The sequence below is a fragment of the Streptomyces resistomycificus genome (assembly GCF_001514265.1).
GTDB classification, from domain to species: Bacteria; Actinomycetota; Actinomycetes; order Streptomycetales; family Streptomycetaceae; genus Streptomyces; species Streptomyces resistomycificus.
This window is the reverse complement of record NZ_KQ948988.1, coordinates 831452-945133: the sequence shown is the minus strand read 5'-3', so window position 1 is coordinate 945133 and position 113682 is coordinate 831452. Positions and strand designations below refer to the sequence as shown.

Annotated in this window: 98 protein-coding genes, 3 tRNA genes and 2 pseudogenes (1 of these 103 running past the window's edge); 50 read left to right on the top strand and 53 right to left on the bottom strand. The window is 71.9% G+C overall.

Features of this window, described 5'->3' with window-relative positions:
* Positions 1 to 297: 297 nt before the first annotated feature.
* Positions 298 to 2259: a Xaa-Pro dipeptidyl-peptidase gene (locus AQJ84_RS03965; RefSeq protein ID WP_030041995.1), complete on the bottom strand. Its 1962-nt coding sequence runs from the start codon at positions 2257 to 2259 to the stop codon at positions 298 to 300.
* 203 nt (positions 2260 to 2462) lie between these two features.
* Between AQJ84_RS03965 and AQJ84_RS03960 the strand changes: the two genes are divergently transcribed.
* Entirely contained in the window at positions 2463 to 3998 is a 1536-nt protein-coding gene (locus tag AQJ84_RS03960; RefSeq protein ID WP_037803451.1) for a M1 family metallopeptidase, read from the top strand.
* A gap of 36 nt (positions 3999 to 4034) precedes the next feature.
* Positions 4035 to 4967, top strand: a complete 933-nt coding sequence (locus AQJ84_RS03955) for an arginase family protein (protein ID WP_225877311.1) — start codon at positions 4035 to 4037, stop codon at positions 4965 to 4967.
* Positions 4968 to 4985: 18 nt separating this feature from the next.
* Here the strand turns inward: AQJ84_RS03955 and AQJ84_RS03950 are convergent, their stop codons facing one another.
* On the bottom strand, positions 4986 to 5465 hold the full coding sequence (locus AQJ84_RS03950; protein ID WP_030041998.1) for a macro domain-containing protein: 480 nt from the start codon (positions 5463 to 5465) through the stop codon (positions 4986 to 4988).
* 42 nt (positions 5466 to 5507) lie between these two features.
* Positions 5508 to 6971 carry an amino acid permease gene (locus AQJ84_RS03945; RefSeq protein WP_030041999.1) on the bottom strand — a complete coding sequence of 488 codons (1464 nt, stop codon included), beginning with the start codon at positions 6969 to 6971 and terminating at the stop codon, positions 5508 to 5510.
* 256 nt (positions 6972 to 7227) lie between these two features.
* Here AQJ84_RS03945 and AQJ84_RS03940 point away from each other — a divergent pair, with 256 nt between their 5' ends.
* Complete coding sequence (locus AQJ84_RS03940) at positions 7228 to 7929, top strand: MerR family transcriptional regulator (RefSeq protein WP_030042000.1); 702 nt, start codon at positions 7228 to 7230, stop codon at positions 7927 to 7929.
* A gap of 132 nt (positions 7930 to 8061) precedes the next feature.
* Here AQJ84_RS03940 and AQJ84_RS03935 read toward each other — a convergent pair whose 3' ends face one another.
* The 5 genes from AQJ84_RS03935 to AQJ84_RS03915 all read right to left on the bottom strand — a co-directional run bounded on the left by AQJ84_RS03935 (position 8062) and on the right by AQJ84_RS03915 (position 14344).
* Positions 8062 to 10236, bottom strand: coding sequence for a 3-hydroxyacyl-CoA dehydrogenase NAD-binding domain-containing protein (locus tag AQJ84_RS03935; RefSeq protein WP_030042001.1), 2175 nt, complete (start codon positions 10234 to 10236; stop codon positions 8062 to 8064).
* Positions 10237 to 10285: 49 nt separating this feature from the next.
* Positions 10286 to 11500, bottom strand: a complete 1215-nt coding sequence (locus AQJ84_RS03930; RefSeq protein WP_053193293.1) for an acetyl-CoA C-acetyltransferase — start codon at positions 11498 to 11500, stop codon at positions 10286 to 10288.
* Positions 11501 to 11555: 55 nt separating this feature from the next.
* Positions 11556 to 12698, bottom strand: coding sequence for an acyl-CoA dehydrogenase family protein (locus AQJ84_RS03925; RefSeq protein ID WP_053193286.1), 1143 nt, complete (start codon positions 12696 to 12698; stop codon positions 11556 to 11558).
* A complete protein-coding gene (locus AQJ84_RS03920) occupies positions 12695 to 13825 on the bottom strand; it encodes a CaiB/BaiF CoA transferase family protein (RefSeq protein WP_053193283.1) in 1131 nt (376 codons plus the stop codon). The genes AQJ84_RS03925 and AQJ84_RS03920 overlap by 4 nt, the downstream gene beginning before the upstream one ends.
* Before the next feature lie 138 nt (positions 13826 to 13963).
* A complete protein-coding gene (locus AQJ84_RS03915) occupies positions 13964 to 14344 on the bottom strand; it encodes an MmcQ/YjbR family DNA-binding protein (protein WP_030042005.1) in 381 nt (126 codons plus the stop codon).
* A gap of 92 nt (positions 14345 to 14436) precedes the next feature.
* Between AQJ84_RS03915 and AQJ84_RS03910 the strand changes: the two genes are divergently transcribed.
* Positions 14437 to 15615 carry a saccharopine dehydrogenase family protein gene (locus tag AQJ84_RS03910; RefSeq protein ID WP_053193278.1) on the top strand — a complete coding sequence of 393 codons (1179 nt, stop codon included), beginning with the start codon at positions 14437 to 14439 and terminating at the stop codon, positions 15613 to 15615.
* A 61-nt stretch (positions 15616 to 15676) separates the two neighbouring features.
* On the opposite strand, the gene mmpA is transcribed toward AQJ84_RS03910, so the two are convergent.
* Both mmpA and AQJ84_RS03905 read right to left on the bottom strand, forming a co-directional pair.
* Positions 15677 to 15823 (bottom strand): morphogenic membrane protein MmpA, encoded by a 147-nt coding sequence (gene mmpA, locus AQJ84_RS43385; RefSeq protein WP_164873110.1) that lies wholly within the window; start codon positions 15821 to 15823, stop codon positions 15677 to 15679.
* 101 nt (positions 15824 to 15924) lie between these two features.
* The gene (locus AQJ84_RS03905) at positions 15925 to 16614 is read right to left on the bottom strand and encodes an endonuclease V (protein ID WP_053193275.1); all 690 of its coding nucleotides are present in this window, start codon (positions 16612 to 16614) and stop codon (positions 15925 to 15927) included.
* A 50-nt stretch (positions 16615 to 16664) separates the two neighbouring features.
* Between AQJ84_RS03905 and AQJ84_RS03900 the strand changes: the two genes are divergently transcribed.
* Positions 16665 to 16961, top strand: coding sequence for a YciI family protein (locus AQJ84_RS03900; protein ID WP_030042008.1), 297 nt, complete (start codon positions 16665 to 16667; stop codon positions 16959 to 16961).
* A gap of 18 nt (positions 16962 to 16979) precedes the next feature.
* Here the strand turns inward: AQJ84_RS03900 and AQJ84_RS03895 are convergent, their stop codons facing one another.
* Positions 16980 to 17312 carry a hypothetical protein gene (locus AQJ84_RS03895; RefSeq protein ID WP_030042009.1) on the bottom strand — a complete coding sequence of 111 codons (333 nt, stop codon included), beginning with the start codon at positions 17310 to 17312 and terminating at the stop codon, positions 16980 to 16982.
* A gap of 70 nt (positions 17313 to 17382) precedes the next feature.
* Positions 17383 to 18495, bottom strand: coding sequence for a WD40/YVTN/BNR-like repeat-containing protein (locus AQJ84_RS03890; protein WP_225889060.1), 1113 nt, complete (start codon positions 18493 to 18495; stop codon positions 17383 to 17385).
* A 243-nt stretch (positions 18496 to 18738) separates the two neighbouring features.
* Here AQJ84_RS03890 and AQJ84_RS03885 point away from each other — a divergent pair, with 243 nt between their 5' ends.
* Positions 18739 to 19152 carry a spore wall synthesis regulator SsgD gene (locus AQJ84_RS03885; RefSeq protein WP_030042011.1) on the top strand — a complete coding sequence of 138 codons (414 nt, stop codon included), beginning with the start codon at positions 18739 to 18741 and terminating at the stop codon, positions 19150 to 19152.
* A gap of 12 nt (positions 19153 to 19164) precedes the next feature.
* Here the strand turns inward: AQJ84_RS03885 and AQJ84_RS03880 are convergent, their stop codons facing one another.
* Positions 19165 to 20001 (bottom strand): isocitrate lyase/PEP mutase family protein, encoded by an 837-nt coding sequence (locus AQJ84_RS03880; RefSeq protein WP_053193269.1) that lies wholly within the window; start codon positions 19999 to 20001, stop codon positions 19165 to 19167.
* A gap of 135 nt (positions 20002 to 20136) precedes the next feature.
* Positions 20137 to 20784, bottom strand: a complete 648-nt coding sequence (locus AQJ84_RS03875; protein ID WP_030042012.1) for a GOLPH3/VPS74 family protein — start codon at positions 20782 to 20784, stop codon at positions 20137 to 20139.
* Positions 20785 to 21080: 296 nt separating this feature from the next.
* Here AQJ84_RS03875 and AQJ84_RS03870 point away from each other — a divergent pair, with 296 nt between their 5' ends.
* From AQJ84_RS03870 to AQJ84_RS03855, 4 genes are all read left to right on the top strand, one after another.
* On the top strand, positions 21081 to 22703 hold the full coding sequence (locus AQJ84_RS03870; protein ID WP_030042013.1) for an ABC-F family ATP-binding cassette domain-containing protein: 1623 nt from the start codon (positions 21081 to 21083) through the stop codon (positions 22701 to 22703).
* Positions 22704 to 22713: 10 nt separating this feature from the next.
* Positions 22714 to 24969: an ATP-binding cassette domain-containing protein gene (locus AQJ84_RS03865; RefSeq protein WP_053193266.1), complete on the top strand. Its 2256-nt coding sequence runs from the start codon at positions 22714 to 22716 to the stop codon at positions 24967 to 24969.
* 96 nt (positions 24970 to 25065) lie between these two features.
* The gene (ddaH, locus tag AQJ84_RS03860; RefSeq protein WP_030042016.1) at positions 25066 to 25842 is read left to right on the top strand and encodes a dimethylargininase; all 777 of its coding nucleotides are present in this window, start codon (positions 25066 to 25068) and stop codon (positions 25840 to 25842) included.
* Between the two features lie 230 nt (positions 25843 to 26072).
* Positions 26073 to 27050, top strand: a complete 978-nt coding sequence (locus AQJ84_RS03855) for an acyl-ACP desaturase (RefSeq protein ID WP_053193262.1) — start codon at positions 26073 to 26075, stop codon at positions 27048 to 27050.
* Positions 27051 to 27070: 20 nt separating this feature from the next.
* Here the strand turns inward: AQJ84_RS03855 and AQJ84_RS03850 are convergent.
* The 6 genes from AQJ84_RS03850 to AQJ84_RS03825 all read right to left on the bottom strand — a co-directional run bounded on the left by AQJ84_RS03850 (position 27071) and on the right by AQJ84_RS03825 (position 30226).
* Positions 27071 to 27146 (bottom strand) — tRNA-Trp (locus tag AQJ84_RS03850).
* Positions 27147 to 27159: 13 nt separating this feature from the next.
* Positions 27160 to 28344, bottom strand: a complete 1185-nt coding sequence (locus AQJ84_RS03845) for a leucine-rich repeat domain-containing protein (RefSeq protein ID WP_053193402.1) — start codon at positions 28342 to 28344, stop codon at positions 27160 to 27162.
* Positions 28341 to 29669: an SDR family NAD(P)-dependent oxidoreductase gene (locus AQJ84_RS03840; protein ID WP_053193259.1), complete on the bottom strand. Its 1329-nt coding sequence runs from the start codon at positions 29667 to 29669 to the stop codon at positions 28341 to 28343. The genes AQJ84_RS03845 and AQJ84_RS03840 overlap by 4 nt, the downstream gene beginning before the upstream one ends.
* A gap of 30 nt (positions 29670 to 29699) precedes the next feature.
* A tRNA-Glu gene (locus tag AQJ84_RS03835) sits at positions 29700 to 29774 on the bottom strand.
* An 8-nt stretch (positions 29775 to 29782) separates the two neighbouring features.
* A tRNA-Cys gene (locus AQJ84_RS03830) sits at positions 29783 to 29854 on the bottom strand.
* 126 nt (positions 29855 to 29980) lie between these two features.
* Positions 29981 to 30226 (bottom strand): WhiB family transcriptional regulator, encoded by a 246-nt coding sequence (locus AQJ84_RS03825; protein ID WP_030042022.1) that lies wholly within the window; start codon positions 30224 to 30226, stop codon positions 29981 to 29983.
* 253 nt (positions 30227 to 30479) lie between these two features.
* On the opposite strand from AQJ84_RS03825, the gene AQJ84_RS03820 reads away from it, so the two are divergent.
* On the top strand, positions 30480 to 31268 hold the full coding sequence (locus AQJ84_RS03820; protein ID WP_030042023.1) for a VOC family protein: 789 nt from the start codon (positions 30480 to 30482) through the stop codon (positions 31266 to 31268).
* A gap of 31 nt (positions 31269 to 31299) precedes the next feature.
* Here the strand turns inward: AQJ84_RS03820 and AQJ84_RS03815 are convergent, their stop codons facing one another.
* Together AQJ84_RS03815 and AQJ84_RS03810 are read right to left on the bottom strand one after the other, a co-directional pair.
* Positions 31300 to 32349 carry a LacI family DNA-binding transcriptional regulator gene (locus AQJ84_RS03815; RefSeq protein ID WP_030042024.1) on the bottom strand — a complete coding sequence of 350 codons (1050 nt, stop codon included), beginning with the start codon at positions 32347 to 32349 and terminating at the stop codon, positions 31300 to 31302.
* Between the two features lie 240 nt (positions 32350 to 32589).
* Positions 32590 to 33594: a multicopper oxidase domain-containing protein gene (locus AQJ84_RS03810; protein ID WP_030042025.1), complete on the bottom strand. Its 1005-nt coding sequence runs from the start codon at positions 33592 to 33594 to the stop codon at positions 32590 to 32592.
* A 255-nt stretch (positions 33595 to 33849) separates the two neighbouring features.
* Between AQJ84_RS03810 and AQJ84_RS03805 the strand changes: the two genes are divergently transcribed.
* Entirely contained in the window at positions 33850 to 36282 is a 2433-nt protein-coding gene (locus AQJ84_RS03805; protein WP_030042026.1) for a ThuA domain-containing protein, read from the top strand.
* Positions 36279 to 38474: an OmpL47-type beta-barrel domain-containing protein gene (locus AQJ84_RS03800; protein ID WP_030042027.1), complete on the top strand. Its 2196-nt coding sequence runs from the start codon at positions 36279 to 36281 to the stop codon at positions 38472 to 38474. The genes AQJ84_RS03805 and AQJ84_RS03800 overlap by 4 nt, the downstream gene beginning before the upstream one ends.
* Here AQJ84_RS03800 and ligD read toward each other — a convergent pair.
* The gene (ligD, locus tag AQJ84_RS03795; protein WP_030042028.1) at positions 38461 to 39486 is read right to left on the bottom strand and encodes a non-homologous end-joining DNA ligase; all 1026 of its coding nucleotides are present in this window, start codon (positions 39484 to 39486) and stop codon (positions 38461 to 38463) included. The two genes, AQJ84_RS03800 and ligD, sit on opposite strands and share 14 nt — an antisense overlap.
* 74 nt (positions 39487 to 39560) lie before the next feature.
* Between ligD and AQJ84_RS03790 the strand changes: the two genes are divergently transcribed.
* Positions 39561 to 40625 carry an ATP-dependent DNA ligase gene (locus AQJ84_RS03790; protein ID WP_053193249.1) on the top strand — a complete coding sequence of 355 codons (1065 nt, stop codon included), beginning with the start codon at positions 39561 to 39563 and terminating at the stop codon, positions 40623 to 40625.
* A 34-nt stretch (positions 40626 to 40659) separates the two neighbouring features.
* Here the strand turns inward: AQJ84_RS03790 and AQJ84_RS03785 are convergent, their stop codons facing one another.
* Positions 40660 to 41850: a zinc-dependent alcohol dehydrogenase gene (locus tag AQJ84_RS03785; RefSeq protein ID WP_030042029.1), complete on the bottom strand. Its 1191-nt coding sequence runs from the start codon at positions 41848 to 41850 to the stop codon at positions 40660 to 40662.
* A 192-nt stretch (positions 41851 to 42042) separates the two neighbouring features.
* Between AQJ84_RS03785 and AQJ84_RS03780 the strand changes: the two genes are divergently transcribed.
* Positions 42043 to 43056 (top strand): DUF3048 domain-containing protein, encoded by a 1014-nt coding sequence (locus AQJ84_RS03780; protein ID WP_030042030.1) that lies wholly within the window; start codon positions 42043 to 42045, stop codon positions 43054 to 43056.
* Between the two features lie 13 nt (positions 43057 to 43069).
* Here the strand turns inward: AQJ84_RS03780 and AQJ84_RS03775 are convergent, their stop codons facing one another.
* Positions 43070 to 43537: a MarR family winged helix-turn-helix transcriptional regulator gene (locus AQJ84_RS03775; protein ID WP_030042031.1), complete on the bottom strand. Its 468-nt coding sequence runs from the start codon at positions 43535 to 43537 to the stop codon at positions 43070 to 43072.
* A gap of 330 nt (positions 43538 to 43867) precedes the next feature.
* On the opposite strand from AQJ84_RS03775, the gene AQJ84_RS03770 reads away from it, so the two are divergent.
* The 7 genes from AQJ84_RS03770 to pcaDC are packed head-to-tail and all read left to right on the top strand — an operon-like array spanning position 43868 to position 50364.
* Positions 43868 to 44650 carry a CoA transferase subunit A gene (locus AQJ84_RS03770; protein WP_030042032.1) on the top strand — a complete coding sequence of 261 codons (783 nt, stop codon included), beginning with the start codon at positions 43868 to 43870 and terminating at the stop codon, positions 44648 to 44650.
* Positions 44650 to 45318: a CoA transferase subunit B gene (locus tag AQJ84_RS03765; protein ID WP_030042033.1), complete on the top strand. Its 669-nt coding sequence runs from the start codon at positions 44650 to 44652 to the stop codon at positions 45316 to 45318. The genes AQJ84_RS03770 and AQJ84_RS03765 overlap by 1 nt, the downstream gene beginning before the upstream one ends.
* Positions 45315 to 46517 carry a thiolase family protein gene (locus AQJ84_RS03760; RefSeq protein ID WP_030042034.1) on the top strand — a complete coding sequence of 401 codons (1203 nt, stop codon included), beginning with the start codon at positions 45315 to 45317 and terminating at the stop codon, positions 46515 to 46517. The genes AQJ84_RS03765 and AQJ84_RS03760 overlap by 4 nt, the downstream gene beginning before the upstream one ends.
* A gap of 18 nt (positions 46518 to 46535) precedes the next feature.
* On the top strand, positions 46536 to 47309 hold the full coding sequence (gene pcaH, locus AQJ84_RS03755; RefSeq protein WP_030042035.1) for a protocatechuate 3,4-dioxygenase subunit beta: 774 nt from the start codon (positions 46536 to 46538) through the stop codon (positions 47307 to 47309).
* A gap of 6 nt (positions 47310 to 47315) precedes the next feature.
* Positions 47316 to 47921, top strand: a complete 606-nt coding sequence (pcaG, locus tag AQJ84_RS03750; RefSeq protein WP_030042036.1) for a protocatechuate 3,4-dioxygenase subunit alpha — start codon at positions 47316 to 47318, stop codon at positions 47919 to 47921.
* A complete protein-coding gene (pcaB, locus tag AQJ84_RS03745) occupies positions 47918 to 49249 on the top strand; it encodes a 3-carboxy-cis,cis-muconate cycloisomerase (protein WP_030042037.1) in 1332 nt (443 codons plus the stop codon). The genes pcaG and pcaB overlap by 4 nt, the downstream gene beginning before the upstream one ends.
* Positions 49246 to 50364 (top strand): bifunctional 3-oxoadipate enol-lactonase/4-carboxymuconolactone decarboxylase PcaDC, encoded by a 1119-nt coding sequence (pcaDC, locus tag AQJ84_RS03740; protein WP_030042038.1) that lies wholly within the window; start codon positions 49246 to 49248, stop codon positions 50362 to 50364. The genes pcaB and pcaDC overlap by 4 nt, the downstream gene beginning before the upstream one ends.
* A gap of 199 nt (positions 50365 to 50563) precedes the next feature.
* Here the strand turns inward: pcaDC and AQJ84_RS03735 are convergent, their stop codons facing one another.
* A complete protein-coding gene (locus tag AQJ84_RS03735) occupies positions 50564 to 53248 on the bottom strand; it encodes an ATP-binding protein (protein WP_053193246.1) in 2685 nt (894 codons plus the stop codon).
* A gap of 584 nt (positions 53249 to 53832) precedes the next feature.
* Between AQJ84_RS03735 and AQJ84_RS03730 the strand changes: the two genes are divergently transcribed.
* A complete protein-coding gene (locus AQJ84_RS03730) occupies positions 53833 to 54858 on the top strand; it encodes a DUF2510 domain-containing protein (RefSeq protein WP_030042040.1) in 1026 nt (341 codons plus the stop codon).
* A 158-nt stretch (positions 54859 to 55016) separates the two neighbouring features.
* Here AQJ84_RS03730 and AQJ84_RS03725 read toward each other — a convergent pair whose 3' ends face one another.
* Positions 55017 to 55631: a TetR/AcrR family transcriptional regulator gene (locus tag AQJ84_RS03725; protein ID WP_030042041.1), complete on the bottom strand. Its 615-nt coding sequence runs from the start codon at positions 55629 to 55631 to the stop codon at positions 55017 to 55019.
* Positions 55632 to 55842: 211 nt separating this feature from the next.
* Here AQJ84_RS03725 and AQJ84_RS03720 point away from each other — a divergent pair, with 211 nt between their 5' ends.
* Entirely contained in the window at positions 55843 to 56640 is a 798-nt protein-coding gene (locus tag AQJ84_RS03720; RefSeq protein ID WP_053193244.1) for a phosphatase PAP2 family protein, read from the top strand.
* Positions 56637 to 57659 (top strand): DMT family transporter, encoded by a 1023-nt coding sequence (locus tag AQJ84_RS03715; protein ID WP_030042043.1) that lies wholly within the window; start codon positions 56637 to 56639, stop codon positions 57657 to 57659. The genes AQJ84_RS03720 and AQJ84_RS03715 overlap by 4 nt, the downstream gene beginning before the upstream one ends.
* A gap of 6 nt (positions 57660 to 57665) precedes the next feature.
* On the opposite strand, the gene AQJ84_RS03710 is transcribed toward AQJ84_RS03715, so the two are convergent.
* Together AQJ84_RS03710 and AQJ84_RS03705 are read right to left on the bottom strand one after the other, a co-directional pair.
* Positions 57666 to 58487, bottom strand: coding sequence for a phospholipid scramblase-related protein (locus tag AQJ84_RS03710; protein ID WP_030042044.1), 822 nt, complete (start codon positions 58485 to 58487; stop codon positions 57666 to 57668).
* A gap of 64 nt (positions 58488 to 58551) precedes the next feature.
* Positions 58552 to 60603, bottom strand: coding sequence for a phosphocholine-specific phospholipase C (locus tag AQJ84_RS03705; RefSeq protein ID WP_030042045.1), 2052 nt, complete (start codon positions 60601 to 60603; stop codon positions 58552 to 58554).
* Between the two features lie 157 nt (positions 60604 to 60760).
* Between AQJ84_RS03705 and AQJ84_RS03700 the strand changes: the two genes are divergently transcribed.
* Complete coding sequence (locus AQJ84_RS03700; protein ID WP_030042046.1) at positions 60761 to 62059, top strand: MFS transporter; 1299 nt, start codon at positions 60761 to 60763, stop codon at positions 62057 to 62059.
* A gap of 127 nt (positions 62060 to 62186) precedes the next feature.
* On the opposite strand, the gene AQJ84_RS03695 is transcribed toward AQJ84_RS03700, so the two are convergent.
* Entirely contained in the window at positions 62187 to 62696 is a 510-nt protein-coding gene (locus tag AQJ84_RS03695; RefSeq protein WP_030042047.1) for a hypothetical protein, read from the bottom strand.
* Positions 62697 to 62985: 289 nt separating this feature from the next.
* On the opposite strand from AQJ84_RS03695, the gene AQJ84_RS03690 reads away from it, so the two are divergent.
* The 3 genes from AQJ84_RS03690 to AQJ84_RS03680 are packed head-to-tail and all read left to right on the top strand — an operon-like array spanning position 62986 to position 65167.
* Entirely contained in the window at positions 62986 to 64053 is a 1068-nt protein-coding gene (locus AQJ84_RS03690) for an aromatic ring-hydroxylating dioxygenase subunit alpha (protein ID WP_030042048.1), read from the top strand.
* Positions 64050 to 64235, top strand: a complete 186-nt coding sequence (locus AQJ84_RS03685) for a hypothetical protein (RefSeq protein WP_030042049.1) — start codon at positions 64050 to 64052, stop codon at positions 64233 to 64235. Before AQJ84_RS03690 ends, AQJ84_RS03685 begins: the two co-directional genes overlap by 4 nt.
* On the top strand, positions 64232 to 65167 hold the full coding sequence (locus AQJ84_RS03680; RefSeq protein ID WP_030042050.1) for a PDR/VanB family oxidoreductase: 936 nt from the start codon (positions 64232 to 64234) through the stop codon (positions 65165 to 65167). Before AQJ84_RS03685 ends, AQJ84_RS03680 begins: the two co-directional genes overlap by 4 nt.
* Here AQJ84_RS03680 and AQJ84_RS03675 read toward each other — a convergent pair.
* On the bottom strand, positions 65118 to 65936 hold the full coding sequence (locus tag AQJ84_RS03675) for an IclR family transcriptional regulator domain-containing protein (protein ID WP_030042051.1): 819 nt from the start codon (positions 65934 to 65936) through the stop codon (positions 65118 to 65120). The genes AQJ84_RS03680 and AQJ84_RS03675 overlap by 50 nt on opposite strands.
* 157 nt (positions 65937 to 66093) lie before the next feature.
* On the opposite strand from AQJ84_RS03675, the gene AQJ84_RS03670 reads away from it, so the two are divergent.
* Genes AQJ84_RS03670 through AQJ84_RS03655 form a run of 4 tightly spaced genes read left to right on the top strand, consistent with a single transcriptional unit; the run spans position 66094 to position 69435 of the window.
* Positions 66094 to 67062, top strand: coding sequence for an ABC transporter substrate-binding protein (locus AQJ84_RS03670; RefSeq protein ID WP_030042052.1), 969 nt, complete (start codon positions 66094 to 66096; stop codon positions 67060 to 67062).
* Positions 67059 to 67832, top strand: a complete 774-nt coding sequence (locus tag AQJ84_RS03665) for an ABC transporter permease (protein ID WP_030042053.1) — start codon at positions 67059 to 67061, stop codon at positions 67830 to 67832. The genes AQJ84_RS03670 and AQJ84_RS03665 overlap by 4 nt, the downstream gene beginning before the upstream one ends.
* On the top strand, positions 67829 to 68608 hold the full coding sequence (locus tag AQJ84_RS03660; protein WP_030042054.1) for an ABC transporter permease: 780 nt from the start codon (positions 67829 to 67831) through the stop codon (positions 68606 to 68608). Before AQJ84_RS03665 ends, AQJ84_RS03660 begins: the two co-directional genes overlap by 4 nt.
* Positions 68609 to 68628: 20 nt before the next feature.
* Positions 68629 to 69435: an ABC transporter ATP-binding protein gene (locus AQJ84_RS03655; RefSeq protein WP_030042055.1), complete on the top strand. Its 807-nt coding sequence runs from the start codon at positions 68629 to 68631 to the stop codon at positions 69433 to 69435.
* Between the two features lie 372 nt (positions 69436 to 69807).
* On the opposite strand, the gene AQJ84_RS03650 is transcribed toward AQJ84_RS03655, so the two are convergent.
* From AQJ84_RS03650 to AQJ84_RS03620, 7 genes are all read right to left on the bottom strand, one after another.
* The gene (locus AQJ84_RS03650; RefSeq protein WP_030042056.1) at positions 69808 to 70512 is read right to left on the bottom strand and encodes a GntR family transcriptional regulator; all 705 of its coding nucleotides are present in this window, start codon (positions 70510 to 70512) and stop codon (positions 69808 to 69810) included.
* Positions 70513 to 70567: 55 nt separating this feature from the next.
* Entirely contained in the window at positions 70568 to 71569 is a 1002-nt protein-coding gene (locus AQJ84_RS03645; protein ID WP_030042057.1) for a proline racemase family protein, read from the bottom strand.
* Between the two features lie 76 nt (positions 71570 to 71645).
* Positions 71646 to 72542 (bottom strand): dihydrodipicolinate synthase family protein, encoded by an 897-nt coding sequence (locus AQJ84_RS03640; RefSeq protein ID WP_030042058.1) that lies wholly within the window; start codon positions 72540 to 72542, stop codon positions 71646 to 71648.
* 92 nt (positions 72543 to 72634) lie between these two features.
* A complete protein-coding gene (locus AQJ84_RS03635; RefSeq protein WP_053193239.1) occupies positions 72635 to 74161 on the bottom strand; it encodes an NAD(P)/FAD-dependent oxidoreductase in 1527 nt (508 codons plus the stop codon).
* Positions 74154 to 74444 (bottom strand): (2Fe-2S)-binding protein, encoded by a 291-nt coding sequence (locus AQJ84_RS03630; RefSeq protein ID WP_030042061.1) that lies wholly within the window; start codon positions 74442 to 74444, stop codon positions 74154 to 74156. The genes AQJ84_RS03635 and AQJ84_RS03630 overlap by 8 nt, the downstream gene beginning before the upstream one ends.
* 8 nt (positions 74445 to 74452) lie before the next feature.
* A complete protein-coding gene (locus AQJ84_RS03625; protein ID WP_030042062.1) occupies positions 74453 to 75604 on the bottom strand; it encodes an NAD(P)/FAD-dependent oxidoreductase in 1152 nt (383 codons plus the stop codon).
* A 175-nt stretch (positions 75605 to 75779) separates the two neighbouring features.
* A complete protein-coding gene (locus tag AQJ84_RS03620; protein ID WP_053193237.1) occupies positions 75780 to 76451 on the bottom strand; it encodes an MmyB family transcriptional regulator in 672 nt (223 codons plus the stop codon).
* 223 nt (positions 76452 to 76674) lie between these two features.
* On the opposite strand from AQJ84_RS03620, the gene AQJ84_RS03615 reads away from it, so the two are divergent.
* From AQJ84_RS03615 to AQJ84_RS03605, 3 genes are all read left to right on the top strand, one after another.
* Positions 76675 to 77331, top strand: a complete 657-nt coding sequence (locus tag AQJ84_RS03615) for a helix-turn-helix domain-containing protein (protein ID WP_053193235.1) — start codon at positions 76675 to 76677, stop codon at positions 77329 to 77331.
* 32 nt (positions 77332 to 77363) lie between these two features.
* Complete coding sequence (locus AQJ84_RS03610; RefSeq protein WP_030042064.1) at positions 77364 to 77894, top strand: hypothetical protein; 531 nt, start codon at positions 77364 to 77366, stop codon at positions 77892 to 77894.
* Positions 77895 to 78103: 209 nt separating this feature from the next.
* On the top strand, positions 78104 to 78343 hold the full coding sequence (locus tag AQJ84_RS03605; protein ID WP_030042065.1) for a hypothetical protein: 240 nt from the start codon (positions 78104 to 78106) through the stop codon (positions 78341 to 78343).
* Positions 78344 to 78716: 373 nt separating this feature from the next.
* Here AQJ84_RS03605 and AQJ84_RS03600 read toward each other — a convergent pair whose 3' ends face one another.
* Positions 78717 to 79397, bottom strand: a complete 681-nt coding sequence (locus AQJ84_RS03600; RefSeq protein ID WP_030042066.1) for a 4'-phosphopantetheinyl transferase family protein — start codon at positions 79395 to 79397, stop codon at positions 78717 to 78719.
* On the bottom strand, positions 79394 to 80254 hold the full coding sequence (locus AQJ84_RS03595; protein ID WP_030042067.1) for a metallophosphoesterase family protein: 861 nt from the start codon (positions 80252 to 80254) through the stop codon (positions 79394 to 79396). The genes AQJ84_RS03600 and AQJ84_RS03595 overlap by 4 nt, the downstream gene beginning before the upstream one ends.
* Positions 80255 to 80590: 336 nt before the next feature.
* Between AQJ84_RS03595 and AQJ84_RS03590 the strand changes: the two genes are divergently transcribed.
* Positions 80591 to 81778: an ATP-grasp domain-containing protein gene (locus AQJ84_RS03590; RefSeq protein ID WP_030042068.1), complete on the top strand. Its 1188-nt coding sequence runs from the start codon at positions 80591 to 80593 to the stop codon at positions 81776 to 81778.
* Positions 81779 to 82019: 241 nt separating this feature from the next.
* Positions 82020 to 82403, top strand: coding sequence for a helix-turn-helix domain-containing protein (locus AQJ84_RS03585; RefSeq protein ID WP_225889059.1), 384 nt, complete (start codon positions 82020 to 82022; stop codon positions 82401 to 82403).
* 105 nt (positions 82404 to 82508) lie between these two features.
* On the opposite strand, the gene AQJ84_RS03580 is transcribed toward AQJ84_RS03585, so the two are convergent.
* The 5 genes from AQJ84_RS03580 to AQJ84_RS03560 form a co-directional block, all read right to left on the bottom strand.
* Positions 82509 to 83030 carry a cupin domain-containing protein gene (locus tag AQJ84_RS03580; protein ID WP_030042070.1) on the bottom strand — a complete coding sequence of 174 codons (522 nt, stop codon included), beginning with the start codon at positions 83028 to 83030 and terminating at the stop codon, positions 82509 to 82511.
* 134 nt (positions 83031 to 83164) lie between these two features.
* A complete protein-coding gene (locus AQJ84_RS03575) occupies positions 83165 to 84445 on the bottom strand; it encodes an alpha-L-fucosidase (RefSeq protein ID WP_030042071.1) in 1281 nt (426 codons plus the stop codon).
* Between the two features lie 124 nt (positions 84446 to 84569).
* Entirely contained in the window at positions 84570 to 87635 is a 3066-nt protein-coding gene (locus tag AQJ84_RS03570; protein ID WP_053193233.1) for an alpha-mannosidase, read from the bottom strand.
* Positions 87636 to 87668: 33 nt separating this feature from the next.
* Entirely contained in the window at positions 87669 to 89006 is a 1338-nt protein-coding gene (locus AQJ84_RS03565; protein WP_030042074.1) for a 6-phospho-beta-glucosidase, read from the bottom strand.
* Positions 89003 to 89770 (bottom strand): DeoR/GlpR family DNA-binding transcription regulator, encoded by a 768-nt coding sequence (locus AQJ84_RS03560; protein WP_030042075.1) that lies wholly within the window; start codon positions 89768 to 89770, stop codon positions 89003 to 89005. The genes AQJ84_RS03565 and AQJ84_RS03560 overlap by 4 nt, the downstream gene beginning before the upstream one ends.
* 127 nt (positions 89771 to 89897) lie before the next feature.
* On the opposite strand from AQJ84_RS03560, the gene AQJ84_RS03555 reads away from it, so the two are divergent.
* The 8 genes from AQJ84_RS03555 to AQJ84_RS03520 are packed head-to-tail and all read left to right on the top strand — an operon-like array spanning position 89898 to position 101465.
* A complete protein-coding gene (locus AQJ84_RS03555) occupies positions 89898 to 90968 on the top strand; it encodes a carbohydrate kinase family protein (protein WP_051870056.1) in 1071 nt (356 codons plus the stop codon).
* 59 nt (positions 90969 to 91027) lie between these two features.
* Positions 91028 to 92314 carry an extracellular solute-binding protein gene (locus tag AQJ84_RS03550; protein WP_030042077.1) on the top strand — a complete coding sequence of 429 codons (1287 nt, stop codon included), beginning with the start codon at positions 91028 to 91030 and terminating at the stop codon, positions 92312 to 92314.
* A complete protein-coding gene (locus AQJ84_RS03545) occupies positions 92314 to 93264 on the top strand; it encodes a carbohydrate ABC transporter permease (RefSeq protein ID WP_030042078.1) in 951 nt (316 codons plus the stop codon). The genes AQJ84_RS03550 and AQJ84_RS03545 overlap by 1 nt, the downstream gene beginning before the upstream one ends.
* Before the next feature lie 12 nt (positions 93265 to 93276).
* Entirely contained in the window at positions 93277 to 94116 is an 840-nt protein-coding gene (locus AQJ84_RS03540; RefSeq protein WP_030042079.1) for a carbohydrate ABC transporter permease, read from the top strand.
* Positions 94113 to 97046: a glycoside hydrolase family 2 TIM barrel-domain containing protein gene (locus AQJ84_RS03535; RefSeq protein ID WP_053193230.1), complete on the top strand. Its 2934-nt coding sequence runs from the start codon at positions 94113 to 94115 to the stop codon at positions 97044 to 97046. Before AQJ84_RS03540 ends, AQJ84_RS03535 begins: the two co-directional genes overlap by 4 nt.
* Before the next feature lie 53 nt (positions 97047 to 97099).
* Positions 97100 to 98932: a LamG-like jellyroll fold domain-containing protein gene (locus AQJ84_RS03530; RefSeq protein ID WP_053193227.1), complete on the top strand. Its 1833-nt coding sequence runs from the start codon at positions 97100 to 97102 to the stop codon at positions 98930 to 98932.
* Positions 98933 to 98952: 20 nt separating this feature from the next.
* Positions 98953 to 100623, top strand: a complete 1671-nt coding sequence (locus AQJ84_RS03525) for a PHP domain-containing protein (protein WP_053193224.1) — start codon at positions 98953 to 98955, stop codon at positions 100621 to 100623.
* Positions 100623 to 101465, top strand: coding sequence for a hypothetical protein (locus AQJ84_RS03520; protein WP_030042086.1), 843 nt, complete (start codon positions 100623 to 100625; stop codon positions 101463 to 101465). The genes AQJ84_RS03525 and AQJ84_RS03520 overlap by 1 nt, the downstream gene beginning before the upstream one ends.
* A gap of 45 nt (positions 101466 to 101510) precedes the next feature.
* Here the strand turns inward: AQJ84_RS03520 and AQJ84_RS03515 are convergent, their stop codons facing one another.
* The 4 genes from AQJ84_RS03515 to AQJ84_RS03500 are packed head-to-tail and all read right to left on the bottom strand — an operon-like array spanning position 101511 to position 105303.
* Positions 101511 to 101966, bottom strand: coding sequence for a MaoC family dehydratase (locus tag AQJ84_RS03515; RefSeq protein WP_030042087.1), 456 nt, complete (start codon positions 101964 to 101966; stop codon positions 101511 to 101513).
* 28 nt (positions 101967 to 101994) lie between these two features.
* Positions 101995 to 103500: an acyl-CoA synthetase gene (locus AQJ84_RS03510; RefSeq protein WP_030042088.1), complete on the bottom strand. Its 1506-nt coding sequence runs from the start codon at positions 103498 to 103500 to the stop codon at positions 101995 to 101997.
* A 10-nt stretch (positions 103501 to 103510) separates the two neighbouring features.
* The gene (locus AQJ84_RS03505) at positions 103511 to 104386 is read right to left on the bottom strand and encodes an amidohydrolase family protein (protein ID WP_030042089.1); all 876 of its coding nucleotides are present in this window, start codon (positions 104384 to 104386) and stop codon (positions 103511 to 103513) included.
* Positions 104386 to 105303, bottom strand: coding sequence for an SDR family NAD(P)-dependent oxidoreductase (locus AQJ84_RS03500; RefSeq protein WP_030042090.1), 918 nt, complete (start codon positions 105301 to 105303; stop codon positions 104386 to 104388). Before AQJ84_RS03500 ends, AQJ84_RS03505 begins: the two co-directional genes overlap by 1 nt.
* 229 nt (positions 105304 to 105532) lie before the next feature.
* Between AQJ84_RS03500 and AQJ84_RS03495 the strand changes: the two genes are divergently transcribed.
* The 3 genes and pseudogenes from AQJ84_RS03495 to AQJ84_RS40485 form a co-directional block, all read left to right on the top strand.
* The gene (locus AQJ84_RS03495) at positions 105533 to 105964 is read left to right on the top strand and encodes a MarR family winged helix-turn-helix transcriptional regulator (RefSeq protein WP_053193399.1); all 432 of its coding nucleotides are present in this window, start codon (positions 105533 to 105535) and stop codon (positions 105962 to 105964) included.
* Positions 105961 to 106719 carry an IclR family transcriptional regulator gene (locus AQJ84_RS03490; protein WP_030042092.1) on the top strand — a complete coding sequence of 253 codons (759 nt, stop codon included), beginning with the start codon at positions 105961 to 105963 and terminating at the stop codon, positions 106717 to 106719. Before AQJ84_RS03495 ends, AQJ84_RS03490 begins: the two co-directional genes overlap by 4 nt.
* Positions 106720 to 106874: 155 nt before the next feature.
* Positions 106875 to 107045, top strand: a pseudogene (locus AQJ84_RS40485) (transposase); the annotation flags it as partial.
* Between the two features lie 5 nt (positions 107046 to 107050).
* Here AQJ84_RS40485 and AQJ84_RS45040 read toward each other — a convergent pair.
* The 3 genes and pseudogenes from AQJ84_RS45040 to AQJ84_RS43865 all read right to left on the bottom strand — a co-directional run.
* A pseudogene (locus AQJ84_RS45040) lies at positions 107051 to 107199 on the bottom strand (acetyl-coenzyme A synthetase N-terminal domain-containing protein); the annotation flags it as partial.
* A 236-nt stretch (positions 107200 to 107435) separates the two neighbouring features.
* The gene (locus AQJ84_RS03480) at positions 107436 to 108083 is read right to left on the bottom strand and encodes a TetR/AcrR family transcriptional regulator (protein ID WP_030042094.1); all 648 of its coding nucleotides are present in this window, start codon (positions 108081 to 108083) and stop codon (positions 107436 to 107438) included.
* A 108-nt stretch (positions 108084 to 108191) separates the two neighbouring features.
* Positions 108192 to 110714 (bottom strand): ATP-binding SpoIIE family protein phosphatase, encoded by a 2523-nt coding sequence (locus AQJ84_RS43865; RefSeq protein WP_225889057.1) that lies wholly within the window; start codon positions 110712 to 110714, stop codon positions 108192 to 108194.
* A 678-nt stretch (positions 110715 to 111392) separates the two neighbouring features.
* Between AQJ84_RS43865 and AQJ84_RS03470 the strand changes: the two genes are divergently transcribed.
* Complete coding sequence (locus AQJ84_RS03470) at positions 111393 to 112790, top strand: glycoside hydrolase family 16 protein (RefSeq protein ID WP_030045841.1); 1398 nt, start codon at positions 111393 to 111395, stop codon at positions 112788 to 112790.
* A gap of 85 nt (positions 112791 to 112875) precedes the next feature.
* Here the strand turns inward: AQJ84_RS03470 and AQJ84_RS03465 are convergent, their stop codons facing one another.
* Positions 112876 to 113682, bottom strand: the 3' portion of a protein-coding gene (locus AQJ84_RS03465; protein ID WP_030045842.1) for a helix-turn-helix domain-containing protein. The gene runs 99 nt beyond the window's last position; the window shows 807 of its 906 coding nt (coding positions 100-906); its start codon lies off the right edge, out of view; the stop codon is at positions 112876 to 112878.

Genomic DNA, 113682 nt, shown 5'->3' with positions numbered 1-113682 from the left:
AACTCGCCCCGGTGGTGCGGTCGGTTGAACGGGTCGACCGGCGATTCGACCGACGCACCGAACCGCCGGAGGATCTCGCCCGCGTAGCGGCAGATTACGGTGATCGCTCCCAGAATCTGCCAGTTATCCCGAAGTTCCCACACCGACGAGTGACTGACGGGTACACAGCATCCACCTGCCGAGATGCAGTTACGCCATCCTGAGATCGCTCAGGGAACCCGTCGGACAACCACTTGGGTCGGGGGCGGCGTCGGCGGGGGCGCGGTCAGGGCCGCCGTCACGAGGGCAGGGTGCGGATCACCGGCTTTCCTCGCCTCCTTCCGGGACGCGGTGGGCGGTGCGCGGCGCCCGGACGCCGTCGAGGGGCGCGGCCTCGGGGGCCGCGGGCGAGGTGCCGGCGGTGGCGCGCGCGAAGGCCGCCGCGCCGCCGACCAGCGGGACGCGTGCGGTCGTCCGGGACAGGTCGAGGGTCAGGGCCGGCGTGGTGGACGGCGGGTCGATGAGGTCCTTGTCCGTGCCCGCGACGATGAGCGCGAGGCGGTGCCCGGCCGGGACGACGTGGTCGGTGGCCCCGAGGTCGAGGGTGATGGTGTACGCCTTGCCCGGGGTGAGCGGAACGCCCGTGGTGGAGGCGTGGTTGCCGAGGTCGGCCCAGCCGCGGCTGACGACCGTGTAGTCGACGTCGGTGGCCTTCGCCCGCGTCTCCTTGAAGCAGGCGCTGTCGCCCGTGGTGCTCTCGCCCCAGCAGGTGCGGTCGGCGAGCGTGCTGATGCCCTCGCCGGTGGCCGCGTAGTCGCGGATGGTGTCGGGGCCGAGATCGACCAGCACGGCCGACAGGTGGGCGGTCGAGGTGCTCGGGGTGGCGGTGACGGTGACCTTCGAGGAGCCGGACAGGCGCAGGTTCCTGGCGAGCGGCCGAGTGGTGAAGCCCGCCTTGTCGGGGGTGGCCGTGTCGATGCGCGCGGCCCAGTCGGTCTCGCTCAGCCGCGGGTCGTCGGTGAACGACTCGGTTCCGGTGCCCCTGCGCAGGCCGAGCGTGCCGACGCCTTCCCGGCTGCCCTCGGCGGGGCGCAGGGTGGTGGTGTCGGTGCCGCGCGGCGGCCAGGTCGAGGAGGTGACCCACTGGTCGGGCCGGCGTTCGATGTCGGCCATGGGCTCGCGGTCGATGCCGTTGTCGTATCCGAGGAGTTCGTGGTCGAACCAGCGGTGCAGGGTCTGCACCCAGGTGGCGCGGCGGAAGTCGAAGGGGTCGACGTGGCCGGTCTGGGAGAGCCAGATCTTGCGCTCCACCCCGTTCCTGGCAAGCGCGTCCCACCATGGGCCGACGTGCTGCATACGGACGTTGAGGTCCTGCATGCCGTGGATCAGGAAGACGCTCGCCTTCACCTTGCCCGCGGCCTTCACGTAGTCACGCTCGGACCACAGCGGCGTCCGGTCACCCGTGCGCGGGGCGCCGTCGACGAGTTTCTGCTGGACCGCGGCGCACCTGGCGCGGGCGTCGGGGCTGTCGACGTAGTCGGAGAGCCAGTCGGGGCCGGAGTCGTAGAGCGGTGCGCCCTTGGAGAAGTAGTAGTCGTACCAGGTGGAGATGGCGCTGATCGGGACGATGGTCTTCAGGCCCTTGACGCCGGTGGCGGCCACGCCGTTGGCGATGGTGCCGTCCCAGCTCTTGCCGATCATGCCCGTTCTGCCGTTGGACCAGGTCGCCTTGGCCGTCGCCGTGCCGGTGCGGCTGGTGTACGCCTTGGCGCGCCCGTTCAGCCAGTCGACGACGGCCTTCGCGGAGAGGATGTCGGAGCGGCCCCCGACGTCGACGCAGCCGTCGGAGCGGTTGGTGCCGGCGAGGTCGACGCCGACGACGGCGTAGCCGCGGGGCACGAAGTAGTTGTCGTAGAACAGCGGCATCCGGACGATGTCGCCGTTCGCGTCGTACGTCTTCTTCTGGCTCTCGTTGCCGCGCCCACAGCAGGAGTAGTAGGGGCTGGCGTCCATGATCACGGGAATTCTGCGGCCCTGTTGGGCCGGTTCGCGCGGCCGGACGATGTCGACGGCGACGCGGTCGGTCTTCCCGTCTCCGTCGCCGTCGAGCCCGGTGTCCACCCAGACGGCCTCCCGGACGGCGTTCTCGTACGAGTGGACGGGGCGGCTCTCGCGCGGGGCCGCCTGTGCGGCGGCGGGCGTGAGGAACGTGGCCAGCAGGGCGGCTGTGGCCGCTGTCGCGAGCGGTCTCCAGGTCGTGAAGCGCGTGCGTATCGACATGGGCGGACGGTACTGCGGTCAACTCCTGTGCAAAAGACTGCCGTTCGGGGCAGCGCGAGTGTGGCTTGAAAGGTGCGTGGGGTGGGGTTGCTCGTGACGGCGGAATGGCGATCGTGTGACAGTCGTGGCCGTGGACACGCCCGGGCTCACAGGGACTGAATAGGGTCCGAACAGACTTGGTGCCCCTACGACTTGGAGCTTTCGTGCACCGCAGAATCTTGGCGCCGGGCGCACTCGCCGCCGCGTCCGTCCTGCTGGCGATCCCGGCGTCGGCCGCGAGCCACTCCCCCGGCGCGCCGGGTATCGGCGACGCCTACTACCCGGCCTACGGCAACGGCGGATACGACGTCTCCCACTACGACCTGCGGCTGAAGTACCAGCCGGCCACGGACGAGTTAGAGGGTACGGCGACCCTCCTGGCCCGCACCACGCAGGATCTGTCCCGGTTCAATCTGGACTTCCTGCTCGAGGTGAGCGAGGTCCGGGTCAACGGCGTGAAGGCGTCGTTCGAGGCCTCCGGTGAGCACGAGCTGGAGATCACCCCGAAGACACCACTCGCCAAGGGCAGCGCCGTCACCGTCGTGGTGCGCTACCGCGGGGTCCCGTCGTCGAAGGAGGCGTACGGCTTCACCAGCTGGCACCGGACTCCGGACGGCGGGGTCGGGGCCAACGAGCCCGAGGCCGCCTGGTGGTGGTTCCCCGGCAACGACCACCCGCTCGACAAGGCGACCTTCGACGTGTCGGTGCTCGTCCCGGACGGCAGCCAGGCCATCTCCAACGGCACACTGCAGTCGACGAGTTCACGGGCGGGCTGGACGCGCTACAACTGGCGGTCCAACAAGCCGCAGGCCACGTACCTGGCGACACTGGCTGTCGGCCGGTTCGACGTCACGACCGGCACGACCGAGAGCGGCATCCCGGTCGTCAACGCCTACAGCAAGGACCTCGGCGACAACTACGGAGCGGCGCGGGCCAGCATCGAGCGGACCGGGGAGATCGCCGACTGGCTGAGCGGGTACTTCGGTCCGTACCCCTTCAACGCGCTCGGCGGGTACGTGCCGAACACCACCACCGGTTACGCGCTGGAGACCCAGACCCGGCCCTTCTACAGCCCCCGGCAGTTCGCGGGCGGGACGAACACCTCCCTCGTCGTGCACGAGCTGGCCCACCAGTGGTACGGCGACCTCGTGTCCGTCGCCGAGTGGAAGGACATCTGGATCAACGAGGGGTTCGCGCGGTACGCCCAGTGGCTGTGGTCCGAGCACGAGGGCGAGGGGACGGCCCAGGAGATCGCCGACTACGTGTACGCCTCGCACCCGGCCGACGACGCGTTCTGGACGGTGAAGCCCGGTGACCCGGGCCCGGAGAACCAGTTCCACCTCGCCGTGTACGACCGCGGCGCGCTGACGCTGCAGGCCCTGCGCAACGAGATCGGCGACGACGCGTTCTTCGCGATCCTCAAGGGCTGGCCGCGGAAGTACGCGCACGGCAACGCGACCGTCGCGGACTTCCGGACGTACGCCGAGCAGGTGTCCGGGAAGCCTCTCGCGGCCCTCTTCGACACCTGGCTGTTCCAGCCGGTGAAGCCGGCCGGGCCCGCCGCCCTGGACGCCTCCGCCGCCCGGCGCGCGGGGGCTCCCGAGCGGCCGGAGTCCTGGCGGAAGATCGCCGCGACGAACACCGTGCACGAGCACGGGCACGGGCACGGGCACGGGCTTGAGGGGGCGGACACCCACTGACGGGCCCAGGCCGGTCCGGCGGTCTACGGTGGGTCCATGCGTCGGATGCGTGGGCCGGCCGGCGTCGCCGGGCCGACCGGCACATCGCACGTGCGGGGCGTGGCGGTCGTCGAGGCCCCGTCCGTGCTGGGGCTGCGGCCGACCGGGGTCGAGGAGCTGCCGGAGGCGCTGCTCCGCGCGGGGCTGGCCGTGAGGCTCGGGGCGGTGCGGGCGGGCCGGGTGGAGCCGCCCCGGTACGACGCGCGGCGTGATCCGGACACCGGGATCCTCAACCCGGCCGGTATCGCGGCGTACTCGGCGGCGTTGGCGGACGCGGTGGGCGGTGTGATGGACGCCGGCCGGTTCCCGGTGGTGCTGGGCGGCGACTGCGGCATCCTGCTCGGCAATCTCCTTGCGCTGCGCCGGCGGGGACGGCACGGCGTGCTCTTCCTCGACGGCCACACCGACTTCTACCAGCCCTCCGCGGAGCCGGCCGGCGAGGTGGCGTCCATGGAACTCGCCCTGGCCACCGGCCGTGGGCCGGGCGTGCTGGCCGACCTGGAGGGCCGGGGGCCGCTGGTGCGGGACGAGGACGTGGTCGCCCTGGGCTTCCGGGACACCGAGGAGTCCACGGCGGCCGGGATGCAGCCGCTGCCGGCCGGGCTGCACGCGATGGACCTCGGCAGGGTGCGCGCGCTGGGCGCGGGCGAGGCGGCGCGCCGAGCCGTCGCCCTGCTCACCGGGGGCGGCGTCGCCGGCTACTGGGTACACCTGGACGTCGACGTCCTCGACGACGAGGTCATGCCCGCCGTCGACTACCGGCAGCCCGGTGGGCTGACCTGGCGGGAGCTGGAGACCGTACTGCGCACGGCGCTGGCCGCTCCGGGCGCCGTCGGCTTCGACGTCGCGATCTTCAATCCCCGGCTCGATCCGGACGGCGCCGTCGCGGCGCGCCTCACCGAGTGCCTGGTCCGGGCGCTTGGCGCCTGACGGGCCGCCGGGCCCGGGTCAGTCCCCGTGGTCGTACACCGTCACGGCGATCCCCCGGCTCACCAGCCGCTCGGTGATCAGCGGCTCGACGCGCGACCACTTGCCCCCGGCCAGGCCGCACCCTATGCGGGGCATGTGCACCGAGGCGTCGAGCTCCAACGCCTTGTCGGCCAGCCGCCCGAGCGCCGCGTCGATCGCCTCGTAGCGCACGGGGACGCCCTTGCTGCCCGTGCGAATGCCGCGCTGGCCGACCATGTTGGCCACCCACACGTACCGCTCGACCTGGACGAACTGGCACGCGCCCAGCCCGAAGTCGTTCGCCGCGCGGTCGCGGTGCCAGGCGCGGAACGCCGCCTCGGGCTCCGGCCAGCGCCGCGACAGGGCCAGCACGAAGCCCTTCCCCCAGCCCCCGATGTCGTTGCAGACGTGAGCGATCAGCTTCACGCCCCTGACCGACGGAACGGTGGCGTCACCCCGGACATAGTTGATCTCCGACATGACGCCACCGTAGAGGCCACCACTGACAGTGGCCCTCCGCGATCACCTGAGCTGCGACAGTTCCCGGTCGGCGGTCTGCGACACCCGGCGCCTGACCCCGAACCAGCCGCCCACCAGCATCACCGCGATCACCGGGATGAGCAGCAGGGTTTTGCGGCCGACCTCGGTGTCGTTCCACATCATGGCGAGGCAGGCCAGCAGGAAGGCGATGGTGGTGAGCTCGGTGACCGGGCTGCCGGGGAGGCGGAAGCCCGGCCGGGTGACGAGGCCCGCCCTGGCGCGGCGGACGAAGACCAGGTGGCAGACCATGATGATCACCCAGGTGCTGATGATGCCGAGGGAGGCGACGTTCAGCACGATCTCGAAGGCCTGGCTCGGCATGAGGTAGTTGAGGCCGACGCCGAGGACACAGACCGCGCAGGTGAGCAGGATGCCGCCGTAGGGGACCTGGCTGCGGTTCATGCGGGCCGTGAACCGGGGGGCCGAGCCCGCCATGGCCATGGAGCGCAGGATGCGGCCCGTGGAGTACAGGCCGGAGTTCAGCGACGACATCGCGGCCGTCAGCACCACCAGGTTCATCACGTCACCCGCCGCCGGGACGCCGATCCTCGACAGGACCGTGACGAAGGGGCTCTCGTCGGCCGAGTAGACCGAGCCGGGCAGCAGGAGGGCCAGCAGGACGACCGAGCCGACGTAGAAGAGGGCGACGCGCCACATGATCGAGTTCACCGCGCGCGGGACGACCTTCTCCGGCTCGGCGGTCTCGCCCGCGGCGACGCCGACCAGCTCCAGGGCCGCGTACGCGAAGATGACGCCCTGCATGACGAGGACGACGGGCATCAGGCCGTGCGGGAAGACGCCGCCGTTGTCGGTGATCACGCCGACGCCGGGGGTCTGTCCGCCCACCTCGTGCCGGGTGGCCAGCAGGAAGATGCCGATCAGCATGAAGCCGACCAGGGTGGCGACCTTGACGATCGAGAACCAGAACTCCATCTCGCCGAAGATCTTCACCGAGATCAGGTTCACGGCCAGCACCACCGCGAGGGCGATCAGGGCGAGCGTCCACTGCGGGATGTCGGTGAACAGGCTCCAGTAGTGCGTGTAGAGCGCGATCGCGGTGATGTCGGCGATTCCGGTCGTCGACCAGTTGAGGAAGTACATCCAGCCGGCAACGTACGCGCCCTTCTCGCCGAGGAACTCGCGCGCGTACGACACGAAGGAACCGGACGACGGGCGGTAGAGGACCAGTTCGCCGAGGGCCCGGACCACGAAGAAGGCGAAGACGCCGCAGACGAGGTAGGCGAGCGCGAGCGCCGGGCCCGCGTTGTGGAGGCGTCCTCCGGCGCCCAGGAAGAGGCCGGTGCCGATGGCGCCGCCGATGGCGATCATGTTGACGTGGCGGGCCTTGAGGTCCTTGCTGTAGCCGGCGTCGCCCGCGTCCACGGGCGTCGTGGCCGCCCCGGTGCGGGGGCCGGCCTGGGCCGATTCCACGGCGTCCTTGCTCACGGGTGGTTCCACTTTCTGGTGTGCCCCGGCGGGTTCCGCTCGGGTCTCCGGACGTGACGCGACCCGTGCCCTTCGGTGGAAGGCACAGGCCGAAGGGGCGCCTTCCCCGCAACACCCGCCTCACGCGGTGGCGGGCGTCACACGAGGGGACATCCCGCACGGTCGGGGAGAAGACGGCCCACGGTCCGGGGGCGCTTGATCGACGGGGGTGCCCGAGAGGTTTCACACCATTGGTGAGACAGCGATACTGCTGCACATGACGACCGACACCACCGACGCCGGGGAGCCGACCCTCACCATCGACGAGCTGGCCGCACGGGCCGGGGTCACGGTGCGCACGGTCCGTTTCTACGGCACCAAGGGTCTGCTGCCCCCGCCGGTGATCGGTCCGCGGCGCGTCGGGCACTACGGCCGGGACCACCTCGCGCGACTCGCGCTGATCGAGGAGCTCCAGCAGCAGGGCATGACCCTGGCCGCCATCGAACGCTATCTGCAGCAGCTGCCGCCGGACCTGAGCGCGCACGACCTCGCGATCCACCGGGCCGTGGTGGCCTCCTGGGCGCCGGAGGCGGTGGAGGCGGTGTCACGGGCGGAGCTGTCGCGGCGGGCAGGGCGGGAGCTGGGCGACGGCGACGTGGCGCGGCTCGCCGCGATGGGGGTGGTGAGGGCCGACGGCGGTTCGTACCACGTCGATCTCGGTCTGCTGCGGCTAGGCGTCCAGCTGCTCGACGTACCGCTGTCGCAGGAGGCGATCCTCGCGTCCCGCAACGTCCTCATCGAGCACTCCCGGGCGGCGGCCCACGCGCTGGCGGAGCTCTTTCGCGGGGAGGTCGCGGAGCGCGACGCGCGGGATGTGAAGTCGCTGTCCGCGCATATGCACCCGCTGGTGGTGCAGGCGCTGCTGACCACCTTCCAGCGGTCGTTGAAGGAAGAGCTGCGCGAGTGGCCCACGCGGTGACCGGCCGTCCGACGGCGGTTCTCGCCCCCGCCGCCCCTTGCCGTTCCCGTCCTTCTGAGGCTCCGCCCCAGACCCCGCTCCTCAAACGCCGGAGGGCTGACATCAGCCGGTCCGGCGTTTGAGGACCACGGATCACGCGTCCCGGAACCGCTCCCCCTTCTCCGCCTTCTCCACCAGCAGGGCGGGCGGCGTGAACCGCTGCCCGTACCGCTCGGCGAGTTCACGCGCGCGTGCCACGAAGCCCGCGAGGCCGCCCTCGTAGCCGTTGATGTACTGGAGGACGCCACCGGTCCAGCCGGGGAAGCCGATCCCGAAGACGGAACCGATGTTGGCGTCGGCGACGGACGTCAGCACGCCTTCCTCGATGAGCCTGACGGTGTCGAGCGCCTCGGAGAAGAGCATGCGTTCCTGCATGTCCCGGAAGGGGATCCGCGCGCCCTCACGGGTGAAGTGCTCCCGCAGCCCGGGCCACAGGCCGACCCGCTCGCCGTCGTCCCCGTACTCGTAGAAGCCCGCTCCCCCGCTGCGGCCGGTGCGGCCGAACTCGTCGACCATGCGGTCGATGACGGCCTCGGCGGGGTGTTCCGTCCAGGTGCCGCCCGCCTCCTCGACGGCCTGCCTGCTCTCCTTGCGGATCTTGCGCGGGAGCGTGAGGGTCAGCTCGTCCATCAGGGACAACACCTTGGCGGGGTAACCGGCCTGGGCCGCGGCCTGTTCGACCGACGCGGGCTCGATGCCCTCGCCGACCATGGCCACGCCCTCGTTGATGAAGTGCCCGATGACGCGTGAGGTGAAGAAGCCACGCGAGTCGTTGACGACGATCGGCGTCTTCTTGATCTGCCGGACCAGGTCGAAGGCGCGCGCGAGGGCCTCGTCACCGGTGCGCTCGCCCTTGATGATCTCGACGAGCGGCATCTTGTCGACCGGTGAGAAGAAGTGCAGCCCGATGAAGTCGCCCTGGCGCTCGACGCCCTCGGCGAGGGCCGTGATGGGCAGGGTGGAGGTGTTGGAGCACAGCAGCGCGTCCGGCTCGACGAGGTGCTGGATCTCCTGGAACACCTTGTGCTTGAGCGAGGTGTCCTCGAAGACGGCCTCGATGACGGCGTCACAGCCCGCGAGGTCGGCGGGGTCGGCGGTGGGCGTGATGCGGGCGAGCAGCTCGTCCGCCTTGTCCTGGGTGGTACGGCCCCGGGAGACGGCCTTGGCGCACAGCTTCTCCGAGTACGCCTTGCCCTTGAGGGCCGCCTCCAGGGAGACGTCCTTGAGGACGACGTCGATGCCCGCGCGGGCGCACGAGTAGGCGATGCCGGCGCCCATCATCCCGGCGCCGAGGACGGCGGCCTTGCGGACCTTGCGGGGTTCGACGCCCTGGGGCCGGTTGGCGCCGGAGTTGACGGCCTGGAGGTCGAAGAAGAACGCCTGGATCATGTTCTTCGAGGTCTGCCCGGCGGCGAGTTCCACGAAGTAGCGGCCCTCGATGACCTGTGCGGTCTCGAAGTCGACCTGGGAGCCCTCGACGGCGGCGGCCAGGATGTTGCGCGGTGCCGGGTAGGGGGCGCCGTTGGTCTGCTTGCGCAGGTTGGCGGGGAAGGCGGGCAGGTTCGCCGCGAACTTGGGGTTGGCGGGCGTGCCGCCGGGGATCCGGTAGCCGGGCTTGTCCCAGGGCTGCTGCGACTCGGGGTTGGCCTCGATGAAGGCGCGGGCCTTGGCGAGCAGTTCCTCCTGGGTGGCGGCCACGTCGTGGACCAGGCCGTTCTCCTGGGCGCGTCGCGGGCTGTACTGGGTGCCCTGGAGGAGCACCTTCAGGAGCGCGTCGGCGATGCCGAGGAGGCGCACGGTGCGGGCGACGCCACCGCCGCCGGGGAGCAGGCCGAGGGTGACTTCGGGGCAGCCGATCTTGGAGCCGGGCGCGTCCAGGGCGATGCGGTGGTGGCAGGCCAGGGCGATCTCGTAACCGCCGCCCAGGGCCGCGCCGTTCATCGCGGCGACGACCGGCTTGCCGAGGGTCTCGATGCGGCGCAGGTCGCGCTTGATCGCCATGCCGCCGTCGAAGAGCTCCTGCGCGGTCTCTGGCGTGACCCGGATGAGGTCGCGCAGGTCGCCGCCCGCGAAGAAGGTCTTCTTGGCCGAGGTGATGATGACGCCCCGGATGGTGTCCTTCTCGGCCTCCAGCCGGTCGGTGACCACCGCGAGGGAGTCGCGGAAGGCCTGGTTCATGGTGTTCGCGGACTGGTCGGGGTCGTCGAGGACGAGGGTGACGACGCCGGTGCGGTCCTGTTCCCAGCGGATGGTGGTGCTCTGTGTCATGACAGGGTCTCCGTAGAAGTCTCTTGGTGCCGCGGTGGCCGCTGGGGGGTCAGATGCGCTCGACGATCGTGGCGATGCCCATGCCGCCGCCGACGCACAGGGTGGCGAGGCCGTACCGCTTGTCCTGGCGCTCCAGTTCGTCGACGAGCGAGCCGAGGATCATGGCGCCGGTGGCGCCCAGCGGGTGGCCGAGGGCGATCGCGCCGCCGTTGACGTTGACCTTGTCCAGGGACAGGCCCATGTCCCGCACGAAGCGCAGGACGACCGCCGCGAAGGCCTCGTTGATCTCGACGAGGTCGATGTCGTCGATGGTCAGTCCGGCCTTGGCGAGTGCCTTGCGGGTGGCGGGCGCGGGGCCGGTGAGCATGATGGTGGGCTCGGAGCCGGACACGGCCGCGGAGACGATCCGCGCGCGCGGGGTGAGGCCGTAGCGCTCGCCGATCTCCCGGGAGCCGATGGCGACCAGCGAGGCGCCGTCGACGATGCCGGAGGAGTTGCCCGCGTGGTGGACGTGGTCGATCTTCTCGACCCAGTGGTACTTCTGCAGCGCCACGGCGTCGAACCCGCCGAGGTCGCCGATGTCCGCGAAGGACGGCTTCAGCTTGGCGAGGGAGTCGGCGGTGGTGCCGGGGCGCGGGAACTCGTCGTGGTCGAGGACGACGAGACCGCTGCGGTCCTTCACCGGCACGACGGACCGGTCGAAGCGGCCCTCCTTCCAGGCGGTCGCCGCCCGCTCCTGCGAGAGCGCCGCGTACTCGTCGACGTCCCGCCGGGAGAATCCCTCGATGGTGGCGATCAGGTCGGCGCCGATGCCCTGCGGCACGAAGTTGGTGGCCAGGTTCGTCATCGGGTCGTTGAACCAGGCACCGCCGTCCGAGGCCATCGGCACCCGGGACATCGACTCGACGCCGCCGGCGAGGACGAGGTCCTCCCAGCCGGAGCGCACCTTGGCGGCGGCCATGTTGACGGCTTCCAGACCCGAGGCACAGAAGCGGTTCTCCTGCACGCCCGCGACCGTGTCCGGCAGTCCTGCGGCGACGGCGGCGATCCGGGCGATGTCGGAGCCCTGATCGCCGACCGGGCCGACGACGCCGAGCACGATGTCGTCGACGGCCGCCGGGTCCAGGCCCGGGAAGCGGTCGCGGATCTCGTGGATGAGTCCGACGACCAGGTCGACGGGCTTGGTGCCGTGCAGGGCGCCGTTCGCCTTGCCGCGGCCGCGCGGGGTGCGGATCGCGTCGTACACGTACGCTTCGGTGCTCACTGGTAAGCCTTTCAGGAGGGTTGGCCTGGCAAGCGGGGCCGGCCGACGAGCGGGGTCAGCCGAGGAGGGAACGTCCGATGATCTCCTTCATGATCTCGGTGGTCCCCCCGTAGATGGTCTGGATGCGGCCGTCGGTGAAGGCCCGGGCGATCGGGTATTCACTCATGTAGCCGTAGCCGCCGTGCAGTTGCAGACAGCGGTCGGTGACCCGTTTCTGCAGTTCGGTCGCCCACCACTTGGCCATGGAGGCGTGCACGGCGTCGAGGCCGCCGCCGGAGTGCTCCTCCACGCAGCGGTCGAGGAACGCGCGCGTGACGGCGCACTCGGTGGCCATCTCGGCTATCTCGAAGCGGACGTGCTGCTTGGCCGCCAGCGGCCGGCCGAAGGCCTCGCGCTCCTTGACGTAGTCGGTGGTGATCTCCAGCAGGTGCTCCGCGGCGGCGATCGCGGCGACGGCGATGCTCAGACGCTCCTGGGCGAGGTTCGTCATCAGATGGCCGAAGGCGCCGTGCAGCTCGCCGAGGAGGTTCTCCTTGGGCACCCGCACGTCGTGGAAGAACAGCTCGGCGGTGTCCTGGGCCTTCTGGCCGATCTTGTCGAGGTTGCGGCCGCGCTCGAAGCCCGCCGTGCCGCGTTCGACGACGAGCAGCGACAGTCCGCGCGCGCCCCCTTCCGGGGTCGTCTTCGCCACGACGATCACCAGGTCGGCGAGGATCCCGTTGGAGATGAACGTCTTGGAGCCGTTGAGCAGCCAGTGGTCGCCCCGGTCCTCGGCGTGGGTGCGGATGCCCTGGAGGTCGGATCCCGCGCCGGGTTCGGTCATGGCGATGGCCGTGATCAGCGTGCCGTCGCAGAAGCCGGGCAGCCAGCGGCGGCGCTGCTCCTCGGTGGCGAGGCCGGTGAGATACGGGCCGATGATGTCGTTGTGCAGGCCGAGGGCCAGCCCCGGGGCGCCCGCACGGGTGAACTCCTCGGCGAGGACGGCGCTGTAGCGGAAGTCGGGGGTGCCGCCGCCTCCGTACTCCTCGTCCACGGCGAGTCCGAGCAGTCCCTGCTTGCCGGCGGCCCGCCAGGCGTCGCGGGAGACGATGCCGTCCTTCTCCCACTGCGCGTAGTACGGCAGCACCTCCCTGGCCAGGAAGGCGCGCACGGTCTCGCGGAACGCGTCGTGCTCGGGGGCGAAGAGCTGCCGCTTCATGCGAGGTCCTTCAGGAGGTCGGGTACGTTCCAGTCGCGCGCCACGTCCGCCGTGTCGGCGCCCGGCCGGGCGGGGCCGGTGCGCACCTCGGTCGGCGTGGCGGAGAACCGGGGGGCGGGGACGGGCTGGGTGATGCCGCCGTGGTCGGTGAAGGTGCCGCGGGCGGCGAGGTGGGGGTGGTGAGGGGCCTCGCGCAGGGACAGCACGGGTGCCACGCAGGCGTCGGAGCCGTCGAAGACGGCCGTCCACTCGTCCCTGCTGCGGCTCTTGAAGCGGGCGGCGACCGCCTCGCGCAGCTCGCCCCAGCGCGTCCAGTCCCTGCGGGCCTCGGCGTGCTCCGGCAGGCCGAGCAGGTCGAGGAACTCGTCGTAGAACTGCCGTTCCAGGGCGCCCACCGCCATGTACTTCCCGTCGGCCGTCTCGTAGGTGCCGTAGTAGGGGCAGCCGCCGTCGAGGAGGTTGGCGCCGCGCCGGTCCTGCCAGCCGCCGGCCGCCAGCATGCCGTGGATCATCGCGGCGAGGTGGGAGGTGCCGTCGACGATGGCCGCGTCGACGACCTGGCCGGTGCCGGTCGCGCGGGCATGGTGCAGGGCGGCGAGGACGCCGACGACGAGGTAGAGCGAGCCGCCCGCGTAGTCGCCGAGCAGGTTGGCGGGGGCGGCCGGGGGTTCGTCCGGGGCTCCGATCATGCCGAGGGCGCCGGTGAGCGCGATGTACGCGATGTCGTGGCCGGCCCGCGAGGCGAGCGGGCCCTGCTGGCCCCAGCCGGTCATCCGGCCGTAGACGAGCCCGGGGTTGCGGGCGTGGCAGGCCTCGGGGCCGACGCCGAGGCGCTCGGCGACTCCGGGACGGTACCCCTCCACCAGGACGTCGGCGCGGGCGGCGAGGTCGAGCACCCGTGCGGCGCCGTCGGGTGCCTTCAGGTCGACGATCACCGAACGCTTGTTGCGGTTGGTGAGGTCGAAGGCCGGGTCGATGCCGAGTGAGGCACCGCCGGGCCGGTCCACGCGGACCACGTCGGCGCCCAGGTCGGCGAGGAGCATGGCGGCGAACGGGCCGGGCCCGATCCCCGCCAGCTCGACCACACGCACGCCGGAGAGCGGGCCCTGCCCTGGCGTCGTTGCCATTCAGCCCCCAGAGGTCGGCACAGGTATGACACAACCGATGTAACACCAGCGATGCTAAGAAGGTGCCGCACCGGACACAAGACCTGAAGAGCAAGCGCTTAGTCGGATTGTGCCCCGACTTGCTCCCCGGCGCCCGGCTCAGTGTCCGTCCAGCTCCGCTATGAGTCGCTTCGGCGCGATGACGCGGTAGCTCTCCTCCACCCAGTCGCACAGCAGCCCGGCCGCCGGAGCGCCCTGCTCCTCCAGGGGGATGCGCACCCAGCCGGACCTGCCGAGGCCGTACCCCGCGGGTTCGGCGCCGGGGCAGGTCATGGCGTGGGCGTGCGCGGCCTCGTCCCTGAGCTTCACGGTGACGCCCAACGGGTAGCTGCCGTCGTCGACGCCGAGGAAGACGAACACCTTCTTGTTGACCTTGGCGACGCTCTCGCCCCAGGGGAACTCCTCGGCGGCGCCCGGCAGACCGAGGGCGAACTCGCGCACTTTCTCCCACTTGCGCAGGGCACTTCTGGCCACGGCCACCGTCCCACCTCCGGGCTCGTCGTCGGGCTCCGCACTCCTCACGCTAGCCTCGGCCACCGACAACGGCGCGTGCGGCAGGACCCAGGAGTGTCATGAGCAGGCTGAAAAGGGCGGATCGCCCCTACGACATCGTGCTCTTCGGAGCCACCGGCTTCGTGGGGACGCTGACCGCGGAGTACCTCGCCGCGCACGCCCCCGAGGGGCTGCGCTGGGCGATCGCCGGCCGCAGCGAGGAGAAGCTGCACCGGCTGCGGGAGTCACTGCCCGGCGGCGCGGAGGTCGGGGTGCTGACGGCCGACGTGTCGGATCCGGCCTCGGTGCGCGAACTCGCCGCCCACGCGCGCGTGGTGGCCACCACGGTCGGCCCCTATGTGACCTACGGCGAGGAGCTCGTCGCCGCCTGCGCGGACACCGGAGCGGACTATCTGGACCTCACCGGCGAGCCCGAGTTCGTCGACCTGACGTACGTCCGCCACGACGCACGCGCACGGGAGACGGGCGCCCGGCTGGTGCACGCGTGCGGTTTCGACTCGGTGCCGCACGACCTGGGCGCGTACTTCACGGTCCGGCAGCTGCCCGAGGGTGTCCCCCTGCGGATCGACGGCTTCGTGACCGCGGACGCCACCTTCTCGGGCGGCACGTTCGCCTCCGCGCTGAACCAGTTCGCGCGCGGGCGGCAGATGCTGGCCGCCGCCCGGGACCGGGGCCGGCACGAGCCGCGCCTGGTGGGCCGGCGCGCGTACGCCCCGACCGGCTCGCCGCGGTTCGCCCGGGAGGTCGGCGCCTGGGCGCTGCCCCTGCCGACCATCGACGCGCAGATCGTCCGCCGGTCCGCGAAGGCCCTGGAACGCTACGGCCCCGACTTCCGCTACCGCCACTACGCGGCCGTCCGGCAGCTGCCGGTCGCGGTGGGCGGAGTGGCCGCCGTGGGCGCGCTCCTCGCCGCCGCCCAACTGCCACCCGCGCGGCGCTGGTTGTCCGACCGGCTCAAGCCCGGGGAGGGGCCGGCCCCGGAGAAGCGCGCGAAGAGCTGGTTCCGTGTCCGCTTCGTCGGCGAGGGCGGCGGCCGGCGCGTGTTCACCGAGGTGTCGGGCGGCGACCCGGGATACGACGAGACGGCGAAGATGTTCGCCGAGTCGGCACTGTCCCTGGCCCTCGACGACCTGCCGCCGACCGCCGGTCAGGTCACCACGGCGGTCGCGATGGGCGACGCGCTGACCGAACGGCTGCGGCGGGCCGGGATCACCTTCCGGGTGGCCGCGAGCCGGTGAACCGAGCCCGGGCGTGACGCGTTCCCGTCCACCGGACGGACGAGGACGCGTCAGGCAGGCCCTACAGCTGCCACAGGGTGACCGTGTAGATCATTCCGACGATCCAGGCGAGCGCCGCGAGCACGGCGAGGACCAGGGCGGCCGTCACGGCACGCTCCACGGGCCGGTCGGGGTCGGCGAGGGGCTTCGGGTAGCGGTGCGAGGTCATGCGGCACAGCCTGCCGAGCGGGCGGCCGCCCCCACATCCGTACGGATACTCAGACGAGGTACTCAGACCAGGTACTCAGGCCGGGTACCGGGGCGGCTCGCTCAAGGCGTCGCCTCCCGCAGCGCCCTGCGGCACAGGGAGTCGGCCCTGCGGGTCGTCTCGGGCAGGCGGTAGTCGGGGGTCAGGGCGAGGGTGTGGGCGCAGGCGTTGTCGAGGCTCACCCGGTGGCCGACGGACACGAAGACCGGCTTGACCGCGTCCCGGGTGCGCAGCGCGCGGCCGACCTCCTCGGCGTCGGCGAGGAGGGGAGCCGCATTGCCGCGCGGGGTGGCGGGATCGTCGTAGGTGAAGGTGAAGGGGTTCTTGGCGACGCCGATCGTGGGCAGGCCGGTCAGGACGCCGAGGTGGCTGGCGAGGCCGAAGCGGCGCGGGTGCGCGAGACCGTAGCCGTCGCAGACCACCAGGCCGGGCGGGCAGGGCAGGGCTTCGAGGGCCGCGAGGACCGTCGGGATCTCACGGAAGGCGAGCAGTCCCGGCACGTAGGGGAAGGAGATCCGGCCGACCGCCGTCGTCTCGGCGACGACCTCGAGGCTCGCCGCGTCCAGCACCACGGCGGCCGCCACGACCAGGTCGTGGTCGTCGTCGTAGGCCACGTCGACACCGGTGACATGGCCGGTGCCGGGCGGCGGCCCCTGCTCGTCGAGCACCACGCGCTCGCGCAACTCGTCCTGGACTGCGCGGGCCTGCTCCTCGGTGGCGGGCCAGCCCGCGGGAATGCGTACGGTCGTCATGATGGGCCCGAGCCTACGGTCCGTCGCCCGGACGGCGTAGTCTCGCGATCATGTTCGTGATGGAGCTGACCTACACCGCCCCGCTCGATGCCGTCGACGCCGTGGTGGCAGACCATGTCACCTGGCTCGACGAGCAGTACGCGCAGGGGGTCTTCCTGGCGTCCGGACGCAAGAGCCCCCGCGACGGCGGGGTGATCATCGCCGTCGCGGAGGACCGCGCGGGGATCGAGGCGATCGCCGCGGGCGACCCGTTCGTCACCGCCGGGGTGTGCGAGTACCGCATCACCGAGTTCGAGGCGACCAAGACCGCCCCCGGGCTGGAGCGGTACCGGGAGACCGCCGGCTGAACGGCGCCCGGGCTCGGCTCAGCTCTTCTTGTTGTCCAGCGCCCGTCGCAGCTGGGACTTGTTCATGTCCGAACGGCCCTGGATGCCGCGCTGCTTGGCCTCCTGGTAGAGCTGGTCGTACGTCGGTCCCTGGGAGCCCTTGCCGGACCGCTGACCGCCCCGCTTGCCGGACGACATGTCCTGGGTCGAGGTGCGGCCGGCGGTCTTCGACTCGCCGGACCGGGCGCGTTCCTTGTTGACCGTCCGCGCGGCGATCTCCTTGGCGCGGCCGGTGCTCTCGCCCCGGTCCTCGGCGCTCTCCTTGATGTGCTCGTACTGGCGTTCCCGCTTGGGGCTGGAACCACGTGGCATGTCCGTTCACTCCTCTCACGGTCGGTGAACGGGTACCCGCATTCAGGTCCCATGTGGCACACCGAGCGGGTCAGCTCTCCAGGCGGGCCACGCGTCCCTGCTCGCCGGATGCCCAGCAGCCCAGGTCGGGCGTGCAGTCGACGGTGTCGTAGGAGCCGGTGTCCACGGTCCGCCAGGTGCGGCCGCCGTCCGTCGTCAGGTCCGTTCCGGTGGGGCCGACCGCGAGGGCGGCGGTTCGGCTGTGCGGGAGCCAGGCGACGCCGGAGCGGTAGGCGGGCGGCGGCCGGTCGGCAGGCCGCCAGGTGCGGCCGCCGTCGGTGCTGCGGGCCGCAGGCCGCGCGGAGGACTGGTCCGGGCGGTAGTCGCCGCCGACCGCCAGGCCGTGCGCGCGGTCGCGGAAGGCGAGCGCGAAGACACCGCGGGCCGGATCGCCCGCCGGGATCGGCGCGTCCGAGACCGTCCAGGTCAGCCCTCGGTCGGCGGAGTGCAGGACACGCGCGCGTGCGGCCCCGCCGGTGGCCAGCCAGACGTCCCGGGAGCCCGCGGAGACCAGGCACTGGCCGCTCGCCGCGAACCCTGCCTCGCCGTCCAGCGCGGGCGGCATGCCGGCGTCGGGCAGCACCTTCCAGGAGCGGCCGCCGTCGGCGGTCGACAGGATGCGGAACCTCCCGCCCACGGGGTCGCTCATGGCGAGGCCGTGGCGGCGGTCGAAGAAGGTGAGGCAGTCGTAGAAGGCCTTCGCGTCGGTGTTGCGGAAGGACTCCGTCCAGCTCGCCCCGCCGTCGTCGGTCCGGTAGACGCGGGACGCCTCGCCCTCGCCGATGGCCAGCACCACCGCGCGGCGCGCGTCGAACGCCTCGATGTCCCGGAACTGCAGCTCACCGGCGCCCGGGGGTGAGACGTTCCGCCAGCTCGCCCCGCCGTCGGTGGTGCGCAGCACGGTGCCCTGGGTGCCGGCCACCCAGGCGGTGTCCCGGCTGACGGCGGCGAGCCCGCGCAGCCGCACGCCGGAACTGCCGGTGTCCTTCGCCGCCCAGTGCGGCGCCCGGTGCCCCGGCTCGTGTGCCTGTGCCGGTACGGCGGTCAGGGCGGCCAGCGCCGCCGCGCACGCCACCCCCGCGCCCACCGCCTGCCCGGTCCGTCCCGGCCGTCTCGTGCGTCGCGTGTTCCCCAAGCGCCTCATGGCGGGCGAAGCTAGCCCACCGCCCAGGTGCCGTCCAGACCGCCGGGTCCGCCCGTCCCAGCCGTCCCGCGCGCCACAAGTGCCGTTCACGCCACGGGAGAAGACTCCGGCCTCTCCCGTGAATGAACACGGTGACAGAGGTCACTCGACAAAGGTGTGCACGGATTGGCTCGTTCCGACGTCTCTTCCAGTGCCCGGCCTCATCCCCGGAAGTCCGTCCCGCCGTCACAAGGGAGCAAGGCGTTGTCCATCGTCATCGAGCAGCCCGTCGAGGCCCGTCTCGTCGCCGCCGCGCCGCGGATGCCGAGCATTCCCGCCACGCTGCACTACGACCGGCGTGACCCGTTCGCCGTCCGCATGACCTTCCCGGCCCCGGCCACCCTGGAGGGCGTGGAGGTCTGCTGGACCTTCAGCCGTGAACTCCTCACCGCCGGCCTGACGGAGTCCGAGGGCCACGGCGACGTGCGGGTGCGTCCGTACGGGTACGACCGCACCGTCCTGGAGTTCCACGCCCCCGAGGGCACCGCCGTCGTGCACGTCCGCTCGGGCGAGCTGCGCCGGTTCCTGGAGGCGACCAGCGAGCTGGTGCCGGTCGGTCTGGAGCACCTCCAGCTCGACCTGGACCACGACCTGGCGGAACTGATGCGGGACGCCTGAGCCCCGCCGGTCTCACCGTCCCAGCAGCGCGTTGAGCTCGCCGTACTCGATCCCGTCCGCGAGCGTGTCGTACGTGCCCGCGCCCAGCAGCTCCCGTGCGGCGCGGCGGACCAGGGCGTGCGCGGCCTGCGCGATGCCCGAGCCGACGCTGACCCGGGCGACGCCCAGCTCGGCCAGGTCGGCGACCGGCGGTGCGCCGGGACCGGCCATCACGTTCAGCGGTCCGTCCACTCCGTCGGCGAGCAGCCGCACGGTCTCCGGATCGACGGCCCCGGGGACGAAGATGCCGTCGGCGCCCGCGGCGAGGAAGGCGGCGGCCCGCTCCAGGGTGAGGTCCACTCCCCCGGCGCCGCGAAGGAACGTGTCGATGCGGGCGTTGACGAACAGGGGTACGCCCCGCGCGTCGGCGGCCTCGCGAGCGGCGGCGATCCGGTCGGCCTGCTCGGCGGCCGGCCGCAGCGGGCCCGCCCCCGCCTCCTCGCCGTACAGCGCGTCCTCGATGTTCACGCCGACCACGCCCGCGGCCAGCACGGCGCGGATGGTGTCGGCCACCTCGGCCGGGTCCTTCGCGTAGCCGCTCTCGATGTCCGCGCTGACGGGCACGCCGACCGCGCCGGCGATGGCCGCCACCGCCGCGAGGGCCCGGTCGCGGTCCAGCGTGTCACCGTCGGCCGCGCCCAGGGCCCAGGCGAGACCCGCGCTGGTCGTCGCGATCGCGGCGGCGCCGGCGTCCTCGATGACGCGGGCGCCGGCCGCGTCCCAGGCGTTGGGCAGGACGAGCGGACGGCCCGGCACGTGCAGGGAGCGGAAGGCGAGGGCGCGGTGGCGGAGGGTGCTCAGGTGGGTCACGCGCCTCACTCAACCAGCCGCCCCGGGCGGGGTCCGGCAGGAATCCGACATGGTCGTGCGGCCTCGCTCGCCCCTCGGCGTCCGCGCCGAGGGGCGCTCGGCCGCCCGAGGCCGCGGTCTTCCCGGCGGTGCGCCTCAGTCGGCCAGGGCCGCGGCCGCCGTCGTAGCCGTACGCACCTCGCGTACGACCGTCCGCAGCACGGCGGCCGGCACGCCGCACCGTTCGATGAGCGCCTCGACCCGCTCCTGATCCGCACGGCGCCCGTCGCCGCCCGCCGGTCCCGCCGCGTCCACCAGTACGGCGAGGGCCGCGTCCCGCTCGGAGACCTCCGCGACCGGCACCGGCCCGAGCAGCACCGCCCGGGTCTCCGCACGCAGCGCGTCCACGGCGGCGAGCCGGTCCAGTGCGTACTCCACGGTCGGGAAGACCCCGAGCACCCGTCGTTTTTCGGCGCGCAGGCAGCCCTCGGCGGCCAGCTGCTCGCGTACGGCGTCCAGGGTGATCCGCGCCCGCAGGGTCACCCAGGTCCGCCAGCGGTGGGGCAGGGACTCCCGGACCAGTTCGAGCAGCCCGTCGAGGACGGGGTCCCCCGTCCCGGAGTCCAGGTCGGCCGGCGTGGCGATGCCGTCCTCGTCGACGAGCAGACCGCGCCGGGCGAGCTCGACGAGGGCGCCGGCCCTGACCAGCGGGGGCAGCCGGCCGGCGCCGGTGACCTCCGTCTCGGCGGTGTCCCAGGCCAGCAGGCACAGCCGGGCCGGGAGCGAGAGCGAGCCGATGGACACGGGGTCTCCTTCGCGAGATGGATCGGGGTCGGCGATAAATACGTTGACAGCGCCCGAGGGCCGTTCATACGGTGACAACGGTCCTGTTGCCGTCGATTGGAGAAGGACGTTGCTCGTCTGAGGTCCTGAGACACCACGTCACACACCCGAGGGGTGTGTGCGTCGCGTGCGACCTCGGCGTTCGAGCCGTCCTCCGGAACAGGGCTTCTCTCATGCTCCCGGGGCCTCTCCCTTCGGTCGCAGGTGTCTCGATACGCGTTTGCCCCTGACCGCATCAAGCAACCGCGGAGACCCGTATGTCTACCTCCATCACCTGCACCTCCCTGGCTTTCGCGTGGCCCGACGGGACCCCCGTCCTCGAAGACCTCGACGTGGCGTTCGGCCCCGGCCGGACCGGCCTCGTCGGCGTCAACGGGTCCGGGAAGTCGACCCTGTTGAAACTGATCGCCGGTGAGCTCGCCCCGGCCGACGGCACCGTCCGGGTGGCGGGCGAGGTGGGCTACCTCCCGCAGAACGTCACACTCGACACCGGACTGCGGGTCGACGAGGTGCTCGGCATCGCCGCCCGGCGGGCCGCGCTGCACGCCATCGAGGCGGGTGACGTGGCCGAGGAGCACTTCGAGACGGTCGGCGACGACTGGGACGTCGAGGAGCGCGCGCTCGCCACCCTCGGCGAACTCGGTCTCGGCCACGTCGAGCTGGACCGGACGACCGGCGAGGTGTCGGGCGGCGAGTCCGTGCTCCTGCGGCTGGCGGCGCTGCTGTTGCGCCGGCCGGACGTCCTGCTGCTCGACGAACCCACCAACAACCTCGACCTGTACGCGCGCAGGCGGCTGTACTCGGCCGTCGCGTCCTGGCCGGGGGTCATGGTCGTGGTCAGCCACGACCGCGAACTCCTCGACCTGGTCGACCAGATCGCCGATCTGCACGCCGGGGAGGTCACCTGGTACGGCGGCAACTTCTCCGCCTACGAGGAGGCCCTCGCCACCGAGCAGGAGGCCGCGGAGCGGATGGTGCGGGTCGCCGAGTCGGACCTCAAGAAGCAGAAGCGCGAACTGGCTGACGCGCAGGTCAAGTTGGCCCGCCGTAAGCGGTACGGGCAGAAGATGTGGGACCAGAAGCGCGAGCCGAAGATCGTCATGGGGGCACGCAAGCGCGCGGCGCAGGAGTCCGCGGGCAAACACCGCATCATGCACGAGGAGCGGCTCGCCGAGGCGAAGGAGCGGCTCGACGAGGCGGTGGACGCCGTACGGGACGACGACGAGATCCGGGTCGACCTGCCGTACACGGCCGTACCCCCGGGGCGGACCGTCCTGACCCTCCTGGACCTGGAACTGGCGTACGGCGCTCGTGTCCAGGGCGGCTTCGACCTGCGGGGTCCAGAGCGGATCGCGCTGATCGGACGCAACGGCGCGGGCAAGACCACGCTGCTGCGCACGATCGCCGGGGAGCTCGGGGCCGTCTCGGGCGAGGCGAGGACCCATGTCCCGATGCGTTTCCTGCCGCAGCGGCTCGACGTGCTGGACGACGAGCTGACGGTCGCCGAGAACGTGGCCCGGTTCGCGCCCGGCGCCACCAACAACCGGGTCAGGGCCCGGTTGGCCCGCTTCCTGTTCCGGGGCGCCCGCGCCGACCAGCGGGCGGGGACGCTGTCCGGTGGCGAACGCTTCCGGGCGGCACTGGCCGCGCTGATGCTGGCGGAGCCCGCACCGCAGCTGCTGATGCTCGACGAGCCGACCAACAACCTCGACATGGCGAGCGTGCGGCAGCTGACCACGGCCCTGGAGTCCTACGAAGGCGCGCTGATCGTGGCCAGCCACGACCTGCCCTTCCTGGAGTCGATCGGCATCACGCGCTGGCTGATGCTGGACGGAGAACTGAAGGAAATCACGCCAGAAGCTGTCGGGTATCCCGCCTAGCGTCGGGTGCATGCCCGAATTCATCACCCTCACCGGAGCCAGGGAGAACAACCTCAAGGACGTCACCCTCCGCATCCCGAAAGGCCGGCTGACCGTGTTCACCGGCGTTTCGGGATCGGGGAAGTCCTCGGTCGTCTTCGACACGATCGCGGTCGAGTCGCAGCGCCAGCTCAACGAGACGTTCACCTGGTTCGTCCGCAACCGGCTGCCCAAGTACGAGCGACCGCACGCCGACGCCATGGAGGACCTGACACCCGCGATCGTCGTCGACCAGCGGCCGGTAGGAGGCCACTCTCGGTCCACGGTCGGCACGATGACCGACATCCACTCGGTGATGCGGGTGCTGTTCTCCCGGCACGGCACCCCCAGCGCCGGGCCGGCCACCGCCTACTCCTTCAACGATCCGGCGGGAATGTGCCCTAAGTGCGACGGTCTCGGCCGGACGGTACGCCCCGACTGGGACGGCATCCTCGACCCCGGCCGCTCGCTCGCGGCCGGGGCGGTGCGCTTCCCGCCGTTCGCCGCGGGGACCTGGCAGGGGCAGGCGTACACCAACACCGACGAACTCGACCCCGACAAGCCGGTCGGCGAGTTCACCGCCGCCGAGCGGGAGTTCCTGATGCACGGCCGCCCCGGCAGCAAGGTCACCGTCAAGGCCGCGGGCGGCACCTGGACCACCGAGTACGAGGGCCTCGCCGACCGGTTCGAGCGGCTGTACCTCAAGCGCGACCTGTCGGCGATGAGCCAGAAGACCCGGGACCTGGTGCGGGAGTTCCTCGCGGAGGGCAGCTGCCCGGCCTGCGCCGGCGCCCGCCTCAACCAGGCCGCGCTGGCCTCCCGCATCAACGGCCGGACCATCGCGGACTGCGCGCACCTCCAGGTCAGCGATCTGATCGACGTACTCAAGGAGATCGACGACCCCGTCGCCCGGCCGATCGCCCGGGCCGCCGTCGCCGCCCTCGAACGCGTCGACGCGATCGGCCTCGGCTATCTCAGCCTCGACCGTGAGACCGCCACCCTCTCCGGCGGCGAGGGACAGCGGCTGAAGACCGTGCGGCACCTGGGCTCCAGCCTCACCGGGATGACGTACATCTTCGACGAGCCCAGCGTCGGCCTGCACCCGAGGGACGTCGGACGCCTCGGCGACCTGCTGCTGCGGCTGCGCGACAAGGGCAACACCGTGCTGGTCGTCGAGCACGACCCGGACGTCATCGCGCTGGCCGACCACGTCGTCGACATGGGACCGGGCGCCGGCACCGAGGGCGGCCGTGTGGTGTTCGAGGGGACGCCGGTGGAACTCGCCGGGTCCGCCACCCTGACCGGACGATGTCTGCGACGCCGTACGACACTCAAGGACGAGGTGCGGACCGCCACCGGCGGACTGTGGGTCAAGGGCGCCGGCCGGCACAACCTGCGGGACGTGACCGTCGAGTTCCCGACCGGGGTGCTGACGGTGGTGACCGGGGTCGCCGGATCCGGGAAGAGCACGCTGGTCGCGGAGTTCACCGCCGCACACCCGGGCGCCGTGGTCGTCGACCAGTCGGCCATCGGGATCTCGGCCCGGTCCACTCCGGCGACGTACGTCGGGATGATGGACACGGTACGGAGGATCTTCGCGCGCGAGACGGGCACCGAGCCGGGGCTCTTCAGCTTCAACTCGACCGGCGCCTGCGGCGGCTGCGAGGGCCGCGGGGTCATCCTCACCGACCTCGCGTTCATGGACCCGGTGACCACGACCTGCCACGACTGCGAGGGGCGGCGCTTCAGGGACGAGGTGCTGCGGCTGACCGTCGGCGGCCACTCGATCGCGGACGTCCTGGAGATGACCGCCGAGCAGGCACTGGGGTTCTTCGACGACCTCGGGGTGCGACGCCGGCTGCGCGCCCTGCGAGACGTCGGCCTGACCTACCTCACGCTCGGCCAGCCGCTGTCCACCCTGTCCGGCGGTGAGCGGCAGCGGATCAAGCTGGCGACGCGGCTGCACCGGACCGGGGCCGTGTACGTCCTCGACGAACCGACGACCGGGCTGCACATGTCGGACGTCGAGGGGCTGCTCGCGCTCCTGGACCGGCTGGTCGACGCGGGCAACACGGTCGTGGTCGTGGAACACAACCTGGACGTGGTGGCGCACGCCGACCGGATCGTCGACCTCGGCCCGGACGGGGGCCGGGACGGCGGACGGGTGATCTTCGAGGGGACCCCCCGGGGGCTCCTCGCCGCCCGCGGCTCCAGCACGGCGGAGCATCTCAGGAGGGCCACAGCCTGACACCGGGGGTTTTGCCCGCGCGCAGCGGCGCTGCATGATGGCTGACCGGGTACCCCACGAAGGTCCCGCACCCGTCCCACCGACCCGGAGATCCCCGTGCGCAGCAAGAAGGCCCTCGTCCGTCGCCCCAGCCCTCGCCTCGCCGAAGGCCTGGTGACGCACATCGAGCGCGAGAAGGTCGACGTCGACCTCGCACTCGAACAGTGGGAGGCCTATGTCGGGGCCCTGCGCACGCACGGCTGGGAGACGATCGAGGTGGATCCGGAGGACGACTGCCCCGACTCGGTGTTCGTCGAGGACACCGTCGTCATGTACAAGAACGTCGCGCTGATCACCCGGCCCGGCGCCGAGTCGCGGCGCGAGGAGGTCCTCGGGGTCGAGGAGGCCGTGGCCCGTCTGGGCTGCTCGGTCAACTGGATCTGGGAGCCGGGCACGCTGGAGGGCGGCGACGTACTGAAGATCGGCGACACGATCTACGTCGGCCGGGGCGGCCGCACCAACGCGGCCGGTCTGCAGCAGCTGCGGGCCGCCTTCGAGCCGCTCGGGGCCCGGGTGGTCGCGGTGCCGGTGAGCAAGGTGCTGCATCTGAAGACCGCGGTGACCGCGCTGCCCGACGGGACCGTCCTCGGACGCATCCCGCAGCTGGACGCGCCCTCGCTGTTCCCGCGCTTCCTGCCGGTGCCGGAGGAGTCGGGGGCGCACGTGGTCCTGCTCGGCGGCGCCAAGCTGCTGATGGCGGCGAGCGCTCCGAAGACCGCGGAGCTGCTCACCGACCTCGGCCACGAGCCGGTGCTGGTGGACATCAGCGAGTTCGAGAAACTCGAGGGCTGTGTGACATGCCTCTCGGTGCGGATGCGGGAGCTGTACGTCTGACCGGGTGAACTTTCCCTCTGTCGGCCCTGGACCTGCGGTTCCGGGACCGCTTGTCATGCCCGGGGAACACCGCTGATCAGGGATCTTTACGGCGCTCTTAACCTACGGTCTCGTAACCTACGGATACGTAGCCTACGATGTCGTAGGTTACCGGCGTCGCTCGCCGACCGTGCCGCTCCCCTGAAGCACATTCTGTTCCACGTACATGTTCCGCGTCCCCTGGAGTACCCGTGACGATCACTTCCCCTCACCTCGGCAGCCCGTCCTCCGCCTGGACCGACGCCCGCCTGCTGTACGCGCTGGAGGAAGTCGTCGAACAGGAACTGAACCGGCACCTCAAGGTCGCCAAGGACTGGATGCCGCACGAGTACGTGCCGTGGAGCGACGGCCGCAACTTCCCCGGCGTCTTCGAGGACGGCGAGGCCTGGGAGAAGGGCCAGTCCAAGGTCACCGAGCTCGGCCGGATCGCCCTGGTCGTGAACCTGCTCACCGAGGACAACCTCCCCAGCTACCACCACGAGATCGCCTCCCTCTTCGGCCGCGACGGCGCCTGGGGCACCTGGGTGCACCGCTGGACCGCGGAAGAGGGCCGGCACGGCATCGTGATGCGCGACTACCTGCTCGCCTCGCGCGCGGTCGACCCGGACAAGCTGGAGCAGTTCCGCATGGCCCACATGGCCGAGGGCTTCGAGTCGGACAACCGGCACTCGATGCTGCACTCGGTCGCCTACGTGGCCTTCCAGGAGCTGGCGACCCGCGTCTCGCACCGCAACACCGGCCACCAGTCCGGGGACCCGGTGTGCGACCGCATGCTGGCGCGGATCGCGACCGACGAGAACCTGCACATGGTCTTCTACCGGAACCTGCTCAAGGCCGCCTTCGACCTGGCGCCCGACCTGACGATGCAGGCGGTCCGCGACGTGATCGTGAACTTCCGGATGCCCGGCCACGGCATGCCCGGCTTCGAGCGGGCCGCCGCACAGATGGCGATCGGCGAGGTCTACAACATGCGCATCCACCACGACGACGTCATCCAGCCCGTCCTGCGCTTCCTGAAGGTCCTGGAGATCGACGGTCTCGGCCCCGAGGGCCTCAAGGCCCAGGAGGAACTCGGCCTGTACATGAGCGGCCTGGACGCGGAGGCCTCCAAGTTCGACGAGAAGCTCGCGACGCGCAAGGCGCGGATGGCGGCGCGCGCGGCCGGCTGACAGCCACCGCCTCCGAGGGGGGCGGGGCGGCTGGATTCGAACCAGCGTGTCCCGGTTTTGGAGACCGGCGCGCCTGCCTCTGCGCTACGACCCCGCCCTTGAGATCAGACTAGCTCCCCGGTGACAGCCGGGGAGCTGTTCTGTGCACGCTGCGCACGGCGGCCACGTCGGCCGGGACCGTCGGGTGCGGGACGTGGGCGCTGAGGGCCTCCAGGCGGCGTTTGACGCTCGCCGCGACGCCCTGGCCGAGGACGAAGCGGGTGGCCGTGCCGGCGCGCGTCGCGCTGTCGAGGAGGCGGTGGGCCTCGCGGCTGCGCATGCCGGTGTGGGTGAGGACCAGGTGGGTGAGGCGGTGGCCGGTGGCCGCGAGGGCCGCGCCGATCGCCTCGGCGGCGGGCGTGTCGATGTGGTTGTCGGCCGCGCCGAGCACCGCCGCCGCCCGGACCCGGCCCAGGTCCAGCAGGGTGACGCCGGCCGCCGTCGCCGCAGTGACCAGCCGGGCCGCCGCCCGCGGGCCGATGCCGTTGCTGGCGACGGACAGCCGGGTCAGCCGCCCATGCGGTGCCCGCTCCAGGACGTCGGCCAGACGGAGGGCACCGGCGTCCGCCAACCCGGCGGCGGAGACGTACAGTTCGTCGATCGCGCCGGCCGCGAGGACCTCGGCGAGGGACTGCGCTCCGCCCTCCCCCAGCGGGTTGCCGCCGACGAAGAGCCGTTCGATCCGGCGCCCGTTGCCGGCGGCCGCCAGCAGCGCGTCGGCGAGGACCAGGACGCCCGACGCGTCGAGGCCGGTCTGGACGAGGTCGAGGGTGCGCAACGACCGGGCGGACTCGACGAGTTCGGCCGCGGCCCGGCCGCCGGCACTGCCGAGCGGGTTGCGTTTGAGCCAGACCCCGGTGACCCGGGGGGAGGCGCGCAGCTGGTCGGCGATGCGGCAGGCGCCGCCCGCGGTGATGTTGTTGCAGCCCAGGTAGAGCGTCTCCACGCCGGTGCCGGCGCCGGCCGCGGCGGTGGCCCCCTCGTCACCGAGCGCGTCGGTGCCGAGGAGCAGGTGCCGTACCGGGGTGGGCCCTTGGGAGAGGGTCTCGGCGACCAGGGCGGCACCCTGGGGGCCCAGCCCCTGCTTGCACAGGTCCAGCCGGCCGTCGGGCAGTGCCGTACCGGCCGTGAAGTCCAGGCGTTCACCGGCGGGGCGGCCCGCTCGCAACCAGTCCAGCAGGGGACCGAGTTCGGCCTGCGGGCGCGGCACGACGCGGGGGACGCCCGCGAAGCCGGTACCGGGTCCTTCGTTCACCACTGCGCCTCCCGGTAGTCCTTGAGGAACACCCCGGACACGGGGTCCCCGGCCTCGCCCCGCACGATCGGGTCGTAGACCCGGGCGGCGCCGTCCACGACGTCCAGGGGCGTGCGGAAGCCCGCTTGGGCCATCCGGGCCTTCTTCGGTGCCGGGTTCTCGTCGGTGATCCAGCCGGTGTCGACCGCGCACATGTGCACGCCCTGCTCGGCGAGTTCGGCGGCACTGGTGCGGGTGAGCATGTTGAGGGCGGCCTTGGCCATGTTGGTGTGGGGATGACCGGCCGTCTTGTTCCGGACCGCGAACCGGCCCTCGACCGCGGTCACGTTGACCACGTAGCGACGCGGGTTGGGCGAGGCGAGCAGCAGGGGCAGCAGCCGGTCGCACAGCAGGGCCGGGGCGAGCGCGTTGACCAGCTGGGTCTCCAGGACCTCGGCCGGGTCGAGGGCGCCGAGCCGGGCCGACCACGAGTTCTCCGGGGACGGGTCGGGCAGCAGTCCGGCCTCGTCGGCCTCGCGCAGCGCGACCGGCAGGGACGCCCCCCGGCCGCCGAGCATCCGCATCGGCGTGAAGCCGGGTGCGCGCCGGGCGCCCTCGGGCAGCGCGTCCGACTCCCCGTCCGCCAGCAGCGCGTACGACTCGGGCGGGCGCCGCACGGTCTGCGCCGCGTTGTTCACGAGGATGTCCAGCGGCTCGCCCTCCTGTCGCAACTCCTCGCACAGGCCCAGCACCTGGCGGGGGTCGCGCAGGTCGACGGCGAGGACGCTCAGCCGGTCGAGCCACTTCTCGCTGCCGGGTTCGGCGCGGAAGCGGCGGACGGTGTCGTGCGGGAAGCGGGAGGTCACCAGCAGTTCGGCGCCGTCGCGCAGCATCATCAGCGCCAGCTGGAAGCCGATCTTCACCCGGCCGCCGGTGAGGAGGACCCGGCGACCGCCGAGGTCCGTGCTCAGGGCGCGGCGGGCGGTGTTGTCGGCGGCGCACCGCGGGCACAGGCGGTGGTAGAAGGAGTCGACCTGGCGGTAGGGCGACTTGCAGACGTAGCAGCCGCGGGGCTTGCGGAACACTCCGCCGGTACCGGCCGCTGCGAGCGGAGCGTCCTCGCGCCGGTCGAGTGCGCCGGTCGCGGTCGCAGCGCTCACCTCGGCATCGGCGGCGGACAGTTCGTCGCCGCGTGTCCTGCGCCGGCGCAGCCGTCCGTCCCTCGTGAAGGACGCGGCGACCTGCTCGGCGCGCAGCCGGACCGGGTCGTCGACGGGCAGTGCCCGCAGGCGGGCGACCGTACGGTGGAAGGCGGCCAGCTCCTCCTCGCCGATTGCGTCCCGCATGTGTCCCCGCCCGTCCCGATGCTGTGCCGGTGGTGGGCCGGGCCGGATTCGAACCGACGTATCCGCCCTGAGAAGGCGGTGCGCCTGCCTCTGCGCTACCGGCCCACCGCGCGTCCGGGCGACCGGATTCGAACCGGCGTATCCGTCTGTGCAGGACGGCGCGACTGCCTCTGCGCTACGCCCGGCCGCGCCCACGGATCCTAACCTCACCCCCGGGACCGGTCGTACCGGTTTTCGAACGTATGAGTGCGGAGGGAAGGGTGAGGACGAGCGGGTGACGGGGGCACGGGCGGGGCGGAGGGGGCGGCGGTTCAGTCGCCCGTGCGCCTGAGGTGCAGTCTCTCCTTCTCGGACAGGCCTCCCCAGACGCCGAAGCGCTCGTCGTTGGCCAGGGCGTAGTCCAGACAGGCGGGGCGCATCTCGCACATGCCGCAGATGCGCTTCGCCTCGCGTACGGAGCTGCCCGGCTCGGGGAAGAAGAAGTCCGCCCCGGTCTGGGCGCACAGTGCCTGGGTCTGCCAGGCGAGAGTGCCCGGTGTCATGGTGTCGATGTGCATGCCCGAGATCGTGCCGGGCGGTGAAAAACATTCCATCAACGCGCGCTCAACGACACCGTCCACGGCCCGCGGCCGACCGATGATGCCCCGGCCGGACAGCCCGGTGGAAGGCGGCGCGCGGGAGGTCGTACGACCTGATGAAACGCCTCGGTCACTCAGGGTGACCAGGATTGAGGGTCACGCCTGGGCGTTTGTCAGTGGGCGGTGCGAGACTCGCAGTACAGGCAACGGGACCTTTCGAAGGAGAGCGGAGATGCTCACGACCCGTTATGTCACGGGCGCCCCGAACTGGCTCGATCTCGGCACACCCGACATCGAGGGCGCCTCCTCCTTCTACCAAGCGCTCTTCGGCTGGCAGTTCCAGGCGGGCGGGCCCGAGGTCGGCGGCTACGGCTTCTTCCAGCTCGACGGGAGGACCGCCGCGGGCGGTATGCAGACCACGCCGGACCAGGGCCCGCCGTCCTGGACCGTGTACTTCATGACCTCGGACGCCGACGCCACCGCCAAGGCGGCCGAGCAGGCGCACGGCTCGGTGCTGGTGCAGCCCATGGACGTCCTGGACCAGGGCCGCATGGCGATCCTCGCCGACCGGGCGGGCGTGTCCTTCGGCATCTGGCAGCCCGCGGCCAACAACGGCCTGGACGTCGTCGAGGAAGTGGGCGCGCTGTACTGGCTGGAGCTGTACACGCCGGACCTGCCCGCCGCCGCGGGCTTCTACAACGCGGTGTTCGGCTGGGAGACCACCGCCCTCACCTTCGCCGGGGACACCTACACCACCGTCCACCCGTCGGGCACCGAGTCGGACGCCATGTTCGGCGCGATCGTGCCGCTGGAGGACGACCCGACCCAGGCGCCGGCCGGGGCGTGGCTGCCGTACTTCGAGGTCGAGGACACGGACACGGTCGTCGGCGCGGCACAGGAGCGGGGCGGCACGGTGCGGATGCCGGCGACGGACCTGGAGAACGTGGGGCGCATCGCCGAGCTCGCCGACCCGTACGGGGCGCGTTTCGCGGTGATCACGAGCACGCCACCGGAGGCGTGAGCCGGTTTCGGCAGGCGGGCGGGCGCGGGGTTCAGGCCGAGGCGCGGCGGACCAGGGTGGTCGGCAGCACCACCCCGGAGCGGGTGGCTCCCGGCACCTCGGCGGTCCTGCGGTCGAGGCCGCGCAGGAGCAGCCGTGCCATCAACCTGCCCATCTCCTCTATGTCCTGACGGACCGTCGTGAGCGGCGGGTCGGTCTGTTCGGTGACGGCCAGCATGTCGTCGAAGCCGATCACGGCGACGTCCTCGGGCACCCGGCGCCCGTGCTCGCGCAGCACGCGCAGGGCGCCCGCGGCGGTGAGGTCGTTGGCGGCGAACACCGCGTCCACGTCGGGGCAGTGGTCCAGCAGCCCGCGCATCGCCCGCTCGCCCCCGGCCGGGGTGAAGTCGCCCGGCACGACCAGTCGCGGGTCGGCGTCGGGCATCACGTCCCGGAAGCCGTCGAGCCGGTCCGCAGCCGAGGTCTGGTCGAGCGGGCCGGTGATGTGCGCGACGCGGGTGCGGCCCAGGCCGACGAGATGGCGTACGGCGTCACGGGCACCGCCGCGGTTGTCGCTGTCGACGTACACGACGTCACCGCCGTCGCTGTCGCCGTCGCCGTCGCTCCAGCCGGGGCGGCCGCCGAAGACGGTCGGGACACCGGCCCGGCGGATCAGGCCGGGCAGGGGGTCGTCGAGGTGCAGGGAGAACACCAGCGCGCCGTCGACATGGCCGCCGGCGAGGTAGCGGCCGACCCGGGCGTGGTCGTCGCGGCCCTCGGTGAGCAGCAGGACGAGCTGGTTGTCGTGGGCGGTCAACTCCTTGCTGATGCCTCGCAGTTGCAGGGCGAAGAAGGGGTCCGCGAAGACCCGGGTCTCCGGTTCGGCGACCACGACCGCCACGGCGTCGTGCCGTTTCGTCACCAGACTGCGGGCGGCCTGGTTGGGCACGTACCCGAGCTCGTCCACCGCCCGACGGACCCGCTCCACGAGCGGGTCCCGCACCCCGTCCCCGCCGTTGACCACCCGGGAGACGGTGGCCCGTGAGACCCCGGCCCGCGCGGCCACGGCCTCCAGCGTGGGGCGCGGCGCTGTCTCGGTCACGTCGGGGCTCCTCATCGGCGGGGTGCGGATCAGGATAGCCCCGGCTCCGGGACCGGCGTGAGAGCGCTCTCGGAAGGCGAAGGTCCACTTCCGCGCGGGGTTCTCGGCACCGCCGACAACCGGTTGCGCACGCCTTCACGGCGGCCGGAGGATCCCGACATCGGCTGACGGTCCCGCCCGTGGCTGCGGCTGCTGCCGCCGGGCGGGGGCGCGTCCCGCGCACCTGAAGCAACCGGTCCGTCAGTGCGCGTGCCCTTGCTCCGCCGTCTGCCCGTGCCCTTGCTCCGCCGTCTGCCCGTGCCGGTGTTCGTGCGGCTCGTATCCCGGGATCGTCCCGTCCGGCTTGCGCACCAGGAACAGCCCCACCATGCCCATGTCGGAGTGGCTCTGCACATGGCAGTGGTACATCCACGCCCCGGCCCCCACCCCCTCCCCCGCGATCACCTGGAACCCGAAGGAGTCCGCCGGGCCGACGATCTTGTTGTCGATGACCTGGCTGGGGTCGTCGGGGCCGGTGAGCGTTCCCGTACGGTTGTCCGCCCAGCGGTGACCGTGCATGTGGAAGGTGTGGTAGAACTCGCCGTGCGTGATCATCACGAACTCGACCCGATCGCCCACGGTGGCCGTGAAGTCGGGTCCGGAGTGGGCCGGCTTGTTGTTGATCAGCATGTCGTTGAAGACGATCGTGTGGGTGCGGTCCGGCAGGACGTCTCCCTTGCGCCGCACGATCACCGGCCCGTACAGGCCCTTCCGGATGCCATGGGTGCCGTGCTCCGTCCCCACGACGTGGTCGTGGTAGTGCCAGTAGCCCGCGCTGCCCGCCCGCCAGGTGCCGTCCTTGCGCCGGCCGGGCGCGTGGGTGCGCCAGGTGTAGGTGCGGGTGCCGCCCGGCTCGACGTCGCTCTTGTTCAACCTGGTGCCGTCGCTGGTGATCTCGTAGTCCAGGCCGTGCACGTGCAGGCTCGCCCGCACGTCCATGGTGTTCTCGAACTCGATGTGCAGTGTGTCGCCCTCGTTGAGTTCGATCAGCGGTCCGGGGACGGTCGCCTTCCCCTTCTCCAGTCCGTAGCCCATCTGCCCGTCAGCGAGTTTCTCGGCGTACAGCTTGAGGTGTCTCACCTCGCCCCCGGCCGGGGCGGTCCTCGCCGGCGTGTCGGCGCTGCTGGCCTCGGGCGCCAGGGACAACGATGTCGCCACGGCCGCGCCGCCCAGCAGTACTCGTCGGTTGAACCCGCGTCTGTCCATGCGGAACTCCCCACCCTGGTATGGAACTTGCGGAGACGCACCTGTGATGAACCGGTGAGACGGTACCGGCCGTTCCGCTGTTTATCCACACTCAGGACAAAGTTCGGCCCATCTCGGTCATAGGTATTGGCGAGTTGCGCGAAGAGGTCTAGCTTCCATCGCGCCGTTGCTGTGACCGAGGAGGTGCCCATGCACTTACGAGGGTTGAGCGCTGGAAGCACGAGAAGCGCGAGAAGGCGGGCCTGGGCGGCCACCGTGACCGCCGGGGTCGTCGCCGCCGGGCTGCTGTCCGGGCCGGCCGCCAACGCGCGTCCGGCTCCGGAGCCGTCATCGACAACGATGTCCGTCAAGTCGCCTCCGGGCGGCGCGAACGTGAGAGTACTGATCTTCCACGGGTCCGCGGCGGCCGGCGAGGAGTCGCCGGTCGTCAACGCCGGAATAGAGGCGATCGAGAAGCTCGGGCTGTCCGGGCCGGCCGACCAGCGCTACCAGGTCACCGCGACCGGTGACGCCTCGGTCTTCACCGACGGGACCAGGCTGGGCCGCTTCAACGCGATCGTGTTCCTGACCGGCGGCGGGGACATCCTCGACCCGGAGCAGGAGGCCGGCCTGGAGGCCTACATGGAGGCCGGCGGCGGTTTCGTCGGCATTCATGACGCGGCCCGCGCGGAACCGTACTCGGACTGGTTCACCGGACTGGTCGGCGCGCGCCCGGCGGCCTCCAGCCCGACGACCGTACAGCGGGCGACCGTCGAGGTCGGCGACCGGCAGCACCCGGCCACCAAGGACCTGCCGGTCCAGTGGAAGCGCCCCGACCGCTGGCTCAACTGGGCGAAGAACCCCTCCGGCGAAGTGCACACCGTGGCCCGGGTGCGGGAGTCGACGTACCAGCCCGGCGCGAGCGCCAACGGCTGGGATCACCCGATCAGTTGGTGCCGTGACTACGACGGCGGGCGGTCCTTCTACACCGGCATGGGCGGCACGGTCTCCTCGTACGACGAGACCGACTTCCGCGCCCATCTGCGCGGCGCCCTGCTGTGGACCACCCGGCTGGTGCGGGCCGACTGCCGGGCCACGATCAACGCCAACTACAAGGCGGAGCGCCTCACTCAGCCCAACCAGCCCGGGCAGAACGACCAGATCGGCGAACCGCACGGCCTGGTCACCGCGCCCGACGGCCGCGTCCTCTACATCGGCCGGGGTGGCGCCGACTCCTCCCAGCCCGTGGTCACCGACTGGAACAGCCCCGACATCGGCAAGGGCAGGGGCGAGATCCACGTCTACGACCCGAAGACCAGGAAGGTCACCCTGGCGGGCGCGTTGACGGTCTTCGGCAACAAGGGCGGCGGCGACGAGCTGGTCAAGGTCGAGGAGGGTTTGCTCGGCATCGAGCTCGACCCGCGCTTCGCGCAGAACGGCTGGGTGTACCTGCACTACACGCCCCACTCGGGACTCGACCGCGACAAGCGGATGGCCCAGCGGCGCGTCTCCCGCTTCACGTTCGACCTCGCGGCGAACAGGCTGGACGTGGGCAGCGAGAAGGTGCTGCTCCAGTGGCCGGTTCAGGTGCACAGCTGCTGCCACTCCGGCGGCGGGATGGCCTGGGACTCCAGGGGCAACCTGTACATCGCCACCGGCGACAACAACTCCAGCGGCTTCAGCGGCGGTTACTCCGGCAACAACCCGCAGCCCCACTACAAGGGTGTCTCCTTCGCCGACGCCCGCCGCACCGCTGGCAACACCAACAACCTCAACGGCAAGATCCTGCGCATCCACCCGGAACCCGACGGGACCTACACCCTCCCGGACGGCAACCTCTTCACCGGCAGGGAGACCGAGGAGGGCGGCGGCAAGACCCGCGGCGAGATCTATGTGATGGGCGTCCGCAACCCGGCGCGCATCTTCGTCGACCGGCAGACCGACGCCCTGTACGCGGGCTGGGTCGGCCCGGACGCCAGCGCCCCGTCGACGACCTGGGGGCCCGCCAAGTACGACACGTTCGCCGTGATCACCAAGGCGTCCAACCGGGGCTGGCCGTACTGCATGGGCAACAAGCAGCCCTACCGGGACCGCAACCTGCCCGATCCCACCCAGCCGCTGGGCTGGTACGACTGCGACCATCCGAAGAACGAGTCGCCGAACAACGACGGGCTCGTCAACCTGCCGCCGGTCACCGGCAACAACATCTGGTACTCGCCCCAGGGCGGCGCCCCGGACTACCCGCGGGACGCCGACGGGGTGCCCTCCTACAAGCAGCAGGAGGCCACGTACCTGCTGCCCTGGCTGAAGGGTGGCGGGCAGGCCGCGATGAACGGGCCGGTCTACCGGTACGACACCGCCTCGGCGACCAGCGAGGTCAGGTGGCCGTCCTACTGGGACGGCAAGTGGTTCGTCGGCGACTTCTACGACGCCGACCAGCCGCGCAACGCGGTCATCACCGATCCGAAGAACCACGGGGACGGCGGGCTGCCGGTCCACTCGGAGTCGCTGAAGAAGATCGTGCCGATCGGCAACGACGGCATCAGGAACCTCATGGACTGGAAGTTCGGTCCGGACGGCGCCCTGTACGTCCTCGACTACGGCCGGGGCTTCTTCACCTCCGACGCCAAGTCGGCGCTGTGGCGGGTCACTTACACGGGCGGTGGGCCGACTCCGGCCGCCGGCCAGCTGGCGAGGGGGACGCGGTGACACGGCAACGAAGAATCTGGACGGCCCTGTTGGCCGCCCTGCTGGTGACGCTCGGCCTGCAGGCGGCGCCCGCCGCCTCACAGACCGAGCATGCGGCCGCCGCCCAGGAACTCACCTGGACCGCAGGCGACGACATCACCAGGTACAACGCGGCGCCGGCCACCGCCGTGGCGGGGACGGCGACGATCGTCTTCGAGAACAGCGTGGCGACCGGCAACACCACCGGCATGCCCCACACGTTGACGTTCGTGACGTCGGACCCCGAGTTCAACAACGACGTCGAGCTGAACATCCTCGCCAACCCGAACGACGACCAGGGCGGCCGCCACACCGCCGAGGTGACGCTCACCCCGGGCCGCTACTTCTACCACTGCACGATCCCCGGCCACGGCCAGATGCAGGGCATCCTCGTGGTGACCGAGGGCGGCGGCGAGGACACCACCGCTCCCGTGACGGCAGCGCGGGTGACCGGCACACAGAACGCGCTGGGTCAGTACGTGGGTTCGGCGAGCGTGTCGATCGGCGCGACCGACGAGGACGGCGGCTCCGGCGTCGACCGCGTCGAGTACGCGGTCGGTGACACGGGCGCCTGGCAGCCGTACACCACCCCGGTCGTCGTCGACCAGGTCGGCGCCCACAAGGTGCGCTACCGGGCCACCGACAAGGCCGGCAACACCTCCGCCGAGAAGAGCACCGAGTTCACGGTCGTGGCCCGGCCCTCGGACGACACTGCACCACCGGACACCTCGGCGACGGTGAGCGGCGAACAGAACGCGGACGGCACGTACGTCGACATGGCCACGGTGACCGTCAGCGCGTCCGACACGGGCTCCGGGGTCAACACCGTCGAGTACGCGGTGGGCGCCGGAGCCTGGCAGCCGTACACCGCCCCCGTGATGGTGCACCAGGTCGGCAGGCACACCGTGCGCTACCGGGCCACCGACAAGGCGGGCAACGCGGCCGCCGAGAAGAGCGTCGAGTTCACGGTCGTGGCGGCGGCGCCGCAGGACACCACACCGCCGGTGACGGGCGTGAGCGTCGAGGGCACGAAGAACTCCGACGGAGCCTATGTGGGCAACGCCCGGGTGACCGTGAGCGCGACGGACGCGGGCGGGTCCGGCGTCGACCGCATCGAGTACTCGCTCGACGGCGGCCCCTACCTCGCCTACACCGCCCCGGTGGTGGTGGACCGGACCGGCGCCCACGTCGTGGCGTACCGGGCGAGCGACAAGGCGGGCAACACCTCGGCGGCCCGCACGGTGAGTCTCACGGTGGTGGCCGGCCAGGTCCCGGCGCCCAACTGCCCGGAGTGGGACGAGCGGTTGACGGTGATCGTGGGCACGGTCGACTCGGGTGTGCGGAACCGGGTCACCGACAACCGGTGCCGGATCGGCGAGTTGATCGAGGACGAGAAGGAGTGGACCTCCCACGCCCTGTTCCTCAAGCACGTGACGACGGTCCTGGACAGGTTGCTGAGGGAAGGAGTCGTCGACCAGCGCGAGTACGACGCCGTCCGGAAGGCCGCCCGCCAGTCGGGTATCGGCCGGCCCGGCCAGACCGAGGGATACCGCACCATCCTCGACGGCAGTGCGGCGTCCTTCGCCAAGTGGCAGCAGGTGGGCGGTGGTTCGTTCGCGCCGAACGCCGACGGATCGATCACCTCCGGCACCACCCGGGCCGGACTGGGCATGCTCTGGTACCCGCAGCGCAAGTACGGCGACTTCTCGCTGAAGCTCCAGTGGCGAGACGACGCGCCGGGTACCGGCAACGCCAACTCCGGTGTGTTCGTCCGGTTCCCGTGGGTCCACGACCACCCCGACGAGTCGCGGCCCGAGTGGGTCGCCATCCAGTACGGCCACGAGGTGCAGGTGCTCGACCGGCCCGACGGCGACATGTACAAGACGGGCTCGGTCTACGGTTTCGACCGGGTGGGCCTCGCCGGCGCGGGCGTCACCCAGAAGGGCACCTGGAACGACTACGAGATCCGGGTGGTCGACCAGCACTACTCGGTCTACCGCAACGGCGTGCTGATCAACGAGTTCGACAACACCGGCGGCCAGGACTTCTCCCCGCCGCGCTCGGACGACCCGGGCACGGACGGGCGGCGGTTCGCCTCCGGCTACATCGGACTCCAGGTGCACGGCACGACGGACGTGGTGTCGTACCGGGACATCAGGATCAAGGAGCTGTAGGTCCCGGCTTCCTGGCCCGGCTCGGCTGTACCCGCTTGGGTTCTCCCGGCATCTTCGGATACTCGGGCGGGTACGGCAGGTCGCCGAGTCCGTGGTCGTGCTCGTCCCGGCGCGCCAGCTCCAGCAGCGCTTCGAGGGAGAAGGCGTGGTCGTCCATGTCGGCATGCACGTCGCCGAGTTCGGCGAAGCGGGCCGGCATGGTCGCGATGTCGAAGTCCCGGGGGTGCGCCTGGCCCACCTCCTCCCAGCGCAGCGGCGCGGAGACGGGGGCGTGCGGCCGCGGCCGTACCGAGTAGGCCGAGGCGATCGTGCGGTCGCGGGCCGTCTGGTTGTAGTCGACGAAGATGCGCTCGCCCCGCTCCTCCTTCCACCACTTGATGGTCACCTGGTCCGGCATCCGGCGTTCCATCTCCCGCCCGACGGCGATGGCGGCGCGCCGGACCTGGGTGAAGGTCCAGCGAGGTTCGATCGGCACGAAGACGTGCAGGCCCCGGCCGCCGGACGTCTTCGGCCAGCCGCGCAGTCCGCCGAACTCCTCGAGCACCGCCCGCAGTTCGTGCGCGGCGCGGACCGCGTCGTCGTAGTCGGTGCCGGGCTGCGGGTCGAGGTCGATGCGGAGTTCGTCGGGACTGTCCACGTCGGCGCGGCGCACCGGCCACGGATGGAAGGTGAGGGTGCCGAACTGGGCGGCCCACAGCACCGCGCCCTCCTCCGTCGGGCACATCTCGTCGGCGCTGCGCCCGCTGGGGAAGGTGATGTGGGCGGTCGGGATCCAGTCGGGCATGTTCTTCGGCGCCCGCTTCTGGAAGAAGGACTCACCGCCGACGCCGTCCGGGTAGCGCTCCAGGGTGGTGGGACGGTCGCGCAGGGCCCGCAGGATGCCGGGGCCGACGGCCTGGTAGTAACGGGCGAGGTCCAGCTTGGTGAAGCCACGCTCCGGGAAGAAGATCTTGTCCGGGCTGGACAGCCGTACGGTCCGGCCGCCCGCCTCCAGTTCCAGCGCTTCGCCCATGCGAGCCACGGTAGGCGTACCCCGCACACCTCGCATACCGGGCGATCCCGCACGTGGGGGCGCAGAATCGGAGCATGGATCTGCCGGTGATGCCGCCCGTGAAGCCCATGCTCGCCAAGTCGGTGGCGAGGATTCCGCCGGACATGCACTACGAGGCGAAGTGGGACGGGTTCCGGGCGATCGTGTTCCGTGACGGGGCCGAGGTCGAGTTGGGCAGCCGTACCGGGAAGCCGTTGACCAGGTATTTTCCCGAGCTGGTGGAGGCGCTGAGGGAGCGGCTGCCCGAGCGGTGTGTGCTGGACGGGGAGATCGTCGTCGCGCGGGAGGGGAGGCTGGACTTCGACGCGCTGACCGAGCGCATCCACCCGGCGGACTCCCGGGTGCGGATGCTGGCGGAGCGGACGCCGTCGTCGTTCGTGGCCTTCGACCTGCTGGCGCTGGCCGACGAGCGGCTGCTCGACCTGCCGCTGACCGACCGGCGGTCGCTGCTGACCACGGCCCTGGCGGAGGTGACGGCCCCGGTCCACGTGGCGCCGGCGACGACCGACCTCGACGTGGCGCGGCAGTGGTTCGACCAGTACGAGGGGGCGGGCCTGGACGGGGTCATCGCCAAGCCGCTGGCCGGGCGCTATCTCCAGGACCAACGCGCCATGTACAAGATCAAGCACGAGCGGACGGCGGACGTCGTCGTCGCGGGCTACCGCTTCCACAAGAGCGGTCCGGTGGTCGGCTCGCTCCTGCTCGGCCTGTACGACGAGCGGGGCGCCCTCCAGCACGTGGGCGTGTCCGCCGCCTTCGCCATGAAGCGGCGCGCCGAGCTCGTCGAGGAGCTGGAGCCGCTGCGTATGGACGACGCCGGCGGTCACCCGTGGGCCGCCTGGGCCGAGGAGGCGGCGCACGAGACGGCCCGGCTGCCCGGAGCGCCCAGCCGCTGGTCGGGCAAGAAGGACCTGTCCTGGGTGCCGCTCAGGCCGGAGTGGGTGGCCGAGGTGGCCTACGACCACATGGAGAACGGGGCGCGTTTTCGGCACACGGCCCGCTTCCGCCGCTGGCGGCCCGACCGCACTCCCGAGAGCTGCACGTACGCCCAGCTGGAGGAGCCGGTGCGCTACGACCTCGGTGAGATCCTCGGCCCCTGACGCGTGCGAGGGCCCCGGGCTCGGGGCCCGTCTCTCACGGCGTCATCAGCACCTTGACGGCGCCGTCCCGCTTCTTCTGGAACATGTCGTAGGCGTGCGGCGCCTCGCTCAGCGGCAGCCGGTGGGTGGCGAAGTCCTCGACGCCGAGCGGGTCCTCGTCCGTGAGGTACGGGACGATGTCGTCGCTCCAGCGGCGCACGTTGGCCTGGCCCATCCGGAGCTGGACCTGCTTGTCGAACATGGTGAGCATCGGCAGCGGGTCGGCCATGCCGCCGTACACGCCGGACAGCGAGATCGTGCCGCCGCGGCGCACCAGCTCGATCGCGGTGTGCAGGGCGGCGAGGCGGTCGATGCTGAAGCGCTCCGCGAACGGCCCGCTGATCTTCCGGGGCAGCATCGCCGAGGCCTGCTGGGCGAGTTTGGCCGCGGCACTGCCGTGGGCCTCGGTGCCGACGGCGTCGATCACCGCGTCCGGGCCGCGTCCGTCGGTCTCGTCGCGGATCGCCTGGACCAGTTCCTTCTCGTTGTCGAAGGCCCGGAGGTCGTAGGTCTCCACGCCACGCTCCCGGGCCCGGCGCAGCCGCTCGCTCACCCGGTCCACGCCGAAGACCCGTCCGGCGCCGCGCAGCTGGGCGATGCGGCAGGCCATGTCGCCGATCGGGCCGAGGCCGAGCACGGCGACGCTGCCGCCCTGCGGGACGTCCGCGTAGGCGACGGCCTGCCAGGCGGTGGGCAGCACGTCGGAGAGGTAGACGAAGCGGTCGTCCGGCGGCCCCTCGGGGACCTTGATCGGGCCGAACTGCGCCTGCGGGACCCGCAGGTACTCGGCCTGGCCACCCGGGACGGCGCCGTACAGGCGGGTGTAGCCGAACAGGGCGGCGCCCATGCCCTCGCTGGTGACCTGGGTGGTCTCGCACTGGGTGGGCAGTCCGGTCATGCACATCCAGCAGTTGCCGCAGGCGATCTGGAACGGCACCACGACCCGGTCACCCGCCTTGAGGTCGGGTACCCCGGCGCCGACCTCCTCGACGATGCCCATCGGCTCATGACCGAGGATGTCGCCCGGTGTCATGAACGGGGTGAGCACCTCGTAGAGGTGCAGGTCGGAGCCGCACAGCCCGGTGGAGGTGACGCGGATGACGGCGTCCGTCGGCTCCTGGATCCTCGGATCGGGCACCGTGTCGACCCGCACGTCCCGCTTTCCCTGCCAGGTCACTGCCTTCATCACGCACTCCCTAGATCGCGTCGGCGTGTCCGGTCTGCGGTGGCGACCGGGTACCCGAGCACCTCCCGCGCGAATCACCGCACCTGGGCCGATCGGCGTATTGAACGCGACCAATCAGAAGCGAGCGGGTATGGCCAGCAATGAACTTATAAGCGCACAATCGACACCAAGAGACGGGTGGCCACGGTGGGCATGGGACACAGGGCGCGCACACGACGCGCCGTTACGACGGTGGCGCTGCTGGCCGTCACCGCGACTGCCTCGCTGGCGGCCGGCTGCACCGGCGGGCGCGGGGCGGTCGAGGACGGGCGCGGACAGCTGCGGACGCCCGCCGAAAGCCCTGCCGAACGCCCCGCCGAGAGTCCCGGTACGGGCGAGAGAAGCGCGGCCGCCGGTTCCGTACTCGCCGTGAAGATCGACAACGTGCTCGCGGCCCGGCCGCAGACGGGCCTGGACTCCGCCGACATCGTCTACGCCGAGCAGGTGGAGGGCGGGCTGAGCCGGCTGATGGCGGTGTACGCGACCAGGCTGCCGAAGGCCGTCGGTCCGGTGCGCAGCGCCCGCGAGTCGGACCTGGAGCTGCTGCGCCAGTTCGACCGGCCGACGCTCGCGTTCTCGGGCGCCCAGGGCAAGCTGATGCCGCTGATCGACAAGGCGCCGCTGGACGGACGGACGCCCGAGGAGGTCACCGACGCCTACTACCGCGGCACCGACAAGCCGGCCCCGCACAACCTCTACCTGCGCCCTGACCGGCTCTCGGCCCCCGCGCCGGGCGCGGCCGCGCTGACCACCGGCTTCCGCTTCGGCGCGGCGCCCGAGGGCGGCGTGCGGCAGACCACGCACACCGTGCGCTACCCGGCCGCCCGCTTCACCTTCACGTGGTCCGCGGACCGGGACCGCTGGCTGGTCTCGATGGACGGGACGCCGACCGTGACGACCGACGGCAGGCGGGTGGCGCCGGCCACGGTGGTGGTGCAGTACGTGAAGGTCCGCAAGTCCGCGTTCCGCGATTTCCTCGGCAACAACACGCCGTACACCGAGACGGTCGGCTCGGGTAAGGCGACGGTGCTGCGCGACGGACGGGCCCACGAGGTGCGCTGGTCGCGCGCGAGGGCCACGGAGGGCACCGAGTTCACCACGGGCTCGGGGGCGCCGGTGAACTTCGCCGAGGGCCAGGTGTGGGTGGTGTTCCAGAAGGCGTCGTGAGCTCGTGGGCGGGTCAGGGCTGGGCGGCGAGGGGTTCCGCGGGATTGCGGAGCCCCTCCGCCGCGTCCGACACCCGCTGGATGAGGTCGAAGAACACGGTCTGCTCCTCGGCGGAGAGCGGGGCGAGGAAGACCTGGTTCATCCGGGCCGTGCGTACGGTCAGCTTGCGGTGGGTGCGCAGGCCCTCGTCGGTGAGGTGCAGCAGGAAGCGGCGGCCGTCCTGTGGGTCACGCACCTTGTCGAGGAGTCCGCGGCGGCCGAGGCGGCTGATCACCTCGGCGATGGTGGACCGGTCCAGCCCCACACGCTCCCCGACGGTCCGCTGGTCCAGCCGGTCCGGTTCTCCGACCAGCGCGTTGAGCACCGCGAACTGCGGCGAGGTGATCTCCTCGGAGACCATCGTGTTCCACAACAGGTAGTGCGCCTGCTGCAGCCGCCGGGCCAGGTGCCCGGGGTGGGTGGAGAGGTCCACCGCGGCCATGTGCGCTCCCGAGGTCGGATTCGTTGCTGCTCTTCGTCGTTGCTCTTCGTTGTTCTCTTCGTTGCTGCACATCGTCGACGCAGGCTCGTCGACGCAGAGACATGGGTGCAGGTTCGTAGGTGCAGGTTTATCGGTGCAGATCCGTAGGTGCACTGAACAATACCGGTCGAGTCGACGGCTGTCTCGGGCCCGTCGAGGTGATCTGACCTCGTACTTATCCGGGGTCTTGACGCCTGGCTGCGCCGGTGGCAGCGTGAAGGCACCTCGCTGAAATAATCAGTGCCCTGATTAATTGCTGGACGGGCGCGCGGACGGGATGGGGCTTCACGGATGGACAAGGTGGTCGCCACGGCCCTGGAGGCGGTGGCCGATGTGCCGGACGGTGCGTCGCTCGCGGTGGGCGGCTTCGGCCTGAGCGGTGTACCGAACGTGCTGATCCAGGCGCTGTACGAGCGGGGGGTCGCCGGCGTCAGCGTCGTCTCGAACAACTGCGGGGCGATGGAGTCCGGTCTCGCGGTGCTGCTGGCGGCGGGGCGGATCGCCCGCGTGACCGGCTCCTACATCGGCGCGAACAAGGAGTTCGCCCGCCAGTACCTGGCCGGTGAGCTCGAGGTCGAGATGATCCCGCAGGGCACGCTGGCCGAGCGCCTGCGGGCCGGCGGCGCGGGCATCCCCGCCTTCTTCACCCCGGCGGGCGTGGGCACACAGGTCGCCGACGGCGGGCTGCCGTGGCGCTACGACGGTCAGGGCGGCGTCGCGCTCGCCTCACCGCCCAAGGAGGTGCGGGAGTTCGACGGCGTGGAACACGTACTGGAGCGCGGTATCCGCACCGACTTCGCGCTGGTCCGGGCGGCGAAGGGCGACCGGCACGGGAACCTGGTCTTCAACAGGTCCACCCGCAACTTCAACCCCCTGGCCGCGATGGCCGGCCGGGTGACGATCGCCGAGGTGGAGGAACTGGTGGAGCCCGGCGAGATCGAGCCGGACGCCGTGCACCTGCCGGGGATCTTCGTACAGCGGGTGGTGGCGCTCACGCCGGAGCAGGCGGCCGACAAGCAGATCGAACGTCGCACGATTTCCGCGCCTCCGGCGCGAGGGACGGTGGGCAACTGATGGCCTGGACACGCGAGGAGATGGCCGCGCGCGCCGCCCGCGAGCTGACGGACGGCCAGTACGTCAACCTCGGCATCGGCCTGCCGACGCTCATCCCGAACTACCTCCCGGCGGGCGTCGAGGTGATCCTGGAGTCGGAGAACGGCATCCTGGGCACCGGCCCCTACCCCACCGAGGACCAGGTCGACCCCGATCTGATCAACGCGGGCAAGGAGACCGTGACGGTCCTGCCGGGCGCGTCCTTCTTCGACTCAGCGCTGTCGTTCTCCATGATCCGCGGCGGGCACATCGACGTCGCCGTGCTCGGCGCGATGCAGGTCTCCGAGAAGGGCGACCTGGCCAACTGGGCCGTCCCCGGCAAGATGATCACCGGGATCGGCGGTGCGATGGACCTGGTGCACGGCGCCCGCACCGTCATCGTCGTCATGACCCACACCGCCAAGGACGGCTCGCCGAAGATCCTCACGGAGTGCGCGCTGCCGCTCACCGGCAAGGCGTGTGTGAACCGGATCATCACCGACCTCGGCGTTGTGGACGTCACGGCGGACGGCCTGGTGCTCGTCGAGACCGCGCCCGGGGTGAGCGTCGACGAGATCACCGCCAGGACCGACGCCGAGCTGACCGTCAAGACCGACGCCGAGCCGACCGTCGCGGAGGACCTGAAGTGAGGAACGTCTACATCGTCGACGCGGTCCGTACCCCGGTCGGCCGCTACAACGGGGCGCTGGCCGGTATCCGCCCGGACGACCTGGGCGCCCACGCCATCCGCGAACTCCTCGCCCGTACGCCCGGGTTGGACCCGTCCCGGATCGAGGACGTGTACTTCGGCAACGCCAACGGCGCCGGCGAGGAGAACCGCAACGTCGGCCGTATGGCCGCGCTCCTGGCCGGGCTGCCCACCTCCGTGCCGGGGGTGACCGTCAACCGGCTGTGCGCGTCGGGGCTCGAGGCCGTGATCCAGGCCGCCCGTGCCATCGCGGTCGGCGACGCCTCCATCGCCGTGGCCGGCGGCGTCGAGTCGATGACCCGGGCGCCGTACGTGCTTCCCAAGTCGGACAAGCCGTTCCCGGCCGGGCACGCCGAGCTGTACTCCACCACGCTGGGCTGGCGCATGGTCAACCCGCGGATGGAACCGCAGTGGACCGTCCCGCTCGGCGAGAGCGCGGAGCTGATCGCCGAGAAGCACAAGATCAGCCGTGCACAACAGGACGAGTTCGCGCTCGCCAGCCACCAGAAGGCCGCTCGCGCGCAGGAGGCGGGACTGTTCGACGCCGAGCTGGCGCCGGTACCGGTGCCGCAGCGCAAGGGCGACCCGGTGGTCTTCGGCGCCGACGAATGCGTACGGCCGGATGCCTCCCTCGCCGCCATGGCCAGGCTGAAGCCGTCCTTCCGTGAGGACGACGGCACGGTCACCGCGGGCAACGCGTCGCCTCTGAACGACGGCGCCGCCGCACTGCTCCTCGTCGACGAGGAGGGCCTGAAGGCCACCGGCCGCGAGCCGCTCGCCCGCGTCTCGGCCACCGGTGTCCACGCCCTCGACCCGCATTACTTCGGTCTCGCCCCCGTCGAGGCCGTCAACCGGGCGCTCGCCAAGGCGGGCAAGGGGTTCGGCGACCTGTCGGTGCTGGAGCTGAACGAGGCGTTCGCCGCCCAGGTGCTGGGCTGTGTCGCCGAGTGGCCCGAGTTCGACCCGGCGATCCTCAACCCGCAGGGCGGTGCCATCGCCCTCGGCCACCCGCTGGGCGCCTCCGGTGCCCGTCTCGCCGGCACCGTCGCCCACCAGCTCGCCCGTGCGGGCAGCGGGGTCGGCGTCGCCACCCTCTGCATCGGCGTGGGCCAGGGCCTCGCCCTCGTCCTCGAACGCTAGCGAGCCTTAGGAACCCCCATGACTCTCACCCAAGCCGACATCGACCTGGAGATCGCGGCCGAGCACGCCGCGTACGTCAAGCGCCTCGCCGAGGGCGCCCCCGTCGAGCACCAGCCGCGCCGCGACTACGCGCCGTACCGTTCCTCGGTGCTGCGGCACCCGAAACAGCCGCCGGTCGCCATCGACGTGACGAAGGACCCCGAACTGGTGGAGCTGTCCTCCCCCGCCTTCGGGGAGCGGGACATCACCGAGATCGACAACGACCTGACCCGGCAGCACAACGGCGAGCCGATCGGCGAGCGCATCACCGTCTCCGGGCGGCTGCTGGACCGCGACGGGCGCCCGATCCGGGGCCAGCTGGTGGAGATCTGGCAGGCCAACTCGGCCGGCCGCTACGCGCACCAGCGCGAGCAGCACGACGCCCCGCTGGACCCGAACTTCACGGGCGTCGGCCGCACGCTGACCGACGACGACGGCACCTACCACTTCACCACCGTGCAGCCGGGCCCCTACCCCTGGCGCCAGCACGTCAACGCCTGGCGGCCGGCCCACATCCACTTCTCGCTGTTCGGTTCGGCGTTCACGCAGCGGCTCGTGACGCAGATGTACTTCCCGAGCGACCCGCTGTTCCCCTACGACCCCATCATCCAGTCGGTGACGGACGACGCCGCCCGGCGACGGCTGGTGGCGACGTACGACCACAGCCTGTCGGTGCCGGAGTTCTCCATGGGCTACCACTGGGACATCGTGCTCGACGGCCCGAACGCCACCTGGATCGAAGAAGGACGCTGACCTGCCATGACGAAGATCGACACAAGCCGCCCGGAGAGCGTGCTGCCCACCCCCTCGCACACGGTCGGCCCGTTCTACGGTCACGCGCTGCCCTTCCCCGGCGGCGGGGACATCGCCCCGGTGGGCCACCCGGACACCATCGCCGTGCAGGGATACGTGCTCGACGGCGAGGGCAACCCGCTGCCCGACGCGTTCGTGGAGCTGTGGGGCCCGGACCCGGACGGCAACCTGCCCACGGTCGACGGCTCGATGCGGCGCGACCCCGCCAGCGGCGGCTTCCTCGGCCGCAACGGCGTGGAGTTCACCGGCTGGGGGCGCATCCAGACGGACGCCAACGGACACTGGTCCGCACGCACGCTCAGGCCCGGCGCCCGCGGGCACAACGCCCCGTACCTCAGCGTCTGCGTGTTCGCGCGCGGTCTGCTGGTCCACCTGTACACCCGGATCTACCTGCCGGGTGACGAGGCGGCGCTCGCCGCGGACCCGCTGCTCGCACGGCTGGACGCGGAGCGACGCGACACGCTGGTCGCCGCCCGGCGGGGCGACGGCACGTACCGTTTCGACATCCGCCTTCAGGGCGAAGGCGAAACGGTCTTCCTGGAGTTCCAGTGACAGCTGCCGAACCGGACGCCGGGCTGCTCGCCCCCGGGTGGGCGGGCTCGCCCGTCGCGGACTCGACGAGCGACATCGCCTTTCTGCAGGCGCTGCTCGACGCCGAGGCCGCGCTGACCCGTGCGCAGGCCTCGCTGGGGCTCGCTCCCGAGGCGGCGGCGACGGCGGTGGCCGAGGCGGCCCGCGCGGACCGCTTCGACCCGCGTTCCCTCGCGGAGCGGGCCCGGGCCGGCGGCAACCCGGTGATCCCCCTGGTGGCCGACCTGACCAAGGCGGTCGGCCCCGAGTTCGGGCCGCATGTCCACCGGGGCGCGACCAGCCAGGACATCATGGACACCGCGATGATGCTGGTCGCCGTGCGCGCTCTGGGTCCGGTCCTCGACGACCTGGGTCGCACCGAACGGGCGCTGGCCCACCTGGCCGCCGAGCACCGCGACACGGCGATGCCGGGCCGGACGCTGACCCAGCACGCCGTGCCGACGACGTTCGGGCTGAAGACGGCGGGGTGGCGGTCACTGGTGCTGGACGCCCGGGACCGCGTGACGCCGGTCCGCGACGCGCTGCCCGTCCAACTCGGGGGTGCCGCCGGGACGTTGGCGGCGTTCACGGCGTACGGCGCCGCCGATCCGACCGCCCTGCCCGGAGCCTTCGCCCGGGCGGCCGGGCTCGGCGCGCCGACGCTGCCCTGGCACACGCTGCGTACTCCGATCGCCGACCTCGCCGGGTGCCTGGCGGTCACCGCGGGGGCGCTCGGCAAGATCGCCGTGGACGTGCTCACACTGGCCCGGACCGAGATCGCCGAGGTCGCGGAGGGCAGCGGCGGCGGTTCGTCGGCCATGCCGCACAAGGCGAACCCGGTGCGGGCCACGCTGATCGCAGCCGCCGCCCGGCGGGCCCCGCAGCTCGCCGCCACCCTGTACGGCTCGATGGCCGCCGAGGACGAGCGGCCGGCCGGCGCCTGGCACGCCGAGTGGGAGCCGTTGCGGGACCTCCTGCGGCTGGTCGGCGGCGCCGCCCGGGACGCCGCCGAACTGACGGAGAACCTGCGGGTCCACGCGGACGTGATGCGCCGGCACCTCGACCTGACCCACGGGCTGATCGTCTCCGAGCGCCTGTCCGCCGAACTGGCACCCGTCCTGGGCCGTGCCCGTGCCAGGCAACTACTCACCGACCTCGCCCGGCGGACCTACAGCGAGAGTCGCACCCTCGGTGAACTCCTGGCCGAGCAACCGGAGTTGAAGGACGTCGACCTCGACGAGCTGACCGATCCGGCCCACTACACCGGCTCCGCCCAAGCCCTCACCGACCGTGCCCTGGAGCGACGTTGACCGACACACTCCTCAACCACCGCGCCGAAGGCCCCGCTTCCGCTCCCCCGCTGCTGCTCGGGCCCTCGCTGGGCACCTCCTACGCGCTGTGGGACAAGGTCGCGCCCGAACTCTCCCTCACGCACCGGGTGATCCGCTGGGACCTGCCGGGACACGGCGGTTCGGCGGCCGGCCTGATCGGGCCCGGGGCGAGCGTGGGCGACCTCGCCGACCTGGTGCTCGCGCTCGCCGACTCCCTCGGCGTCGAGCGGTTCGCGTACGCCGGGGTGTCGCTGGGCGGGGCGGTGGGCCTGCATCTGGCCGTGCACCATCCGCAGCGGGTGTCCTCACTGGCGGTGATCTGTTCCTCCGCCCACTTCAACGGCTCGAAGCCCTGGCAGGAGCGGGCCGCGCTGGTGCGCGGCGAGGGACTGGCCTCGCTCGCCGAGAGCGCCGACGCCCGGTGGTTCACGCCTGGTTTCACCGTGCCGGAGCTCGTCCAGGACCACCGGGACGCCGACCCGGACGCGTACGCCGCCTGCTGTGACGCGCTGGCCGCCTTCGACCTGCGGGAGCGGCTGTCCGAGATCGCCGTGCCCGCGCTGCTGGTCGCCGGGCGCGAGGATCCGGCGACGCCGCCCGCGCATCTGCGGGAGATCGCGGACGCGGTGCCGGGCGCCGCGCTGGTGGAGATCCCGGGCGCCTCACATCTGGCACCCGCGCAGTGCCCTGAGGCCGTGCTGACCGCCCTGCGGGCCCATCTCGGCGGCGGGGCCAGGCGTGGCATGGAGGTGCGGCGCGAGGTCCTCGGGGATGCCCACGTGGACCGTGCGCAGGCGCGGCAGACGCCCTTCACCGCACGCTTCCAGGACTTCATCTCGCGCTACGCGTGGGGCGAGATCTGGACCGACCCGACGCTCAGCCGCCGCGAACGCAGCATGATCACGCTGACGGCACTGGTAGCGCACGGACACTACGACGAGCTGGCCATGCATGTGCGGGCGGCCCGGCGCAACGGCCTCACCCCCGAGGAGATCGGCGCGGTCCTGCTGCAGACGGCGGTGTACTGCGGCGTCCCGGCGGCGAACTCGGCGTTCGCCACGGCCCAGCGGGTGCTGGCGGAAGAAGAGGGGTGACCCTGCGGGTCGCCGCCCCGGCAGCACCTCCCGCACGGCTCCCCGCCGCATGCCCACCGCTCCCGCGACTCGGGGCAGGAGGTGCGCCGTCGACGGGCACGAACCACCACTGGCCGCACGCCACTTGGCGCCGGAGACGCGGGCCCGGCCGTGCCGCCCATACCGGGCCGACGGCGGCAACCGGCCGGCCGCCCCAGGGCTAGCGCAGCCCCCGTCCCGTCTCCAGCACCGTCCTGGCCTGGGCCACCAGGCCGTCCGCCCCGCAGGAACGTGCCAGGGCCAGGCCCCGGTTGAGCTCGGCGACCGAGCGGGCGAGGATGCCGTACTCGACGCGGGCCGCCGCGTGTTCGTACTGGCAGGGTGAGGCCTCCAGGTAGGCGACGGCCTGGGCGGCCAGCCGGACCGCGCGCTGCCCGGTCTCCAGCGCGGCGGCGCAGCGCAGGGCCTCGCCGATCGCGGTGTCGGTGCCGAGGCGTTCGGCGTGCCGTCGGACGTCGGTGACCAGCCGGGCGGCACGGCCCGGATCCTCGGTGGCGAGGGCGCGGGCGAGGTCGACGGCCCAGGGCACGAGCACCGGGTTGTGGTGGCCGCGGACGCCCGCCGCCTTCTCCGCGGCCTCCAGTTCGTTGATGCCGTCCTTGGTGCGGCCGACGGCGAGCAGGAGACGGCCGCGCACCGAGCGGGGGTCGGGCAGCACGATGGTGGACGGGTAGGGCGGGGCGAAGCCGTACTGTTCGGCGATCGCCCAGGCCTCCTGGACGTGGCCGCGGGCGAGCAGCGTGTCGACGAGGTTGCAGGTCGCCGACCAGTACAACGGCAGTCCGCGCCCGACGCGTTCGGCCAGGCGCAGGGACTCGCGCAGGGAGGTCTCGGCCTCCCGCAGCCGGCCGCGCCTGCGGTGGCCGAGCCCGACGTAGGCGTGGGCCAGGGCGAGGTGGCCGCCGCTCCAGCCGGCGGACTCGTAGGCGCGCAGGGCGTCGGTGTAGAGGGCGTCGGCCCGGTCGAGGCGGTCGGTGTAGGCGTACGCGTTGGCCAGCATCAGGAGCAGTTCGACACCCCACTCGGTGTCGGTCCAGCCGAGCCCGGGCGCGAGGCGGCCGTTGACCAGGGCGCGGTCGCACAGATCGACGACCTCCTCGGCGCTCTCGCCGTGGGTCATGGCGTCGAAGCCGCGCAGCATCAGCAGGGCGCGCTCGGCGTTGTCGCGGCCGGTGCAGGTCCTGGCGAGTTCGGCGAGGCGCTCGGAGCGGCCCGGCGAGGTGGCCTCGCCCGCGTGGATGCCCTCCCACATGTACTGCACGGCCTGCAGCCTGAGCCGGGCGGGGCCGGCCTCGTGCCGGGCGGCCTCCGCCTCGACGGTGCGGACGGCCTCCTCCAGCTGGTCGTTGTCCAGGAGCGCCTGGGAGAGGCGGACGACGGCGTCGACGCGTTCGTCGCCGTCGAGGCCCGGCATGGCGAGTGCGGTCTGCAGGTGGTCGACGGTCCTGGCGGGCGCGGTCAGGAGGGTGGCGCAGCCGAGTTCGAAGAGCACGCGCGCGTGCACCTCGGGCTGCGGGGGTTCCAGCAGGGCGCGTTCCAGGCAGCGGCGGGCGGCGTCGGGGGCACCGACGGCGAGGTGGTCGCGGGCGGCCTCGCGCAGCTGCTCGACGAGTTCCTCGTCGTCGTCCGGGTGAACCTGGAGGAGGTGGCGGGCGGCGGCCGCGGCGCCGAGTCCGGAGTCCGTGACGACCTGGGCCGCAATGCCGTGCATGGCCGTGCACAGGGCGGGCGGGATGGAGTTGTAGACGGCGGTGGCGATCAGCGGGTGGACGAACTCCAGATCACCCTCGTCCGCCGGCCCGTTCGCCGGGTCGGGTGCGGTGAGGATGCGGGCGCTGCACAGGAGTTCGGCGCAGCGCACGGCGTCGTCGTGGCGGAGGGTGGCGAGTTTGGCCACCAGTCGCACGGAGATGCCGGTGCCGAGGATGGCGGCCGCCCAGGCGAACCGGGTGGCGTCGATGCCCAGTTCCTCGAGGCGGGCGACGAGGCCGCCGCCGCGGGCCGAGCGGTTCAGGGCGCGCAGTTCACCGGCCGCGCCCTCGGACGGTTCGAGTTCGCTGTCCTGGACCTTGGCGAGGAGTTCGACGGCCTCGTACGGGTTGCCGGCGGTGACGGCCCAGACCTCCCGGCAGAACGCGGCGTCGGCGTGTTCGCCGAGGGTGGCGCGGGTGAGACCGGCGGTGGCGTCCGGCGTCAGGGCGCTCAGGGTGGTGGCGGGGCTGCCCGCGGTGGCGGCGACGTTGTCGAGGAGCCGGGCGCTCTCGCCGGTGACCTCGCCCGGCCGGCGGGCCACCACGACCAGGACGGACAGGTCGTCGAGGCGCTCGGCGAACGCGGCGAGCCAGCGCAGGGTCTCCTGGTCGGCCCAGTGGGCGTCGTCGACGAGCAGGACCAGCGGCCAGTCGCGCCGGGCCAGCCGGCGCACCGCGGCGACCAGTCCGTCGGTGACGCCCTGCGGGTCGGCCTGCCGCTCGCCGGGTTCGGTGAGGCCGAGAGCCGGGCCGGCGATGTCGTACCAGTCGCCGAGGTACTCGCGGGCCTCCTCCGGCATCAGCGACATGAGGACGGGTTGCAGCAGCTGCCGTACGACGTTGAAGGGGACGGACCTGAGGGTTTCGCCACCGCGGGCGGACCACACCGTGCAGCCGCGGGCCTCGGCGATGCGGCGCGTCTCGGCGAGCAGGGCGGTCTTGCCGAAGCCGGCCTCGGCGCGGATCATCAGCAGGCTGCCCGAGGAGCCCTTGTCCGCCGCCAGGGTCTCGATCGCCCGTACGACGGCGGCGACTTCCTCGTCGCGCTCCCACAGCGAGGCCGGGGCGGCCGCAGCGGGCCGTACCTCCGTCATCGCGCTACCTCCCCAAGTCGCCCGAACGACGTACAGACCTTGAGCGTAGCCGTCCGGGTGCCGAAGCGGAGGCGGGTCGGGGTACCAGTTGCCCAGGCGGGTGACCTGGGGTACGGGAGAACGACGCGTCCTGCCCGGGACCAGCCGCGACAAACTGCGCGCCGGTCCTGGGGTGCGGACTTCTGTGCCGTGCCGATGGCGGCCCTGCCGAGCGTTTCTGACTGACCATCACGTTTTGGCTCGTCTCCCGGAGACCGTCGAGCGGACCGGGAACATGGACGTCCCGCCGTCCCGACGTACCACGCGACGGCGGCCGGACTGTGCCTGGCCGGCGACGGCGTCACCGTGAAGCCGCCGGGGATGGTGAGCGAGGCGTAGGACGAGGAGGTGCGGGACGCGCTCGTGGCGTCGCTGCCGCCGAGGGCGGTGTCGATGGGGGGTGTCGTTGCGGGCGGTGTCTCTGGGTGAGGCTGTGGCTGGCGCCTGCCGTACGGGGGCTTCCGGTATGACTCGTCCTGGAATGAAGGGGATTGGTCCTCCCCCCTTCTCATGCCTCTTTCACCGAGGCCTCATACGGTGGGGACATGACGCAGGCGACTCCCCCCGGGTGGTACCCCGATCCCGGGCAGACAAGTGACGGTCCCGCCACCGAACGCTGGTGGGACGGCAAGGCATGGACGGACCAGACCCGCCCCGCGGGATCGGCCGCCGCGTGGGGTCCCCCGCAGGCTCCGGCGGGTGCCGGGGCGTTCCCGGTGCACCCCGGATATCCGGGCTACCCCGCGCAGCCGCCGGCCGGCTCACGGCGGGGGCTGCGCACGGGCATAGCCGTCGCGGCGGCCGTGGTGGTGCTGGCGTGCATAGGCGTGGGCGTGTACGCGCTCTCCGGCGACGACGGCGGCAGCGGCAACACCGCCAACTCGCAGGGACCGGGCGGTCGGGGCCCCGGGGGCGGGGACGGCTCGACCGGCGGCCAGGGCGGCCCGTTCGACGGCGACGGAGGTTCCGGGGGCGGCAGCGGGGGCGACGGCGGCTCCGGCGGCCAGTCGCCCTCGCCGGACCAGTCCGAGGCGCCGAAGATCGAGAGCGGTTCGGTGACCGACTCGCTCGACGGGATCAGCCTGCCCATCCCGGACGGCTGGTACGGCCAGCAGTTGCAGGCCGGGGCGTCGGTCACGTCGGACGACTCCTACAAGTGCCCCGGCGACACCTCGAAGTCCTGTACCAAGGGCGGCGCCTTCTCGGCGCCCGCCATCGCGTTCGGCACCAAGGGCACCACGGCCGAGCAGATCGCGAAGGCGGACATCTCCGCCAACGCCGAACAGTCCTACGGCGGCACGACCTACGGCAAGATCACCTCACACGACGTGCTGGCCTCCAAGGCCGTGACGGTGGCCGGGCAGAAGGGCTACCTGGTCCGCTGGAAGGCGGTCACCAGCAAGGGCTCCGACGGCTATGTCCAGTCGCTGGCCTTCCCCTCCCCCGCGAACCCCCAGCAGATGGTGATCGTCCGCTTCGGCATCGACGTCGAGGAGACACAGGCCGTGATCGACGAGATCACCCGGGGCATCAAGGTGTCGACGGGCGGCGGCAGCGGTCAGGACGTCTGACGCCCGGCCCGCGGGCCGGACACGACCCGTCGGCCGGGTGGGGCGCCTCTCCGCTCAAGAGGCACCCCACCCGGCCGGGGGGTGCGCGCCGCCCCCGTCCCCACGGTGCGGCGCGAGCAGGTCACCGTCCGGTCATCCCGCGGACGGCGGCCTGGGTCTCAGGTGAGGCCCAGCGCGGGCAGCACCGCGGCCTCCACGAAGCGGACCAGGTAGTCCTGGTCGGCGTACTGGCCGTCGACGACGGGCCGGGCGCGGACGACGCCGAACATCTGGGCCGGGACGTACTCCAGCGCCGGATGGTCCGCGGCGACCTCGCCGCGTTCGACCCCGCGCCGCAGGATGGCCCGCAGCGCGGCGATCTCCGGGTCCACCAGGGCCTCGCGCAGTGCCCCGGCGAGTTCCTCGTCCAGGGTGAGGGCGTGGCCGAGCGCCTGCAGCAGCTTGGTGTCCGTCGTCGCCCACCTGGCCGTCGCCCGCGCGGCCTCGCGCAGGTCACCGGCGAGCGATCCGGTGTCGATGCCTGCCAGGCGTGAGGTGCGGCGCGAGCGCAGGGCCGCCACCACGAGCTGGGGCTTGGTCTTCCACTGCCGGTAGAGCGTGGACTTGCTGCAGCGGGCGCTGGCAGCGACCCCCTCCATGGTGACGGCCTCGTAGCCGCACTCCTTGATCTGCTCGAGCACGGCGTCGAAGAACTCCTGCTCACGCTCGGGCGTGATCTTGGAGCGGCGCGAGGCGGCGGCCGTTTCCGGTCCGTCCGCGGCCTGCGACGTCATCTGCCCCTGCCTCCACTCGGTCCCGCGGGCCTGCGACCCGCTCGTCGGAATGTGTCGTAAGTCAATCGATACGCCAGTGTACCGGAACGGAACCGTATCGGTACACTGGCGTATCGGAACGCATTCGTATCGATGAGTTCCGTGCCCGCGACGGGTCAATTACCGCGTCCGGCACCAGCACAGGCACCACCGTCAGCGAAAGGGCCGGGGGATGAATGCCCGCACCGAGCCTTCCCAGGCGGCGCCCAGCGCGATAGCGCGGCCGCCGCTCGTTCGTGAGCTCCTGCTGGTCGCAGGGCTCTTCCTCGTCTACAAGCTCGGCCGGCAACTCGCGACAGGCCACACCGGCGAGGCCTTCCGCAACGCACACCGCGTGTGGGACTGGGAACGGATCCTCCATCTGCCCGGCGAAGGCTCGGTGCAGTCCCTGCTGCTGCACGGCGACACGCTCGCGCACCTCGCGAACACCTACTACGCGACCGTCCACTTCCCGGCCACCGTGGCCTTCCTGGTCTGGCTCTACCTGCGCCGCCCGGCGCACTACGTGTGGGCCCGCCGGGTGCTTGCCGTGGTCACCGGCGCCGCGCTGGTGCTGCACCTCGTGTTCCCGCTGGCGCCGCCGCGCATGCTGGCCGCCACCGGCCTGGTGGACACCGCCCAGGTCTACGGCCCCTCCGTGTACGGGCCGCCACGGACGGACACCCTGTCGAACCAGTTCGCGGCGATGCCCTCGCTGCACTTCGGCTGGGCGCTGATGCTGGCCGTCGGCCTGATCGTCGCCACCCGGTCGCGCCTGCGCTGGCTGTGGCTGCTGCATCCGGTGCTGACGTTGCTGGTCATCGTCGGGACGGCGAACCACTACTGGCTGGACGCGGTCGTGGCGGGCGCGATGCTCGGTGTCGCCCTCGCGGTGATCCATCCGCCGCACCGGACGGCGACGACCGCCGGACGCGGCCAGGAGACCCTCGCACCCGCCGACGAGCAGGTCCTCGTGGGAGCCGGCCGATGAACGCCACCCTGCTCGCCGTCGTCCTGTCCCTGTTCTCCTCCGTCGCCTACGCGGCCGCGGCCGTCGCCCAGGAGCGTCTGGCCTCTCGCGACCCCGGCTCGGGCACACTGCGGCTGCTGCGCTCGGGCGCCTGGTGGGGGTCGGTCGTGCTCAACGCGTCGGCCGCGCTGCTGCACGTCGTCGCCCTGAAGTACGGACCGCTGACCCTGGTCCAGCCGCTGGGCGCGCTCACCCTGGTCGCGGCCGTGCCCATGGGGGCCCGGGTCGCGGGGCGCCGGGTCAGTGCCGTGGAGTGGCGGGGCACCGCGCTGACGCTCCTCGGCCTGTCCGCGATCCTCGTCACCGCCTCAGGCCCGGCGCCCGAGGACGTGCTCGGCACGTCCGAGGCGCTGGCGGTGGCGGCCGGGACGGCGACACTGATCGGCCTGCTGGCGCGCCGGGGTGCCCGGCCGGGCCTGCGGCACGCGTCCGCCTCCGGTTTCGCCTCCGGGGTCGCCTCGGCGCTCACCCAGACGGTGACGGTCGCCGCGACGGACCGCACGGAGTCGCTGCTCAGTGTGCAGGTGATCGGCGTCTCCCTGCTCGTCGCGGCCTTCGCGACGGCGGGCCTGTTGCTTTCGCAGACCGCCTACCGAGGCGGCCTCGGCGCCCCGCTCGCCGTGGTGACCCTGGCCAACCCGGTGGCCGCCGCGGTGATCGGGCTGCTCCTGCTGGGCGAGCGGTTGCGGGGCGGCGCGGCGGGCGTGCTCCTGGCGCTGGCGGGGGCCGGTCTCGCGGCCTGGGGTGTGGTGCTGCTGAGCAGGGCGACACCCGGCAACGACGACGTGGCGCGGCGGGCAGGGGGCCCGTCGCGCGGCGGGACCGGCGCCCTGCGCCGGGGCCGGCCGGAGGCGGGTCGTGCCCCGGTGGACGACGACCACCCCGTCGCGGCCGTACTCGCCCTGGAGCCCGGCTCCGCGACGGCCGAACCGGCGATGGTGCCCCGGCCCGTCACACCGGGACACCTCACTCCGCTGTGACGGGCGTCAGCCCAGACCCCGCGAATCCTGCTTGAGCGCCGTGTCGACGGTCAGCGCGGTCGCCACGACCAGGCTCAGCAGCGGCTCGGGCAGCTGGTAGTGGATCTGCAGGACGTAGTTGTCCGCGGTGGTGAACATCGTCTTGGCGAGGCCCTCCCAGGTCTTGGTGATCCGGGCGACCTCGTTCCCGGTGTGGTCGACGATGGCGAAGTTCCACGCGCGCCAGTTCTCCGCCTTGATCGCGCCGACCTGCTGGCCGTTCACGTTCATCGCGAAGTTGATCTTGCCGATCATGTTCTGCTGCACGATCTCGCCCACCGGACTGCCGTCCGGACGCTGCACGATCACCCGCGACTTGAGGAACTTCGCGGGCCGCGTCAGCAGCAGCACCGGCTGACCGTGGGCGTCGCGGATCTCCAGCTTGTGCGTCATGAACTGGTCGACGCTGGCGACGAAGCGCAGGACCTTCTTCAGCGCGCTCTGCCCGACCTGGACGACCGAGCCGAGCTGGTTGCCGTTCTGGTCCATGACCTTGTACTCGTTGGTCAGCTCGATCAGCTTGGCCTTCTGGTTCACCACCAGAACCGGCTCACTGAACAGGCTGCCGCCGCCGGGGCCGCTCGCCGCGACCCCGGCCTGCTGTTGCACCTGACGCTGGACGCGCTGGTCCGGACCGGCCGGCTGCGCCGGCACCTGGGGCACGGCCTGGGCCTTCTGGTCCGTGTTGGTGTGGTCGGTCCACTGCGCGCCGTCCCAGTAGCGGAGCGTCTGGGCCGCCCCGTGCGGATCCGGGTACCAGCCTGCAGGTGTGTTCGATTGCGTGGTCACCGGGGCACACTATCCCGAGCCTCCTGGTCCCTGACCAGCCCGGATCCGCATCCTCCGCCAGGCTTTACCCAGTCATGACAGCCGGGTCGCTCACCCCCGGACGCCCGTTCTCGACGTGACCGGCGAACCTCCGCAGGAACGCCGGATCCGCCTCCGAGGTGACGGTCAGGTCGTACCAGCGCCGGCTCGCCTTGAGGTCGAAGGTGTGCCGCACGGTGGCGCCGGCGCGCACGGTGAAGGACCTGGCCCGGTCGCCGTAGCCGCTCCTGACCTTCAACCGCGCCGTGCCGGAACCCCTGTTGGTGAAGGTCAGCTCCACGTCGTCGCCTCGGTGGCGCGCCGTCACCTCGGGACCGGCGGCCTTGTTCGGCCCCCTGAAGACGCGCAGGAAGCCGTTCGGGCCGTGCACGGTCAGGTCGTACGAGCCGTTCGAGTACGCCGAGTTCCAGGTGTCCGCGATGGTCTTGCCGGCCTCGGTGGTGTAGGTCCAGGGGCCGTCGCCGCGGTTGCCGGACGTGACCAGGAAGGCGGCACCGGCCTTGGCGCCGGACGCGAAGGTGAGCGTGAGCTTCCCGGCCGGCGCGTCCACCGAACCGTCCACGTGGGGCGCGTACTTCAACGGGCGGGCGGGACGCAGGCCACGTTCCTGCCGGGGCAGGGCTCCCCGCGCGGGCGGGGTCGGCCGGTAGTCGGGGTGACGTTCGCGGTCCGGGGGCTCGTAGTCGTCGGTGTCGGGGAGCGCGACCGGCCCGGTGTCCTCGCGGGAGAAGTCGAAGGCCGACGTCAGGTCTCCGCAGATGGCGCGCCGCCAGGGTGAGATGTTCGGCTCGCGGACGCCGAAGCGGCGCTCCATGAAGCGGAGGATCGAGGTGTGGTCCATCGTCTCCGAGCAGACGTAACCGCCCTTGCTCCAGGGCGAGACGACCAGCATCGGCACGCGCGGGCCGAGCCCGTAGGCCCCGGCGACATGGGTGTCGCCGCCCTTGAAGAGGTCCGGTCCGACGTCGACGGTGGACCTGCCCTGTGCGTCGGACCTCGGCGGGAGCGGCGGCACCAGGTGGTCGAAGAAGCCGTCGTTCTCGTCGTAGGTGATGAACAGGGCGGTCTTCGCCCACACCGCGGGGTTGGAGGTGAGCGCGTCCAGGACCTGGGAGATGTACCAGGCGCCGTAGTTCGAGGGCCAGTTGGAGTGCTCGGAGAAGGCCTCCGGGGCGGCGATCCAGGAGATCTGCGGCAGCTTGCCGGCCTTGACGTCCGCCTTCAGCCGGTCGAAGTAGCCGTCGCCGTTCTTCACGTCGGTGCCGGTGCGGGCCTTCTCGTGGAGCGGGTCACCGGGCTGGGCGTCGCGGTACGAGTCGAAGTACAGCAGCGAGTTGTCGCCGTAGTTGCCGCGGTAGGCGTCCTGGATCCAGCCCCAGGAACCCTGCGCGTCCAGGCCGTCGCCGATGTCCTGGTAGATCTTCCAGGAGATCCCCGCCTTCTCCAGGCGCTCGGGATAGGTCGTCCAGCCGTAGCCGAGCTCGTCGTTGCCGAGGACGGGGCCGCCGCCGGTGCCGTCGTTCCCGGTGTAACCGCTCCACATGTAGTAGCGGTTGGGGTCGGTGGACCCGATGAAGGAGCAGTGGTACGCGTCGCAGATCGTGAACTTGTCGGCGAGCGCGTAGTGGAAGGGGATGTCCTCACGGGTCAGGTACGCCATGGTCGTGGTGCCCTTCGCGGGCACCCACTGGTCGTACGCGCCCCCGTTGTAGGCCTGCTGGCCGTCGGGCCAGCTGTGCGGCAGACCTTCGAGGAACTGCATGCCGAGGTCGTCGGCGGTCGGGTGGAAGGGCAGCAGTTCCCTGGTGCCGTCCGACTGGTGCCAGACCGACCTGCCGCTCGGCAGCGTGACCGGGTGCGGGTCGCCGAAGCCGCGGACGCCCCTCAGCTTGCCGAAGTAGTGGTCGAAGGAACGGTTCTCCTGCATCAGGACGACGACGTGCTCGACGTCCTCGATCGATCCCGTGCGGTGGTTGGCCGGGATCGCGGCGGCCCGCTCGATGCTGGCGGACAGCGCCGTGAACGCCGTGGTCGCGCCCGCTATCTGGAGAAATCGTCGCCGGTTGACTTCGGGCATGAGTGAGGGACCTCTCCCCTGGAAGGTGGTGACCGGTCGATCGTGACGGAATGCGCGCGAAAGGAGTGTTCCAGGAGCACCAAACGGCAGGGAAGGGTCCGGTGGCGCTCGTGTGAAAGTCGTCGGTACGCGAGGTGTGGCGGGGCCGAAGGCGGGGATGGTCGCGATCATGACAGAGACCCACGCGTCGGCGTCCACTCCGACGAAACGGCCCGTACGCCAGCTCCTCGCCGCCTCCGTGGGCAATGCCGTGGAGTGGTACGACTGGTACGCCTACACGTTTCTGGCCACCTACATCGCCGCCGAGGTCTTCCCCGAGAGCGCGGACAACTCGCTGGTGCCGCTGCTGTCGACGTTCGCGGTGTTCGCCGTCGGCTTCTTCATGCGGCCGGTCGGCGGGCTGCTGATGGGCGCGATCGCGGACCGGCGGGGGCGGCGGGCCGCGCTGACGGTGACCATCCTGCTGATGGGCGGCAGCAGCCTGCTGGTCGGACTGACACCGACGTACGAGGCGGCCGGTGTCCTGGCTCCCGTACTGCTGGTTCTCGCCCGGCTGCTCCAAGGGCTGTCCGTGGGAGGGGAGTTCGCCGCCTCCACGACCTTCCTGGTGGAGTCGGCGGGCCCCGGCCGGCGGGGGCTGTTCTCCAGCTTCCAGTACGTGTCGACGACCGCCGGGCAGCTGATCGCGTCCGGCCTCGCCACGCTGCTCGTGAACACGCTGAGCGACGGACAGATGAACGGCTGGGGCTGGCGTCTCCCCTTCGTCGTGGGGGCGGTGCTCAGCCTGGTCGGCTTCTGGATCCGTCAGGGCGCGCAGGAGACCCGCAGCGAGGAACAGCGACAGGCGCCGCGCCCGGGCCTGCTGGAGGCGCTGCGCCGCCATCCGCGGGAGTCGCTGCTGATCTGTGGCATCACGGCCGGCGGCACGATCGCCTACTACACCTGGACGTCGTACCTGCCGACGTACGCCGAACTCAACACGGGCCTCGGCAAGTCGGACGCGCTGCTCGCGGGCACCCTCTCGCTCGCCTTCTTCGGACTGCTCCAGCCCCTCGGCGGACTGCTCTCCGACCGCCTCGGCCGCCGCCCGCTGCTCCTGTTCTTCGGCCTGGGCTTCGCCCTGCTGAGCGTGCCGCTGCTGCACGCCCTGCGGGACTCCTTCGCCGTCCTGCTGCTGGTCCAGTGCGCGGGCATGATCCTGCTGACCGGCTTCACCTCGATCAGCGCGGCCGTGAACGCCGAGATCTTCCCGCCCTGGGTGCGCGCGGCCGGCATCGGCTTCCCCTACTCGCTGACGGTGGCCCTCTTCGGCGGCACCGCCCCCTACGTGGGCACGCTCTTCAAGGACCTGGGCCACTCCGGGATCTTCCCCTGGTACGTGGCCTCGCTGTGCCTGCTGTCGTCCCTGGTGTACCTGCGGCTGCCGGAGACGGCGCACAAGGAGCTGCGGCGCTGAAGCGGACCCGCCCCTCGCGTCCGGCTGAGCCGGGAGAGGTGGGCGGCACCACCCCTCGACCCCACGCGCTGCGCGTCCCCGTCGGGGGACGCGCAGCGTTACGTGGACGCGGGTATCCGACGCGGCGTCAGCCGTACAGCGCCACCCGCGGCTGCACCGTGCCCGCCGCGCCCGGGGACAGCACGGTGACCCGGTACCGCTCGGTCAGGGTCTCGCCGGGACGCAGGGTGCGCTGTGCGGCCACGAGGTCGGTGAACAGGGTGCCGGTCTGGCTGCCGACGGCCACTGTCTGACGGGCACCGTCCGCGCTCCGCCGTTCGACCCTGATGTCCTCAGGCGCCAGGAAGGGCCCGGCCTCCGGGGACTCCACCAGGATCTGCGGGGCCACGACCTGGGCCGCCGACGAGTCGTTGGTGTAGGACACGACGAACGTGTGCGACTCCCCGGCCGCAGGAAGAGCCCTGGTGGGCAGGTCCACGAAGCCGACGGGAACCAGGGCGGACCCCGCGTCCACGTCCGTCGCGGCCGAGGCCACCGGGGCCGTACTCGCCATGGCCGTGCCCGCACCCGCCACGCCGACCAGCGCGGCGGTGAGCACCATGGATGCCGCCGCGAGGCGGTAGTTGGTCAACGACACTTGCTTGTTTCTCCTCAGGTATCCGTTTGCTGACCGCGAGGCTCACGGCTGTCGGTGAGAGCCCCGGCGAAGAACGCACCACATGAGAGAAAGGGCTCTCATCGACATCACACAGGACACCTCGTTCCGGTTGATCCAAAGACGGGGGAAGGTTGCGTGAAGAAAGGAGGACGGCCGGGGACTTCCGCCTGACAGAAGCCGCCTTGCGCGGCGGTCGCGGCCGTCAGGATTCTGAGTCCAACCACGGCACGCGGGGCGACGACGCCCCGCCGACAGGGACGGGAACGCCATGCCCCACATGACCGCCTTCGCCAGGAACCAGTGGTACGTCGCCGCCTACAGCCACGAGGTCGGGCGCGAGGAACTGCTCGGCAGGACGATCCTCGGTGAGCCGCTCGTGTTCTACCGGACCGAGGAGGAGGGGACGCCCGTCGCGCTGCACGACCGGTGCGTGCACCGCCGGTACCCGCTCTCCAAGAGCGGACTGGACGGCGACCGTATCGTCTGCGGCTACCACGGCTTCACCTACGACCAAACGGGCGCCTGTGTGTACGTGCCGGGCCAGAAGCGCGTCCCGCGCACCGCCCGCGTCCAGTCCTACCCGGTCGTCGAGCAGGACTCCCTGGTCTGGGTGTGGATCGGGGACCCGGCGCTCGCCGACCCGCAGACCATCCCGCGTGCCCGGCACCTCGACTCCCCCGGCTGGGTCACCGTGCGTGGCATGGAGCCGATCGACGCCGACTACGGCCTGCTGGTCGACAACCTCCTCGACCTGTCCCACGAGACGTATCTGCACGGCGGCTACATCGGCACCCCCGAGGTCGCCGAGACGCCGATCACCACCGAGGTCGACGAGGGCGCCGGGATCGTCCGGGTGAGCCGGCACATGGACGACGCCGAGTGCCCGCCGTTCTACGCCCGTTCGACCGGGATCGAGGGCCGGATCACCCGCTGGCAGGACATCGAGTACCACGCGCCCTGTCTCTACCTGCTGCACAGCCGGATCGCGCCGGTGGGTGTGGTGCCCGAGGCGGACGGCAGCGACCCGAACGGCTTCCACACCGAGATCACGTACGCCATCACCCCGTCGGCCGACGGCAAGGTCTACGACTTCTGGATGGTCTCGCGCGACTGGGCGACGCAGGACGCCGAGGTCACCGAGTTCCTGCGGGGCAACAACCACACGGTGGTCATGCAGGACGTCGACGCGCTCAACCTCCTCCAGGAGACGCTCGGTACCGAACGCACCGGGTACCAGGAGCTGAGCATCAACATCGACACCGGTGGCCTCGCCGCCCGCCGAATCCTCGCCCGGCTGGTCGAGGAGGGCGACAAGCCCATGGAGAAGGTCCAGTGACGAGCCCCACCGGCGAGGTCTACCGCATCGACTGGCTGCCCGGCACGGACATCCTTCACGGCACCTGTCACTGCGGCCGTGAGCACACCGCGCAGGACCCCATCGAGATGTGGGAGTGGATGCTCGCCCACCCGCAGGGACACGAGCCGCAAGGACAAGAGCCGCGAGGAAACGACTCATGAGCCTGTACGAAGCCGAACTCGTCGTGGACCGGCTGGAGTCCGCCGCCGACGGCGTCCTCGCCGTCACGCTGCGGCACCCGTTGGGCGAGCGGCTCCCGGCCTGGGAGCCCGGCGCCCACATCGACGTCGTGCTCGGTCCTGAGCTGGAGCGGCAGTACTCGCTGTGCGGGGACCCGGCCGACCCGGACGCCTGGCGGATCGCGGTCCTGCGCGAGCCGGACGGGCGCGGTGGATCTGCACACGTGCACGAGCAGTTGGGGCAGGGCGACAAGGTGCGGGTGCGCGGGCCGCGCAACCACTTCGCCCTGCGGCCCGCGCCCCGCTACCGCTTCGTCGCGGGCGGCATCGGCATCACGCCGATCCTGCCGATGCTGGCGGCGGCGGAGGCGGCGGGCGCGGAGTGGACACTGCTGTACGGCGGGCGCAGCCGTGGATCCATGGCGTTCACGGGAGAGTTGGAGCGCTACGGGGACCGGGTCACCGTCGCCCCGCAGGACGAGACCGGCCTGCTGGACCTCGGCTCGGTGCTCGACGACGTCCCCGAGGGCACGCTCGTCTACTGCTGCGGTCCCGGGGCGCTGCTGGACGCGGTGGAGCAGCGGGCGCCGGCCGGCGTGCTGCACGTCGAGCGGTTCCAGCCGAAGGAGCAGGAGACGGGCGAGAACACAGAGTTCGAGGTGGTCCTCGCGCAGAGCGGCCGTACCCTCGTGTGCCCGCCGGACGTCTCCGTGCTGGACACCGTGCGCGCCGCGGGCGTCGAGGTGCTGTTCTCCTGCACCGAGGGCACGTGCGGCACCTGCGAGACCGATGTCGTCGAAGGAACCCCCGACCACCGGGACTCGGTTCTGTCCGACGAGGAGCGGGAAGCCGGGGAGACCATGCTCATCTGCGTGTCCCGGTGCCGGGGGAAGCGGCTCGTCCTCGACCTGTAGACATCGCCAGGTCGCTCTCGATCCCGGCGACCGTCTCCAGCAGGGGCGGCAGCAGCTCCCGGCGCACCGACGCCGGCGTGTTGCGGCCGGCGTTCACCGGGATGTTCACCGCCGCCACCACCTCGCCGTCCCGGTCCCGCACCGGGACGGCGATCGAGCGCAGCCCCTCCTCCAACTCCTGGTCGACGAGGGCGAATCCCTGCCGCCGCACACGGTCGAGCTCCCTCCGCAGCGCCTCGGTGGACACGAGGGTGCGGGTGGTCAGCGGACGCAGGTCGGCGCGGGCGAGCCGCGCCCTCAGGTCGTCGTCCGGGAGATGGGCGAGGATCACCCGGCCCACCGAGGTCACGTGGGAGGGGAAACGGGTGCCGACGGTGATCGCCTCGGTCATGATGCGGCGCGCGGGCACCCGGGCCACATACACCACGTCGTCGCCGTCGAGCACGCACAGCGACGACGACTCCCTGGTGCGCTCGACGAGCCGCTCCAGATGCGGTTCGGCGATCTGGGCCAGCGAGAAGCTCGACAGGTAGGAGTAGCCGAGCTCCAGCACGCGTGGGGTGAGGCGGAACTGCCGTCCGTCCTGGTGGACGTAGCCGAGGTCGACCAGGGTCAGCAGCAGCCGGCGGGCGGCCGCGCGGGTCAGGTCGCAGGTGCGGGCGACGTCGCTGAGGGTGAGTGCCGGATGTTCGGCGTCGAAGGCACGGATGACGGCGAGTCCGCGCTCGAAGGACCTCACGAAATGCGTTGCGCGGTCCGGCTCGGGCATGGCCACCTCCATCACTGTCAACAATGTTGTCAGCCAACCCTGTTGACCGGATTCGTTGACGGATCTACCTTCCCGCACAGCGGACTTGAGCACTACTGTGCGGTCTGCGCACAACCTGTCGGAACACCGCTGCACCGTTGTCTGTACAGGAGGAGCCATGCGTCGTCTGCTCGCCGGTCTCACGGCCGGCGCCTTACTGCTCGTCGCGACGGCCTGTGGCTCGTCCGACGAGGGTCCGTCGGACGCGGGCGCGTCGTCCGGCGGCACCACCACGGTCAAGGTCGGGATCATCCCGATCGTCGATGTCGCGCCCCTCTACCTCGGCCAGAAGCAGGGCTTCTTCGAAAAGCGCGGCCTGAAGCTGGAGTTGACGCCCGCTCAGGGCGGAGCGGCGATCGTGCCGGGGGTCGTGAGCGGTCAGTTCCAGTTCGGCTTCAGCAACATGACGTCCCTCATGATCGCCCAGTCCAACGGCGTTCCCGTGCAGGGCGTCGTCAACGGCATCGCCTCGACCGGCGTGCAGGGCAAGGACTTCGCCGCCCTCATGGTGAGGAAGGGCAGCGCGATCAAGTCGCCGAAGCAGCTGGAGGGCAAGAAGGTCGCCATCAACACCCTGAAGAACATCAACGAGTCCGCGGTGCGCGAGGCGGTGCGCAAGTCGGGCGGCGACCCCGACAAGGTCGAGCTCGTCGAGCTGGCCTTCGACCAGATGCCCGCGGCCCTCGACAAGGGGCAGATCGACGCCGCGTGCGTGGTCGAACCGGCCACCGCCACCATCAGGAGCCAGGGTGGCGTGGAGATCGCCTCGCCGCTGGTGGACGTCGCCCCGGACCTCACGGTCGCCATGTACTTCACCTCCCAGCAGTACGAGCAGAAGAACCCGGACGTGGTGAAGAGGTTCCGGGAGGCCACCGCCGAGTCCCTCGCCTACGCCGACGCCCACCCGGACGAGGCCCGGCAGATGATCACGACGTACACGAAGATCCCGGCGTCGGTACTGGAGCAGGTGACGCTTCCGAAGTGGCCGGCCGAGGTGAACCGCTCCTCCGTCGAGACCCTGGCGAAGCTCGGCGAGCAGGACGGCTTCTTCAAGACGGCGCCGGACCTGGACAAGTTGCTGCCGTGAGGGGCCGAAACCTCGCACTGGGCGCGGCCGGACTCGCGGGCTTCCTCGCCCTGGGCGAGGTGGTGCCGCGGCTCGGCCTGGTCAAGGAGGCCTACTTCCCGCCGACCAGCAGTATCGCCGCGGCCTTCGCCGACGAGGTCGCGGACGGCGCCTTCTGGACGGCACTGGGCGACACCCTCACCGGGTGGGCTCTGGGGCTGGCGATCGCGTCCTGTGCGGGCATCGTCGTCGGTGTCGTCATCTCCGTGGTGCCGTACCTGCGGGAGGCGACCGCCTCGACGATCGAGTTCCTGCGCCCGATCCCCTCGGTCGCGCTCATCCCGCTGGCGGTGCTCCTCTACGGCACGGAACTGCGCTCGGTGCTCCTGCTGGTGGTCTACGCCTCCTTCTGGCAGGTTCTCGTCCAGACCCTGTACGGCGTCCAGGACGTCGACCCCGTGGCCGACGAGACGGCGCGCTCGTACGGCCTCGGCACCTGGGCTCGGGTGCGGCACGTGCTGTGGCCGAGCGCGCTGCCGTACGTCATGACCGGCGTACGACTGGCCGCGGCGGTCGCCCTGATCCTCGCCATCACGGCCGAACTCGTCATCGGCGCACCGGGGTTGGGCGCCCGCATCGCGGTCGCGCAGACCTCCCAGGCGGTACCCGAGATGTACGCGCTGGTCGTGGTCACCGGTCTGCTGGGGCTGCTCATCAACGTGGGCGCGCGGACCGTGGAGCGGCGGGCCCTGGCCTGGCACCAGTCGGTGCGCGGGGAGGTGGCGGTGTGAGGCGGGTCCTGCTGCGGCTCCTTTTCGTGTTCGCCCTGCCCACGCTGCTCTTCGTGAGCTGGTGGCTCGCCTCCGACAACAGCACGGACGTGTTCTGGCCGCCACTGCGGACGATCCTGAAGACGTTCCCCGAGGTGTGGACCGGCGAGCGACTGAAGGACGACGTCCTGCCCAGCATGCTGCGGCTGACGGGCGGCTACGCCCTCGCGGCCGTCGCGGGCGTGGCCCTCGGCACGGTCATCGGCTCCTACCGGCGGGTGCGCGCGGTGTGCGAACCGGTCCTGGAGTTCCTGCGGGCGGTGCCGCCACCGGTGCTCGTGCCGGTCATCATGCTGTTCGCGGGCATCGGCGACACGATGAAGGTCGCGGTGATCGCGAGCGGCTGCGTGTGGCCGATCCTGCTCAACACCGTCGAGGGCGTGCGCGCGGTCGACCCGGTGATGACCGAGACGGCACGTTCCTACGGCATCAAGGGTCCCTCGCGCATCACCCACCTCGTGCTGCGCTCGGCGAGCCCGCAGATCTTCGCGGGGCTGCGCCAGGCCCTGTCGATCGGCATCATCCTGATGGTCATCAGCGAGATGTTCGCCGCCAGCAACGGCATCGGCTTCACCGTCGTCCAGTTCCAGCGCAGTTTCGCGATTCCCGGCATGTGGACCGGGATCCTGGTCCTCGGACTGCTCGGCTTCCTGCTGTCCGTCGTCTTCCATCTGGTCGAACGGCGGGCCCTGGCCTGGTACCACGGCCTGCGCGCCGCTGCCCGCCGGTCCCCGTGAGTCTCGTGAAAGGGCGGTCCATGCTCGAGGTACGCGGCCTGAAGAAGGTCTACGAGGGGTCCGGACGTCGTGTGGAGGCGGTGCGCGACCTCACCTTCACCGTCGACGCGGGCGAACTCGTCTGTCTCGTCGGCCCGTCGGGCTGCGGCAAGACGACCCTGCTGAAGTGCATGGGCGGACTCATGACACCGACCTCCGGTGAAGTCCTGCTGGAGGGGCGGGCGGTGGACGGTCCACCGCCCGGGATGGCGTTCGTCTTCCAGGAGTACGGCCGCAGCCTGTTCCCCTGGATGCGGGTCGCCCAGAACGTGGAACTCCCTTTGAAGCAAAAGGACTTGAGCAAGGCGCGGCGGCAGGAGCTGGTCGCGGACGCGCTCCGGTCGGTCGGGCTCGCGGACGCCGCCGACGCCTACCCCTGGCAGCTGTCCGGCGGAATGCAGCAGCGGGTCGCCATCGCCCGCGCGCTGGCGTACGAGCCCCGGGTCCTGCTGATGGACGAGCCGTTCGCGGCGGTCGACGCGCAGACCCGTGCCGACCTGGAGGACCTCGTACGCGGGTTGTGGCGGGAGCGCGGCATCACGATCCTGTTCGTCACCCACGACATCGACGAGGCGGTCTACCTCGGCGAGCGGGTGATCGTGCTCTCCGCCTCCCCCACGGTCGTCCGGGAGCAGCTGAAGGTCGATCTGCCGGACGACCGCGACCAGTTGCACACCCGTGTGGCCCCGCGCTTCGCGGAACTGCGCACCCACGTCTACGAGCAGATCCAGGCGGCGAAGCGCGGGGCGCCCCACCTGGTCAGGACGGATACGCCCCCACCGCACTGAACCGGGTCGTGGCTAGCTCGTGTGGGCGGTTGCCACCATCGTCGGTGAGAGGCGGGTGCCGCCGTCTCGGCCGCCCGTGGCGGCGGCACCCGGCAGTCGCCTGCGAGCAGGGCGGCGGCCCGGGCTCGCCGGGTGGCGAGGGCCGGATCGGCCGGGGGCCGAAGGCCTTGGTGGCGCAGTCGCATCCGGGGCCGCACGGCTGTACCGAGGGACCGTGCGTGCGGGTCACGACGTGGCGGCACAGCACTCAGGTCGCGGGGGCGCCCAGGGAGCGCGCTCGGCCAGGGTCTCGTCGGTCGGCGAGCGCAGCCGTCCCAGGCCCCCGAGGGCGGCCTGCGTCGCGAGTGCGGAGGACCGGGCCCGCGGACTCCCCTACCCGGCGGCCCAGAGGCCGCGGACATGACCGAGGTGCCGGGTCATGACCGCGTGCACGGCCTCCTCGTCGCGGGCCAGCAACGCGTCGAGGAGTTCGAGGTGTTCCTCGGCCGAGGCCAGCAGGCGGCCCGCCTCCAGCAGCGCCGTGAGGCCGTAGAGACGGGACCGCTTGCGCAGGTCGCCGACGACCTCGACGAGATGGGTGTTGCCCGCGAGGGCCAGCAGGCCCAGGTGGAAGCGGGTGTCGGCCTCCACGTACGCGATGAGGTCGCCGGCCACCGCCGCGTGGACGATCTCCCGGGCGGCCGGCCGCAACGCCTCCAGGGAGACCGGGCCTGCGGTCCTGGCCAGCTCCACCACCGTCGGGATCTCGATGAGCGAGCGGACGTGGGTGTACTCGTCGAGCTGCTTCTCGGAGACCGCCGTCACCCGGAAACCCTTGTTCGGGACGGTGTCGACCAGCCCCTCCTTGGCCAGGTCCAGCATGGCCTCGCGCACCGGGGTCGCCGAGACGCCGAAGCGGGCGGCGAGCATCGGCGCGGAGTAGACCTCGCCCGGAAGCAGCTCACCGGCGATCAGCGCGGCCCGCAGCGCGTCGGCGACCCGCTCCCGGTAGCTGCTCTTCTTGCCGCCCAGGACGGGCAGGGCCGGGGCTGCGGGCGAGCCGGCGGACGGGGCGCTGGTGCGCTGGGCGGCGGCCATGGGGATGTCTCCTAGCTGTGCAATGTCACGCGTAACGCGTCATTATCCTCACCGCTCAGAGCACGAACCCGGCCGGGAAGGGATCCGTCGGGTCGAGCAGGTACTGGGCGGTGCCGGTGATCCACGCGCGGCCGGTGAAGCTGGGCAGCACGGCCGGACGGCCCCCGACCTCGGTGGTGCCGAGGAGCCGGCCGGTGAAGTGGGTGCCGATGAACGACTCGTTCACGAACTCGGTGCGCAGGGGCAGTTCGCCGCGCGCGTGGAGCTGGGCCATGCGTGCGCTGGTGCCGGTGCCGCAGGGTGAGCGGTCGAACCAGCCGGGGTGGATCGCCATGGCGTGGCGCGAGTGGCGGGCGGTGGCGCCCGGGGCGACCAGATGGACGTGGTGGCAGCCGCGGATGGACGGGTCCTCGGGATGGACGGGCTCCTCCTCGGCGTTGATCGCCTCCATGAGGGACAGGCCCGCCGCGAGGATGTCGTCCTTGCGGGCGCGGTCGAACGGCAGCCCGAACCGCTCCAACGGCAGGATCGCGTAGAAGTTGCCGCCGTACGCCATGTCGTAGGTCACCGTGCGCCCGTCGGCGAGGACGGCCTTGCGGTCGAGGCCGACGGAGAAGGACGGGACGTTGTGGAGGGTGACCGCCTTCGCGGCGCCGTCCTCGACCGCCACCTCGGCGACGACCACCCCGGCCGGTGTGTCGAGCCGGATCGTGGTGACCGGCTCGACGACCTCGACCATTCCGGTCTCCACGAGCACGGTCGCCACTCCGATCGTGCCGTGCCCGCACATCGGCAGGTAGCCGGAGACCTCGATGTAGACGACGCCCCAGTCGCAGTCGGGGCGGGTGGGCGGCTGGAGGATGGCACCGCTCATCGCGGAGTGGCCGCGCGGCTCGTTCATCAGGAGCTGCTTGACGTCGTCGCGGTGCTCACGGAAGTACAGGCGCCGCTCGTTCATGGTCGCGCCGGGGATCGTGCCGATGCCGCCGGTGATGACGCGGGTGGGCATGCCCTCGGTGTGCGAGTCGACGGCGTGCAGGACGAGTTTGCTGCGCATGACGCTCCTGGTGGACGGGAGGGACCGACGGGGGGGGGACGGCAGCCCCACGAGCCCGCGGCGGGTCGGACAGGCCCTAGGCGAGCCCGGCGGCGACCGCCTTCTCGGTGGCGGCTCGGACGACGGCCTCCTGCTCGGGCAGCAGCGGGACGCGGGGCGGGCGGACGCGGCCGCCATGGCGTCCCACGATGTCCATGGACAACTTGATGGCCTGCACGAACTCGACCTGCGAGTCCCAGCGCAGCAACGGGTGCAGCTGTTCGTACAGCTTCCTGGCCGTGGCGAGGTCGCCGTCGACGGCCGCGCGGTAGAGCTGGACGCTCGCGGCGGGCAGCGCGTTCGGATAGCCGGCCACCCAGCCCTTGGCGCCCGCGATCGCGAGTTCCAGGAGGACGTCGTCGGCGCCGATCAACAGGTCGAGCTCCGGGGCGAGTTCGGCGAGCCGGTAGGCGCGGCGCACATCGCCGGAGAACTCCTTGACGGCCTGGACGCTGCCCTCGCCGTGCAGCTTGGCGAGCAGTTCGGGCACCAGGTCGACCTTGGTGTCGATGGGGTTGTTGTACGCCACGACCGGCACGCCCGCCCGGGCGACCTCGGCGTAGTGGGCGAGGACGGAACGCTCGTCGGCGCGGTAGGCGTTGGGCGGCAGCAGCATCACGGAGGCGCAGCCGGCGTCGCGTGCCTGCTCGGCCCAGCGGCGGGCCTCGGCGGAGCCGTAGGCGGCGACGCCGGGCATCACGCGCGCACCGCCGATGGCGGCCACGGCCGTCTCGACGACCCTGGCCCGCTCCTCGCGGGTGAGCACCTGGTACTCGCCGAGCGAGCCGTTCGGTACGACGCCGTCACAGCCGTTGTCGACCAGCCAGGCGCAGTGCTCGGCGTACCTGCCGTAGTCGACGGAGAGGTCGTCGTTCAGCGGGAGGGCGGTGGCGACGAGGACGCCGCGCCAGGGGCGAGTGTCGGTGGCGGTCATCTGAGGTCCCTCTCAATAGGGTGTGACATTTTATTGGCTGACAGGGTTTGGAACAGCGGCCGGAACAGCGGCCGGAACTACGGGGTGCCGACTCAGTCCTCCTCCTCGCGCTCCCCGGCGCGGGCCAGCACCCCCAGCGGCACCGGGCGGGCGAACGGCCGCCGGACGGGCGTGGGTTCGCACCCGGCCAGGCCCGCGACCGCGGGTGAGCACACCCGGCCCTGACACCAGCCCATCCCGGCCCGGGTCAGCAGCTTCACGGTGCGCAGGTCACCGGCACCGAGCTCCGTGACGGCTTGTCGGATCGCGCCGCCGGTCACCTCCTCGCAGCGGCAGACGACGGTGTCGTCGGTGACCTGTTCGCTCCAGTGCGCGGGCGGCGCGTACACGCTGTCCAGTGCGGCGAAGAAGGCCCGCAGCCGGGTCCGGGTCCGCGCCGCCCGTGCCCAGGCCCGCGGGTCGGGTGCGCTGCCGTGCAGGCGGGCCGCGACGGAGCGCCCCGCGATGTGGCCCTCGGCCAGGGAGAGGTCCGACCCGCCGATCCCGGTGGTCTCGCCCGCCGCCCAGACGCCGGGGACATCGGTGCGCTGTTCGTCGTCGACACGGACATGCGGCCCCTCCAGGCGGCAGCCGAGGGTGTCGGCGAGGTCCGTGTGCGGCAGCATGCCGTGGCCCACGGCGAGGGTGTCGCAGGGGATGCGGCGCTCGGTGCCGGCCCGCACCCGCCCTTCGGCGTCGAGCGCGGCGACGGTGACCGCCTCCAGCCGCTCGGTGCCGCGTTCGATACCGCGCTCGGTGCCGGGCTCGGTGCCGCGTTCGATACCGCGCTCGGTGCCGGGCTCGGTGCCGCCTGCCGCACCGCCTGCCGCGCCGCGTTCCGCGCCGTGCGCCTCGACCACGGTGTGGCCGACGAGGGTCGGTACGCGATGCCGGGCCAGCCGGGCGGCGTACCGGGCGCCTTCGGCGATCTTGCCCGGCTGGGCGGCCAGGGTCCGGGTCCGTCGCAGGAAGGCGCGGGGACCGGCGGACTCGACGAGCGCGGCCACCTCCATCCCGGCCGCCGCCAGGCCGGTCGCCACGGGCAGCAGCAGGGGCCCGGTGCCGGCGACGACGGCGGTGCGGCCGGACACGACGAGGCCCCCCTTGAGCATCGCCTGGGCGCCGCCCGCACTGACCACACCGGGCAGGGTCCAGCCCGGGAAGGGCAGCACCTTCTCGTAGCCGCCGGTGGCCAGGAGGACGGCGTCGGCGCGCACCTCGGCCGGCTCCTCCTGCTCGGGGCCGAGCAGTGCGTGCACCGTGAGTCCGTTCTCGTGCCGCTCGACGAACCAGACGTGATGGTCCGACAGATGCCGTACCGTGCCCGCCCGTACGTGGGCCCGCAGGCCGTCCCGCAGTCGCTCCCAGGTCCGCCACTCGTGGTGCAGTGCCCGCGGGCGACGGGCGCGCAGCGCGGAGGCGGGCTGCCGGTAGAACTGCCCGCCGGCCTCCGCGGCCGCGTCGAGCAGCGTGACGTGCACTCCCTGGGCCGCCGCGGCGAGGGTCGCGGCGAGTCCGGCCGGCCCCGCGCCGATCACCGCGAGGTGCGGTAGAGCCCCTGGGCTGCCCGGTTCAGTCATCGTGACCGGTCCCCTCCTGCGTGCGGATGGCGTCGCCCGGGTTCAGGGGCACCAGGCAGGCGCGTCGGTTCGGGCGGTCGTTGACGGTCACCAGGCAGTCGAAGCAGACGCCGATCCCGCAGAAGACGCCGCGCGGGCGGCCCTCGCCACGGGTGCTGCGCCAGGAGACGACACCGGCCGCCCAGAGGGCCGCGGCGACCGTCTGGCCTGGCAGCGCCTCGATCTCGCGGCCGTCCAGGGTGACCGTGAAGGAGGGGCCCGGCCGGGCCCCCGCCAGGTCCATGGGGGAGCTCACGCGGCCTCCTCGGTGAAGCGGTCGGGCCGGAACGGTGTCAGGTCGAGGTCGGGGGTCCTCGCGGTCAGCGCCTGGGCGATCAACTGCCCGGTGCCGGTGGCCAGGCCGATGCCCGCGCCCTCGTGTCCGCAGGCGTGGTGCAGGCCGGGAACCCGGGGATCGGGGCCGATGGCCGGCAGGTGGTCGGGCAGGTAGGGGCGGAAGCCGAGGTAGGCGCGCGTCGCCCGGACGTCGGCGAGGAAGGGGAACAGCCGGGTCGCGCCCGACGCCAGGGCCCGTACGACCGGCAGCGAGAACGTCCGGTCGAAGCCGACCCGTTCCCGGCTGGCCCCGATCAGGATCGGTCCGGCCGCCGTGCCCTCGACGACCGGCGAGGTCTGCAGGGCGGCCGAATCGCTGGCCACGTCGGCCACGTAGTCGGCGGCGTACACCTTGTGGCGGACCATGCGCGGGAGCGGTTCGGTGACGAGCACGAAGCCGCGGCGGGGCAGGACGGGGAGGGCGACACCGGCGAGCGCGGCCAGTTCGGAGCCCCAGGTGCCGGCCGCGTTCACGACGGCGGGGGCATGGATGTCCCCCTGGTCGGTACGGACCCCGCGCACGGCTCCGTCCGGGGTGCGCAGCACGTCGGTCACGGTCTGGCCGGTGAGCAGGCGGGCGCCGGAGGCGCGGATCAGGTGGGCGGCGGCCAGGGCGGGCATCACCTGGCAGTCCTGGGGGTAGTGGACGGCGCCCGGCAGTCCGGGGGCGAGGTGGGGTTCGAGGTCGTACAGCCGGTCGGCCTCGACCGGCTCGGTGACCACTCCGGCGGCGCGCTGCTCGTCCGCGAACCGCTCCAGCGCGGCGAGCCCGCCCGGCGAGGTGGCGACGACGACCCCGCCCTTGGCCTCGTACTCGACGGATCCGCCGAACTCCTCGGCGAGTTCGCTCCACAGCCGGCCGGACAACAGGGCGAGGTCCAGCTCCGGGCCCGGCCCTTTGTCGCTGACCAGCAGGTTGCCCTCGCCGCCGCCGGTGGTGCCGCCGGCCACCGGGCCACGGTCCACCACGGCGACCTCCAGGCCGGCCCGGGTGGCGTACAACGCGCAGGCGGCGCCCACCATTCCGGCTCCGACGACCACGACATCGCAGGTCAGTCGCTCGCTCACGCCAGTACTATGTCACATGACTCCCACTCGGGGAATGCCGCGACGGAGTTGCGCGCAGAGGGAAAGCGGACACGCGGAAACACACGCGGCACGCGGGGGCACGCGGGGGCACGCGGGGGCACGCGGGGGCACGCTGACAAGGCGCCGTCGACGACCTGAACGCCGACGGTGCCTGTCAGGCCTCGGGGGCGGGCACCACGCTGAGATGGCTCGTCGTACGGCGGGGGCGCACCGCGCGTCGGGCCGGTGGCACCGGGCGGCGGGCCGAGCGCAGTACCAGCGTCAGCCGGGTGTACCCCAGGGCCGCCAGCGTCCTGGGCGTCTCGTCGACGACCCGGCAGTCGGTGGCGCCCCAGCGCGGGTCGGGATGCTTGAGCGGACGGACCGCACCGTCCTGCACGACGGCCTGCTCGCCGACCGCCCGGATCCAGTGCGGCAGGCCCTGCCGGTAAGCGGCTTCCATGATCGGGTCCTGGGCGATGTCCCGGCGGATCGACTGGAGGCCGTGGTCGTGGCCGTACTGCTCCACGGCGGCCGCGAAGTGCGCGAGCATCGGCAGGCACCAGCGCGACTCGTGCTCGCCGAGGACCGTGCTCGCGTCCGGGTGGAAGAGGACGAAGCGCAGGAAGTTGTCGGCTGGCATCGCCGTCGGGTGGGGGCTCACGCCACGGAAGAGCGAGCCGAAGGCCGAGTTGGTCAGGACGACGTCCCAGCCGTGGTCGAGGACGACGGACGGAAAGGGGACGGCCTCCAGGAGCGTGGTGTAGTCCTGGAGGTATGCCTGGGCCTCAAGACTCTCGGGGACGGGCCGCGGTACCGACCGCTGCCCACCTGCCTGATATGCCATCGGGAGGTCACCCCTCTTGCCTATGCGGCCTTCACGCGGCGCTGCTGATCCTGCTGCCCATCCTCAAGTCGTGTCAACTATCGTGGCATTCCGTGGCGGTTGACGGCTGAAATTGGCCACAGTTGTGGCGAGACCTGGATGTGAGTTCGAACAACCCGCTACTCTCCGGGAAGTTCAAGCAACCGCTTGTGAGAAGCCAGTGAGAAACGTAGGAGATCTGTCGGTGTCGGAAGGCTTCGAGGCTCCGGGCGACGTGGCGTCGACTGTGCTGCAGGCCGTCGTCGCCCGTGTCGCCGCGCTCACGGACCGGCTCGGCGTGCCGCACGCGGAGGTCTTCCACACCGGTCGCCTGTCCGTCGCCTCCGGAGTGACCGAACCGGTGGTCAAGGCCCTGCTGAGCGGGCGCCCCGCGGGCGAGCCCGATGTCCAGGCCCGGTTCCTGCAGCGCCTGGACCTGCTGCGCCGCACCCGGCTCAAGCCGAACGGGCGCAAGTACACCCAGCAGGAGATCGCCGACGGCGCCGGCATGTCCCGGCAGCAGGCCGGGGCACTCATCAACGGCGACCGGCGTCCCACCATGGAGCACTGCGACGCCATCCAGCGTTTCTTCCGGGTGCACGCCGGCTTCCTCACCGCGGAGGACTCCGAGGCGCTGGCCGGCGCCCTGCAGCGCACCGAGCAGGAGCTCCTGCAGAAGCTCGCGGACCGTGAGCGGGAGGCCGCCGCGGTCGCCGACGATCCGCTGGAGCGGCTGTTGCAGGACCACGGCGTCCGCGGGATCGCCTGGCGTGCCGCACAGCTGCCCACCGACCAGCACCGCGACAAGGTGGCGGAGTGGCTGGACATGCTCTTGGAGAGCGTCAAGCGGCCCGAGTCGTGATCCGGGGGAGAACTGTGGGCATCGGTAAGGAAATGCGCCGCCTGTGCGGCGAGCTGGTCGCGGAGCTGACCCTTCCCGCACCGGCACGGCCCTCGGACCTGTACGGCGCCCTGTGCGGCGCGATGAGCAGACGACGTGGCCGCCCGGTCCACTTCCGTATGTCGGCGTTCCCGCCCGGCACGGCGAGCGGACTGTGGCTCGACATGGCCGACCAGGACCTCGTGGTGATCGAGGAACGCACGGCTCCCGAACACCAGTTGGTGATCCTCGGGCACGAGCTGTGGCACATGAAGGCCGGTCACTGCAGCCACCACGTCGAAGGCGCGGCGGTCGCCGCCCGCTTACTGTGCGACGACGCGGACCTCCAGGCGACGGTCTTGAAGGTCGCCGCCCGCAGCCGCTTCGACCAGGCCGACGAGAGGGAAGCCGAACGCTTCGGCCTCCTCCTCGCCAGCAAGTGCCGTGCCTGGCTGGCCGGCCCGTCACTTCGGGGCCCGGTGCAGCGTGATCACCTGGCGGGCCGGATCGAGGCGTCGCTGGGGTATCTGGGGCCGCAGGGCTGATGCCCTGGAGGCTGCCGACGGGGTGCGGCGAGCCCGGTGTGAAGCGTGCGGTCGGAGTGCGTGTCGCGTCCTCGCTCCTCCGCTGAGCGGGCGAACCGAGGCGTAGCGGGGCCGGATTGTCAGTGGTGGGCGGCAAGCTGGACGTGCGCCGCCGTGTGGGGGCGTGACCGGACGACATCCGACGACGCCGACTTGGGGAGAGCCGCCCGATGCCCACTGCCGTACTGACCGACCGGGAACGCGCCGCCGTCCAGGCCTATCTGCGGCTGCTGCACACCGTGCGAGCGGCGTTCGACGTGACGCCCGGCCCGTCGGAGGCCGCCCGACCCCCCGTCGTCCCGCCCGCCGTCCTCGCCGAGGCGGAACAGGCCCTGGCCCGGGCAGGGCTGGTGGGCAACGAGGAGGCGTTCTTCCGGCTCCTGCACACCTGGTGCCCGCCGGACGCGTAGCCGGGACAGGCGAAAACCGTGCGGCCCGGCCGCCGACCGACCGTGCCGCGCGGCCCGTTCCCCGGCCGCGACCGCGCACACCCCCGAGGCAGCCGCGCACAGTCGCCGGACGTGAGGCACCCACCCGCGCACGGGTGTCGGCCGGCCTTGCCCCGCAGTCCGCCCGGCGGCAAAGCCGCACCCGGACCGTCGGCCGGCCGAGCCACGCCGCCCGGCCGGCCGGACCGTCAGGCACCCGCGCCACACACGCCGCCCGCCGACCGTGCCGCCAAGTGGCCGTACCGCACCCGCGTAGTCAGGCGGCCGCGGCACGCGAGCCGCCGACCGGCCGCCCGGCGCGAGACCCTGCGACGGCCGTCACGCCCGCGGGGCGTCAGACGTGCGGTACGGCGACCGCTGTTGCCACCAGACCCCGGTGGGTGGTCCAGCGGCCCTCGAAGTGGGCGAGTCGGCGGCCGTTCACCAAGGGGCCCGGGACGAGGAGTTCGGCGCGCAGGGTGCCGGTCAGCTGCTCGCCCGGGTCCACGAAGAGGTCGATGTCGGCCTCGCTGAAGTCCAGCCACTGGCCGGTGAGCGGGAACCACGCCTTGTAGACCGACTCCTTGGCGCTGAACAGGAGCCGGTCCCAGTGTGTGCCGGGATGCTCCTGGGCGAGCCGGAGCAGCCGGTCCCGTTCCGCGGGCAGCGACACCGTGGACAGGACGCCGTCCGGGAGGGGGCCGTCGGGTTCGGCGTCGATGCCGAGGGAGGCCAGGTCGGTGGCGCGTACCAGGGCGGCGGCGCAGTATCCGTCGCAGTGGGTCATGCTGCCGGCGAGGCCGGCGGGCCAGCGCGGCGCGCCGCGCTGGCCGGGCAGGACGGGCTGCGGCGGCACGCCGAGCTTCTCCATGGCGCGGCGGGCACAGCCGCGCACCGCGGCGAACTCCCGGCGCCGCTTGGGCACCGCCTGCCGCACGACGGCCTCCTCCTCGGGGTACAGGCGGGCGTCGCCCAGGTCGTCATGGCTGTACGCCTCCACGGTCACCACCGTGGCGGGCAGCAGTTCCTCGATCACCGGGCCCCGACCTCCCCCGGCACGATCCGGCGCAGCCGCCCCGGCGCCTGAGCCCGTTTGCGCCACTCGCGGGGGTATCCCACGGACACCTCCTCGAAGCGGACGCCGTCGTGCCAGGTGGTGCGCGGGATGTGGAGGTGGCCGTAGACCATGGTCTCGACGCGGAACCTGCGGTGCCAGTCGGCGGTGCGGTCGGTGCCGCACCACATGGCGAACTCGGGGTGCCACAGGATGTCCATGGGATGCCGGTCCAGCGGATAGTGGTTGACGAGGACCGTGGGCAGGTCGTCCGGGAGGTCGGCGAGTCTGCGTTCGGTCTCGGCCACCCGCGCCCGGCACCAGGCCTCGCGGGTCGGGTACGGGTCGGCGTGCAGCAGGTACTCGTCGTTGCACACGATGCCCGTGCCGTGCGCGTACTCCAGTCCCTGTTCCTTGGTCGCACAGCCGGCCGGCAGGAAGCTGTAGTCGTACAGCAGGAACAGCGGGGCGACGACGACCGGGCCGCCGGGCCCTTCCCACACGGGGTAGGGGTCCTCGGGTGTCGTCACGCCGATTTCCCGGCACAGGGCGACCAGGTGCTCATAGCGGGCGACCCCGCGCAGGGTGACGGGATCCTTCGGGTGGGTCCACAGTTCGTGGTTGCCGGGCGCCCAGAGGACCTTGCGGAAGCGGCCGGCGAGGGTTTCCAGGGCCCAGCGGATGTCGGCCACGGTCTCCGAGACGTCGCCGGCCACCAGGAGCCAGTCCTCGTCCGTACCGGGACGCATCCCCTCGACCAGCGCGCGGTTCTCCTCGTACCCGATGTGCAGGTCGCTGACGGCCAGCAGCTGTCCGGCACCGCCGACCGTCGACGTCACTTCCCGCCCCCTTCGAAGCACCCGCGGGGCATCCACCGAGCCCCCACGGATCACCACGACAACACAGTCGTGGTCCCAGGACAAGGGTGGATCAAGTCGGCCGATCTTCGGCACGTCCCGTGACGTGCCTTTATCAGGCCGACGGCCCCTCGCACGAGCATGATCGGGAAATCCGTAACACGCGCGTTGCACGCGGCACCCTTTCGAGGCCGTATGATCGCCCCAACACCACCGCCATCAACGTCCCTTAGACGGGGCGGTTTGGTGTCCCTCCAAACACCCTGCCCGGGCACGGGCGTGCTTCGCCCTGCCCGTAAACCGTGAAAGGCGGCCTGGATGGTCTCTCGCGTACGCGTCTGGCTCAACCGCACGTACGCGGAGAACGTGTTCTTCATGGATCAGTTGCGGCGAAATCCCCACGACCGCGCCGTCGAGATCCACGCCACGCACGGCGACGCGGACTCCCCGGTACTGGCCGCCGCCGACACCGCCGACCTGGAGCCCGAGGGCCTGTCGCCGGCCGGGTACGTCGAGTACGCACTGGACCAGTGTGTCCGGCGCGGCATCGACGTCTTCGTGCCCCGGCTGCACCAGTCGGCGATCGTGGCGCACCGCGCCGACTTCGAGGCGGCCGGCACGGCCCTGCTGGCGCCGCCGCCGGAGGCCGTCGCGGTCTTCCACGACAAGGTGATCGCCTACGAGGCGGTCCAGGCGATCGGCGCGCCGGTGCCCCCGTGGTGGCGGGTGCGGAACGCGGACGAACTGGTCGCGGCCGTGGAGGAGTTGGAGGCGGGCGGCCACAAGGCGTGCTTCAAGCCGGCGTCCGGCGCGGGTGGGGTGGGCTTCCGTGAGATCACGCGCACCCCCTTCTCGCTCTCGCACCTCAACGGCTTCCCGAGCCCCCGCGTCCCCTTGGATCTGGTGCTGGAGGCCCTCCGGCAGGGCGAGGAGTCCGACGAGGCGTCGGTCGACTGGCTGGTCATGCCGCGACTCGAGCAGCCGGAGGTGTCGGTCGACTGCCTCACCGGCCCCGACAACCGGATCCGGATGGCCGTGGGCCGCACGAAGAACGGCCGTCGCCGTGGTTTCACCCTGCACGAGCAGTGGCTGGAGCCGGCGCGGCGGATCGCGGAGGGCTTCGGGCTGCACTACCTGTCCAACATCCAGTTCCGGATGTTCGGCGACACGCCCGTCCTCATGGACGTGAACACCCGCCCGGCCGGCGGACTGCACCAGCTGTCCCTGTGTGGTGTCAACGCCCCTTGGGCGGCTGTCCAGTTGGCGCTGGGCGACGACCCGGGCGAGTTCGCGCCGCCGTTCCTCGGCCAGGACTACACGGTGGTGTCGGGGCCGCGCCAGCTGCGGCCGGTGTCCATCCCCCAGCAGCGCGCCGAGGTGCCGGACCCGCTGCCGGCGGTGCCCGCGCCGGCCGCCCCGCAGGCGGCCGCGTCAGTGTCCGTCGAGGCTACCGCGCAGGCCAACTCGCCGGCGTCGACGGCGGCTTCGGCGATCGCCCCGGCCTAGCGGAGACCGGGGGAGGCGTCAACGACCCCGTCACCACGACGTACGGCCTGCCCTCCGTCACGGCACAACGCGTTCGCGACCAGCCGCACCCCCGCCCGGTGCTGCCGCAGCGTGTCCTCGACGGAGGTGGCCCACCCGGTGGACATCGAGGCGGTGACGGCGCCCCGGCGCGCTGCGCGCCGGGGCGAGCGGGTTCCTGCTGAAGAACACCACGCCGGAGCAGCTGGTCAAGGCGATCGCAGTGGTCGCGGCGGGCGAGGCGACGCTCGCGCCGACGGTCACACGGCGGCTGATCCGGGCGTTCACCGACCTGCCGCCGCCGCTGCTTTCCGGTGTGCGGCCCGGCCCGTCACCGGCCGACGGGACCCCCGGCGGCAGGCCGGGCAGCGCGTCCGGCCCCGGTGATCCGCTGGACACGCTCACCCGGCGGGAACGGGACGTCGCGCAACTGGTCGCCCGCGGGCTCTCGAACGCGCGGATCGCCGGGTCGCTGGGCCTCAGCGAAGGCGGGGTGAAGAGCACCGTCAACCGCATCCTGACCAGGCTCGGGCTGGAGAACCGGGTACAGATCGCGATCCTGGTGCTCGCGACGGAACCCGCGACGGGAGCGCGCGACACCCCCTAGGCCTGTTGTTCGGATCTCGCCGCGGACTCGGGGCTGACGGGATGCCGTCGACTCCCCGCGACCTGATCCGAACGCCAGGCCCTGGCAGGCCCTGGGGCCGGGCCCTCACCCACGCGCCGCGAGCGCCTCGCGCCACACCGGGCTGTCGACGTAGTGGTTGTCGAAGCGCTCCGAGGAGTCCTTGATCTCCTGCGGGTCGGCCTCGCCGCGCATCACCCGGCCGAGCAGGCGCAGGTAGTCGAAGCGGCCCGCGCCCGGGGTGAAGACGAACAGCACGTCGGCGGTGGCGCCGGGTGCGGCGGCGAAGGCGTGCGGGGTGTGCGGCGGCACGACGAGGAAGTCGCCCGCCGTCAGGACGGTGATCTCCTCCCCCACCAGTACCTGCAGCGATCCGTCGATCACGAAGAACAGTTCGGACGCCTCGGTGTGCAGGTGGGCGGGGGCGCCGACGGCCCCCTCGGCGAACGTCGACCGGTAGCTCGTGAGGCGCCCGCCGGTGTCGGCGGAGTCCGCGAGGAGGGTCATCACGCTGCTGGGGTCGCGGGTGGTCTCGGCGTCGGCGGCGCGGGTGAGGACCGGTGCGAAGTGGCTGGTGGTCGTGGTCTCGTTCTTCTTCGTCGTCGTCATGTCTACGACTCTATGAGGGCGGGCGACCGGTGGCAGGGAGCATTTCAGGGCCGGAATCATGGGTCAATTCAGGGTCACCGGCCCTTCCGCGGTCCTTCCTCGGTTCCTCACGAAAACCGCCGTGCCGACGGACCTCAGAACCGACCGGCGCCTCGGTACAGCTCCAGCTCGCCGTCGAGTTCGACCTTGAGGACCGTGGCGTGCGGGTCGAGGTCGGCCGCGGCCGGCGGGTCGATCCACAGCACGCCGACCGCCTCGTGCAGCCCGCCGACGACGCGGTGCGCGAGCTCGGCGCCGGTGCCGGTGCCGGTGCCGGTGCCGGTGCCGGTGCCGAGGACGGTGACCTTGCGGACCGGGGTGACCAGGCCCCGCACCCCGATCTCGGCGCGCGGGACGTCGTACAGGGTGAGGTAGAGGGTGCGTCGGTCGGCGGACAGGGTGCTGGGGCCGTAGTGGTGACCGGCCGGCAGACCGCGCACCGTCCCGTACACCGCCTCGGAGTGCTTGCGGATCCACTCCCCCAGGCCTTCGAGGCGTTCGACCTGCGGCTCGGGGATGGTGCCGTCCTCCCTCGGACCGACGTCCAGCAGCAGGTTGCCGCCCCCGCCGATGGTCTCGGTGAAGTAGCGGATCAGCTGGCTGAGCGACTTGTGGTGGTGGTCGTGGTGCCGGTACCCCCACGAGTCGTTGATCGTCAGGCACAACTCCCAGGGCCCGTCCGGGGGTTCGATGGGGGCACCCTGTTCGGGGGTGGCGTAGTCGCCCTCGCTCAGCATGCGGGCGTTGAAGACGACGTCGGGGGTGTACGAACGGATGAGCGCGGCGAGTTCCCCGATGCGCCACTGTTCCTCGCTGCGGTCCCACTCGCCGTCGAACCACATCAGGTCGGGCCGGTAACGGGAGGCCAGTTCGCGGATCTGGCCGTCGCGGTAGGCGATGAACCGTTCCCAGGCCACCAGGTCCTCGTCCTCGGCCGCGCACTCGGAGTAGCGGTTGTCCTCCAGCTCCGGCGGGCGGCCGGGCTTGCGGGTGGTGGCGTAGTCGGGGTGGTTCCAGTCGGAGTGGGAGTAGTACAGGCCGACCTTGAGGCCCTTCTCGCGCAGGGCGTCCGCGTAGCCGGAGAGGTAGTCGCGGCCCAGGTTGAGGTCGCCGTACGCGGTGTCCCACAGGGCGACGCCGTCGTGGTGGCGGCTGGTGAGGACGGCGTACCGGGCGCCGGCCCGGGCGAAGAGGTCCGCCCAGGCCTCGGGGTCGTACTCGGCGCCGGTGAAGCGGTCGAGCTGGGCCATGTACCGGTCGTGCGGCACGATGTCGTCGTAGAAGGACCAGGACTCCTGGACGCCGTCCACGGCGTAGATCCCCCAGTGGACGAAGATCCCCAGCTTGGCGTCGGTGAACCACGGTTGCATGGGCACGGCTGAACTCCTCGACAGGACAAGGGACTTCGGGGATCTCAGGGATCTCGGGGATCTCGGGCACCGCGGTCACTGCGGGAAAGGGGCGGACGCGGCGAGCGCGCCCGCCCCCTGGGGCCGGTGGCTACCGGCCGGTGGTACCGCGCCGCAGACGGAGCGTCAGGACCTGGAAGGGGCGCAGCGAGACCGCGACCGCGCCCTGGTCGTCGACCTCGGCGCGCTCATCCGGCAGCGGCCGCTCCAGCAGGTCGGTCACCTGGGCGCCGGCGAGCGGGAATCCGGCACGCAGCACGCCCCGGGCGCGGCCGCCGTTCGACTCGTAGAGGCGGACCACGACGTCGCCGGACTCGTCGTCGGCGAGCTTGACCGCCTCGACGGTCAGGCCCTCGCCGGCCACCGAGACCACCGGCTCGGGGGCTTCGGCCGCGTCCGCGACGCGCAGCGGCAAATTGAGGGCGTAGCCCTCGGCGACCGCGTCGCCGATCGTGGCGCCCGGGAGCAGGGAGTACGTGAAGCGGTGCCTGCCCTGGTCGGCCTCGGGGTCCGGGATCCGCGGGGCGCGTACCAGGCTGAGGGCGACCGTGGTCGTCGTACCACCGTCCTCGCGGACCGTGCGGGAGACATCGTGGCCGTACGTCGAGTCGTTGAGGACCGCGACACCGTAGCCGGGTTCGCCGATGTGGACCCAGCGGTGGCCGCAGACCTCGAAGCGAGCCGCCTCCCAGCTGGTGTTGGTGTGGGTGGGCCGCTGGACGTGGCCGAACTGGATCTCCGCGGAGGAGTGCGCCGCCCGGACGTCCACCGGGAAGCCCGCCTTGAGGATCTTCTCGGCCTCGTGCCAGTCGATCTCGGTCTCGAAGTCGACGCGGGGGCTGTCGGCGCGGAGCGTGATGGTCTGGGTGATGGTCGAGCCCTTGCCGAAGGCACGGGTCACGCGGATCGAGCCGACCAGGACGTCCCGTTCGACGACCGTCATGGACTCGACGTCCAGGAGCTCGGTGTAGCGGTTCTTGTAGTGCTTGTCGATGTCCCAGGCGTCCCAGTAGTTGGGCAGGTCCGTGTGGAGGCGGAGCAGGTTGCCCTTGTCGGCGAGGACCTCGCGCTGGAAGCGCCGGTCGAAGACCGAGGCCAGGGTGCCGTCCTCGGCCAGCTCCACGCGGACCAGACCGTTGTCCAGGGCGCGGTCCTCCACGATTACGGTGTCGCTCGGCTGGTCGCTGTGGAAGGGGGCGCTGCCGCTTCCCGGCACCTTCACGAACGCGGCCTCGCCGTCACGACCGCGCACCACCTCGCGCCGCTCGAACGGGCTGGTGTTGAAGACCCGGGCCTCGCCGCCACCGCCCAGCGCCGCGACCGCCTCAGCCGTCAGCGCCTCCAGCTCCTCGGCCACTCGCGCGTACTCGGCCTCCGCCTCGCGGTGCACCCACGCGATCGAGGAGCCCGGCAGGATGTCGTGGAACTGGTGCAGCAGGACCGTCTTCCACAGCCGGTCGAGCTTCTCGTACGGATACGCGTAGCCCGGCGCGTGCAGCGCGGCCGTCGTGGCCCACAACTCGGCCTCGCGCAGCTTGTGTTCGCTGCGCCGGTTGCCCTGCTTGGTGCGGGCCTGGGAGGTGTAGGTGGCGCGGTGGAGCTCCAGGTAGAGCTCGCCGTTCCAGACCGGGGCGTCCTCGTACTCCTCGCGGGCCTTGGCGAAGAACGCGTCGGGGTGCTCGATGACGACCTTCGGCGAGCCCTCCAGGTCGGCCAGTCGGCGCGCCCGTTCCATGATCTCGCGGGTGGGGCCGCCACCGCCGTCGCCCCAGCCGAAGGGCGCGAGGGAGCGTGTGCCGCCGCCCTTCTCACGGTAGTTGCGGACCGCGCGGTCCATCTCCTCGCCGCTGAAGCGGGCGTTGTAGGTGTCGACCGGCGGGAAGTGCGTGAAGATGCGGGTGCCGTCGATGCCCTCCCACCAGAAGGTGTGGTGGGGGAACTTGTTGGTCTGGTTCCAGGAGATCTTCTGGGTGAGGAACCAGTCGTTGCCGGCGAGCTTGGCGAGCTGCGGGTAGGCGGCGGTGTATCCGAAGGAGTCCGGCAGCCAGACGCCCTTGGTCTCGACACCGAAGTGCTCGATGAAGAAGCGCTTGCCGTGGATCAGCTGGCGGGCGATGGCCTCGCCGCCGGGCAGGTTGCCGTCGGCCTCGACCCACATGCCGCCGACCGGCGCCCACTGGCCCTTCTTCACGGAGTCCTGGATGCGGGCCCACACGTGCGGGTAGTTGTCGCGCACCCACTCGTACTGCTGGGCCTGCGAGCACGCGAAGACGAAGTCCTCGTACTCGTCGGCCAGGGACGTCACGTTGGAGAAGGTGCGGGACGTCTTGCGCTTGGTCTCACGGATGGGCCACAGCCAGGCGGAGTCGATGTGGGCGTGGCCGACGCCGGAGATCGTGTGGGCGCTGGCGTGGGCGGGCCGGGCGAGGACCGGGGCGAGCAGCTCACGGACCGCTGCCGCGCTGCCGGAGATGTCGTCCAGGTCGACGGCGTCCATGGCCCGGTCCAGGGCGTGGGTGATCTCGTGGCGGCGCGGTTCGTGCTCGCCGAGGTGGACCATGAGCTCGCGCAGCACCTGGAGGTCCAGGTCGAGGTGCCACACCTCCTCGTCGAGGACCGCGAGGTCGGCGCGCCGGAAGGTGTAGAGCGGCTTGTCGCCGGCCGTCAGCACGTCGCCCAGCAGGGTCGGAGCCGAGAAGTTGTCGGCGAGGATGTCCGGGTTGGACGCCGCCTCGACCAGGTAGTCGATCTGTTCCCCGCCGGTGGCCGGGTTGGCGACGGGCACGTACTGGTTGAGCGGGTTGACCGCCTTCAGGGGCCGGCCGTCGGGCAGGTGGACCAGTGCCTCGGCCTGGTTGCCGGGCCAGTCACCCACGAAGCCGAGGTCGACGACCGCCTCGACGCGCTTTCCGGCCCACTCCGCGGGGACCTGGCCTCGCATCCGGAACCAGGTGGTGCCCCAGGGCGGGCCCCAGGGGGTGTCCATGGCGAAGGGCGTGTACCGCGCGGCCGCCGCCTCCTCGAAGGAGACCGGCTCCCCCGGCGCCTGCCAGGCCTCGACCTCGAACGGGACGGTGGCCGCGTAGATCGCGGGCTTGATGCGCTGGTCATGGACGCGTTGGACGCGCTCCTCGATCCGGCTGCGTTCGTCGTGCATCTGAATTCTCCAGGTCAGAGGTCGGGAAAGCGCTTACCCAAGGTACGCCAGGCCGGGATGGACGGCGGTGTAGCCCTCCACCAGCCGCCGGGCCACGTTGACCGAGTCGACCAGCGGATGCAGCGCGAACGCCTTCACGGCCGTCGTACGGGAGCCGGACTCGGCGGCGGCCAGCACCTCGCGCTCGACCGCCTTCACGGAGCAGACCAGGCCGGAGGCGTGGTCGGGCAGCGGGGCGACCGCGACGGGGTGGGCGCCGTTGGCGTCGACCAGACAGGGCACCTCGATGACGGCGTCCGTGTCGAGCACCGAGAGGGTGCCCTGGTTGCGGACGTTGAGGATCAGGGTGGTGCGTTCGTCGCGGGCGATGGCCCGCATCAGGGCGAGGGCCACCTTCTCGTAGCCGCCCGAGAGGTCGTCGGCGTCGCGCTCGCCGGCACCGGCACTCTCGCGGTTCTCGGACATGTAGGTGGCCTCGCGCTCGGCGCGGGTGCGGTCCCAGGTGGTCAGGGCGGCCGCGTCGGGGCGGCGCATCTCCTCGTAGAAGCGGGCCTGCTGCTCGGCGAGGAAGGCGCCGCGGGTCTTCTCGGCCTGCTGGTAGGCGCGGACGGCCTCGCGGTTGAAGTAGTAGTAGTGCAGGTACTCGTTGGGGATCGCGCCGAGGGACCGCAGCCAGTCGACGCCGAAGAGCTTGCCCTCCTCGAAGGAGCCGAGCAGGTCGGGGTCGGCGAGCAGGCGCGGCAGCTCGTCACGGCCGGCGACCCGCAGGCCGCGGACCCAGCCGAGGTGGTTGAGGCCGACGTAGTCGATCCAGGCCTCGCGCGGGTCGGCGCCGAGCACCCGGGCGATACGGCGGCCGAGGCCGACCGGCGAGTCGCAGATGCCGATGACGCGGTCGCCGAGGTGGCGGGACATGGCCTCGGTGACCAGGCCGGCCGGGTTGGTGAAGTTGATGACCCAGGCGTCGGGGGCGAGGCGGGCCACGCGTCGCGCGATGTCCACGGCGACGGGGACCGTGCGCAGACCGTAGGCGATGCCTCCGGCGCCGACCGTCTCCTGGCCCAGGACGCCCTCGGCGAGCGCCACCCGCTCGTCGTGGGCCCGCCCCTCCAGGCCGCCGACGCGGATCGCGGAGAAGACGAAGTCGGCTCCGCGCAGTGCCTCGTCGAGGTCGGTGGTGGCGGTGACCTCGGGCGCGCCCGGCACCGTGGCGGCCTGCTCGGCGAGCACGCGGGTCACGGCGGACAGCCGTCGCGCGTCCAGGTCGTGCAGGACGACCCGGGTGACGCGCCCCTCGGCGCGGTCCGTCAGGAGCGCCCCGTACACGAGCGGCACCCGGAACCCGCCGCCGCCCAGAATCGTCAGCTTCACGCTGTTCCCGCCTTTCCTGCCAGGACCACGTCGACACCGGCCTCCTCCAGGGAGGCCACCGTCGCCGCGTTCACCGGCGCGTTGGTCACCACCGCGTCCAGGTCCTCGGGACCGCAGACCTTCGCCATGCCGGTCCCGGGGAACTTCGCCGAGTCGGCGAGCAGGACGACCTTGTCACTGGCCTTGATCATGGCCCGTTTCACCGGGACCTCGACGACCGTCGTGTCCATCACCTGCCCACCCGGGCGCACTCCACTGGTGCCGAGGAAGAGCCAGTCGGCGTGCAGCTGCCGAAGGTTGTCCTCGGTGAGGAAGCCGACCAGGGAGCGGTACTCGCGGCGGACCATGCCGCCGAGCAGCACCAGTTCGATCCCCTCGTCGTCGGCCAGCTCCTCGTAGACGACCAGGTTGCTGGTGATCACGGTGAGGCGGCGGCCGTGCAGCTGCCGGGCGAGGCGGTAGGCGGTGGTGCCGATGTCGAGCAGCACCGACTGGCCGTCGGCGACCATGGCGGCGGCCCGCGCGGCTATGGCGTCCTTCTCCCCCACGCGCACCTCGGCGACCTCGGCGAAGGGCTGGTCGCCCTCCTCGGCCACCGCCCCGCCGTGCACCCGGGTGAGCAGCCCGTCCTCCTCGAGTTTGACCAGGTCACGCCTGACCGTGGCGGGACTCACGCCCAGCTGCTCGGAGAGATCGGTCACGGCCGCGGGGCCACCGGAGCGCAGGGCCCGCAGGATGAGTTGATGTCGTCGTTCTGCCAGCACGGCGTGAACACTACTCGTCATCTTCAATCATTTCCATGCTCGGTTCTGCTCGGGTATTGACCAATCTCGCGGATCGGCGCACGATTCCGGGCATCGATTTGAAGAGTTCTGACGAGAGGACCCATCCGTGGACGACGACCGGCCCGAGGTGCTGCTCACCGGGCTGCTCTTCTACGACCTCGTCCTCACGGGGCTGGGCGGGCCGCCGACGCCGGGCGAGGAGATCTGGACGGCCGGCATGGGCTGCGGCCCCGGCGGCATAGCCAACCTGGCCGTCGCCGCCTCCCGCTTCGGTCTGCGGACCTCCCTGGCCACGGTCTTCGGCGACGACTTCTACGGCGCGTACTGCCAGGAGGTCCTCGCCGGCCAGGAAGGCGTCGACCTCTCGCTCTCCCGCGTCGCGGACGGCTGGCACACCCCGGTCACCGTCGCGCTCGCACACGGTCACGACCGGGCCCTGGTCACCCACGGCCAGGAACCGCCGTACTCGCAGGACGCGCTGATGGGCGACCCGCCCGAGGCGCGTACGGCCCTCGTGCACCTCGAGGCCGAACCGCGCGCCTGGCTTGCCAAGGCCGCCGCCAACGGCACGCAGATCTACGCCGACGTCGGCTGGGACCCCACCCAGGAGTGGTCCACCGCCCTCCTGGACCAGCTCTCCCTGTGCCACGCCTTCCTTCCCAACGAGACCGAGGCGATGGCCTACACCCGCACCGACAGCGCGGTCGCGGCCCTCGGCACGCTCTCCGAGCTGGTGCCGGTGGCCGTGGTGACGCGCGGCGGCGACGGCGCGCTCGCGGTCGACCAGACCACCGGCGAGTACGCGGACGTCCCCGCCCTGGACGTCGACGTCCTGGACGCGACGGGTGCCGGTGACGTCTTCGGCGCGAGCTTCGTCGCGGCCTCGCTCGGCGGCTGGCCGCTGGAGGAACGGCTGCGGTTCGCCGTCCTGGCGGCCGGACTGTCCGTGGGGCATCACGGCGGCGCGCTGGCCGCCCCCGGCTGGTACGGCGTCGACCGCTGGTGGCGCTCACTGACGGACCCCGGCCTGAAGCGCGCGTACGGCTTCCTGGCGGAGCGGCTGCCGGAGGATCCCGGCGGGCCCGTCCGGTACGCCCCCGTGACCCCGCCCGCCCACCACGCGCCGGCCCCCCACCCGACACCGCCCGGCGGCACTGACCTCCCCCCGCACCCGTAAGACCCCCCGATTCGCCCCCTGTGCGAAGTCTCGAACAGATCCGAAAGGCGGTGGGAGCTGTGCGGCTCTCACGAAGAGGCCTGCTGCGCGCGGGCCTGGCCGGTACGGCCGCCACCGCGCTCGGCGGCCTGGCGTCCGGCTGTGCCGTTCCGACCGGCTCGACCGGCCGGAACATGGCCCTGTGGTACTGGAGCGGCGGTCTGAGCGACACCGTCGTCAAGAACGCCAAGGCCCGCTACGACGGCTCGGTGGACCTCCAGGCCATCCAGATCGGCGGCCAGTACCGCTCCAAGCTCATCACCACGATCACCGGCCGGGCCCACATCCCCGACATCGCGGGGCTCAAGGGCGAGGACATGGCCGCCTACCTGCCGAACGCGGACCAGTTCGTCGATCTGCGGACGCTGGGCGCGGAGAAGTACAGGAGCCGGTACCTGTCCTGGAAGTGGGACCAGGGCATCGCCGACGACGGCACGATGGTCGGCTTCCCGATCGACTGCGGGCCGGTCGCGCACTACTACCAGTACGAGATCTTCCGCCGGGCCGGACTGCCGTACGAGCCCGACGAGGTGTCGCAGGAGCTGAACACCTGGGAGAAGTTCTTCGACGCGGGCGTGCGGCTGGGCAAGCGCGTCCCGGAGGCCAAGCTGCTCACCGACGTCAACTCCGTCTTCGAGAACGTCGTGCAGCAGGGCGCGAAGCGGTACGTCGACCAGGACCGTCACTTCATCGGCGACCAGGAGCACGTGCGCCGCGCCTGGGCGCTGGCCGTGGAGGCCAAGCGGCGCGGGATCGTCTCGGACCTGGTCAGCGGCACCCCGGACCAGCAGTCGGCCATTCAGGACGGCAAGCTGCCGAGCCAGCTGAACGCCTCCTGGGCCAGCTTCGACATCAAGAACGGCGTGCCGAAGACCAAGGGCAGGTGGCGGGTGGCGCAGATGCCCGTACGGCCCGCCAACAACGGCGGCTCGTTCCTGTCGATCACCAAGGCGTGCCGGGAGCCGGAGCAGGCCTTCGAGATCATCACCTGGATCCTCAACGCGGCCAACCAGGCGCAGGGTTACGTCGACGCGGGCCTCTTCCCCTCCACGCCCGCCTCGTACGCCCTGAAGCAGATGCGGGAGCCCGACCCCTTCTTCGGGGGCCAGGTCACGACCGACGTCTTCGGGCCCGCCGCGCAGAAGATCGTGGTCGCCTACAACAGCCCGTTCGACGTCGCGCTCGGGCAACCCCTCAAGGACGAGATCAAGAACGTCGGCGTCCTCGGCAAGGACCCGCGGAAGGCCTGGAGTGACGCCATGAGCAAGTGCCGTCGCATCGCGAAGCACCTGGGGGTGAGCTACTGATGGCCGTCCTCGAACAGACCCCGCCCGCCGTGGCACAGCCCGCCACGGCCCGGCCCAGGACGGGCCTGCGCAAGTACTGGCACCTCTACGCCGCCATCTCCCCCTTCTACCTGATCTTCCTCGGCTTCGGCCTGTTCCCGGTGGGTTTCTCGCTCTACCTGTCCTTCCACCGCTGGGACGGCCTCGGCTCGATGGAGTGGGCCGGGCTCTCGCAGTACCAGTACCTGCTGAGCGACAGCGACTTCTGGAACTCGATCGGCAACACGATCATCATCTGGGCGCTGGCCACCTTCCCCATGATCTTCCTGGCGATGATCACGGCCGTGATGCTCAACTCCGCGGTCCGGTTCAAGAGCCTGTACCGCGTCGCGTACTTCCTGCCCAACGTCACCTCGGTGGTCGCGATCGCGATCGTCTTCGGTTCGATCTTCTCCACCAACGCCGGCATGGTGAACGCCGTCCTGCAGGCCGTGGGCATCGACCAGGTGGCGTGGCTGAACACGCCCTGGGGCATCAAGGTCACCATCGCGGCGCTGATGACCTGGCAGTGGACCGGCTACAACGCGATCATCTTCCTCGCCGGGCTCCAGACCATCCCGGGCGACCTGTACGAGGCGGCGCGCATGGACGGCGCCGGTCCCGTCCAGACCTTCTTCCGGATCACGCTGCCGCTGCTGCGGCCCACGCTGCTGTTCGTGCTCGTCGTCTCGACGGTGACGGGCCTGCAGAGCTTCTCCGAGCCGCAGGTCCTGCTCCAGACCTCGTCCAACGACTCGACGTTCGCGGGCGGTCCGGGCCACTCGGGCCAGACGATGGTCCTCTACTTCTTCCAGCAGACCTTCGACAACAACGACTTCGGGTACGGAGCCGCGGTGGCGTGGGGCATCTTCCTCGTCGTCGTCCTCTTCTCGATCATCAACTGGCGCCTCGTGCAGCGCCGGGGCGACTAGGAAGGGCGCACCATGGCATCCATCAAGGGGTCCCGCCGCAGAGGGATCGCGCTGCACCTCCCGCTGGTCATCGGCACCCTGGTCTCGGCCTTCCCGTTCTACTGGGCCGTGATCATGTCGACGCACAGCTCGTCGGAGATCTTCTCGTACCCGCCGAAGCTGCTGCCGGGCACGCACTTCCTGGAGAACGTCCGCAACCTCTTCGACGCCGTCGACTTCTTCGGGTCGATGTGGAACTCGCTGCTGGTCGCGGTGTCGGTGACCTTCCTGGTCCTGCTCTTCGACTCACTGGCGGCCTTCGTCTTCGCCAAGTTCGACTTCCCCGGCAAGGGGATGCTGTTCGGGCTGCTCATGGTCATCTTCATGGTGCCGGCGCAGTTGTCGGTCATCCCGCAGTTCGTCCTCATGGCGAAGATCGGCTGGATCGGTTCGATGACCGCGCTGATCGTGCCCGCCGCGGCCAACGCCTTCGGCATCTTCTGGATGCGCCAGTACATGAAGACGGCCATCCACGACGAGCTGCTCGACGCCTCCAGACTCGACGGCGCGAACTTCCTGCGCCAGTACTGGCACGTGGCGCTGCCGGTGGTCCGCCCCGGCCTCGCCTTCCTCGGCATCTTCACCTTCATGGGCCAGTGGAACGACTTCGCCTGGCCCCTGATCGCCCTCACCAACCCCGGCAACGTGACCCTGCAGGTCGCGCTGTCCCAGCTCAACGGCACCCACGGCACCACCGACTACGGCATCGTGATGACCGGCGCCCTGCTCGCCCTCGTCCCGCTGCTGATCGTGTTCGCGGTCGGCGCCAAGCAGATCATCGGGGACCTCGCGAAGGGAGCCGTCCGCGGATGACGAGCGATCCACTGCTCGCCCTGCGTCCCTGGGAGGCACCCGAGGTGACCTCCTGGGGGCGGCTGCCCATGAACGCCGTCGACCGGCGCTCCGGGGCGCTTCCCCTGGACGGGGACTGGCGCTTCCAGCTGCTGCCGGCGCCGGACGCGCCGGTGTCCGACGTCTGGACCTCCTCGTACGTCCCCGGCGTCTGGACCATGCAGGGCACGGACGACCTTCCGCAGTACACCAACGTCCGTATGCCGTTCGCGGAGTACCCGCCCCACTCGCCCGCCGCCAACCCGACGGGCGTCTACGAACGAGCGGTGGACGTGCCCGCCGACTGGGCGGGACGGCGGATCGTGCTCCAGGTCGGGGCCGCCGAGAGCGTGCTGCTGGTGCACGTGGACGGGCGGCCGGCCGGCGTCTCCAAGGACTCCCACCTGGCCGCCGAGTTCGACCTGACGGGGCTGGTGCGCGCCGGCGAGCGGGCCCTCGTACGGCTGACGGTCGTGAAGTGGTCGGACGCCTCGCACATCGAGGACCAGGACCAGTGGTGGCACGGCGGTGTCACCCGCTCCGTGCTGCTGTACGCGACGGATCCGCTGCACCTCGCCGACGTCACCGTCCGGGCGGGGCGGTACGGAGACCTGCGGGTGGACTGCCGGGTGCGGGACGCGGGCGGCACGCTGCCCGCGGGCTGGTACGTCAGCGGTGAGCTGGACGGCCACCTCCTGACCCAGGACACGGAGTTCGACCGGGCCAACGCCGACGACGACCGCGTGTCCGACTTCCTCGGCGAGGCACGGCTGCTGACCGACGTGCCGGACGTGCGCACCTGGAACGCCGAGACGCCCGAGCTGTACGACCTGACCGTGCGGCTGCACCGCGCCGACGGCGGCGTCGCCGACGCCTCGCGTCACCGCGTCGGCTTCCGTGACGTCGAGATCGTCGAGCGGGACCTGCTGGTGAACGGCGAGCGGGTGTTCGTCCGGGGCGTCAACCGGCACGACTTCCATCCGCTGACCGGGCGCACGGTGTCGCCCGGCGACCTGCGCGCCGACCTGGTCCTGCTCAAGCGCTTCGGGTTCAACGCGATCCGCACCGCCCACTACCCGGGCGACCCGGCGCTGTACGACCTCGCCGACGAGCTCGGTCTCTACGTCGTGGACGAGGCGGACATCGAGTCCCACGACCACGCCCACGAGATCGCCGACGACCCGCGCTATCTGAACGCCTTCGTGGACCGGGTCTCCCGGATGGTGCTCCGGGACAAGAACCACCCCTCGGTCATCGTCTGGTCGCTGGGCAACGAGTCCGACTACGGCGCGAACCACGACGCCGCCGCGGGCTGGGTACGGCGGCACGACCCGACGCGGCCGATCCAGTACGAGGGCGCGGCCAAGCGCGGCTGGGCGGACCCACACCTCGCCTCCGACATCGCCTGCCCGATGTACGCGCCGCTGGAGGACTGCGTCGCGCACGCGCTGTCCGGCGAGCAGACCAAGCCGCTCATCCAGTGCGAGTACTCCCACGCGATGGGCAACAGCAACGGCACGCTCGCCGACCACTGGGCCGCCATCGAGTCCACCCCGGGTCTTCAGGGCGGCTTCATCTGGGAGTTCTGGGACCACGGAATCCTTCAGCGGGTGAGCGATGGCAGACCGGCCGGGCGCGCGGGCGCCGGGCTCCATGACAACGGTGTCGCCGCGCCCGGCCACCGCTGGGCGTACGGCGGCGACTTCGGCGAGACGATCCACGACGGCGCGTTCATCGCCGACGGAGTCGTCTTCCCTGACCGGACACCCAAGCCCGTGATGTACGAGCACCGGGAGATCGCGGCGCCGGTGCGCCTGGAGTGCTTCCGGCACGAGGGCGTGGTCATCGGCAACCACCAGCACTTCCGCGGCCTGGACTGGCTGGCCGGCGAGTGGGAGCTGTCCCTGGCGGACGGCGGCGTGCTGACCGCGCCCGCAAAGCTGCCCGATCTGCGCCCCGGCGAGACCACGGCGGTGCCGCTGCCGTTCGAGCTGCCCCGAGGCGGCGGCGAGGCGTGGCTGACGCTGCGCGTGACGACCGCCGACGACGAGCCCTGGGCGCCCCGCGGGACGGTGGTGTGTCTGCCGCAGGTGCGGTTGCGGGCGGCCGCGGCCGCACCCGGCCACTCTGCCCGTGCGGCACGCGGCCGCCCGGTCGAGGTCGACGCGGAGGGGCTGCTGGTCCACCCCCTGCTCACCTCCGCGCCGGTCCTCTCCCTGTGGCGGGCCCCCACCGACAACGACGAACTGGGCGGGGCGGCGCTGCGCTGGCGGACCTGGGGGCTGGACACCCTGGTGCGCAAGGTGGTCGACGTCCGGCAGGCGGCCGGCCGGGTCACCGTGCACGCCGAGTACGCGGCCGAGGCGGGCGTCGTCCGCCATGCGCAGGTGTTCACGCCGGTCGAGGGCGGCATCCACGTCGAGGAGCGCGCCGAACTCCCCGACGCCCTCACCGATGTGGCACGGGTCGGGTCGGTGTTCGAGACGGTGGCGGGCCTGGACCTGATGGAGTGGTACGGGCAGGGCCCCTGGGAGTCCTATCCGGACCGGAGCTTCGGCGCGCCCGTCGGTCACCACCGCGTGGCCGTGGCGGAGCTGTTCACCCCGTACCTGCGACCGCAGGAGAGCGGCGGCCGGCACGGCGTCCGGCACTTCACGCTGTCCGCGCCGGACGCCACCGGCCTCGCGGTCGTACTGGACGAACCCCGGCAGGTCTCCGTCACCCGCCACCGCGCCGACGACCTGACCGCCGTCACCCACCACGACCAGCTCGTCCCCCGGGCGGGCTGCGTGGTCCATCTCGACGCGGCCCACCGCGGCCTGGGCACCGCCTCGTGCGGACCCGACACCTCACCGTCGTATCTCGTCACCCCGGGCGTCCACCGCTGGAGCTGGACGCTGCGCGCCCTCTGAACTCCCCGCCTCTCCCCCTACTCAGCACCAGCTGTCACCTTTACGGAGCACCCGTGTGTACTTCGCATGAGCACGATCAGGCCGAGGCCGCGCAGGCCGGGGCCGGACGACGCGGTTTCCTGCGGGCGACGGCGCTGCTGGGCGCCGCCGCCACGGCCGGCCTCGCCCTGCCGGCCGTCGCCGAAGCGCTGCCGGCCGGGGCGGCCGCATGGCGGCCCGACCCGGACAGCCGCCGGTTCACGCTCGCCGTGATGCCCGACACGCAGTACCTCTTCGACGGGCCGAGCATCGACAAGGCGCCGGTCGAGGCCTCCCTGCGCTACCTGCTCGAGCACGGCAGGCAGGAGAACATCGTCTTCCTGTCGCACCTCGGCGACCTCACGCAGAACGGCGCCGAGGCCGAGTTCACCGCGATCGGGGAGGCGTTCGGCCTCCTCGACCGAAGGGGCGTCGGCTACAGCGTCCTGGCCGGCAACCACGACGTGAGGTCGTCGACGGACGACCAGCGCGGTGCGACGCCCTACCTGGACACCTTCGGCCCCGACCGGTTCAGGGGGAAGTCGACCTTCGGCGGAGCCTCCCCCGACGGCTACCACACCTACCATCTCTTCCGGGCCGCCGGACGGGAGTGGATGGTGCTCGCGCTGGACTGGCGGCTGTCGGCGAAGGGGTACGCGTGGGCGAAGGACGTCCTGGCGCGACACCCGAAGACCCCGGTCGTCCTCACCACGCACGAGCTGGTCGTCGAGGACGACGGCCTGTCCGCGTACGGGCAGCAGCTGTGGGACCAACTGGTCGACGGCCACGACCAGATCTTCCTCACCCTGAACGGGCACTACTGGCCGGCGGCGCGGGCGACGCGCAGGAACGCGGCGGGACACGACGTCCACCTGCATCTGACGAACTACCAGAACCGCTACTTCGGCGGCGCGGCCATGATCCGCCTCTACCGCTTCGACCTCGACCGCAACACCATCGACGTGGAGACGGTCTCCCCGTGGATCCTGGGCCGGGCGGCCAAGGGCCTCAACGAGCTGGAGCGGCAGGAGATCGAGCTCAGCGGTGACGCCGACCGGTTCTCCGTGGACATCGACTTCGCCGAGCGCTTCGCCGGTTTCGACCCGGTGCCGGCGCGCGCCGCACGCCCGGTGTCGGAGATGCTGGTCGCGGGCACGGTCGCGTACTGGCGTTTCGAGAAGCCCGTCTCCGGCAGCGTCCGTGACCTGTCCGGCCGGGGCAACGACCTCGCCGTGGTGACGGTGGGCGGCGGCTCGCTCGGCTGGTCCTCGGACCACCACCCCGACCAGCCCAGCCACGGCAGCCTGGAGTTCCGCGGCTTCAAGTCGCCCCTCAAGGGCGCGTACCTGCGTACGGTCGACGGCGCGCCCCTCAACTCGGCGACATTCAGGTCCGGTTACACCATCGAGGCGTTCTACCGTCTCCCGGCCGACTGGGACCCGTCCCACCACGCGTGGTCGGGGCTGGTCAGCCGGACCGGCACGGGCGGGGCCGCCGGGAAGACCGGCGACGATCCCGACGAGCCGCTCGCCACGCTCTCCCTGTCGAACGACCGGGAGCCCCAGTGGGCCATGCGCCCGCTGAACCAGGAGGGCATCGCCACCAACTGGGGGCAGGAGACCCCGCTGGAGACGTGGTGGCACCTCGCCGTCGTCAACGACGGCAGACGGACCACGCTGTACGTCCAGGGCTGCCCGGTCGTCCGCAACCCGAAGGCCTCGGCCGTCGGAATCACCTCGGTCGGGCTGCCGTGGCTGCTGGGCGGCTACGCGTACGGCGGAGAGATCGACCAGATCCTGTACGGCCGCCTCGGTGACGTCCGGATCGTCGCACGGGCGCTGCCCGTCACCTCGTTCATGACCCACTGACCTCCCACTTCAGGATCGCCATGTCTGAGCAGCAGTTGCCCGTATGGGCCGACCCGTCCGTCTCCGCCGCGGACCTCGACACGCAGGGGGTCTCCCGGCGCGGACTCCTGCGCGGCGCGGGCCTGTTCGGCGCCGCGTTCGCCCTCGGCTCGACGGCCGTGCCCGCGGCGGCCGCGTCCGGGCGGGGCCTCGGGGGCGACGACCCGCACCTGGCCTACCTCGTCGGCGACCACCACGTCCACAGCGTCTACAGTCACGACGCCAAGTACACGTTCTCCCAGCTCGCCGCCGCCGGAGCGCGGTACGGCCTCGACTGGATGGTGTTCACCGAGCACTCCAACTTCGGACACGCCGAGTACGGCGCCCGTCTGGAGCACCAGGAGATCCTCAGGGCGCGCGCCGACAACCCCCGCCAGCTGATCTTCCAGGGCCTGGAGTGGTACATCCCGGCCGCCGAGCACTGCACGGTCTTCTCTCCGCCCGGCCCGCACGAGGTGGACCTGCTCACCCGCTTCGAGAGCGCCTACGACGGCAAGCTCCTCGGCTACGACAAGGGTGGTGCCGCCGACGCCGACACCGCCCGCAACGAGGCCCACGCCGTCAAGGCCCTCCGGTGGCTGGCCGAGCAGCGCCGCACCGGCTACGTCGACGACGTACTGGTCCTCGCCAACCACCCGATGCGGCTGGGCATCGACTCCCCGCACGAGATGCGCGACTGGCGGGACGCGGCCCCCGAGATCATGATCGGCATGGAGGGCGCGCCGGGCGCCCAGGGCGCGGCCATCCCCGGCTGGCGGGGCACCACCTCGATCCGCGGCGAGTACGAGAACAAGCCGTCGGCGCAGTCATGGTCCGGCTATCCGACGGACGCCTACGTGACGTACGGCGGTTTCGACTGGGCGACCGCGACCGTGGGCGGGCTGTGGGACGCGCTGCTCGCCGAGGGCAGGCTGTTCTCCGTCACCACCAACTCCGACGCGCACCGCGTCGTCTTCGACACCTGGAAGAACGGCGACTGGCCGGACGGGCGGAACTTCGACAACACCGGCAGGCTGCCCGACCCGGTGAACACCGACAGCCCGCAGCCCGGCAGCGACTTCTGGCCCGGCCAGTTCAGCCGCACCCACGTCGGCGTCACCCGCTACGGCTACCGCTCGGTGATGGCGGGCCTGCGCGCGGGCCGGGTCTGGCTCGACCACGGGCATCTGCTGGACGGGCTGGAGGTGCGGCTGAAGCGCGCCCACGACCACGGCCGGGGCGTCACGCTCGGCGGCCGGCTGCGGGTCCGCAAGGGCGAGAAGCTCATCCTGGACATCACCGTGACCACCGCCTCCCGCCCCAACCCGCGGGGAGTCCTGCCGGAGTTGGCGCACGTCGACGTGATCCGGGGCGCGGTGCGCGGCCCGGTGACGGACCGGGACGACTGGAAGGCGCCCGACACCAAGGTCGTCAGGACGCGGGACGTGGCCGGCCGCAAGGGGACGTACACCCTTCGTGTCCCGCTGACCGCCGGGGACGAGTCCTGCTACGTCCGGCTGCGCGGCAGCGACGGCAGGCGCAACGGCACGGGCTACCTGGGCGCGTCCGTCGACCCGCACGGGCCGATTCCCCACGCGCCCGGAGACGGTGACCCGTGGGCCGATACGTGGTTCTATTCCAACCCCATCTTCGTCGACGTGGCAGGTGCCTGATGAAGCGTCATCTCACAGCTGTGACAGCGTTATTGGGTGCCTTCGCGCTCGGCGCGGGCACCGCCTCCGCGGCCGGTGACCCCCACTGGGCGCAGACCGGCACGGCCTACACCGACACGCTCGGCGGCGGCCAGGGACTGGCCAGCCGCGCGGACGGCTCCCTGCTGTACCGCGGACTGGCCTCCATACCGCTGGCTCTGCGCGTCAAGGGCTGGAACCACATCGGTGACCCGGACATCGCGCGCGGCCACGTCTTCGACGCCTACCAGGGACCGGACACGGCCACCTCGAAGATGTTCGCCGTGACCACTCCGGCCGGCAGGCGCCTCGAGTACGTCCACCGGCTCAACCCGGGCGAGAAGCTGAACAACTCCTTCGCCACCGTCTCGCCCGACGGGCAGTGGCTGGTGTCGGGCGAGTGGGGCGAGCAGTCCAGACTCCAGGTCTTCCCCGCCCCCCTGCTCAACCCGGCCACTCCCCCGGCGGGAGGCGACCTGCCGGAGGCCTGGCAGATCACCCTGGACAAGAAGGTCCGTGACGTCCAGGGCTGCGACTTCGTCAGCGACACCCGGCTGCTGTGCGCCTCGAACGACGCCACCGGCGCCCTGTTCCCCGAGATCCGGCCGCTCCTCCAGGTCGACCTGCCCCACAAGCTGGACGGGCAGCCGGTCACCGGCTCGGTGAAGAGCCTGTTCGCGCTGCCGCAGCGCAGCGTGTGCACCGGCACGTTCGAGTCGGAGGGCGTCGACTACGACGCGAACAACGCCACCCTGCGGGTGGAGATGATCCCGCCGGGGGTCTGTGCGGTGTCGACGGCCGTGTACGCGTACCGCCAGGAGTAGTCGACGGGATCCCGCCCAGAACACCCGCCACGGGCGGCGGAAGGGCTACGCGTAGAACCGCGACAGGCTCTGCAGGACCGCGGCCGGCTTCGCACCGCCCTCGATCTCGATCGTCCCGTCGACGGCGATCTGCACCCCGCCGGGCACGTCCTCGACCTCGGCCAGCCTGCCCACCAGCCGGATGCGCGACCCCACCTTGACCGGGGAGGGGAACCGCACCTTGTTCAGGCCGTAGTTGACCTTCGTGGTGACGCCCTGGACGTCCAGCAGTTCGGTGAACAGCGGGATGAAGAGGGAGAGGGTGAGGTAGCCGTGCGCGATGGGGGCGCCGAAGGGGCCGGCCGCGGCCTTCTCGGGGTCGACGTGGATCCACTGGTGGTCGCCGGTCGCGTCGGCGAAGGTGTCGATGCGCTCCTGCGTCACCTCGATCCACTCGCTGGTGCCGAGGTCGCTGCCGGCGAGCTTCTTCAGTTCGTCGAGCCCGTTGGCGGTGATGCCCATGTGGTTTTCCTTAAGTAGGGGTTGAGCGTCAGGAGTTGGTGCCGAAGCGCTTGCGCACCCGGGACTTGAGGAGCTTCCCGGAGGCGGTGCGCGGGAGTTCGTCGGCGATGACGACCGACTTCGGGATCTTGTACTTGGCGAGCCGGCCGGCCAGCGAGGCCAGTACCTCGTCGGGGTCGGGCGAGGTGCCCGCGCGGGGCACGACGACCGCGCGCGGCACCTCGCCCCACTTGTCGTCGGGCACGCCGATGACCGCGCACTCGACGATGTCCGGGTGGGCGAGCAGCAGGTCCTCGATCTCGGCGGGGTAGATGTTCTCGCCACCGGAGATGATCATGTCCTTGATGCGGTCGACGATGAAGACGTAGCCGTCCTCGTCGACGCGGGCGGCGTCCCCGCTGCGGAACCAGCCGTCCGCGAAGGAGGCGGCCGTCTCCTCCGGCAGACCCCAGTAGCCGGGCATGACGTGCGGCCCGCGGACCACGACCTCGCCGGTCTCGTCGGTGTCGACCGGCACCAGGTCCGGCCGCACCACCCGCACGTCGCTGAAGAAGTGCGGCACCCCGGCCGAACCTCCCTTGCTCACCGCGTGTTCGGCGTCCAGGAAGAGCGTCCCTGGGGCCGCCTCCGTCATGCCGTAGCCCTGGAGGAAGGTCAGGCCCCGCTCCTGGTACGCCGCGATCAGCGGTGTCGACACCGGGGAGCCGCCACAGGTGAGGATCCGCAGGGACGACAGGTCGGCGTCCGGCCAGCGCGGGTGCCGGGCCACCTGCTCGAACATCGTCGGCACCCCGAACATGAAGGTGATGCGGTGCCGTTCGACCAGGTCGAAGGTGGCCTGAGGGTCGAAGGCCTCGACCAGGACACAGGTGCCGCCCTTGAGGAGAACCGGCAGGGTGAGCATGTTCAGGCCGGCCGTGTGGAACAACGGGGCGGACACCAGGGCGCGTTCGTCGGCGATCAGGTCGGTGTCGACCAGGACGTTGATCGCGTTCCAGGTCAGGTTGCCGTGGGTGAGCATCGCGCCCTTGGGGCGGCCGGTCGTGCCCGAGGTGTACATGATGATGCAGGTGTCGTCCGGGGTGACCGGCTCGTCGATCGGCTCGTCCTCGGCGGCGGCGAGCGCCTCCTCGTACTCGGCGCCGACCTCGACGTACGCCCGCACGTCCGTGGTGCCCGGCAGCCCGGCGACCAGGCCCTGGAAGGCGGGGCCGTAGACGAGCGCCCGCGCGCCGGAGTCGGCCAGCTGGTAGGCGATCTCCGGGCCGGCGAGGCGGGTGTTGAGAGGGACGAAGACCGCACCGAGGGTGCCCGCCGCGAACAGGGTCTCCAGATAGGAGGGGTGGTTGGGGCCGAGATAGGCGACCCGGTCGCCGCGCCGGACACCCCGGGCGCGCAGGGCGTGGGCGAGGCGGGTCGTGCGGGCGTACAGGCTGCGGTAGTCCGTCACCGTGTCGCCGTGGATCAGGGCGGTGCGGTGCGGGGTCTTGCGGGCCCGGCGTGCGGGCCACGACCCCAGTCCCTCGTTGCGCATGTCACGCCCCTTACGGTGTGGTCAGCCCGAGCAGGCGGGCGGCGTTCTCCTTGAGGATCTTCGGCTTGACCTCGTCCTTGATCGGCAGCTTCTCGAAGTCGGCGAGCCAGCGGTCGGGCGTGAGGACGGGGAAGTCGGAGCCGAAGAGGACCTTGTCCTTGAGCAGCGTGTTGGCGTACTGCACCAGCTGCGGCGGGAAGTACTTCGGCGACCAGCCGGACAGGTCGATGTGCACGCCCGGCTTGTGCGTGGCGACGGCCAGGGCCTCGTCCTGCCAGGGGAAGGACGGGTGCGCCAGGATGATCTTCAGATGCGGGAAGTCGGCGGCCACGTCGTCCACGTGCAGCGGGTTGGAGTACTTGAGCCTGATCCCGCCCCCGCCGGGCACCCCGGCGCCGATTCCGGTCTGGCCGGTGTGGAAGAGGGCGATCGTGCCGGTCTCCTCGATCACCTCGTAGAGGTCGTACGCCACCGAGCGGTCGTTGGGGAAGAAGCCCTGGATGCTGGGGTGGAACTTGAAGCCCTTCACCCCGTACTCCTCCACCAGGCGGCGGGCCTGCTTCACACCCGCCTTCCCCCGGAAGGGGTCGATGGAGGCGAAGGGGATCAGGACGTCCGCGTTGGCGGCGGCCGCCTCGGCGACCTCCTCGTTGGGGACGGGGGCCGTGCCGGTCGCGGACTCGGCGTCCACCGTGAAGATCACGGCGGCCATCCTCCGCTCCCGGTAGTAGGCGGCCGTCTCCTCCAGGGTGGGCTTGCGCTTGCCCTCGACCTTGAAATAGGCGGAGGAGGCGTCGTGCAGGTCGTCGTCGAGGGAGGAGTGGCCCTTGGAGGAGACCTCCGCGTGGGTGTGGACGTCGATCGCGACCAGGTGCTCGATGTCCATCACGCCTCCGGGAACTTGGGCGCCGGGATGCCGACCGTCTGGAGCTCGGCACCGACCGACGTGGGGAAGGCGTCGGCCAGGGTCTCGGGGCTCCAGCCGCCGTCGGCGTAGGCCGCGCTGATCTCCTGCGGATGCGACCAGAGTGCCACCTTGTCGCCGCCGATGCCGATCGCCTGGCCCGTGATGGACCGGGCGGCCTCGGAGGCCAGGAAGGGCACGAGGGCCGCGCAGTCCTCCGGCGTGCCGAAGCCCTCGCCCTTGCGCAGGAAGTCCGGCAGCGGCTCGCCGTTCTTCATGGCCTCGACGTACGGGGCGAAGGCGGGGATGGTCTCGGTCATCGCGGTGGCGGCGATCGGCACGATCGCGTTCACGGTGATGCCGGCCCGGCCCAGTTCCATCGACCAGGTGCGGGCCATCGCGGCGATGCCGGCCTTGGCGGCGGCGTAGTTCGTCTGGCCGAAGTTGCCGCGCTGTCCGGCCGGGGACCCGACCAGGATCAGGGTGCCGCCCTCGCCCTGCTCGCGCATCCGCACGGCGGCGGCACGGGCGCAGGTGAAGGTGCCCTTGAGGTGGGTGGTGATCACCGCGTCGAAGTCCTCGTCGGTCATCTTCCACAGGACCCTGTCGCGCAGGATTCCCGCGTTGGTGACCAGGACGTCGAGCCGTCCGAACTCCTCGACGGCCCGGCCGACCAGCTGCTCGGCGGCCTGGGTCGTCCCGACCGGGACCACCTCGGCGACAGCGGTGCCGCCCGCCGCGGTGATGGACTTCACGGCCTGCTCGGCCACGGCCTCGTCGACGTCGTTGACGACCACGGAGGCGCCGTGGGCGGCCAGGGCGTGCGCGTAGGCGAGGCCGAGGCCCCGGCCGCTGCCGGTGACGACGGCGGCCTTGCCGGTGAGATCGATGCTGGGCACGGGCTGGTCCCTTCACAAGCTGACACGGGTGATGCGGCCGCAGCGGTGCGGCTCCGAGATCGAAGCTAAGAGCAATAATTGTTGACGTCAATAGTTGTTCGTCACCTACGGGTGCGTCATGCTGGAATCATCCACACGCACCGACCCCCGGGGATCGAAGAACAGGGAGCCCGCCATCACACGCCAGCACGCCACGAACCCGAACCCGATCGACGCGGACGAGCCGTGGATGCGCGGGCTGCACGCGGACATGGGCTACCTGCTGTACCGCCTCGGCCTGCGTTCCGGACAGCTCTTCAACTCGTTCCTGCAGGAGTCGGGGCTGCGGCTGCGCCACTACGCGGTGCTGCGCTTCCTCGCCACCTCGGAGGGCGCGCTCCAGCGTGAGCTGAGCTCGCGGCTCGGATACGACCCGAGCGCGATCGTCGGCCTGGTGGACGACCTGCAGAAACTCGGCTTCGCCGAACGCCGGCCGTCCCCCGACGACCGGCGCAGCCGGATCGTGGTGCTCACCGCCGCGGGCCGCACCTTCCTGCGGGACACGGACGAGGCCGGCCTGCGGGTGACGAACGAACTCGTGGGCCCGCTCGACCCGGCCGAGCGCGAGACGCTGCACACGCTGCTGCTGCGGATCGCGGAGGACGGACTGACCCGGCCATGACCAACCGCTCCGCGCCCGACCGGCTGCTGTCCGTCCTCGCCGCGTTCGACCACGAACACCCGGCGCTGAGTCTGACGGACATCAGCCGACGGGCCGGGCTGAGTCTGACCACGGCCCACCGGCTGGTCGGCGCCCTGACGTCGTGGGGCGCGCTGGAGCGCGACGAGTCCGGCACCTACCACGTGGGGCTGCGCCTGTGGGAGGTCGCCGCGCTCGCCCCCCGCGCTCTCGCGCTCCGGCAGGTCGCGCTGCCGTACCTGGAGGATCTGTACGAGGCCACGCACGAGAACGTGCAGCTGGCGGTGCGCGACGGGTCCGAGGTCGTCTACATCGAGTGGATCTCGGGGCGCTCGGCGGTCGGCGTCCACATCCGCGTAGGCGCCCGCTGGCCGCTGCACGTCACCGGCGTCGGGCTCGCCCTGCTGGCGTACGGCGACCCGGCCCTCCAGGAGGAGTACTGCGCCCGTCCGCTCGCCTCCTACACCCCGTACACGATCACCGACCCGAGCCGGCTGCGCCGCGTGCTGGCCGAGGTGCGCCGCTCGGGCGTCGCGGTGAGCGACCGCCAGGTCACCGCTGACGCCCTCTCCGTCGCCGCCCCCGTGCGCGGCCCGGACGGCGCCCTGATGGCGGCCGTCTCGATCGTCGTCCCCCAGGAGGGCGCGCAGGTCCCGACCCTGATCCCGGCGGTCCGGCTGGCGGCACGGGGGATCTCACGGGCGCTGGGCTGGCAGCCGGAGGTCGGCCGGTCGTAGTCGCGCGCGGCGCGACCGCGGACCACCCACCGCCGGCAGTCACGCCGCGGGTCCCCCGCGTGCCGTGAGCGGCGCCGACCCGGCCGCCTCCAGGACCGCCGACTACTCGATGATGTTCCGGCGTCACGTCGAGGTGGGTCGCCGTCGACGCGTGATCCCTCAAGGGCGTCTCCTCCCGCCGCCTGCGCCAGGATTTCCCCGATCTGGTACGCCACTACTGGCGGGCCAACAAACCGTGGTCCGGCTCCTGCTTCTCCGGAACCGCCGGCGGCGCCCCGCTCAGCGTGGTCCGGCAGTACGTCGAACAGCAGAACCGGCCGGTGTGAGCACAGCGGGTGCCGGGCATCCGCTCCTCCTCCGGCACCCGCTGGTACGGCGTCGCCGCCTCGATGCCGAAGTACTCCCGCACCGCTGCCCAGAAACCTCGAGGTCGGTGACCGACCAGCGGTGCAGGGCCGCGTAGTCGGTCGGGTCGGCACCGGTGTCGACGCCGTGCTGCCAGAGGGGGGGCTGGTGCGCACGTCGACGACGGTCCAGCGCGTCACGCGGCCGAGGCGAGATCGCGCAGGGCGACCGCCCCGGTCAGGTCAGCACGGGGGACGCGTCCGGGCGGTGCGACGCGGGGCGGTGCGGGACGACGCGCCGCGGAACGCCTCGACGTACCGGAGCGCGGGAACGCCGTCAGCCGGCCGGCAAGGACCTCGCCGTACGACGGATCAGGCGTCGGCGGCGGGCTCCGCCGCCCCGGTCGGCGCCACCTCGTCGACGACGGCACGCGCCCGCTCCTCAGGCACTCCGGCGGCGATGAGGGTGGCGACCGCGACCAGGGTGCCGTCGTCCTTCAGCGCCCCGGTGTTGACCTCTTCCAGGAGGGCGACGGTCATCGCCTCCAGACCCGCGCTCAGCACGGCGGGCGGCAGATGGGAGTGGAAGACGCCGTCCCGCTGGCCCCGGTCGAGGATGGCGGTGACCTCCTCGCGGGCCGGCGTCAGGATCTCCACCACACGCTCGGCGCCCAGATCGTGCCGGGCCAGGGCCAGGAGCATCCGGTAACGGTCACCCACGGGCCACATCGACAAGAGGAAGCGCGCGAGCGCCCGCTCGGCCGGCTCGTCCGACGGCGCGCTGCCCTCGACCGCGCCCCGCAGGCTCTCGGCGGCCTCCTCGGCGAGGGCCTCCAGCAGCGCGGCCCGTCCGGGGAAGTGCCCGAAGAGGGTCCGCCGTACGACACCGGAGGCGCGCGCCAGCTCCTCCAGGGTGGTGTCGGGGTTCCGCCCCAGCTCCTGCCGGGCCGTCGCCAGGATGCGCGCCCGGTTGGACCGCGCGTTGCGTCGCAAGGGCTCAGGGGCCACGGGCTTGCTCACGGTGACAACCTCGGTCGGGTCTGATGCGATCTGATGCGGTTCGGGCGGGTACGCGAAGTGACGGGGTGACGGCGTCGCCATTCTGACACGGCGGTTTCCCCGGGATCGCTACACGGAGGCCCATGCCTGGGCCCTGGCCGAGTCGTCCAGCTCCGCCCAGACCGTCTTGCCGTGCCGGGCGTGGCGGGTGCCCCAGTGCCCGGCGAGCTGGGCGACCAGGAGCAGGCCGCGGCCGCCCTCGTCGAAGGCACGGGCCCGGCGCAGATGCGGGGTGGTGCTGCCGTCGTCGGAGACCTCGCACAGGAGCTTGCCGTCGTGGATCAGACGCAGCCGGATGGGGGGCCGGCCGTAGCGGATGGCGTTGGTGACCAGCTCGCTGACCACCAGCTCGGCGGTGAAGCCGAGCTCCTCCAGCCCCCAGCGGCTCAGCTGCTCGGAGACGTTCGACCGGGCCTGGGAGACGGCGGCGGGGTCGGCGGCCAGGTCCCAGGTGACGACCTGACGGGCCCCGAGGGCGTGGGTGCGGGCCAGCAGCAGGGCGACGTCGTCGTCCGGGCGGTCCGGCAGAAGGTCGGCGAGCACCGCCTCGCAGGCGTCCTCCAGGGAGGCCGCGGGCCGGGCCAGGGCCTGGCGCAGCCGGGCGAGGCCGACGTCGCCGTCACGGCCGTCGGCCTCGATCAGTCCGTCGGTGTACAGGGCGATGAGGCTGCCTTCCGGCAGGTCGACCTCAGCCGCCTCGAACGGCAGACCGCCGAGCCCCAGCGGCGGTCCCGCGGGCAGTCGGAGGATGTCGGCCGCTCCGTCCGGGGTGACCACGGCGGGCAGCACATGTCCCGCGCGGGCCAGGGTGCAGCGGCTGGACACGGGATCGTGGACGGCGTACAGGCAGGTGGCGCCCACGTCCCCGACCGCTTCACGGACCGCAGCAGCCTCGCCGTCCGGGGCGGCGGGCGCGTCGGCCGGGGCGGCGGGCGCGTCGGCCGGGGCGGCGGGCGCGTCGGCCGGGGCGGCGGGCGCGTCGGCCGGGGCGGCGGGCGCGTCGGCCGGGGCGGCGGGCGCGTCGGCCGGGGCGGCGGGCGCGTCGGCCGGGGCGGCGGGCGCGTCGGCCACCGTCGCGGGCTCGTCGGCCGACGCGTCGGTCGCGGCTTCGGTGGACAGGCGGATGACGACGTCGTTCAGGTGCGTGAGGAGCTCGTCGGGCGGCAGATCGATGTCGGCCAGTGTGCGTACCGCGGTCCGCAGCCGCCCCATGGTCGCGGCGGCGTGGATGCCGTGTCCGACCACGTCCCCCACCACCAGGGCGACCCGGGCTCCGGACAGCGGAATCACGTCGTACCAGGCGCCGCCGACGCCGACCCGGTCGCCGGCCGGGAGGTAGCGGTAGGCCACCTCCACGGCCGACTGCGCCGGCGTACGACTGGGCAGCAGACTGCGCTGCAGGGCGAGCGCGGTGGCCCGGGCGTGGGTGTAGCGGCGGGCGTTGTCGACGGCGACGGCCGCCCTGGCCGCGATCTCCTGGGCGAGCAGCAGATCGTCGTCGTCGAAGAGCTCGGGGGTGCGGTCGCGGTGGAACTGCGCGACCCCCAGTGCGGTGTCACGGGCCCGCAGCGGCACCACCAGCGTCGAGTGGATCGGGTCGGCTCCGCCGAGCCGGCCGGAGCCGGGGTGGGGGTCGGAGCCAGCGTGGGGGCCGGGAGGGGTGGCCACGGGGTCGGGGACATCACGGGATCCGCGGGAGTCCGCCGCGGGGCCCGGGAGGTCACGCGCCTCGTCCAAGCCCGCCGTACAGGCCCGGAATCCGGCGTCGGCGGCAGCCTTCGTACGGTTCGGAGCCACGGCGGTGTGCTGCCGCGAGGGCCTTCCGTCGGCCAGGGCACGAGCCGCCGGCGAGCCGTCCGGGAAGGTGTGCGGCTGCTGTGGAGCGATCGCCTCGGCCGGGTCCTTCTCCCCCACCGTGCGACGGGCGATCCGCCGCAGCACGAGAGGGCCAGCCACCGGGGCGTCGTGCCCTTGGAGCACGGAGTCGAGCAGGTCCACGGTGACGACGTCGGCGAAGTGCTCGGTGGCCACGTCCGCCAGTTCCCGGGCGGTGCGGCCGATGTCGAGGGTGGTCCCGATGCGCATGCTCGCCTCGTTCACCATCGACAGCCGCCACCGCAGGCGCCGATCCCGCTCCTCCTGGTACGCGAAGACCCCCTGCTCGGAGATGTGGTCCACGTACGCCGTCATCGCCACGATCACCTTGCGCACCGCCGCGCTGATCAGTTCGGCGTCGCCGGTGAGCCGGGGCAGTTCTTCGAGGAGCCGGTCGAGGACCACGCCCTGCGCGAGCCTGAAGGCCCGCAGCATCGCGCTGACGGGCGTGCCGTGCCGTGCCAGCCGACGCGCGCGTGCGAGGTCGGCGGGCGGCGGTTCGATCCGGTCCGGGTCGATCCCGTGCGCGAGGCCGGTCAGCCCTGCGACGATGTGCTCGGCGACGTTGGCGGACACCAGCCGCCCGATCTCCGGGTCGTCCCACAGGTCGGGGACCTCGCGCCGCAGGCACCGCTCCACGTCCGCGATCAGATCGCCCGCGCGCGAGCCGAGCTCTTGCGCGACGCGGGACACCAGACCGTCAGCGTCGAGGTCCACGGTTTCGACGTTACGCCTGACCGGGCACCGGCTCTCAGCGACGCGGGCCGCGGGGGGCGCGGCGACGGGTGTTCCGCCGTCCCTGTCTCCTCACCGGAGTCTCAGCGAGCGGCCCGGGCTTTCAAGGATCGCGCCGGGTACGAGGCGCACGACGCACGCGCGAAGACGGATACCCGAGGAAGGCGTGCCGTGGGCGTCCCGCACTCGTCGAACCGGCCCGAGGAGAAGTCGGAGGGTGACCCCGGGCGCGGCTGCCGGGCGCGCCCGACGCGGGCTGCCGGGCGCGCACAGAGCGGGATGGACTGACGCGCACGGAGCGGGACTGGCGTGCTCGCCGCAGGACTGGGCCTGCTCGCCGCGGGACTGGCGTGCTCGCCGCGCGGTCCCGGCCGCGGCCGTCCTCACCGGGGGCGGCGGCTCGGCGGGACCTCGGAGGGGACGGTGGCAGGCGGGCAGCGCGCTCGGGACGTCGTAGCGGAGGCGGGGGGACTCCGTCGGGGCCACTTGGCGTCTTCATCGGGTTAACTCACCTGGGACGCAAGGACTTTCACTGTTTCACCTCTTGACGACCGGAGTGGCCGAGAGCACATTGGGCGCACTTTGAGAGCGCTCTCAGGTGCATCTGAGGGCCATCGAGGTCACCCGCGCACCCCCACTCCGTACCGAGAGGCAGCACCCATGAGTGGAACCTCCGGCATACCCACCAGACGGCGCCCGCTGCGGCGGGCGTTCGTCGCCGTCCTGAGCACCCTGGGTCTCGCGGCCGTCGCCGCCACGGCCGCCACCCCGCCCGCCAACGCCTCCGCGCCCACGCCCCCGGCGGGCTGGTCGCAGGTCTTCCTCGACGACTTCACCGGCGCCGCGGGCACCGGCGTCAACACCTCCAACTGGCAGTACGCGACCGGGACCTCCTATCCCGGCGGCCCCGCCAACTGGGGCACCGGCGAGGTCGAGACGATGACGAACAGCACCAACAACGTCTCGCTCGACGGCAACGGCAACCTGCGCATCACGCCGCTGCGGGACGCGGCCGGCAGGTGGACCTCCGGCCGCATCGAGACCAACCGCACCGACTTCCAGCCCCCGTCGGGCGGCAAGCTGCGCGTCGAGGCCCGCGTCCAGATGCCGAACGTCACGGGCACCGCCGCCGAGGGCTACTGGCCGGCCTTCTGGATGCTGGGCGCGCCCTACCGGGGCAACTACCAGAACTGGCCGAGCGTCGGCGAGCTGGACATCATGGAGAACGTCCAGGGCCGCAACACCGTGTGGGCCACGATGCACTGCGGCACCAACCCGGGCGGCCCCTGCAACGAGACCACGGGCATCGGCAACTCCACCGCGTGCCCCAACACGACCTGCCAGTCCGGCTTCCACACCTACACGATGGAGTGGGACCGCTCGGTGAGCCCCGAGGCGATCCGCTTCCTCGTCGACGGCGTCAACTTCCACACCGTCAACGCGAGCCAGGTCGACGCGACCACCTGGGCCAACGCGACCAACCACGGCTTCTTCATCATCCTCAACGTGGCGATGGGCGGCGCCTTCCCCGACGCCTTCGGCGGCGGCCTCGACGGCGACACCCGCTCCGGCGTCCCCATGGTCGTCGACTACGTCCAGGTGCTGTCGGCCACCGGGAGTGGCACCACTCCCCCGCCGACCGGCAACCGTGACGCCTACGCCGCCATCCAGGCCGAGTCCTACGACGGCCAGTCCGGCACCACTGCCGAGACCACCTCCGACACCGGCGGCGGCCAGAACATCGGCTCCATAGCCAACGGCGACTGGGCCCTGTTCCGGGGCGTCAACTTCGGCTCCACCGCGGCCACCCAGTTCGTGGCGCGGGTGGCGAGCGGTGCGGCGGGCGGCGTCAGCGGCCTGGTCGAGGTGCGCCTGGACAGCCGTACCAACGCCCCCGTCGGCAGCTTCTCCCTGGCCAACACCGGCGGCTGGCAGTCCTGGCGGACGGTCCCGGCGAACATGGCCTCGGTGACCGGCACCCACGACGTCTATCTGACCTTCACGAGCGGTCAGGCGTCGGACTTCGTGAACGTGAACTGGTTCAACTTCGGCCGCTGACCGCTTCCCGGTGAGGGGTTCCGCTCGTGCGGGGCCCCTCACGCGTGTGCCGACGACGGTGTCGCCACCGTGGCCGGCGGTGCAGTCAGCGCAGTTCCGCCCGGAATCCCGCCGGCGTCACATCCGTGTGCTGCTGGAAGAACTTCGAGAAGTTCGCCGCGTCCGGGAAGCCCACCGCCGCCCCGACCCGGCCGATGGGCAGGTCCGTGTGGGCGAGGAGGCGCTTCGCCTCCAGGACCACGCGTCTGTCGATGAATCCCTTGGGGGTCTGACCGGTGGCGGCGCGGACCGCGCGGACGAGGGTGCGGCGGGAGTAACCGAGCGCGTCGGCGTAGGCGCTGACGCTGTGGATGGTGGCGAAGTCCTTCTCGACGGCCTCCCGGAACAGGCTGAACGTGGTGTCACCCTGGCGTCGGGCCGCCTCCGTCGAGCTCGCCGCCAGATGGGCCAGCCGCAGGAGGAACGCGGTCAGGGTGTGGCGCAGCACCGCGGTGTGCAGGCTGACCGGCAGGGTGGTGGCGTCCTCGTACTCGCGCTGCAGTTGGGCGAGGGCGGCCCGCAACGCGGTGAGCCGGGGCTCGTCGGGGTGCAGCAGGGGCGGAAGGTCGTAGCGGTACAGGCCGGTGGCCTCGACCGTGGCGCGCGGCAGGAAGCCGGGTTGCATGGTGAGGACGGTTCCGCGGTACTCGCTGCTCCGCGAGAAGCGGTGGACCTGCCCCGGGCGGATCCACAGCAGGTCGCCGGCCGTCGCCTCGTACTCGGCGAAGTCGATCATGTGGCGTACGGGGCCGTCGCTGAACAGCATGACGACGTGGAAGTCGATGCGGTGCACGCGTTCCAGCGGGGCCTCCGCGTGCCAGGTGCGGCCGGTGCCCATCGGGCCGACCTGCAT

What these genes read in the sequence shown, in the direction of transcription:
- AQJ84_RS03965 (WP_030041995.1), bottom strand. Translation starts at nt 2,259, where the DNA reads ATGTCGATACGCACGCGCTTCACGACCTGGAGACCGCTCGCGACAGCG.
- AQJ84_RS03955 (WP_225877311.1), top strand. Translation starts at nt 4,035, where the DNA reads ATGCGTCGGATGCGTGGGCCGGCCGGCGTCGCCGGGCCGACCGGCACA.
- AQJ84_RS03950 (WP_030041998.1), bottom strand. Translation starts at nt 5,465, where the DNA reads ATGTCGGAGATCAACTATGTCCGGGGTGACGCCACCGTTCCGTCGGTC.
- AQJ84_RS03940 (WP_030042000.1), top strand. Translation starts at nt 7,228, where the DNA reads ATGACGACCGACACCACCGACGCCGGGGAGCCGACCCTCACCATCGAC.
- AQJ84_RS03935 (WP_030042001.1), bottom strand. Translation starts at nt 10,236, where the DNA reads ATGACACAGAGCACCACCATCCGCTGGGAACAGGACCGCACCGGCGTC.
- AQJ84_RS03925 (WP_053193286.1), bottom strand. Translation starts at nt 12,698, where the DNA reads ATGAAGCGGCAGCTCTTCGCCCCCGAGCACGACGCGTTCCGCGAGACC.
- AQJ84_RS03920 (WP_053193283.1), bottom strand. Translation starts at nt 13,825, where the DNA reads ATGGCAACGACGCCAGGGCAGGGCCCGCTCTCCGGCGTGCGTGTGGTC.
- AQJ84_RS03910 (WP_053193278.1), top strand. Translation starts at nt 14,437, where the DNA reads ATGAGCAGGCTGAAAAGGGCGGATCGCCCCTACGACATCGTGCTCTTC.
- mmpA (WP_164873110.1), bottom strand. Translation starts at nt 15,823, where the DNA reads ATGACCTCGCACCGCTACCCGAAGCCCCTCGCCGACCCCGACCGGCCC.
- AQJ84_RS03905 (WP_053193275.1), bottom strand. Translation starts at nt 16,614, where the DNA reads ATGACGACCGTACGCATTCCCGCGGGCTGGCCCGCCACCGAGGAGCAG.
- AQJ84_RS03900 (WP_030042008.1), top strand. Translation starts at nt 16,665, where the DNA reads ATGTTCGTGATGGAGCTGACCTACACCGCCCCGCTCGATGCCGTCGAC.
- AQJ84_RS03895 (WP_030042009.1), bottom strand. Translation starts at nt 17,312, where the DNA reads ATGCCACGTGGTTCCAGCCCCAAGCGGGAACGCCAGTACGAGCACATC.
- AQJ84_RS03890 (WP_225889060.1), bottom strand. Translation starts at nt 18,495, where the DNA reads ATGAGGCGCTTGGGGAACACGCGACGCACGAGACGGCCGGGACGGACC.
- AQJ84_RS03870 (WP_030042013.1), top strand. Translation starts at nt 21,081, where the DNA reads ATGTCTACCTCCATCACCTGCACCTCCCTGGCTTTCGCGTGGCCCGAC.
- AQJ84_RS03865 (WP_053193266.1), top strand. Translation starts at nt 22,714, where the DNA reads ATGCCCGAATTCATCACCCTCACCGGAGCCAGGGAGAACAACCTCAAG.
- AQJ84_RS03840 (WP_053193259.1), bottom strand. Translation starts at nt 29,669, where the DNA reads ATGCGGGACGCAATCGGCGAGGAGGAGCTGGCCGCCTTCCACCGTACG.
- AQJ84_RS03825 (WP_030042022.1), bottom strand. Translation starts at nt 30,226, where the DNA reads ATGCACATCGACACCATGACACCGGGCACTCTCGCCTGGCAGACCCAG.
- AQJ84_RS03820 (WP_030042023.1), top strand. Translation starts at nt 30,480, where the DNA reads ATGCTCACGACCCGTTATGTCACGGGCGCCCCGAACTGGCTCGATCTC.
- AQJ84_RS03810 (WP_030042025.1), bottom strand. Translation starts at nt 33,594, where the DNA reads ATGGACAGACGCGGGTTCAACCGACGAGTACTGCTGGGCGGCGCGGCC.
- ligD (WP_030042028.1), bottom strand. Translation starts at nt 39,486, where the DNA reads ATGGGCGAAGCGCTGGAACTGGAGGCGGGCGGCCGGACCGTACGGCTG.
- AQJ84_RS03790 (WP_053193249.1), top strand. Translation starts at nt 39,561, where the DNA reads ATGGATCTGCCGGTGATGCCGCCCGTGAAGCCCATGCTCGCCAAGTCG.
- AQJ84_RS03785 (WP_030042029.1), bottom strand. Translation starts at nt 41,850, where the DNA reads ATGAAGGCAGTGACCTGGCAGGGAAAGCGGGACGTGCGGGTCGACACG.
- AQJ84_RS03780 (WP_030042030.1), top strand. Translation starts at nt 42,043, where the DNA reads ATGGGACACAGGGCGCGCACACGACGCGCCGTTACGACGGTGGCGCTG.
- AQJ84_RS03775 (WP_030042031.1), bottom strand. Translation starts at nt 43,537, where the DNA reads ATGGCCGCGGTGGACCTCTCCACCCACCCCGGGCACCTGGCCCGGCGG.
- AQJ84_RS03770 (WP_030042032.1), top strand. Translation starts at nt 43,868, where the DNA reads ATGGACAAGGTGGTCGCCACGGCCCTGGAGGCGGTGGCCGATGTGCCG.
- AQJ84_RS03765 (WP_030042033.1), top strand. Translation starts at nt 44,650, where the DNA reads ATGGCCTGGACACGCGAGGAGATGGCCGCGCGCGCCGCCCGCGAGCTG.
- pcaH (WP_030042035.1), top strand. Translation starts at nt 46,536, where the DNA reads ATGACTCTCACCCAAGCCGACATCGACCTGGAGATCGCGGCCGAGCAC.
- pcaG (WP_030042036.1), top strand. Translation starts at nt 47,316, where the DNA reads ATGACGAAGATCGACACAAGCCGCCCGGAGAGCGTGCTGCCCACCCCC.
- AQJ84_RS03735 (WP_053193246.1), bottom strand. Translation starts at nt 53,248, where the DNA reads ATGACGGAGGTACGGCCCGCTGCGGCCGCCCCGGCCTCGCTGTGGGAG.
- AQJ84_RS03730 (WP_030042040.1), top strand. Translation starts at nt 53,833, where the DNA reads ATGACGCAGGCGACTCCCCCCGGGTGGTACCCCGATCCCGGGCAGACA.
- AQJ84_RS03725 (WP_030042041.1), bottom strand. Translation starts at nt 55,631, where the DNA reads ATGACGTCGCAGGCCGCGGACGGACCGGAAACGGCCGCCGCCTCGCGC.
- AQJ84_RS03720 (WP_053193244.1), top strand. Translation starts at nt 55,843, where the DNA reads ATGAATGCCCGCACCGAGCCTTCCCAGGCGGCGCCCAGCGCGATAGCG.
- AQJ84_RS03715 (WP_030042043.1), top strand. Translation starts at nt 56,637, where the DNA reads ATGAACGCCACCCTGCTCGCCGTCGTCCTGTCCCTGTTCTCCTCCGTC.
- AQJ84_RS03705 (WP_030042045.1), bottom strand. Translation starts at nt 60,603, where the DNA reads ATGCCCGAAGTCAACCGGCGACGATTTCTCCAGATAGCGGGCGCGACC.
- AQJ84_RS03700 (WP_030042046.1), top strand. Translation starts at nt 60,761, where the DNA reads ATGGTCGCGATCATGACAGAGACCCACGCGTCGGCGTCCACTCCGACG.
- AQJ84_RS03690 (WP_030042048.1), top strand. Translation starts at nt 62,986, where the DNA reads ATGCCCCACATGACCGCCTTCGCCAGGAACCAGTGGTACGTCGCCGCC.
- AQJ84_RS03680 (WP_030042050.1), top strand. Translation starts at nt 64,232, where the DNA reads ATGAGCCTGTACGAAGCCGAACTCGTCGTGGACCGGCTGGAGTCCGCC.
- AQJ84_RS03675 (WP_030042051.1), bottom strand. Translation starts at nt 65,936, where the DNA reads ATGCCCGAGCCGGACCGCGCAACGCATTTCGTGAGGTCCTTCGAGCGC.
- AQJ84_RS03670 (WP_030042052.1), top strand. Translation starts at nt 66,094, where the DNA reads ATGCGTCGTCTGCTCGCCGGTCTCACGGCCGGCGCCTTACTGCTCGTC.
- AQJ84_RS03655 (WP_030042055.1), top strand. Translation starts at nt 68,629, where the DNA reads ATGCTCGAGGTACGCGGCCTGAAGAAGGTCTACGAGGGGTCCGGACGT.
- AQJ84_RS03650 (WP_030042056.1), bottom strand. Translation starts at nt 70,512, where the DNA reads ATGGCCGCCGCCCAGCGCACCAGCGCCCCGTCCGCCGGCTCGCCCGCA.
- AQJ84_RS03645 (WP_030042057.1), bottom strand. Translation starts at nt 71,569, where the DNA reads ATGCGCAGCAAACTCGTCCTGCACGCCGTCGACTCGCACACCGAGGGC.
- AQJ84_RS03640 (WP_030042058.1), bottom strand. Translation starts at nt 72,542, where the DNA reads ATGACCGCCACCGACACTCGCCCCTGGCGCGGCGTCCTCGTCGCCACC.
- AQJ84_RS03635 (WP_053193239.1), bottom strand. Translation starts at nt 74,161, where the DNA reads ATGACTGAACCGGGCAGCCCAGGGGCTCTACCGCACCTCGCGGTGATC.
- AQJ84_RS03630 (WP_030042061.1), bottom strand. Translation starts at nt 74,444, where the DNA reads ATGGACCTGGCGGGGGCCCGGCCGGGCCCCTCCTTCACGGTCACCCTG.
- AQJ84_RS03620 (WP_053193237.1), bottom strand. Translation starts at nt 76,451, where the DNA reads ATGGCATATCAGGCAGGTGGGCAGCGGTCGGTACCGCGGCCCGTCCCC.
- AQJ84_RS03610 (WP_030042064.1), top strand. Translation starts at nt 77,364, where the DNA reads ATGCGCCGCCTGTGCGGCGAGCTGGTCGCGGAGCTGACCCTTCCCGCA.
- AQJ84_RS03605 (WP_030042065.1), top strand. Translation starts at nt 78,104, where the DNA reads ATGCCCACTGCCGTACTGACCGACCGGGAACGCGCCGCCGTCCAGGCC.
- AQJ84_RS03590 (WP_030042068.1), top strand. Translation starts at nt 80,591, where the DNA reads ATGGTCTCTCGCGTACGCGTCTGGCTCAACCGCACGTACGCGGAGAAC.
- AQJ84_RS03580 (WP_030042070.1), bottom strand. Translation starts at nt 83,030, where the DNA reads ATGACGACGACGAAGAAGAACGAGACCACGACCACCAGCCACTTCGCA.
- AQJ84_RS03570 (WP_053193233.1), bottom strand. Translation starts at nt 87,635, where the DNA reads ATGCACGACGAACGCAGCCGGATCGAGGAGCGCGTCCAACGCGTCCAT.
- AQJ84_RS03545 (WP_030042078.1), top strand. Translation starts at nt 92,314, where the DNA reads ATGGCCGTCCTCGAACAGACCCCGCCCGCCGTGGCACAGCCCGCCACG.
- AQJ84_RS03540 (WP_030042079.1), top strand. Translation starts at nt 93,277, where the DNA reads ATGGCATCCATCAAGGGGTCCCGCCGCAGAGGGATCGCGCTGCACCTC.
- AQJ84_RS03535 (WP_053193230.1), top strand. Translation starts at nt 94,113, where the DNA reads ATGACGAGCGATCCACTGCTCGCCCTGCGTCCCTGGGAGGCACCCGAG.
- AQJ84_RS03525 (WP_053193224.1), top strand. Translation starts at nt 98,953, where the DNA reads ATGTCTGAGCAGCAGTTGCCCGTATGGGCCGACCCGTCCGTCTCCGCC.
- AQJ84_RS03520 (WP_030042086.1), top strand. Translation starts at nt 100,623, where the DNA reads ATGAAGCGTCATCTCACAGCTGTGACAGCGTTATTGGGTGCCTTCGCG.
- AQJ84_RS03515 (WP_030042087.1), bottom strand. Translation starts at nt 101,966, where the DNA reads ATGGGCATCACCGCCAACGGGCTCGACGAACTGAAGAAGCTCGCCGGC.
- AQJ84_RS03510 (WP_030042088.1), bottom strand. Translation starts at nt 103,500, where the DNA reads ATGCGCAACGAGGGACTGGGGTCGTGGCCCGCACGCCGGGCCCGCAAG.
- AQJ84_RS03505 (WP_030042089.1), bottom strand. Translation starts at nt 104,386, where the DNA reads ATGGACATCGAGCACCTGGTCGCGATCGACGTCCACACCCACGCGGAG.
- AQJ84_RS03495 (WP_053193399.1), top strand. Translation starts at nt 105,533, where the DNA reads ATGCGCGGGCTGCACGCGGACATGGGCTACCTGCTGTACCGCCTCGGC.
- AQJ84_RS03490 (WP_030042092.1), top strand. Translation starts at nt 105,961, where the DNA reads ATGACCAACCGCTCCGCGCCCGACCGGCTGCTGTCCGTCCTCGCCGCG.
- AQJ84_RS03470 (WP_030045841.1), top strand. Translation starts at nt 111,393, where the DNA reads ATGAGTGGAACCTCCGGCATACCCACCAGACGGCGCCCGCTGCGGCGG.